98 protein-coding genes, 1 tRNA gene and 3 pseudogenes (2 of these 102 cut by a window edge) are annotated in these 115,343 nt (G+C 33.9%); 51 read left to right on the top strand and 51 right to left on the bottom strand.

Going from position 1 to position 115,343, the window contains the following annotated elements; all coding sequences use genetic code 11:
* Positions 1-654 carry the 5' portion of a DMT family transporter gene (locus DFQ03_RS06160; RefSeq protein ID WP_262711555.1) on the bottom strand. It extends 177 nt beyond the left edge of the window, so the window shows 654 of its 831 coding nt (coding positions 1-654); the start codon lies at positions 652-654; its stop codon lies beyond the left edge, outside the window.
* A 393-nt stretch (positions 655-1,047) separates the two neighbouring features.
* Between DFQ03_RS06160 and DFQ03_RS06165 the strand changes: the two genes are divergently transcribed.
* From DFQ03_RS06165 to DFQ03_RS06175, 3 genes are all read left to right on the top strand, one after another.
* On the top strand, positions 1,048-1,866 hold the full coding sequence (locus tag DFQ03_RS06165) for an SDR family oxidoreductase (protein ID WP_133672294.1): 819 nt from the start codon (positions 1,048-1,050) through the stop codon (positions 1,864-1,866).
* Positions 1,867-1,983: 117 nt separating this feature from the next.
* Positions 1,984-3,183, top strand: a complete 1,200-nt coding sequence (gene uxuA / locus DFQ03_RS06170) for a mannonate dehydratase (RefSeq protein WP_133672295.1) — start codon at positions 1,984-1,986, stop codon at positions 3,181-3,183.
* A 64-nt stretch (positions 3,184-3,247) separates the two neighbouring features.
* The gene (locus DFQ03_RS06175; protein ID WP_133672296.1) at positions 3,248-5,485 is read left to right on the top strand and encodes a DUF7133 domain-containing protein; all 2,238 of its coding nucleotides are present in this window, start codon (positions 3,248-3,250) and stop codon (positions 5,483-5,485) included.
* Positions 5,486-5,493: 8 nt separating this feature from the next.
* On the opposite strand, the pseudogene uxuA (DFQ03_RS06180) reads toward DFQ03_RS06175, so the two are convergent.
* The 3 genes and pseudogenes from uxuA (DFQ03_RS06180) to DFQ03_RS06190 all read right to left on the bottom strand — a co-directional run bounded on the left by uxuA (DFQ03_RS06180) (position 5,494) and on the right by DFQ03_RS06190 (position 9,457).
* Positions 5,494-6,672, bottom strand: a pseudogene (uxuA, locus tag DFQ03_RS06180) (mannonate dehydratase).
* Positions 6,673-6,707: 35 nt separating this feature from the next.
* Positions 6,708-8,063, bottom strand: a complete 1,356-nt coding sequence (locus tag DFQ03_RS06185; protein WP_133672297.1) for a Gfo/Idh/MocA family protein — start codon at positions 8,061-8,063, stop codon at positions 6,708-6,710.
* A gap of 5 nt (positions 8,064-8,068) precedes the next feature.
* The gene (locus tag DFQ03_RS06190) at positions 8,069-9,457 is read right to left on the bottom strand and encodes a 3-keto-disaccharide hydrolase (protein WP_133672298.1); all 1,389 of its coding nucleotides are present in this window, start codon (positions 9,455-9,457) and stop codon (positions 8,069-8,071) included.
* Positions 9,458-10,832: 1,375 nt separating this feature from the next.
* On the opposite strand from DFQ03_RS06190, the gene DFQ03_RS06195 reads away from it, so the two are divergent.
* From DFQ03_RS06195 to DFQ03_RS06220, 6 genes are all read left to right on the top strand, one after another.
* Positions 10,833-13,586, top strand: a complete 2,754-nt coding sequence (locus DFQ03_RS06195) for a substrate-binding domain-containing protein (protein ID WP_133672299.1) — start codon at positions 10,833-10,835, stop codon at positions 13,584-13,586.
* 240 nt (positions 13,587-13,826) lie between these two features.
* Positions 13,827-15,140 (top strand): sugar porter family MFS transporter, encoded by a 1,314-nt coding sequence (locus DFQ03_RS06200; RefSeq protein WP_133672300.1) that lies wholly within the window; start codon positions 13,827-13,829, stop codon positions 15,138-15,140.
* Positions 15,141-15,171: 31 nt separating this feature from the next.
* Complete coding sequence (locus DFQ03_RS06205) at positions 15,172-16,779, top strand: glycoside hydrolase family 32 protein (RefSeq protein ID WP_133672301.1); 1,608 nt, start codon at positions 15,172-15,174, stop codon at positions 16,777-16,779.
* A gap of 11 nt (positions 16,780-16,790) precedes the next feature.
* Positions 16,791-19,949, top strand: coding sequence for a SusC/RagA family TonB-linked outer membrane protein (locus tag DFQ03_RS06210; protein ID WP_133672302.1), 3,159 nt, complete (start codon positions 16,791-16,793; stop codon positions 19,947-19,949).
* A gap of 12 nt (positions 19,950-19,961) precedes the next feature.
* Positions 19,962-21,704, top strand: a complete 1,743-nt coding sequence (locus tag DFQ03_RS06215; RefSeq protein ID WP_133672303.1) for a RagB/SusD family nutrient uptake outer membrane protein — start codon at positions 19,962-19,964, stop codon at positions 21,702-21,704.
* 92 nt (positions 21,705-21,796) lie between these two features.
* Positions 21,797-22,687, top strand: a complete 891-nt coding sequence (locus tag DFQ03_RS06220) for a carbohydrate kinase family protein (protein WP_133672304.1) — start codon at positions 21,797-21,799, stop codon at positions 22,685-22,687.
* A 762-nt stretch (positions 22,688-23,449) separates the two neighbouring features.
* On the opposite strand, the gene DFQ03_RS06225 is transcribed toward DFQ03_RS06220, so the two are convergent.
* The 11 genes from DFQ03_RS06225 to DFQ03_RS06275 all read right to left on the bottom strand — a co-directional run bounded on the left by DFQ03_RS06225 (position 23,450) and on the right by DFQ03_RS06275 (position 33,489).
* Complete coding sequence (locus tag DFQ03_RS06225) at positions 23,450-24,457, bottom strand: 2-hydroxyacid dehydrogenase (RefSeq protein WP_133672305.1); 1,008 nt, start codon at positions 24,455-24,457, stop codon at positions 23,450-23,452.
* A gap of 123 nt (positions 24,458-24,580) precedes the next feature.
* Complete coding sequence (locus tag DFQ03_RS06230) at positions 24,581-25,024, bottom strand: hypothetical protein (protein WP_133672306.1); 444 nt, start codon at positions 25,022-25,024, stop codon at positions 24,581-24,583.
* Positions 25,025-25,122: 98 nt separating this feature from the next.
* The gene (locus DFQ03_RS06235; RefSeq protein ID WP_133672307.1) at positions 25,123-25,533 is read right to left on the bottom strand and encodes a hypothetical protein; all 411 of its coding nucleotides are present in this window, start codon (positions 25,531-25,533) and stop codon (positions 25,123-25,125) included.
* 456 nt (positions 25,534-25,989) lie between these two features.
* A complete protein-coding gene (locus DFQ03_RS06240) occupies positions 25,990-26,829 on the bottom strand; it encodes a universal stress protein (RefSeq protein ID WP_133672308.1) in 840 nt (279 codons plus the stop codon).
* A 64-nt stretch (positions 26,830-26,893) separates the two neighbouring features.
* Positions 26,894-27,742: a universal stress protein gene (locus tag DFQ03_RS06245; RefSeq protein ID WP_166637440.1), complete on the bottom strand. Its 849-nt coding sequence runs from the start codon at positions 27,740-27,742 to the stop codon at positions 26,894-26,896.
* 4 nt (positions 27,743-27,746) lie between these two features.
* Positions 27,747-28,583, bottom strand: a complete 837-nt coding sequence (locus DFQ03_RS06250) for a universal stress protein (protein ID WP_133672310.1) — start codon at positions 28,581-28,583, stop codon at positions 27,747-27,749.
* A 257-nt stretch (positions 28,584-28,840) separates the two neighbouring features.
* A complete protein-coding gene (locus tag DFQ03_RS06255) occupies positions 28,841-29,680 on the bottom strand; it encodes a universal stress protein (RefSeq protein ID WP_133672311.1) in 840 nt (279 codons plus the stop codon).
* 54 nt (positions 29,681-29,734) lie between these two features.
* On the bottom strand, positions 29,735-30,709 hold the full coding sequence (locus DFQ03_RS06260; RefSeq protein WP_133672312.1) for an ROK family protein: 975 nt from the start codon (positions 30,707-30,709) through the stop codon (positions 29,735-29,737).
* 83 nt (positions 30,710-30,792) lie between these two features.
* Positions 30,793-31,683, bottom strand: a complete 891-nt coding sequence (locus DFQ03_RS06265; RefSeq protein ID WP_133672313.1) for a universal stress protein — start codon at positions 31,681-31,683, stop codon at positions 30,793-30,795.
* Between the two features lie 17 nt (positions 31,684-31,700).
* The gene (locus DFQ03_RS06270; protein WP_133672314.1) at positions 31,701-32,546 is read right to left on the bottom strand and encodes a universal stress protein; all 846 of its coding nucleotides are present in this window, start codon (positions 32,544-32,546) and stop codon (positions 31,701-31,703) included.
* 91 nt (positions 32,547-32,637) lie between these two features.
* Complete coding sequence (locus DFQ03_RS06275; RefSeq protein ID WP_133672315.1) at positions 32,638-33,489, bottom strand: universal stress protein; 852 nt, start codon at positions 33,487-33,489, stop codon at positions 32,638-32,640.
* Positions 33,490-33,610: 121 nt separating this feature from the next.
* Between DFQ03_RS06275 and DFQ03_RS06280 the strand changes: the two genes are divergently transcribed.
* Complete coding sequence (locus DFQ03_RS06280; protein ID WP_133672316.1) at positions 33,611-34,012, top strand: hypothetical protein; 402 nt, start codon at positions 33,611-33,613, stop codon at positions 34,010-34,012.
* Between the two features lie 42 nt (positions 34,013-34,054).
* Here the strand turns inward: DFQ03_RS06280 and DFQ03_RS06285 are convergent, their stop codons facing one another.
* Both DFQ03_RS06285 and DFQ03_RS06290 read right to left on the bottom strand, forming a co-directional pair.
* Positions 34,055-34,888: a universal stress protein gene (locus DFQ03_RS06285; RefSeq protein WP_133672317.1), complete on the bottom strand. Its 834-nt coding sequence runs from the start codon at positions 34,886-34,888 to the stop codon at positions 34,055-34,057.
* Between the two features lies 1 nt (position 34,889).
* The gene (locus tag DFQ03_RS06290) at positions 34,890-35,201 is read right to left on the bottom strand and encodes an HPF/RaiA family ribosome-associated protein (RefSeq protein ID WP_133672318.1); all 312 of its coding nucleotides are present in this window, start codon (positions 35,199-35,201) and stop codon (positions 34,890-34,892) included.
* A gap of 121 nt (positions 35,202-35,322) precedes the next feature.
* On the opposite strand from DFQ03_RS06290, the gene DFQ03_RS06295 reads away from it, so the two are divergent.
* On the top strand, positions 35,323-35,775 hold the full coding sequence (locus DFQ03_RS06295; protein ID WP_133672319.1) for a DUF2267 domain-containing protein: 453 nt from the start codon (positions 35,323-35,325) through the stop codon (positions 35,773-35,775).
* 180 nt (positions 35,776-35,955) lie between these two features.
* Here the strand turns inward: DFQ03_RS06295 and DFQ03_RS06300 are convergent, their stop codons facing one another.
* Complete coding sequence (locus DFQ03_RS06300) at positions 35,956-36,585, bottom strand: hypothetical protein (RefSeq protein ID WP_133672320.1); 630 nt, start codon at positions 36,583-36,585, stop codon at positions 35,956-35,958.
* 178 nt (positions 36,586-36,763) lie between these two features.
* Between DFQ03_RS06300 and DFQ03_RS06305 the strand changes: the two genes are divergently transcribed.
* Both DFQ03_RS06305 and DFQ03_RS06310 read left to right on the top strand, forming a co-directional pair.
* Positions 36,764-37,402 (top strand): WG repeat-containing protein, encoded by a 639-nt coding sequence (locus tag DFQ03_RS06305; protein WP_133672321.1) that lies wholly within the window; start codon positions 36,764-36,766, stop codon positions 37,400-37,402.
* Positions 37,403-37,517: 115 nt separating this feature from the next.
* Positions 37,518-38,189 carry an FMN-binding protein gene (locus DFQ03_RS06310; protein WP_133672322.1) on the top strand — a complete coding sequence of 224 codons (672 nt, stop codon included), beginning with the start codon at positions 37,518-37,520 and terminating at the stop codon, positions 38,187-38,189.
* A gap of 108 nt (positions 38,190-38,297) precedes the next feature.
* Here the strand turns inward: DFQ03_RS06310 and DFQ03_RS06315 are convergent, their stop codons facing one another.
* The 5 genes from DFQ03_RS06315 to DFQ03_RS06335 form a co-directional block, all read right to left on the bottom strand.
* Positions 38,298-38,576, bottom strand: a complete 279-nt coding sequence (locus DFQ03_RS06315) for a zinc ribbon domain-containing protein (RefSeq protein WP_133672323.1) — start codon at positions 38,574-38,576, stop codon at positions 38,298-38,300.
* Between the two features lie 82 nt (positions 38,577-38,658).
* On the bottom strand, positions 38,659-39,303 hold the full coding sequence (locus DFQ03_RS06320; RefSeq protein ID WP_133672324.1) for an acyloxyacyl hydrolase: 645 nt from the start codon (positions 39,301-39,303) through the stop codon (positions 38,659-38,661).
* The gene (locus DFQ03_RS06325; RefSeq protein WP_243834436.1) at positions 39,294-41,006 is read right to left on the bottom strand and encodes an adenosylcobalamin-dependent ribonucleoside-diphosphate reductase; all 1,713 of its coding nucleotides are present in this window, start codon (positions 41,004-41,006) and stop codon (positions 39,294-39,296) included. Before DFQ03_RS06325 ends, DFQ03_RS06320 begins: the two co-directional genes overlap by 10 nt.
* Positions 41,003-41,398, bottom strand: a complete 396-nt coding sequence (locus tag DFQ03_RS06330) for a DUF302 domain-containing protein (RefSeq protein ID WP_133672325.1) — start codon at positions 41,396-41,398, stop codon at positions 41,003-41,005. The genes DFQ03_RS06325 and DFQ03_RS06330 overlap by 4 nt, the downstream gene beginning before the upstream one ends.
* A 28-nt stretch (positions 41,399-41,426) precedes the next feature.
* On the bottom strand, positions 41,427-42,392 hold the full coding sequence (locus DFQ03_RS06335) for a 1-phosphofructokinase family hexose kinase (protein WP_133672326.1): 966 nt from the start codon (positions 42,390-42,392) through the stop codon (positions 41,427-41,429).
* A gap of 118 nt (positions 42,393-42,510) precedes the next feature.
* Here DFQ03_RS06335 and DFQ03_RS06340 point away from each other — a divergent pair, with 118 nt between their 5' ends.
* From DFQ03_RS06340 to DFQ03_RS06360, 5 genes are all read left to right on the top strand, one after another.
* Positions 42,511-43,599: a site-2 protease family protein gene (locus DFQ03_RS06340; RefSeq protein ID WP_133672327.1), complete on the top strand. Its 1,089-nt coding sequence runs from the start codon at positions 42,511-42,513 to the stop codon at positions 43,597-43,599.
* Positions 43,600-43,907: 308 nt separating this feature from the next.
* Positions 43,908-45,329 carry an MBL fold metallo-hydrolase gene (locus tag DFQ03_RS06345; RefSeq protein ID WP_133672328.1) on the top strand — a complete coding sequence of 474 codons (1,422 nt, stop codon included), beginning with the start codon at positions 43,908-43,910 and terminating at the stop codon, positions 45,327-45,329.
* 16 nt (positions 45,330-45,345) lie between these two features.
* Positions 45,346-46,593, top strand: coding sequence for an NAD(P)/FAD-dependent oxidoreductase (locus tag DFQ03_RS06350; RefSeq protein ID WP_133672329.1), 1,248 nt, complete (start codon positions 45,346-45,348; stop codon positions 46,591-46,593).
* Positions 46,594-46,777: 184 nt separating this feature from the next.
* Entirely contained in the window at positions 46,778-47,446 is a 669-nt protein-coding gene (locus DFQ03_RS06355) for a DUF6799 domain-containing protein (RefSeq protein WP_133672330.1), read from the top strand.
* 31 nt (positions 47,447-47,477) lie between these two features.
* Positions 47,478-48,380, top strand: a complete 903-nt coding sequence (locus DFQ03_RS06360; RefSeq protein ID WP_243834437.1) for a hypothetical protein — start codon at positions 47,478-47,480, stop codon at positions 48,378-48,380.
* 162 nt (positions 48,381-48,542) lie between these two features.
* Here the strand turns inward: DFQ03_RS06360 and DFQ03_RS06365 are convergent, their stop codons facing one another.
* Positions 48,543-49,760, bottom strand: a complete 1,218-nt coding sequence (locus tag DFQ03_RS06365) for a metallophosphoesterase (RefSeq protein ID WP_133672331.1) — start codon at positions 49,758-49,760, stop codon at positions 48,543-48,545.
* A gap of 14 nt (positions 49,761-49,774) precedes the next feature.
* Positions 49,775-50,371, bottom strand: a complete 597-nt coding sequence (locus DFQ03_RS06370) for a CDP-alcohol phosphatidyltransferase family protein (protein ID WP_133672332.1) — start codon at positions 50,369-50,371, stop codon at positions 49,775-49,777.
* 333 nt (positions 50,372-50,704) lie between these two features.
* Here DFQ03_RS06370 and DFQ03_RS06375 point away from each other — a divergent pair, with 333 nt between their 5' ends.
* The 5 genes from DFQ03_RS06375 to DFQ03_RS06395 all read left to right on the top strand — a co-directional run bounded on the left by DFQ03_RS06375 (position 50,705) and on the right by DFQ03_RS06395 (position 59,324).
* A complete protein-coding gene (locus DFQ03_RS06375; protein WP_133672333.1) occupies positions 50,705-51,169 on the top strand; it encodes an Hsp20/alpha crystallin family protein in 465 nt (154 codons plus the stop codon).
* Positions 51,170-51,305: 136 nt separating this feature from the next.
* Positions 51,306-53,966, top strand: a complete 2,661-nt coding sequence (locus DFQ03_RS06380) for a cation-translocating P-type ATPase (protein ID WP_133672334.1) — start codon at positions 51,306-51,308, stop codon at positions 53,964-53,966.
* A gap of 504 nt (positions 53,967-54,470) precedes the next feature.
* Entirely contained in the window at positions 54,471-57,623 is a 3,153-nt protein-coding gene (locus tag DFQ03_RS06385; protein ID WP_133672335.1) for a PAS domain-containing sensor histidine kinase, read from the top strand.
* Positions 57,595-58,662: a response regulator gene (locus tag DFQ03_RS06390; protein ID WP_133672336.1), complete on the top strand. Its 1,068-nt coding sequence runs from the start codon at positions 57,595-57,597 to the stop codon at positions 58,660-58,662. The genes DFQ03_RS06385 and DFQ03_RS06390 overlap by 29 nt, the downstream gene beginning before the upstream one ends.
* Before the next feature lie 122 nt (positions 58,663-58,784).
* Positions 58,785-59,324, top strand: a complete 540-nt coding sequence (locus tag DFQ03_RS06395) for a hypothetical protein (RefSeq protein ID WP_133672337.1) — start codon at positions 58,785-58,787, stop codon at positions 59,322-59,324.
* A gap of 467 nt (positions 59,325-59,791) precedes the next feature.
* On the opposite strand, the gene DFQ03_RS06400 is transcribed toward DFQ03_RS06395, so the two are convergent.
* Complete coding sequence (locus DFQ03_RS06400) at positions 59,792-60,460, bottom strand: BON domain-containing protein (RefSeq protein WP_133672338.1); 669 nt, start codon at positions 60,458-60,460, stop codon at positions 59,792-59,794.
* Positions 60,461-60,633: 173 nt separating this feature from the next.
* On the opposite strand from DFQ03_RS06400, the gene DFQ03_RS06405 reads away from it, so the two are divergent.
* A complete protein-coding gene (locus DFQ03_RS06405) occupies positions 60,634-61,035 on the top strand; it encodes a hypothetical protein (protein ID WP_133672339.1) in 402 nt (133 codons plus the stop codon).
* An 18-nt stretch (positions 61,036-61,053) separates the two neighbouring features.
* Positions 61,054-61,410, top strand: a complete 357-nt coding sequence (locus tag DFQ03_RS06410; protein WP_133672340.1) for a hypothetical protein — start codon at positions 61,054-61,056, stop codon at positions 61,408-61,410.
* A 425-nt stretch (positions 61,411-61,835) separates the two neighbouring features.
* Here DFQ03_RS06410 and DFQ03_RS06415 read toward each other — a convergent pair whose 3' ends face one another.
* The 3 genes from DFQ03_RS06415 to ppsA form a co-directional block, all read right to left on the bottom strand.
* Positions 61,836-62,504, bottom strand: coding sequence for a BON domain-containing protein (locus DFQ03_RS06415; protein WP_133672341.1), 669 nt, complete (start codon positions 62,502-62,504; stop codon positions 61,836-61,838).
* A gap of 510 nt (positions 62,505-63,014) precedes the next feature.
* On the bottom strand, positions 63,015-63,956 hold the full coding sequence (locus tag DFQ03_RS06420; RefSeq protein WP_166637441.1) for a 1-phosphofructokinase family hexose kinase: 942 nt from the start codon (positions 63,954-63,956) through the stop codon (positions 63,015-63,017).
* A 22-nt stretch (positions 63,957-63,978) separates the two neighbouring features.
* Complete coding sequence (gene ppsA, locus DFQ03_RS06425; protein WP_133672343.1) at positions 63,979-66,375, bottom strand: phosphoenolpyruvate synthase; 2,397 nt, start codon at positions 66,373-66,375, stop codon at positions 63,979-63,981.
* Between the two features lie 421 nt (positions 66,376-66,796).
* Between ppsA and DFQ03_RS06430 the strand changes: the two genes are divergently transcribed.
* The 3 genes from DFQ03_RS06430 to DFQ03_RS06440 all read left to right on the top strand — a co-directional run bounded on the left by DFQ03_RS06430 (position 66,797) and on the right by DFQ03_RS06440 (position 68,142).
* The gene (locus tag DFQ03_RS06430) at positions 66,797-67,306 is read left to right on the top strand and encodes a nicotinate-nucleotide adenylyltransferase (protein ID WP_133672344.1); all 510 of its coding nucleotides are present in this window, start codon (positions 66,797-66,799) and stop codon (positions 67,304-67,306) included.
* A 35-nt stretch (positions 67,307-67,341) separates the two neighbouring features.
* Positions 67,342-67,557 (top strand): dodecin family protein, encoded by a 216-nt coding sequence (locus DFQ03_RS06435; protein ID WP_133672345.1) that lies wholly within the window; start codon positions 67,342-67,344, stop codon positions 67,555-67,557.
* 105 nt (positions 67,558-67,662) lie between these two features.
* The gene (locus DFQ03_RS06440; protein ID WP_133672346.1) at positions 67,663-68,142 is read left to right on the top strand and encodes an archease; all 480 of its coding nucleotides are present in this window, start codon (positions 67,663-67,665) and stop codon (positions 68,140-68,142) included.
* Positions 68,143-68,437: 295 nt separating this feature from the next.
* Here the strand turns inward: DFQ03_RS06440 and DFQ03_RS06445 are convergent, their stop codons facing one another.
* The 4 genes and pseudogenes from DFQ03_RS06445 to DFQ03_RS06465 all read right to left on the bottom strand — a co-directional run bounded on the left by DFQ03_RS06445 (position 68,438) and on the right by DFQ03_RS06465 (position 73,420).
* Positions 68,438-69,619, bottom strand: coding sequence for a polymer-forming cytoskeletal protein (locus DFQ03_RS06445; protein WP_133672347.1), 1,182 nt, complete (start codon positions 69,617-69,619; stop codon positions 68,438-68,440).
* A 152-nt stretch (positions 69,620-69,771) separates the two neighbouring features.
* Positions 69,772-72,010: pseudogene (gene feoB / locus DFQ03_RS19040) on the bottom strand (ferrous iron transport protein B).
* Entirely contained in the window at positions 71,967-73,043 is a 1,077-nt protein-coding gene (locus DFQ03_RS06460; RefSeq protein WP_133672350.1) for a metal-dependent transcriptional regulator, read from the bottom strand. Before DFQ03_RS06460 ends, feoB begins: the two are co-directional and overlap by 44 nt.
* A 149-nt stretch (positions 73,044-73,192) precedes the next feature.
* The gene (locus tag DFQ03_RS06465; RefSeq protein WP_133672351.1) at positions 73,193-73,420 is read right to left on the bottom strand and encodes a hypothetical protein; all 228 of its coding nucleotides are present in this window, start codon (positions 73,418-73,420) and stop codon (positions 73,193-73,195) included.
* Between the two features lie 124 nt (positions 73,421-73,544).
* On the opposite strand from DFQ03_RS06465, the gene DFQ03_RS06470 reads away from it, so the two are divergent.
* The 3 genes from DFQ03_RS06470 to DFQ03_RS06480 all read left to right on the top strand — a co-directional run bounded on the left by DFQ03_RS06470 (position 73,545) and on the right by DFQ03_RS06480 (position 75,647).
* Complete coding sequence (locus DFQ03_RS06470; protein ID WP_166637442.1) at positions 73,545-74,408, top strand: universal stress protein; 864 nt, start codon at positions 73,545-73,547, stop codon at positions 74,406-74,408.
* A gap of 23 nt (positions 74,409-74,431) precedes the next feature.
* Entirely contained in the window at positions 74,432-74,725 is a 294-nt protein-coding gene (locus DFQ03_RS06475; protein WP_133672353.1) for a hypothetical protein, read from the top strand.
* Positions 74,726-74,891: 166 nt separating this feature from the next.
* Complete coding sequence (locus tag DFQ03_RS06480) at positions 74,892-75,647, top strand: BRO-N domain-containing protein (RefSeq protein ID WP_133672354.1); 756 nt, start codon at positions 74,892-74,894, stop codon at positions 75,645-75,647.
* Positions 75,648-75,670: 23 nt separating this feature from the next.
* Here DFQ03_RS06480 and DFQ03_RS06485 read toward each other — a convergent pair whose 3' ends face one another.
* The gene (locus DFQ03_RS06485) at positions 75,671-76,480 is read right to left on the bottom strand and encodes a GIN domain-containing protein (RefSeq protein ID WP_133672355.1); all 810 of its coding nucleotides are present in this window, start codon (positions 76,478-76,480) and stop codon (positions 75,671-75,673) included.
* Positions 76,481-76,598: 118 nt separating this feature from the next.
* Here DFQ03_RS06485 and DFQ03_RS06490 point away from each other — a divergent pair, with 118 nt between their 5' ends.
* The gene (locus DFQ03_RS06490; protein ID WP_133672356.1) at positions 76,599-77,618 is read left to right on the top strand and encodes a quinone oxidoreductase family protein; all 1,020 of its coding nucleotides are present in this window, start codon (positions 76,599-76,601) and stop codon (positions 77,616-77,618) included.
* 4 nt (positions 77,619-77,622) lie between these two features.
* The gene (locus DFQ03_RS06495) at positions 77,623-78,525 is read left to right on the top strand and encodes an SDR family NAD(P)-dependent oxidoreductase (protein WP_133672357.1); all 903 of its coding nucleotides are present in this window, start codon (positions 77,623-77,625) and stop codon (positions 78,523-78,525) included.
* 6 nt (positions 78,526-78,531) lie between these two features.
* Here the strand turns inward: DFQ03_RS06495 and DFQ03_RS06500 are convergent, their stop codons facing one another.
* Positions 78,532-79,377, bottom strand: coding sequence for a universal stress protein (locus tag DFQ03_RS06500; RefSeq protein WP_133672358.1), 846 nt, complete (start codon positions 79,375-79,377; stop codon positions 78,532-78,534).
* Positions 79,378-79,533: 156 nt separating this feature from the next.
* Here DFQ03_RS06500 and DFQ03_RS06505 point away from each other — a divergent pair, with 156 nt between their 5' ends.
* From DFQ03_RS06505 to DFQ03_RS06515, 3 genes are all read left to right on the top strand, one after another.
* Positions 79,534-79,983: a hypothetical protein gene (locus DFQ03_RS06505; protein WP_133672359.1), complete on the top strand. Its 450-nt coding sequence runs from the start codon at positions 79,534-79,536 to the stop codon at positions 79,981-79,983.
* A 197-nt stretch (positions 79,984-80,180) separates the two neighbouring features.
* Positions 80,181-80,687, top strand: a complete 507-nt coding sequence (locus tag DFQ03_RS06510) for a hypothetical protein (protein ID WP_133672360.1) — start codon at positions 80,181-80,183, stop codon at positions 80,685-80,687.
* 280 nt (positions 80,688-80,967) lie between these two features.
* Positions 80,968-81,663 (top strand): hypothetical protein, encoded by a 696-nt coding sequence (locus DFQ03_RS06515; RefSeq protein ID WP_133672361.1) that lies wholly within the window; start codon positions 80,968-80,970, stop codon positions 81,661-81,663.
* Positions 81,664-81,771: 108 nt separating this feature from the next.
* Here DFQ03_RS06515 and DFQ03_RS06520 read toward each other — a convergent pair whose 3' ends face one another.
* From DFQ03_RS06520 to ftsH, 4 genes are all read right to left on the bottom strand, one after another.
* Positions 81,772-83,127, bottom strand: a complete 1,356-nt coding sequence (locus tag DFQ03_RS06520) for a PAS domain-containing sensor histidine kinase (protein ID WP_133672362.1) — start codon at positions 83,125-83,127, stop codon at positions 81,772-81,774.
* A complete protein-coding gene (locus DFQ03_RS06525; protein WP_133672363.1) occupies positions 83,102-86,149 on the bottom strand; it encodes a CheR family methyltransferase in 3,048 nt (1,015 codons plus the stop codon). Before DFQ03_RS06525 ends, DFQ03_RS06520 begins: the two co-directional genes overlap by 26 nt.
* 140 nt (positions 86,150-86,289) lie before the next feature.
* Positions 86,290-86,682 (bottom strand): hypothetical protein, encoded by a 393-nt coding sequence (locus tag DFQ03_RS06530; RefSeq protein ID WP_133672364.1) that lies wholly within the window; start codon positions 86,680-86,682, stop codon positions 86,290-86,292.
* 66 nt (positions 86,683-86,748) lie between these two features.
* On the bottom strand, positions 86,749-88,707 hold the full coding sequence (gene ftsH, locus DFQ03_RS06535) for an ATP-dependent zinc metalloprotease FtsH (protein ID WP_133672365.1): 1,959 nt from the start codon (positions 88,705-88,707) through the stop codon (positions 86,749-86,751).
* 130 nt (positions 88,708-88,837) lie between these two features.
* On the opposite strand from ftsH, the gene DFQ03_RS06540 reads away from it, so the two are divergent.
* Both DFQ03_RS06540 and DFQ03_RS06545 read left to right on the top strand, forming a co-directional pair.
* A complete protein-coding gene (locus DFQ03_RS06540) occupies positions 88,838-89,242 on the top strand; it encodes a hypothetical protein (protein WP_243834438.1) in 405 nt (134 codons plus the stop codon).
* 18 nt (positions 89,243-89,260) lie between these two features.
* Positions 89,261-89,743, top strand: coding sequence for a hypothetical protein (locus DFQ03_RS06545; RefSeq protein ID WP_133672366.1), 483 nt, complete (start codon positions 89,261-89,263; stop codon positions 89,741-89,743).
* A gap of 38 nt (positions 89,744-89,781) precedes the next feature.
* Here the strand turns inward: DFQ03_RS06545 and DFQ03_RS06550 are convergent, their stop codons facing one another.
* The gene (locus DFQ03_RS06550) at positions 89,782-90,588 is read right to left on the bottom strand and encodes a universal stress protein (RefSeq protein ID WP_133672367.1); all 807 of its coding nucleotides are present in this window, start codon (positions 90,586-90,588) and stop codon (positions 89,782-89,784) included.
* Positions 90,589-90,775: 187 nt separating this feature from the next.
* Between DFQ03_RS06550 and DFQ03_RS06555 the strand changes: the two genes are divergently transcribed.
* From DFQ03_RS06555 to DFQ03_RS06565, 3 genes and pseudogenes are all read left to right on the top strand, one after another.
* Positions 90,776-91,141, top strand: a complete 366-nt coding sequence (locus DFQ03_RS06555) for a VOC family protein (protein WP_133672368.1) — start codon at positions 90,776-90,778, stop codon at positions 91,139-91,141.
* A gap of 175 nt (positions 91,142-91,316) precedes the next feature.
* A complete protein-coding gene (locus tag DFQ03_RS06560) occupies positions 91,317-92,012 on the top strand; it encodes an RNA polymerase sigma factor (protein ID WP_133672369.1) in 696 nt (231 codons plus the stop codon).
* Positions 92,013-92,158: 146 nt separating this feature from the next.
* Positions 92,159-93,163 (top strand): annotated as a pseudogene (locus DFQ03_RS06565) (AI-2E family transporter); the annotation flags it as partial.
* Between the two features lie 16 nt (positions 93,164-93,179).
* Here DFQ03_RS06565 and DFQ03_RS06570 read toward each other — a convergent pair.
* Positions 93,180-93,833: a hypothetical protein gene (locus tag DFQ03_RS06570; RefSeq protein ID WP_243834439.1), complete on the bottom strand. Its 654-nt coding sequence runs from the start codon at positions 93,831-93,833 to the stop codon at positions 93,180-93,182.
* Between the two features lie 892 nt (positions 93,834-94,725).
* On the bottom strand, positions 94,726-95,772 hold the full coding sequence (locus DFQ03_RS06575; RefSeq protein WP_133672372.1) for a S1C family serine protease: 1,047 nt from the start codon (positions 95,770-95,772) through the stop codon (positions 94,726-94,728).
* A 331-nt stretch (positions 95,773-96,103) separates the two neighbouring features.
* Between DFQ03_RS06575 and DFQ03_RS06580 the strand changes: the two genes are divergently transcribed.
* The 4 genes from DFQ03_RS06580 to DFQ03_RS06595 all read left to right on the top strand — a co-directional run bounded on the left by DFQ03_RS06580 (position 96,104) and on the right by DFQ03_RS06595 (position 99,411).
* A complete protein-coding gene (locus DFQ03_RS06580) occupies positions 96,104-96,490 on the top strand; it encodes a response regulator (protein WP_133672373.1) in 387 nt (128 codons plus the stop codon).
* A gap of 115 nt (positions 96,491-96,605) precedes the next feature.
* Complete coding sequence (locus DFQ03_RS06585; protein WP_133672374.1) at positions 96,606-97,778, top strand: baeRF7 domain-containing protein; 1,173 nt, start codon at positions 96,606-96,608, stop codon at positions 97,776-97,778.
* A gap of 117 nt (positions 97,779-97,895) precedes the next feature.
* Entirely contained in the window at positions 97,896-98,588 is a 693-nt protein-coding gene (locus DFQ03_RS06590) for a LytR/AlgR family response regulator transcription factor (protein ID WP_133672375.1), read from the top strand.
* Between the two features lie 184 nt (positions 98,589-98,772).
* Positions 98,773-99,411: a class I SAM-dependent methyltransferase gene (locus tag DFQ03_RS06595; RefSeq protein ID WP_133672376.1), complete on the top strand. Its 639-nt coding sequence runs from the start codon at positions 98,773-98,775 to the stop codon at positions 99,409-99,411.
* 60 nt (positions 99,412-99,471) lie between these two features.
* On the opposite strand, the gene DFQ03_RS06600 is transcribed toward DFQ03_RS06595, so the two are convergent.
* The 6 genes from DFQ03_RS06600 to DFQ03_RS06625 all read right to left on the bottom strand — a co-directional run bounded on the left by DFQ03_RS06600 (position 99,472) and on the right by DFQ03_RS06625 (position 104,991).
* Positions 99,472-100,113, bottom strand: a complete 642-nt coding sequence (locus DFQ03_RS06600) for a phosphoribosyltransferase (RefSeq protein ID WP_133672377.1) — start codon at positions 100,111-100,113, stop codon at positions 99,472-99,474.
* A gap of 11 nt (positions 100,114-100,124) precedes the next feature.
* Positions 100,125-100,772, bottom strand: coding sequence for a dienelactone hydrolase family protein (locus DFQ03_RS06605; RefSeq protein ID WP_133672378.1), 648 nt, complete (start codon positions 100,770-100,772; stop codon positions 100,125-100,127).
* Between the two features lie 248 nt (positions 100,773-101,020).
* Positions 101,021-102,001 (bottom strand): MlaD family protein, encoded by a 981-nt coding sequence (locus DFQ03_RS06610; RefSeq protein ID WP_133672379.1) that lies wholly within the window; start codon positions 101,999-102,001, stop codon positions 101,021-101,023.
* A gap of 4 nt (positions 102,002-102,005) precedes the next feature.
* Complete coding sequence (locus tag DFQ03_RS06615; RefSeq protein ID WP_133672380.1) at positions 102,006-102,803, bottom strand: ABC transporter ATP-binding protein; 798 nt, start codon at positions 102,801-102,803, stop codon at positions 102,006-102,008.
* Between the two features lies 1 nt (position 102,804).
* Positions 102,805-103,608, bottom strand: coding sequence for an MlaE family ABC transporter permease (locus DFQ03_RS06620; RefSeq protein ID WP_133672381.1), 804 nt, complete (start codon positions 103,606-103,608; stop codon positions 102,805-102,807).
* A 630-nt stretch (positions 103,609-104,238) separates the two neighbouring features.
* On the bottom strand, positions 104,239-104,991 hold the full coding sequence (locus DFQ03_RS06625) for an SDR family NAD(P)-dependent oxidoreductase (protein WP_133672382.1): 753 nt from the start codon (positions 104,989-104,991) through the stop codon (positions 104,239-104,241).
* 305 nt (positions 104,992-105,296) lie between these two features.
* Between DFQ03_RS06625 and DFQ03_RS06630 the strand changes: the two genes are divergently transcribed.
* On the top strand, positions 105,297-106,166 hold the full coding sequence (locus DFQ03_RS06630) for a helix-turn-helix domain-containing protein (protein ID WP_133672383.1): 870 nt from the start codon (positions 105,297-105,299) through the stop codon (positions 106,164-106,166).
* 70 nt (positions 106,167-106,236) lie between these two features.
* The gene (locus tag DFQ03_RS06635) at positions 106,237-108,408 is read left to right on the top strand and encodes an outer membrane protein assembly factor BamB family protein (RefSeq protein WP_133672384.1); all 2,172 of its coding nucleotides are present in this window, start codon (positions 106,237-106,239) and stop codon (positions 108,406-108,408) included.
* 704 nt (positions 108,409-109,112) lie between these two features.
* On the opposite strand, the gene DFQ03_RS06640 is transcribed toward DFQ03_RS06635, so the two are convergent.
* A tRNA-Arg gene (locus tag DFQ03_RS06640) sits at positions 109,113-109,186 on the bottom strand.
* A 76-nt stretch (positions 109,187-109,262) separates the two neighbouring features.
* On the opposite strand from DFQ03_RS06640, the gene DFQ03_RS06645 reads away from it, so the two are divergent.
* Positions 109,263-109,775: an adenine phosphoribosyltransferase gene (locus DFQ03_RS06645; protein WP_133672385.1), complete on the top strand. Its 513-nt coding sequence runs from the start codon at positions 109,263-109,265 to the stop codon at positions 109,773-109,775.
* Here the strand turns inward: DFQ03_RS06645 and DFQ03_RS19045 are convergent.
* Complete coding sequence (locus DFQ03_RS19045) at positions 109,772-109,924, bottom strand: SsrA-binding protein (RefSeq protein ID WP_133672386.1); 153 nt, start codon at positions 109,922-109,924, stop codon at positions 109,772-109,774. The two genes, DFQ03_RS06645 and DFQ03_RS19045, sit on opposite strands and share 4 nt — an antisense overlap.
* A gap of 580 nt (positions 109,925-110,504) precedes the next feature.
* On the opposite strand from DFQ03_RS19045, the gene DFQ03_RS06655 reads away from it, so the two are divergent.
* Positions 110,505-111,443, top strand: a complete 939-nt coding sequence (locus DFQ03_RS06655) for a calcium/sodium antiporter (protein WP_133672387.1) — start codon at positions 110,505-110,507, stop codon at positions 111,441-111,443.
* A gap of 86 nt (positions 111,444-111,529) precedes the next feature.
* Here the strand turns inward: DFQ03_RS06655 and DFQ03_RS06660 are convergent, their stop codons facing one another.
* The gene (locus tag DFQ03_RS06660; RefSeq protein ID WP_133672388.1) at positions 111,530-112,552 is read right to left on the bottom strand and encodes a glutamine synthetase beta-grasp domain-containing protein; all 1,023 of its coding nucleotides are present in this window, start codon (positions 112,550-112,552) and stop codon (positions 111,530-111,532) included.
* A gap of 186 nt (positions 112,553-112,738) precedes the next feature.
* Between DFQ03_RS06660 and DFQ03_RS06665 the strand changes: the two genes are divergently transcribed.
* A complete protein-coding gene (locus tag DFQ03_RS06665) occupies positions 112,739-114,925 on the top strand; it encodes a glutamine synthetase III family protein (protein WP_133672389.1) in 2,187 nt (728 codons plus the stop codon).
* A 93-nt stretch (positions 114,926-115,018) separates the two neighbouring features.
* Positions 115,019-115,343, top strand: the start of a protein-coding gene (locus DFQ03_RS06670) for an AIR synthase related protein (RefSeq protein ID WP_133672390.1). Its footprint extends 854 nt past the window's final position; 325 of the gene's 1,179 nt are visible here — the first part of the coding sequence; the start codon lies at positions 115,019-115,021; its stop codon lies beyond the right edge, outside the window.

The raw sequence follows: 115,343 nt of genomic DNA on the forward strand, positions 1-115,343 counted from the left end.
GGTCATAAATACTTGTCCAAAAAATCCGAATACCCCCAAGCTTAGTAGTAATAACCAATCTACACCTTTTGGGGTTATCCAGTTATTAATACTCAAAATACCACCGATGACTGTACCGGTAAACATAAAATAGTTGACGATTACCAATGGGTGATCGCTATTGCCTATTTTTCTGATTAAAACATAAACCAGCCCACTAAACACGGATGCTGCTAAGACTAGAAGTAGACCAATGGTATTAATATTACTATCAAATCCTTTTAAAACTAGAACTCCTGCAAAGGCAAATAAAAATAGAAACCATTGAAAGGGTTTTAGTTTTTCTTTGAGTAAGAAAACAGCAAAGATTGCAGCATATATAGGTGCTAGATATCGTAATGAAACTGCAGTGCCGACAGGTAAATACTTCAATGACATAAAGAACAAACTCATAGCCGTTAGGCCCGCAAGGGCTCTAAATATCATAAATCTACGATTGTTACCTAATATTGGAATTTTCTTGATTAATATGTAGGATGTTCCTAAGATTAATGACCCAATAGTTCTGAAGAACACAATTTCAAATGTTGGAAAGTGGTTTAGGTATTTAACGAACGAGTTCATAAGACTAAATGAAAACGTACTAATGATCATAAATAAAATTGCCTTCTTCACAGTCCAAAATTGTCCTTGCAAAGTTAAAGGGGCGCAATAGATATCCTCTTGTAAATTTGTGATAATTATGGGTTGGTCTTAAGTTTTATCATTCTGATAATATGAGCTACTTAAAGGTTGTATTTCAATGTTATAATTGAAGTTTCTTCATCATACTAAAAATAAGGTTGGTCCTTTTTTGACATTTTAGAGACTCAAAAATTGATAATAGCTCTTAAATAGTCGGGCAATCATGTTTATGGAGAAAAATACCGAAAGTAATTGTTATAAACGTGTAAGGTTAGAGATAGTTTTTCATAATTCTCTTAACTTGGCAGCAGAATATATATGGTCTAATCAAATAGCCTGTTATTGTTATTTAAATCTTAATTTCAATTATATAAATACTGAAAAATGAACGAATTATTATCCTTAAAAGATAAAAATTACGCCCTTTCTGGCGGAACAGGAACCTTAGGTGGTTCAATTGCCCAATACTTGGTGGAGAACGGTGCTAAAGTTTTATTGCTAGGAAGGTCGGAAGATAAATTAAAGGATAAGCAGAAAGACTTGAATGCACTTGTGGCAAATAGTACGTTCATTTTCAAAGTTGATGTCATGGATGAAAGTGAGCTTATTGATTTAAAAAACAAAATCAAAGAAGATTTCAAACACCTTGACGGACTAGTAAATCTTGCGGGTGGTAATTTACCGGGTGCTACTTTAAAGCCAGATCAAACGGTAAGGGATATTTCTATGGATGACACGCGAAAGGTGGTTGATATAAATTTATTCGGTACCGTAATACCTACAGTTGTTTTGAGCGAATTAATGGTAGAGCAAGGTTTTGGGTCTATAGTAAATATTTCTTCAATGGCTGCTAAACAAACCATATCTAGAGTGCTTGGATATTCAATGGCTAAAAGTGCCGTTGATATTTTTACGAAATGGATGGCCAATGAATTAGCTTCTAAACATGGCGATAAAATAAGGGTGAATGCCGTTGCCCCTGGTTTTTTTATTGGAAATCAAAATAGACGTTTATTAACTAATGAAGATGGATCTTTTACTGAAAGGGGAAACAGTATTATTAAGAATACTCCAATGGGAAGATTCGGTAACGCTTCTGAGCTTAATGGTATGGTACATTATCTTTTAAGTGATGCTTCAAGCTTCGTAACGGGTAGTATTTTTGATGTTGATGGTGGTTTTAGTTCTTTCTCAGGGGTATAAGATGCTTATTTTTAATATTTGAAATAGTTTAAACACCTTTAAGTTTTATCTTTTTTGTAATCGATTATCTAATTTTAAAGAGTTTTGTCCAAACTAAAATATTGACTACTAATTATTATGGAGTATCTAAAAAAGACCTTTCGCTGGTTTGGACCAGATTTCGGAGTGTCGTTAGCTGAAATAAAACAACTTGGGGTAGAAGGTATAGTGACTGCCTGCCAAACTGTTCCACTTGGTGAGGTGTGGTCGTCGGAGACCATTGCTACATTGAAATCAGAAATTGAATCTCACGGTATGGAATGGTCTGTAGTAGAAAGTGTCAATATTCATACGTCAATAAAATATGGCTATGATGATAGAGATGATTATATTGAAAAGTATATTCAAACAATAACAAACCTGGCAGCAAACGGAATCTATGATATATGTTATAATTTCATGCAATTAATAGATTGGACTCGTACAGATTTAGATTTTGAATTACCTACTGGTGCATCTGCCCTAAAATACAATCCTATTGCAGCTGCTGCTTTTGACTTATTTATTCTAGCAAGGGAGAATGCTAGAGAATCATATTCTTCCGAAATATATCTTGCTGCTAAATCTTATTTTGATGAATTGGATGGTACCCAAAGACAAAAGCTTGAAGATGCCATATTAGCAGGCATGCCAGGGTCAAGAAAATTGATTGAGTTAGATACTTTTAAATCTAATCATGCTAAGGTTTTAAAAATCAGTAAAAAACAGTTACAAGAAAATTTATCCTATTTTTTAAATGCAATTATTCCCCAAGCAGAAAAATTAGGTGTACGTATGGCAATTCATCCTGATGATCCGCCATTCTCCGTTTTTGGGGTACCTAGAATAGTGTCTAATTACGAGGAAATAAAATTCTTATTAGAATGTTGTCCTTCTCCCAGTAACGGACTCACATTTTGTTCTGGGTCTTTAGGCGCCTCGTCAAAGAATGATTTAATAAAGATAATTGAAGATTTTGGTGATAAAATTCATTTTATTCATCTTAGAAATGTTTCTTGTTCATTAGACGGTAGTTTTTATGAAGCAGATCATTTAACTGGTTCAGTGCCTATTGATGAGGTGATGAAGGCAATCGTAAGACAACAAAAAATGAGATACGATAATGAAAAAGGAGTGGTGAGGATTCCTATGAGACCAGACCATGGACATGTCTTACTAGATGATAAGAAGCGTCAAAATGATTTTTATTCAGGCTACTCACTAATTGGCAGAGCTATCGGTTTGGCACAGCTATCAGGATTGGAAATGGGCATTAGAAGCGGTCTCCAAATTTCATAGTTTACCATTATTTTATGAAAATATTTTTACATTTAATAGTTCTCTATTTACACAATTTACCCCCATGCGCGTTACTTTTTTTATACTTCTAATTTCATCTTTCATATTAATTTCATGTCAGTCCGATCATAAGGAAACCGAGGTTTCTTTAGAGCCTTATACTATTGAAGAAGGCTTTAATTTAAAGGTATTAGCAGCAGAACCATTAATGAAGGCCCCAGTTGCTATAGATTTTGATGCAAAGGGTAGAATTTGGGTAGCTCAAATGCCCGGTTATATGAACGATTTACAAGGTTCTGGTGAAGAAGATCCAACTGGTAGTATTGTAATTCTTGAAGATTTGGATGAAGACGGAATTGCGGATCATTCCAAAATTTTTATGGATAGCTTGGTGATGCCTCGTGCATTAGCGCACGTTTATGGTGGTTTGCTATATGCTGAGCCTCCGTATTTATGGTTTGTTGATATAGAAGACGATAAACCGGTAAACAAAGTTATGGTCGATTCTATATATGCGGTTGAAGGAAACCCAGAGCATCAACCTAATGGATTGGAATTGAATATTGATAACTGGATTTACAATGCTAAGTCCAATTTTAGGTATAGAAGAATTGATGGGGTATGGAAAAAAGAGCCTACAACCTTTAGAGGGCAATGGGGTATTACCCATGATAATTTTGGAAGGCTATATTACAATGACAATTCCAGAATTTTGTTGGGAGATTATATGTTGCCTAATACCGTAATAGAAAATAAGTATTTTACACCTAACGCTAGTGTTGATAAACTTCTTACCAATGATCAAAGAGTGTATCCGGCTTTTGCAGGATCTGTAAATAGGGGGTACGCAAAGGGAGTGTTAAATGCAGATAGTATTTTAGTTAATGCTACTGCTGCTTGTAGTCCGTTGGTTTATAGAGGTGGCAAGTTTACCGAATCTTATGACGAAAATGTTTTTGTCTGTATTCCTGAAGGGAATTTAATTAAGCGAGTGCTATTAAATTTTACTGGAGACTCTACCATTGCACAACAAGCTTGGCAAAAGAAAGAATTTATTACGTCTACAGATGAAGGCTTTAGACCGGTAAGCTTAAAAAATGGACCTGATGGAAATATGTATGTTGTTGATATGCATAGGGGTATGATTGGTCATTATGCTTATATGAGTCCGTATTTAAGGGATAATGCGAAAGCAAAAGAATTGGATACTATTGTAAATTTTGGAAGAATCTTAAAAGTATCCCGTGAAAATGCTGAAGTGAATGCTACACCAGACTTTAATAGTTTGAACGGTAGTGAATTGGTAAAGTTGTTATTGAACGATAATGGTTGGGTTCGCGACCGTGCCCAGCATTATTTAATCTTTAAAAAATTTAATGCTGTAATTGATGAAGTAAAAGAGCTTGCATTGAATACAGAAAAGCCATTAAGTCAAATTCATGCATTGTATGTGCTTGAAGGTTGGAATGAATTGTCCTTCGATTTTCTTGCCGATGTTGGTAATAAAAGTGAACCTCAGGTTGCTTCACATGCCCTAGTATTATCAAAAGATTTTATAAGTGTGAATTCTATTGAACAGGCAAACAACCTCTTTACTGAAGTTTTAAACAGAAATGATGTAGGTCTAGATGTGTATTTGGCAAATACACTTGGTCACTGGATAGTACTCGATAAAGAAAAATTTAAACCTTTACTTATTACAATTCTTAAACGAAGGAAAAAAAATACTACGGTTACCGATGCCATTTTAAGTAGTATAGCCGAAGCTGATTCCATTTTGTTGAATGATGGTAGCGTAACGAAAAATTTTGAAAACACCCCTTTTATTGAAAAGCTGGAAAAAACATTAGCCAATAAAAAAGAAGACAGAATGAACGCTATCTATACGCGCGAAGTAATTCTTGAAGATACACGTACTAGCGGGTCTAAAATGTTCTTTCAAATCTGTGCATCGTGCCATGGAGCAGATGGAAAGGGTATAGATGGGCTGGCACCACCACTTATGAAATCGGAACACGTAAAAAATAGAGAACGTTTGGCGTTAATTATTTTACACGGGTTAGAAGGTCCTGTTCATGTAAACGGAAAACGGTATGATATAAATTTGGCAATGCCCGGACTTATTAGAAATGAAACAATAAGCGATCAAGATATTGCCAATATTATATCATACGTTACCAATGCTTTTTCTGATCGATCCAAAAGATTAAGCGAAGAACGAATTGGTGAATTAAGGAATGTAAAGTCAGCAACGGGAATGGAATTCACCGAACCTGAATTACAAGCGTTAGATGAGAAATAAAGATAGCGCTATTTCAAACTTTTTCTGATCCCCATTTCCAAGCCCCTTAATTCGGCTAAACCTCTTAGTCTACCAATACCGGAATACCCTGGGTTGGTTTTTTTTCTAAGGTCATCTAGCATTTTGTGTCGGTGATCAGGGCGTAAAGGCATTCTGGTATCTTTACGGCCAGAGGCTTTTCTTTTATCCTGCTCTTTGATCAAAGCTTTCATAACAGCATACATGTCAACATCTCCCTCTAAATGGTTGACCTCATGAAAATTTCCATCAGCATCACGTTGTGTGCTACATAAATGGATAAAATGAATTCGATTTTCCAGACGTTCTACCATTCCAGGTAAATTATTATCTGGTCGAACACCAAATGAACCTGTACAGAAAGTTAATCCGTTTTTTGGGCTATCCACTGCTTTATCTAAATCAACGATGTCTTGCTCTGTGCTTACAACGCGTGGTACACCTAAAATAGGGAAAGGTGGCTCATCTGGATGATTACACAAAGGTATACCCGATTTTTCCGCAACCGAAATAATTTCCGATAAAAACTCGAATAAACTATTCTTCAATTCATTCGGTCCGATTTTATCATAAGTAGTTAAAATTGTATTGAACTCTTCTAATGAGTATCTTTCTTCAGCCCCAGGTGACCCGGCAATAATATTGCTTATTAATTTCTTTTTTCCTTCCTCGGTAAGTTGTTCAAAATATGTTTTAGCGGCAGATTTCTGAGCGTCTGTATAAGTGTTTTCTGCAACTGGTCTTTTTAGTAAATATAATTCAAAGGCTGCAAATGCATCGGCTTCAAATCTAAGAGCTGTAGAACCGTCTTCTATTTCAAAATCTAAATTCGTTCCGGTCCAATCCAGTACCGGCATAAAGTTATAGCAAATAGTATCAATACCACATTCGCCTAAATTGGATAGTGTTTGTTTATAATTTTCGTAGTAAGTCTTATAATCACCATTTTGGGTCTTGATCCGTTCGTGGATAGGAACACTTTCTACAACAGACCATACTAAGCCCGATGCTTCAATTATAGTTTTACGCTCCATTATTTCTTCTACAGACCATACAACACCATTTGGAATATGATGTAATGCGCTTACAATACCTGTCGCACCTGCTTATTTTATATCTGATAATGATACCGGATCATTTTGCCCGTACCAACGCCATGTTTGTAGTATTATTTTGTTTAATGTACTAAGGTAAATTAATTGAACTAGATATCTTTGATTTCCCAACCTGGTTCATATTCCCTAGACCATAATTTCATAGCTTCTCTATTAAAAATGCGTCCTGTAGTCTCATCAATTTCAAATGAATCATCTATTCTAGAAGCAATATTGGCATAATGTGTTAGCATTTGGCTAATAGCACCTTCATCTATGGGTGAGGTTAACTCAGCCTTTCCTCTAATGGCATCAAAGAAATTGACAGTGTGTAAGGTAGACATATCGCCGCCGCCGCCAAGTGCCGTACCTGCTTCTTCACCAGATGACAAATTTTCTTTGATCAAACCTCCTTTTTGATCAAATAACTTATAGCCACCACGATCTATGTATGCTGTGCCCTCAGATCCCGAAACTATAGTTCCTCTACCATATTTATTACCATATTTATGATAGCCGGTTCTACTATTTCCATCCCATTTTATCGTTTTATTTCCGGCAAATTTGAAAGTTGCCTCCATGGTATCGTACATTTCCCAGCCGTCATCTTTGTAATGAAATTTACCGGCATCAACAGAAACATATTCAGGGTAGGTAACTCCCAATGCCCAACGGGCAATATCGAGTTCATGGGTAGCATTATTCCCCATTTCTGCAGTACCATAATCCCAACCGTACCAGTGCCAATTGTAGTCCCACGTATTATCTGTATACGCTCTTCTAGGTGCCGGACCTTGAAAAAGGTCCCAGTCTAAACCTTCTGGTGGGTTTGCTTTGGTTTGGTGGGGAACGCGGCCTCTACCGCTAATGTAGAAAGCGGTTGCCTTGTACACATCGCCTATTACGCCGTTATGTATGTCCTTTATTATTTCTTGAGATTCAAGGGCAGACCTTTGTTGGTTACCCATTTGAACTACTTTATCGAATTTTTTCTGATAAGCTACCACTAATTCCCCTTCACGTGGGTTATGGCTACATGGTTTTTCTAAGTACACATGTTTTCCGGCTTGCATTGCCATACATGCACCTGGTGCATGCCAATGATCAGGAGTTGCCATAAATACGGCATCAACATTTTTATCATCCAATACTTTACGAATGTCATTTTCCAAAGTTGGTTTGTTGCCAATTTTAGACGCTACTTCAGATGCGGCTTTATCGCGCTGACTTTTCATGACATCACATAGGTAAGATAGCTCAACATTGTTTTTCTTGTGTGCTATGGCAGGTATGTAAGCGCCATATCTTCTTCCTAAACCTTGAATAGCAACATGAATTCTATCGTTTGCACCTATTATTTTAGAATAGCTCTTTGCAGACATAGCATTTGCGGTAGTACTTGCTATTGTAGCGCCTACTGCACCAAGGGCCGTTTTCTTAATAAAATTTCTTCTGTTTGAACTCATTGTATTTATTCTTTTGTATTACTGATTTCACGAATTTTTACATTTTTGAAGGATACTAGGTCTCCATGATCCTGAAGTAGAATCTGGCCCTTGTCCAATTCTCCAAAATTGGGCCACTTGGCATATTTGCTTTCAGATACTAATTTTCTGTAAGCATCGCTCTTTCTTTCATAATCAAGAACTTTAGTGCCGTTTAACCAATGCTCAACATGATTGTCTTTAGAAATAATATAGGCTGTATTCCACTCTCCAATTGGTTTAATAGGTTTGTTAACATCGGCTTTGATCAAATCATACAAAGAACTAACGGTTCTACTGCCATCATGGTTGCCAAGTTTTGCATCGGGGTGAAGATCATCATCTAAAATTTGGTATTCTAAACCTATTGAAGAGCCTTCTCCTTTGTTAATATTAGTGTCTACATAATACTTAATACCACTGTTGGCTCCTGGTGTTAATTTAAAATCGACCTTAAGTTCAAAATCTTCATATAGATCTGTGGTTACAATATCGCCACCGGCAGCAGATTCAGCTCCTCCAGAAGAAAGTACACTTAAAACACCATCTTCAATTATCCATCCTTTTTCAGGGAACTCTTCTAATTTGGCACCTCGCCAACCATTGGTTGTTTTACCGTCCCAAAGTAATTTCCATCCATTTTTCTTTTCATCGATGGTCAATTGATTTTTAGTAATAATAGGTTTTAAAGGAGAAGTTCTTGAATATTTAGAAACGCTATCAGTAATGATTTTTACGTTCTTCCAAATGATATCGGTACCTGCTTTTTGGTCTTCATGAATGCTGTGAACCTGTAAGCAGATAAATCCTTTTAATGTTTTGTCATCTATTAAATAGGCGGCAGGTACATCATTTACCCATGTTTTGATGGTGTCTCCAATGGCTTCAATGCGATAGTGGTTCCATTCGTTTTGCTTAAAAGCTTTTTGAGCTGCTGGATTATCGGTCATTGGGTTAAGCCAACCACGTCTAGATTCGTCATATATTCCACCACTCCATGCTCTATCAGAAGGGTCAATTTCAACTTGGTAGCCATGTACCCTACCATCTCTATATGTAGGTGTGCTGTTACTTCTTATCTGTATTCCGGAATTCATGGTAGAATCTACCTTATAATCTAATTCTAAAATAAAGTCGGTATACATTTCATCAGTAGTTAAAAATGTATTGGGCGTATTATGTGTAGTGGTGCCAACTATAGCACCGTTTTCTACGGCATAGCTGGCATCACCGCCCAATTTATGCCATCCGTTTAAAGTTTCGCCATCAAATAGGGCTACCCATGGGGTGTCGTCTTTTGGTTGTTCCGCACAACTAACTAAAAATAGCAGTGTAAACAAGGTTATTAATTGGGTTGTAATTTGGTTGTTTTTCATTGTATTAGTTGATTTAATAAAGGTTTTATTACTAAGCGTATCTAATGTTAAGCGCTATAAAAAGGAAGAAATAATTACTTATAATATCTCTCAATATTGGTGTTAAGTATTAAGAAATGTGAAAATTTAGCTATTTATTTTAAGAATTATTTAAAATACTGCCCTTTAAATTAAAGAAACTAAAGTAAGTTATTTTTTCTATTTGAGTCTATATTTTGATGTATTAAGAGGATGTTAACAGTTGTGTTTTTACCATTTGTTTTTTATTGATTTTTTTAGATTAAAATGCTATGAAAAAACATGTATGTGCATTTTTTTGCACTTATCTATTAACCATACGGTTATGAAATTTCTAGTTTTAGTCACAACGAATTTCACGGCTTGTTAATAGAGCTAAATTCAAACATAATTTACTGAACAATTAATCGAATTAACAATTTAAATATTTGAGATGCATCGGTTTTAATTTATATAATGATTCCTTCTTATTGCTTTTTTTCTTATTGCCGTTCATTGTCTTAGATACAAATATCTGCTTTAGATTTAAGTGTAATAGCTGCCCTTTTTTTATCTACAATGACTCTCGCTTGTAACTGAAATTGAAAAACCTTTTGGACGTGAAGAAGCAATCTAAAAAAGAAATGAGAATGTGTTTGAAGTATATATAATTTTCGTCTTATAATTAAACAATTTTTAGAGACGAAGGTCTAATCAACTATATTTTAAAAAGATATCAGATTTATTTAATCGACAACAAATTCTTATAATATGTAGCCAATAGCTATCACATCTTAAAACTAAAAACCCTGTAAATTTTAAATTTGCAGGGTTTTGTTTTTGTGACCTCGACAGGATTTAAACCTTTTATTGAAAATGCCTGAATAAAGTGGCTCTGCATAGTTTTATTTTTATTATTGTCGATTTGTTGCCTATGTTTTTTTAAAATAGTTGACTTAATAATGTCTTTTTAAAAATTTTAAATAAGTTTCATTTAAAATTTTTAGTGGTTAAAAAAGAATTCACAGAAGTTTTTTGGTAGAAGCGAATCGAAAATTGATAACTATTGAATTATTTGTTTGTTTATTACAATATAAATTTTAGTGAGCTGAATCTTTTGTCAAAATATGACAGCGGACTAGTTCTTTAAAAGAGATCTTCTGTTCATTATCCTGGAATATTCTATTTTAAAATTATGTAGATTAAACATGTTTAAATACCAAAAATCTAGTAGGTTTATTTGAACATAAAATTCAAGAATTTTTAAATTAGTTCAAGCTTTATTAACTCTTTGTAATAATCATAGTATCCCAGTATTAAACTAGAAAGGTATAATAAACCTAATTTTCCTTAAGTTTACCAAAAGCTATCTAAGACAATGTTTCCTAAAAAATATGCCCTTTTTTTAATTACCATACTAAGTTTGTCTTTGTTTGTCTCTTGCGAAAGGGAAACATCAGGAGAGAAAATTCGTGTCGGATTTTCTCAAGCGATGTCCAATGATGATTGGCGTCGTTCAATGAATAATTCAATGTTACTACAGGCTTCTTTGAATCCTAATGTTGAATTAATTATTAGAGACGCCAATTATGATGTTGAAAAACAAATAGATCAATTAGAAGAATTAATTAAAGATAGTTTAGATATCATAATAGTTTCTCCGATTCAATCAAAACCGATTACGTCCGTAGTAGAAAAAGCCCTTGAATTGGGTATTCCTGTATTGGTGGTTGACCGAAAAACGGAGGACCAAAAGTATACTGCGTATTTAGGGGCAGATAATATTGAAGTAGGTAGAAATGCTGCCAAAGAAATTATTTCATCAAATTCGAATGATACTATAAGAATTGTTGAAATAAAAGGATTATCAGGTTCCTCACCTGCAGAAGAAAGAAGTATTGGTTTTAATCAAATTATTAACAAGTATAATAACGCAAATGTAGTAGCCAATATAGAAGGTGATTGGGAGAAAGAATCAATACAGAAAAAACTAAAAGTTATACTTAGTGATAACGCAAATATTAATTATGTTTTTGCTCATAATGATAGAATGGCGTTGGGAGCGTGGGAGGTTGCACGAGATTTGGGTCAAGAAAAAAAAATAAATATTATAGGAGTAGATGGCTTAACTGGATTTAATGGTGGTATACAAGCTGTTGAGGATAGTAAGTTAACAGCAACGGTCTTATACCCAACTGGGGGAGCTGAAGCTATAAAATTGGCACTTAGAATTTTAAACAAAGAATCTGTACCAAAGAATAACATTTTATCAACTACAATCATAAATGAGGTGAATGCTGAGATTATGAAAAACCAGTTCGATAGAATAAACGAACAACAAGGTAACATACAACAGCAAATTACAGAAATCAGCGATTTAGAAGAACGTTACTATGCTCAAAGTAACTTTTTAAAAATAGCAATGACACTATCGACTATTATACTTGCATTGGCTTTATATAGTATTTATTCAATTTTTGCCATTCGTAAAAAGAATAGGTTATTAGAACTTACCAATAGCAAAATAACAATACAGAGAAATCAAATTGAAAAAATAGCTGAAGAAGTAAAATTGAGTAATGAGGCAAAATTTAATTTTTTCACAGGTTTATCTCATGAATTCAAGACACCGTTAACTCTTATTATTAGTGCTATTGAATCTATTAATATTCTTGCTAAGAATAAGGGTATAAATATGATGAATGAAGTAGAACTGGTACATAATAATTCTAACCGGTTGCTTAGACTTATAAATCAGCTATTAGATTTTAGAAAATTAGAAGAGCGTAAATTCACTTTGAAAGCATCTAAGACTAACCTATTTAAGTTTTCTCAGAATATTATAAACGACTTTGAGCGAGAAGCTAATAAGCGTAATATTAATTTTAAACTAAGCTCTAATAATAAAGCGTTAGAGTTGTTCATAGACCGAAACCTGATGGATAAGGTTTACTTTAATCTTTTATCTAATGCGTTTAAATTTACTCCAGACAATGGTAATATAGATGTATATATTGAAGATGATGAAGTCAAGAATACTATTAATATCTGCTTTAAAGATTCCGGTATTGGCATACCAGAAAAGGATATGGACCAAGTATTTAAAGCATTTTTCAAAGGATCTAATAATAGAAAGAACAGTTCTGGAATTGGTCTACATTTAAGTAAAGAGTTTATTGAATTGCATAAAGGATCTATTCGTGTCAAGTCTGTTCACGGCTCGGAGTTTATTGTAACGCTATATAAGGGTCATGCCCACTTTGATGACAATGAAATTATTACAGAACAAGATTTAGTAGATACTAGTGTCATCGATTTTACTTCAGAGCATTTAGTAGATGATAATTACTTGATACAGGCACCGTTAAACGAAACGGAGAAATATTCCATTTTAATAATAGAAGATAATCCAGACCTTTCTGTTTTCTTAAGGAACAAGCTGCAATTAGAGTATGATATTTATATATCTGATGGTACAGATGCGATTGAAAAGGCTTTGGATACCATACCTGATATAATTATATCTGATGTAAATCTTCCAGATAAAAATGGATTTGAAATTTGTGAAATATTAAAGAAAGATTTGAGAACTTCTCATATACCCACTGTTATATTGACAGCTTTAGGTGACCAAGAATCGTATTTAAAGGGATTAGAATCTGGGGCAGATCTCTATTTAACAAAACCGTTCAGTTATTCAATTTTGGTTCAATCTGTAAAATCTTTGCTTTATAACCGAGAAAAGCTAAGGTTTTATTATACTAGTAATCTTCATAAGATAACGGATAAAGATGGATTTGGAAATTTGGAACAGGAGTTCATGAATAAATTAAACAACATAATTCAAAACAATTTAGACAAGTCCGATTTCTCGGTAGAAAATTTAGCAGAGGAACTTAATATTTCAAGAGTACAATTATATCGCAAAATTAAGGCAATGATGGGTATTAATATCAGTGATTATATTGGGAATATCCGCTTAGAAAAAGCCAAAGCCTTAATTGAAAACTCTTCTCTCAGTATTTCTGAAATTGCATATGCTGTAGGTTTTTCTTCACCCAATTATTTCTCTACCACCTTTAAAAATAGTTTTGGCATCTCGCCTGGTGCTTTTCGAAAATCAATTTCTTAATAATTATTTAGCATTGGTAATATTTTTTAGATTTTCAATGTATCATTTTTAAACATAAGGTAACATAAGTATAACTCTTACTAATTCCTTTACTATTAGAAAATTATATAATCGTTTAAAATTCAGTGCGTTATGTTTTTGGTATAGCTTCTTAACAAAATCACAACAAATTGCAACATCAGTAAAATACACACTCATTTTTTAAGAATAGTTTGGTCGTGACATTATTTAATTACGATTATGAAAAAAATATGGGTTTGGTCTATTGCTGCAGCATTAGCTGGTTTTCTTTTTGGGTTTGATACCGTTGTTATCTCTGGTGCCGATAAAAAACTACAAGCACTTTGGGGTTCTTCAGATGTATTTCATGGTACAGTAGTAATGGCGATGGCATTATGGGGTACTGTTATTGGTGCAATTCTTGGAGGTATACCTACGAATAAAATAGGAAGAAAAAACACTTTATTGTGGATTGGTATTCTATATACCATATCAGCGATAGGTTCTGCATTTGCAAATGATCCAATAACTTTTGCGGTATTTAGATTTATTGGTGGCTTAGGTGTAGGTGCTTCAACTATTGCTGCCCCGGCGTATATTTCTGAAATTGCCCCTCAAAAAGATAGAGGTAAACTGGTAGCCTTATATCAGTTCAACATTGTATTTGGTATTCTTATTGCGTTTTTATCTAATTACTTGTTGAACGGTTTGGGAGAAAACGCTTGGCGTTGGATGGTCGGTGTTGAGGCTATACCCGCAATTATTTACACTCTTTTTGTATTAAGTATTCCAAAAAGTCCGCGATGGTTATTAACGAAGTTACGTTTTGATGAAGCTCGCGATGTTTTAAAGTTGATACGACCAGGTGAAGATGTTGAGCCTCTTTTTCTTGAAATGAATTCTAATGCCAATAGCAAAGAGAATGTAGAGAATATTTTCCAAAAGAAATACAGATTTCCATTGGTATTAGCTTTTTTTATTGCCTTTTTTAATCAGTTTTCTGGTATTAATGCCTTTCTATATTATGCTCCACGAATTTTTGAAGAAGCAGGTTTAGGGGAAAGTACCGCACTACTAAGTAGTATAGGTATTGGTGTTACCAATATGCTATTTACGCTTTTAGGTGTGTTTTTAATTGACAGGCTAGGTAGAAAACAATTAATGTATTTCGGCTCTTTAGGATATATAATTTCTTTAGCATTAGTTGCTTGTGCTTTTTTCTTTGAATGGGGCGGTCTTTCAGTACCTATTTTCTTATTTCTTTTTATTGCTGCTCACGCTATAGGACAGGGTACGGTTATATGGGTTTTTATTTCTGAAATATTCCCTAATCACTTACGTGGTTTCGGTCAGTCTTTCGGTAGTTCGGTTCATTGGGTTTTAGCAGCTATTATTCCTTCATTAGTCCCTGTTCTTTTCACAACAATAGGCGCAGGAACTGTATTCGCCTTTTTCGCTTTCATGATGTTCTTACAATTATTGTTTGTAGCCTTTATGATGCCCGAAACCAAAGGAATTCCTTTAGAGGAGCTCAGTGAAAAATTAACCAAATAATAAATCTTAAAACAACTCAAACTATACACCGATGAAAATAATAACTAAAATGAAAGTGATTTTGTTGCTTGCTTGTGTTTTTACATCATGTAAGAACAAGGTGGAAGAATCTAAGGCTGAAAATATTACAGCATTAGAAAATAAAACGGATGAAGAAGATATGTATCGTCCAAATTTCCATTTTACTCCAAATAAAGGGTGGATGAACGACCCTAATGGTATGTTCTTTTACAATGGGTATTATCATCTTTATTTTCAACATTATCCTTATGGTAATAAATGGGGTCCAATGCATTGGGGTCATGCTACTAGCACCGATATGATTACGTGGAAAGAACAACCTATAGCACTCTATCCTGATGAATTAGGGTATATCTTCTCTGGTAGTGCTGTGGTTGATTTGGAGAATACAACTGGTTTTTCTACAGATGGTAAAATACCAGTAGTTGCCATGTTTACATATCATGATATGGAAGCTGAAAAAGCTGGTAAAATTATTGACGAAACTCAAGCAATTGCATATTCATTAGATGAGGGAATCACCTATACCAAATTTGAAGGTAATCCGGTAGTTGAAAATCCGAATATTCCTGATTTTAGAGACCCAAAAGTTAATTGGGATGCCGATCGTAAGCAATGGACAATGGTTTTGGCAGCTGGTCAAGAAATTATGTTTTATGGCTCCAAAGACTTAAAAGAATGGAATTTGCTTTCAAAGTTTGGTGAAGGTGTAGGAAACCATGACGGAGTTTGGGAGTGTCCAGATTTTTTTCCGCTACCTGTTAAGGGTACCGAAGACACAAAATGGGTATTGCTGGTGAGTATTAACCCAGGAGGTCCAAACAGCGGTTCTGCAACACAGTATTTTATAGGTGATTTTGATGGAAAAACTTTTCAAATTGATGAAAGTTTTCAAAAAGAACAAGCCAAGGAACATACTTTTTGGGTAGATCATGGGCGTGATAACTATGCCGGAGTTACTTGGTCTAATGTTACTACTGCTGAAGGCGGTAAACTTTTTATAGGGTGGATGTCTAACTGGTTATATGCCAATGATGTGCCTACCGAGAAGTGGAGAAGTGCCACGACCATAGCTCGTGAATTAGGGTTAATAAAAGATGATAATACGTATAGATTGGTATCTAGTCCGGTAAAAGAGTTAAACGATTACCGAGGTAAAAAAGTGGTAGATAAGAATATATCTATTGCTGGTGAAACGGTATTAACGACTACAGAAATAATTAGTCTTTCAAAAACTGAAATCAACTTCATTCTATCAGATGTTGCAAATGGCAAGTACACATTTACACTTTCAAATAGCCAAGGTGATAAATTGAAATTTGGATATGATGGAACTTTAAACAAGTTTTTTGTAGACCGAAAAGAAGCCGGTAGAATAAATTTCTCAGAAAAATTCTCGGATAAAATGGCAACTGCCATACGAACTTCTGATGCGACAGAATTAACCGGAAAAATAATATTGGACAAAACTTCAATTGAAATATTTTACGATCAAGGGCAAACAGTAATGACAGAGATATTCTTCCTCAATGCCCCTTTTAATGCTCTTTCCATCAAATCTGATCTAGAATCATTTACGCTTAACACTATAGAGATTAATCAATTAAACTTTAATTAAACAACTAAATTATGAAACTAAAACTCTTATTTTTATTACTAATCTTTGTTCCTGTAGGTCTTTTGGCTCAAGAACAAATAACGGGTACGGTATCTTCCGTGGGGGATGGTATGCCCTTACCTGGCACATCAGTAGTCGTTAAAGGTACAACTATTGGTACTACAACAGATTTTGATGGTAATTATGTGCTGTCAAATGTTCCTTCAAATGCATCTTTAATATTCAGTTACATAGGGTTTTTAAGAGCAGAAGTAGCTGTAAATGGACAAGCAACAATAAATATCGCACTTGAAGAAAATGCACAACAATTAGAAGAGGTAGTGCTTACAGGGTATTCTACCGAAAGAAAAGTAGATAATACGGGTGCTGTTACCGTAGTTGAATTAGGGCCTATTGAAGGTCAGAGTTTAAGTTCGGGTAATGCAATGCAGGCACTACAAGGTAGGGTAGCGGGTCTTTATGTAGAAAAGTCTGGTGACCCAACAGGGCTAAGTAGCAGAATACTAATTAGAGGTATTACTACTTTAGGGAATAACGATCCTTTATATGTAATAGACGGTGTACCAACAACGCGCCAAGAAGTATTTGCGAGTCTTAATCCAGATGTTATTGAATCTATACAAGTTCTAAAAGATGCGTCGGCATCTTCACTTTATGGTGCAAGAGCAGGTAATGGGGTTATTGTAGTTTCTACTAAGAATAGAACCAAAGGTGGAGAAAAGGTTAGTATTAGCTTTAATTCAAATCTTTCAGTACAATCAGAGCGTAAGCAACGTTATGATATGTTGAATTCTGTACAACGTGGTCAAGCATTATGGCAGGCTTCGGTTAACGATGGTGCTGATCCAACAGGAGGTTATGGAGAAATATACAATTTTGATTGGAATGGCGATTTTAGTAACCCGTCATTAAACAGTGTATCATTACAACCATTCGTTGGGGGCGACCCAAATGTACCGGCAGGGGATACAAACTGGCAAGATGAAACGTATAAAACAGGTTTTCTTTTTAATAATGAAGTTACTATAACTGCGGGTTCAGACAAGTCATCTTTATTAATAAACTTAGGGCATTTAAAAAATACCGGTATGTTAAAAAATACGGGTTATGAAAGATATACGGCAAAGTTAAATTCTAGCACAAGTTTATTTAATGATAAATTAAAAGTAGGCGTAAATACTCAATTCTCTACTTCTGATGAAACGTTAGCGGCAAGTGATGTCGGTGGTGCACCTACGCCAAGTTTAGCAATTTCTTTAGCCCCTTCTATTCCATTATTTGATAGTAATGGGAATTATGGTGGTCCAATAGGAGCAGGGTATTCCGATAGAAATAATCCTGTTTTAATGCAGTATCTTAATAGATGGGACAACGCCGAAAAGAATAATTTCTTTGGTAATGTTTACACAGAATTGCAGATATTAAAAAATCTTAATTTTCGTACGAGTCTAGGTTTAGATTTTAGTGATTTCAAGAAAAAGAATATTGAGCCTAGAGTAAATAATGGTTTTGTTACCAGAGGTACTAACAGTCTTATTTACGATACCAATAAGTTCACAAGTTTAATTTTATCCAACACATTAAATTATAATGTAGAACTTGGTGATCATAGATTTGGGGTGTTATTAGGTACTGAATCTATCAAAAATGACTTAAGCACTATTTTTGCAAAAGCAGATGAATTTGCAGTTGAATCTGAGTCATACTTTGTTTTGAATGCAGCAACAGGCGCAAGAACCAATCAAGGTTTTACTACAGGTAACAGATTACTATCTCAATTTGGTAAGTTGAATTATGCTTTTTCCGATAGATACTTGGCTTCAGTAACTGTACGTAGAGATGGTTCTTCAAGATTTGGTAAAAATAACAGATACGGTATATTCCCAGCAGCTACTGTGGGTTGGAGAGTAAGTAATGAGTCGTTCTTAAAGGATAATGAAACAATATCTAATCTTAAATTAAGAGCAGGATATGGAGAAGTAGGAAATCAGGAAATAGGAGATTTATCTCGTTTTGGAATCTATGAGTCTCGTTATGGTCCGAATAAAACTCAATATACAGGCGATTTTTTTGATATCTACTATAATATAGGTACCGCCTATGATATAAATGGTAATAATACAGGAACACTACCTTCTGGTTTTGTATCTACTCAAGCAGAAAATCCAGATTTAAAATGGGAGACGACTAAAGAATTTAATTACGGTATTGATTTTGGTTTATTTAAGAATGCCATTACCGGTTCTTTCGATTATTTTACTAGAGAAACAAGTGATATTCTTATTACTCCACCTATCGCATCAACTATTGGTGAAGGTCAACAACGTGTCTTAAATGGTGCATCTACCGAAACTAATGGTTGGGAATTTTCTTTATCGTATGATAAATATTATGACAATGGCTTTAATTTTGGGGTGACTACAAACTTTAGCTCATTTAAAGATAAGATAACCTATTTGCCAGAAGAAGTAAGAGCAGGTTACCCAGGTACTGCCGATAATTCAATAATAGGACAATCTCAATTCTCCATTTTTGGGTATAAAACCGATGGCTTATTTCAAAGTCAAGCAGAAGCAGATGCAGCACCAACCGGTGGTGTACAAACAGGTAATTCAAGACCAGGTGGTATTAAAATTGTTGATTTAAATAATGATGGCGTTATTGATGGAGATGATAGAGATTTCATTGGTACAACCTTACCAGAATTAGAGTATGGTATAAGAATCAATATGGGGTATAAAAATCTTGATGTATCTATATTTGGTTCAGGTGTCACTGGTAGAATTGGTGCTGATCCATATATTTTCTGGAATAATTTCACCCAAGGTAGAGAAAATGCAGGTTTAGGGGTACTAAATGCATGGACACCAACAAATACAAATACCGATGTACCATCACTTTCTTTGGTAAACAACTTCACCGATACGTCAGATTATATTTTTAGAAACAACTCATATTTTAAGTTAAGAAACTTACAAATAGGGTACTCCCTTCCACAAGATATTATAGAGAACTGGGGTGGTATGAGTAGGTTCAGAGTTTATGTACAAGGTGAAAATTTATTTTGGATAACACCAAAAGACTACATAGGGTCTGATCCAGAACGTGTAGATGTAAATAGAATACCAGTGCCTACTTCAATTTCATTAGGACTTAACCTAAATTTTTAAAAATTAAGAATCATGAAAAACAATAAAATAATTTTAATAGGAATGCTCATTATCTTTGGTGTTTCTTCTTGTTCAGATGACATACTAGAATATGAACCAACAGGGGTATTGTCAAGTGATAACGTTGCTACAGCAGATAATGCAGAAGCGTTGGTTATTGCTGCATATGCTGCAATAGCAAATGATGAAATGGTAGGGCCATTAACCAACCAATGGGTATTTGGTAGTGTACGTTCAGATGATGCATATAAAGGTGGCGGTGGCCGTGGCGATGTAGATGTAATAGATAAATATGAACAATACAATCTTACCGTACCAGATATGGGAGATTGGATGGCTCCAAGAACTTGGACCAATTATTACAAGGCTATTTCAAGAGCAAATTTTGCACTTTCTGTGATTAATAGTATTCCAGACGCTGATTATGACAATAAAACTGTAAGACAAGCAGAGCTTCGATTTTTAAGAGCACATTCTCATTTTATGTTGAAATTAATTTTTAAAAAAGTTCCTTTCATTACAGAAGAGCTAACACAAGAAGAAATTTCACAAACATCTAACGATCTTTCTAATGAAGATTTATGGAACAAAATTGCAGATGACTTTTTGTTCGCCTACAACACGCTTCCACAATCTCATGATGAGGTAGGTCGTGCAGACAAGAATGCTGCCGCAGCATATTTAGCTAAACTTAGGTTGTTTCAAGCCTATGAACAAAATGATCAGCACCAAGTAACTACGATTAATACTGGTCGTTTACAAGAAGTTATTGATTATGCCGATGAGGTGATAGGAGGTTTAGAAACAGATTTTGGTAATAATTTTTTAGATGGATTTGATAATGGTTCTGAATCTATTTGGGCAGCTCAATTCTCAATTAATGACGGTACTACAGTAAGTAGAGTTAGTTATGTAACGGGCTTGAATTCACCTCATGGCACTGGACTTTATGGATGTTGTGGTTTTCATTTAGCGAGTCAGAATATGGTAAACGCATTTAAAACCGATGCAGACGGACTACCATTATTCGACACATTTAATGACAGTGATATTTTTGACACTGTTGAAGCAAATGGTACATCTATTCCTGATGCTGGGCTAACTGTTGATCCAAGATTAGATCATACCGTTGGTATACCGGGTAGACCTTTTAAATACAAGAATACAGTAAATAGTTCTGGTGATATGGTCTATAATTTTAGTTGGGCAAGAGACCCAGGTGTTTATGGGTATTTCGGAAACATGAAAGAACAGCAATCTCCAGATTGTGCATGTTATGTAAAAGAAGGTCCGTTTGTTGGTACTTCTAAAAATGTAGATTTTATAAGATATGCAGATATACTTTTATACAAGGCAGAAGCATTAATTCAATTGAACCGTTGGGATGAGGCATTACCTTTAATTAATCAAGTTCGTGGTCGTGCAGCCGTAAGTACGCAACGTCAAATAGATGCTGGAGCAACAGATATTTACAATGTATCTCCATATGCTTCCTTCCCAAGTAAAGAATTCGCATGGAAAGCTTTAAAGTTTGAAAGAAGATTAGAGTTTGCTATGGAAGGTAACCGCTGGTATGACCTTGTAAGATGGGGTGAGGCGGCAACAGTTTTAAATGCCTATTTGGCAGAAGAGAAAACTAAAAGAGACTTTTTAACCAATGCCGTATTTACACAAGGTAGAGATGAATATTATCCAATTCCACAAAGAGAAATAGATTTTACTGGCGGACTTTATACACAAAATCCCGGATATTAATATCAAAAAGAGAATTCAGTTTTTGAATTTGTTTGCGTTAGTTTTAAGCACGGGGGGGTTGTTTCCCGTGCTTTTTTTAATTCAATTTTTAAATGGACAAAAAAGTAAAAGCAGTATGTTTTGGTGAAGTATTGTTTGATAAATTCCCAACACATTCAAAAATAGGTGGCGCACCTTTAAACGTTTCTTTAAGACTTCAATCTTTAGGAGTTAACGTTAGTGTTATAAGTAGTGTTGCAAATGATGCTAACGGTAAAAAAATTATAAATCATCTAAAAAAAGCTGGGGTTAATACGGAAGGTATTTCTGTGCAAAATGAACATCCAACAGGGGTAGTCAATGTAGTGTTAAATGATAAGGGAGTAGCTTCTTACGACATTGCATATCCAGTAGCGTGGGATAAAATTAAAGTATATGAATCTAGAAATATTTTAATGCATAATTCAGATTTCTTCGTTTATGGAAGTTTAGCGTGCCGTGATGAAGTTTCAGAAAACACTTTAAAATCATTATTAAAAATTGCTGCTTATAAAGTTTTTGATGTAAACCTTCGTGCTCCTTATTACACTTATGACCTCCTTTTAGATTTGATGATAGAGGCAAATTTCATCAAATTTAATGATGATGAGCTTTTTGAAGTGGCTGCTCATTTAGGTTCTAAATATAACTCAATGGAGCAGACTATAGAATTTATTGCGGAAAGAACTAAAACAGATACTATTTGTGTAACTAAAGGGGCTTATGGTGCAGTTCTTTACAATGAAAGAACTTTTTATTACAATAGTGGTTATCGTGTAAAAGTCTGTGATACTGTAGGGTCTGGAGATTCATTCTTAGCATCAGTTCTTTATAAAATATTTAATGGAGAAGGACCTCAGGTTGCAATTGACTTTGGGTGTGCAGTTGGGACAATTGTTGCGGCGAGTAAAGGTGCAAATCCTATTCTTAGCAGTTCAAAGATTGAATTGTTTATGAACCCTTAGACTTTCATTATTTTTTTAAGGTTTATAGGCTAGGAAACTTCCTGTAAACCTTTTTTTAAACCCTGTCCAATAACATACTGTATGGTTATTATTTTGAAATTTAGTTACAATGAAGCTCTCTATCATATTGGTGGTCTTATTTATAAGACTGTATTTCTCATTTTGGCTACATTGATGATGATGTAATTATTCACTTTTAGGAGGTACATCAAAATATTTTATTCTGTAAAAAATATTTCGCGGGTAAAGCTTTAATAAGCCTTAAAGGGATTCAAAAATCGAATAAATTCATTCTTTAAAGACAAAAATTGATTTAAACTACAGTAATAAGGTCTTTATATTTTAGTATTATATTTTGCCTTTTAAGTCATATACAACCTAATAGCTAGTAATTCCAAAATAATAATTCCCTTCTAAAAACAAGAATTTCTGCAAATTTTCTGCAAATAAAAAACCAGCAATTCCAAAAAGCTTTGGAATTGCTGGTTTTACTAGTGACCTCGACAGGATTCAAACCTATTATTAGAAATGCCTGAATACAAAGGTTTCTGCGAAATTTTATTTTTTCTGTTGTCGATTTGTTATCGACATTTAAAATATAAAAGTTTATTAACTAATGTCTTACATTAATTATAAAGAATATAAAATGGAAATATGCAATTTGTGACTGTATTAAACTTCGTTTTAAATTTTCATATTACTGTATAAGACACCTAGATTACTGCCATCACAGCCAAAAAAAATAAGTAGTTCTTCAGTTTATCATGATTCAATTAATTCCATACCTAATTCATGTTTGCTAATATTGCCTTCTGACCAATTGTGTAAATTCTCAAATGTTATATCGGCAATATTTGTAAGGGCTTCTTTAGTAATATAAGCTTGGTGGGGTGTAAGTAATACATTGGGGTAGGTTAACAGTTTCCATAAACGTTTATCCTTTATACCATTTTGTGAATGATCTTTAAAGAAAACACCTTGTTCTTTTTCGTATACATCTGTTGCATATCCTCCAATAAGTTTAGCTTCTAAAGCTTCTATTAATGCATTGGTTTCTACAAGTGCACCTCTGGCAGTATTTACAAGAATTACACTATTCTTCATCAACGCAAGTTTTTCCTTATTAATGAAATAATAGTTATCATAATTCATGGGTATGTGAAGGCTAATAATATCAGATTCTTTACATAATACATCTAAAGGGGTATAAGTTACATTACAAAGCTCTATAAGGTCATGGTCAGGTGCTAGGTCGTATGCAAGAATTTTACATCCAAATCCGTTCATGATCTTTGCCATAATACTGCCAATTCTTCCAGTACCAATGATACCAACCGTTTTACCATGTAAATTATATCCTATTAAATCATTTTGAGAGAAGTTATAATTATGAACCTGATTGTCTGCCAAAACTATTTTTCTGTTTAGAGCCAATAAAATAGCGGTAGCATGCTCGGCAATGGCGTGGGGAGAATAGTCTGCTGCATTAGCTACGTGAAATCCGAAACGCTTTGCGGTTTTTAGATGGAGATTGTTATGTCCACTTGAGCGCAAAGTAATATAACGAACCCCGATACTCCATAATTTTTCTAGTACAATGGCAGATGCATCGTCTCCAGAAAAAATGGAAATTGCTTTATAGCCAATAGCATTTAATGCTGTTTCGCTGTCTAACGCAGTTTTAGTATAGGTAACCTCAAACCGATTGTTGTTAGCTTTTTTTAGAAAAGGAATTTCATAATCTTTTGCACTATATACGAGTATTTTCATTTTCTATTAAATTTTATAATGAGCTGTTTTCTTTTTAAAAGTATAATCAGTTTTGATTAGTAGCTTATTTCTTGATATTATAATTTTTTTCAATACTTCTTTTCATTCAATGAATAGTGTAGGCTATTTATAGCTATTAGACGCTTTTGTCGATTTCATTATCGATGTTAGTTTGGCGAACCCTCTTTCTTTAACCGTTCTGTAATCCAATAAATATTTGTTGATACTCTTAAATAATTCTTTATGGGTCTTCTTATAGCCATGTTCCATTTCTAACTGATTTACGCCGTCAACCAGAATTTTTAATTGGTTTATATGTTTTTTTACCTGTGAGATTTTGCCATGCAACATAATCTCGTTTTCATTAATTGAATTTTTAAAATCTTCTAATTGTGCTAGTTGATTTTTACTGATTGTTTTTGTTGAAAAAGATTGAATTAGGTTGAGCAGAAATTGTTGCTCATCTTTAATGAATAAAAGTTCGGACAACCATTTTTTAGAGTGTTCGTTTAGTTCATCTGCACTATACCATTCTGTATAACTATATTTTTTTTTCTCGGTTTTCATCCTAAATCTTTTATTGATATAATATCTAAGATATAAGAACCAATATTTGATGTAAATGATTTAGATCAGGTAACAAATGTATTTTGTTTCTACTATTTTTAGGTGATAAAAATGGTACCGGTATAATTGAAAATTTCAGATTTCAGTTTTTGAAAATTTTTGTAACAATCGCTTATATCCGTGTTAAGTTGGTTATGAACTTGATAGTAGTGTTCATTATTTTTATTTTCGGTAACGTCTAACATTTCACCTAAAGAATTTTCGTGAACAGATATTGAATTTCGAACCAATTTTAGATCATTTTTTAGCTCTTCTGTTTTTATTTTATAGCCTTCTAAACGTTCAAAAAGATTTGGAATATTAGGTTTAAAGGCAGAGCTGTTCAATAAACGTTCTAAAAAAAGAATTTCATCATCTATAACCTGAAATTGAGTTTTCCATTGCTGAATTTTCCAATGTAGTTCTTTTAATTTTTCATTTTGCTTTGATATGATCTGTTGTTTTGCCATTACATAATGCTATAGTATTAAAACTACAACCCATTAAATTCTCGGTCAATGATATATATCATATGCAAGAAATGTATATAATCACGACCTGTATCTATACATACATTTTATTGTTTGGGAGAACAAAGCAGATAAACTTCACTCGATATTCTTTCTTTTCTGGAGGAGGAAATACCAAGGTGGTCTAAAAAGAACTTGTCTTTATGAAGCTGTCGGCATAAAACGATATTTCTTCTTAATAAAAAATGTTTCTCTCTATTAGTTAAAAGGGTAGAAACGGTTATGGAGTGTAGCCCAAACTTGACTATCCTGTCTTTTAGACCATCTTTAAAAGGATAAACCCAACTTAATAAACAGGGTTTTAGGTCATGCTTTCTCTCTTTTCGTACATTTAATATTTGGGTTGCTATGCTATGCTTTGATTTGTGCTGAGGTTTTATCTAAATAAGAAGTAGTTTAGTGCAATGCCAAAATAGGTACGGTAGCCTTGTACCCAATTTCTTTGACCAATGGCTTGGAAAAAACGCTATTGAAGAAAAAGTGTTTTCTGTTAATAAAGGCAATCATATCACTATTTCTACTTTCTATAAATGTTGTAATGCCATCTGCTACATTTTTTTTGGATAGTGTATGAAAACTATAACTTGTTTCGCTTAATATTGCCTCAAGTAACTCCTGATTGTTTCTTTGTTTTTCATTCAGGTCAGTATTATTAGCGACATATAAAATTTTAATGTCTACACTGTGTAATTTGGAAATTTCAATTAGGTATTTTAATTCTTTACGTTTGTATGCAGACGTATAATCTGTCGGAAATACGATTTCATTTAATGAAGTAAAACGAACGTCTTCAGGAATAGCTAAAACGGGGCATTCCCTTATTTTCTCCATAGCTTGTACAGTATTGGTTCCGAAAATGACACCTTTTGCACCAGTAGTACCTTGTGTGCCCATGACCACCAGATCAATATCTTTTTCTGCAATGGTTTGCTTTATGGCTTCTGATAAAAAATTATACGTAGAAATGGTGTAATACGAATGTTTAGCATTGTCATGGTGTAATTCTAAAATATCTAATAGTTTAATAAATTCTTCTTCTGAATTTTTTTTGGCAGCTTCATACTCGCTGCTGCCAGGTTCAGGTATAAAAAGGTTGTCTGTAGTATAGCTAAATAACCTGAAAACGTTTAGAAAGTAAAATTCACATTTAACTTCTTTATAGAGGTGGAGTGCGTACCTAATTGCATTAAGTGCATTTTTAGAAAAATCACTAGGTATTAATATTCTCTTGTCCATTTCTTATTTTTTAAGGATTCTTAATAAATATATTTTTTAACAAAAGGTTTTGCCATGATTCTAATCAGTCTAGCGAGGGTAGAATTAAAAAAGCTGTTTCTGAATACATACTAACATCTTTTATAACAGGTTCATGAGTTAGTTTTTCAAACAAATTATAAGGGTGGTTAACCATGGAATATAGGTCTATATTTAATTTTTCGATAAATTCATGAATGACTTTTGCCTTATCGTCGAATAATTGTCTCCAATAAAAGGTATGATCAAAATCCTTCAAACAGATATCCAATAATTTTCTGTTGGCTTCTTGTTGAGTACTTAAAATTTCTTCTTCTGTAATATGTAATACTCTAATTTTTGCATTTGAAAGCGAGGCTATAGATAACAAAGGTTCTATGGATTTTTTTGTACATTCTGCTTTAAAATCTGTAATAAAGGCAATTTCTTTTGGTTGCCTATATTCCATTTCTCCCGGTATAGCTAATATGGGGCATTTCTTAATTTTGTTGGCAACCTGTATAGTATTGCTGCCAAAGAAAATATCAGCAGATTCATTTAGTCCCTTATTGCCCATTACAACTAGATCAATTTGTTTTGTATAAATGGTTTTTAAAATGATCTTTGTCAGAATTCCTTTTTTTGATATGGTATTGAATTGATGTTGGGGATTCTCATTGTCCAAAATGATTTTATGCTTGGTACTGGTTAAATTCTCATCGGATGCTACTTGCAGTTTTTCCAGCAAATTTTTACCGACCAATAATTTCGGTTTTTTTCGTTGTAAAGGTGTCATTTTGTTAAACACATTTAAAAGATAGAAAGTACATGGTTCTGAAGCCAAAAGTTTGGTAGCATAGAAAAGTGCACAATAAGAGTTGTTTGAAAAATCTGTGGCAACCAGTATATTCTTCATAATTTTAATTTTGAGGAAGAACCATAAAGGGAACATTAATATGTAATCCTATTTTTTTTATAATTGGTTCAATAAATAATCGCTCTAAAAATGTGTGTTTATTCTTGATCATTACAAGAAGGTTGATTTTATATTTAACCTGAAACTCATTAATTGCCTCTATAATACTATTGTCAGGTACTTCATGTAACAAGGCATATGTACCTAGTATTTTTTCAAGCTCTATTTTGTGCTTTTCCTGAATTTCAGTGAGGTCATACCCTGTTCTTACATGCATGACATTTATTCTTGATTTATGTTGTGTGGCTATTGCCAACAAACTTTTCATATTGTCCTTTTTATATTCAATTTCATAATCGGTAGGAAATAATATTTCTAAAGGAGCTTCATATTCAAAATTTGGTGGAACGGCAATTACGGGGCAATTTGCTTTTTTAATGACGTGAACCGTATGTGTACCAAATAAAATATCATTGGCACCGGTAACGCCTTTTGTTCCCATTATTATGACATCAATATTTTCTGTGGTCACGGTTTCTAAAACTTCACTTACTAGTGTGTTAAAAGCAGAATGAACAATAAAAGTATGATTGGGGTTTTGATATTTATGTTCTAGCAAGTCTTTTAATTTCTCTAATTGTGTCATGCTATTTTCTTGAAAAATATCGCCTAAACCAATTTGACCAGGGCTACCAATAATGTATTCCGTTTGATAAATAGGGGGTATATAAGTATGGAGTATATAGAAAGTAGTTTTTATTTTTTTATAGATATTTAACGCGTAACGAATTGCTTCAATTGAATTTTGGGAAAAATCAGTTGGTAAAAGAATTCGATACATATCTATGAAATTTATGGTTAGACATAAAATTAGAGCAGAGGTATTTTATTGACCATGATCTGGGTCAGTTTATTAATGAAATACCCTTGCGAGATGGCATGTAAAAATTAGCTAATGTTTTTGCAATCAATTAATTAAAAGAATCACTCTGTTGCTTGGTTTGCAGTGTAGTGTTTGTTTATCATGAATAAAGAATATGAACACATTTCCATGATTTAATTGGTCTTTTTAAGCTAAATAAAAAAATATAAAGGTTTTTACTCATGTATTACCAGAAAAGGAACAGAAGTGTGGTAGCTGATTTTTTCAACTTTTGGTCTAAACAGAATTCGTTGTATGAAATTCAAGTTTTTTGCGACCATTACAATGATATCTAAATTGCAACTTTCAACAAAATTTTGAACCGCAATATCTAATTTTTTCTCTTTCAGAATATGAAATGAATAGGCAATATCTTTAAAATATTCTATTAGAAATTCACGATTTTTTAATTGTTCTAAACTAAGCCCGTTACCTTTAGATGCGACGTATAAAAACCGAATGGCAGAATGATGTAATAAGATGGTATCTTTTATTTTTTTCATAATTTCGGCATCATACCCTATTAGAAAATCTGTAGGAAAGCCTATTTCTTTTGGGTCTTGATATGTTGTGTTTTCTGGTACAGCCAACAAGGCACATGGCACCTTTGTAATTACATTACCTGTATTGCTCCCTATAGAAACTGCTTTTGTACCCGATGCTCCTTTGGTACCCATTATGATCAAGTCAATCTTTTTATTTAAAACTTCCTTCTTTATAGAATCGGTAAAAAAGCCATAGACGGCTATTGTATGAAACGCATGCTTAGTATTGGAAGGTAGTTTTTGAATCTTTTCTAGTAATGATTTTAGTTTTTTTCTGCTTTCTGTTAAAATACTTTCTTCGAGTATTTCTGGTGGTACGAACATAGTGGGTTCACTACCTGAATAGGGTTTGATACCATTTATATGAATTATGTAAAAAGTACACGCTACTTTATTAAATAAGGATATTCCATAAACAAGTGCATTCCATGCATTTTCAGAGAAATCTGTAGGTATCAGTATGTTTTTCATAGCATGCAGTTGTTTATATCTATTTGAAATTTAAACTTATTAGTTTAGTCATAATTATTCTGCATGTGTCACATGTTTTAATTCTAACCATGCTAAAGCTGCAGGTCCTAAAACTGCTTGTGCACTGGTAGCTTTCGATATTAGAACCTCTATTTTACCTTTATAGACATTAAATAGGCGTTTCTGCATATGTGTTTTTATAGGCTTTAGAAGAATATCGCCAGCTTTGCTTAAACCGCCAGACAGTATAAAAGCCTCTGGGTCTAAATGAGCAACGGTATCGGCCATTTTGCTTCCTAGAATTTTACCCGTTCTTTCAAAAGCTGTCATTGCAATTATATCGCCCTTTAGTGCGGCATCAGAAATATCTGTTCCCGTCATTTCCTCAAAATTAATTTTTCTTAATAACGAGTCTTCACACCTTTCTGCCATTAGTTCAAAAACGGTTCTTTTAATACCGGTTACAGAGGCATACGTTTCTAAACAACCTTGTAATCCACAATTACACATTCTTCCGGCTGGGTCAACATTTACGTGGCCTAGTTCTCCGGCAGTACCATGCTCTCCGATCAATAGTTTACCATCTACTATAATTCCACTTCCAAGACCGGTTCCTAAAGTTAGGGCTACAAAATTTTTCATTCCTTTTGCATCCCCAAAAAGCATTTCTCCAAGAGCAGCTGCATTTGCGTCATTTGCCAATGAAACGGGTAGTTTAAATGTTTGAGCAATTATTTTTTTTATAGGTGTGATCGTGCCCCATTTTAAGTTTGGCGGATTTTCGATTTGCCCGGTGTACGAATTGGCATTTGGGGCTCCAACACCTATAGAAAGTATTTGTATTTCGTCATTCCATTTAAATATCAATGCTTCTGCCTCTAACTTTAATTTTTCCATAAAATTTGAGAATGGGTTTTGAGCATTGGTATTAAATACAATTTTATCTAAAACCTTACCTTCTCTATTTACAAGACCTACTTTGGTAAAGGTTCCACCTATATCAATGCTTAATACTACCTCTTGCGACATTTTATTATGATTAAAAGTTTATGATTCTTTTCTATCGTTATTTTAGGTGAAATCTGTTTTTTTCCGAATTTAAATTCTAACAGTTATGCCGTTACAGAATCTCTTTTTTCATCTCTATTTTTATCCGGCACTTGCTGATTATTGGGTATTGTGATGAAAGGAATTGCAATATGGAACCCTATTGCGTCTACATTTGATTTTTCTCTAAGCCTTTCCAAAAAAGAATGTTTTCTATTAATCATTACCAGTAGGTCAGGTTTGTTTTCCGTAATATATTCATGAATTGCTTGTGGCATTAACTTTCCTCTTTCCTCGACAAAACTTGGCTCAAGCTTTTTGAAGTGATCGGCAAGAACTTTTATATTCATCTTTTGTTCCTCGTTCAAATCATACTCTTCTTTAATATGTAAGATGGTTAATTGGGCTTTTAGTGTATTTGTAAGGGTATATAAGATGTGCAAATTTTTCTTTTGATATGATTGTCTATAATCTGTTGGGAAAACAATAGATTTTATTTCTTTAAACTCATACCCAGAAGGCACGGTCAATACGGGAATTGTAGATTTTCTTATAATGTGTACTGTATTTGTTCCTAAAAAAATTTCTTTTGCGCCGGTTGCACCTTGTGTACCCATAACTATAAAATCAAATATATTAGTTTCGGTAAGTTCTTTAACCTCGTTGGTAAGAGTATTAAAGGCAGATCTGATCTTAAAAATATGTTTAGCGTTTTTATATTTCAGTTTTATATCTACGAGTGTCTTATCTAAGCCTGCCTGAGCAATGTCTACACCCTTATCTGGAACAGCGCTAAAAGTTGGTCCGCCAATTATATAATCTATTCGGTAGAAAATAGGGGTATAGGTATGAAGTATATGAAATTCGCATTTCTCATTTTTAAAAAATTCTAGGGCATAGCAAATTGCGTTCCATGCATTATTGGAGAAGTCGGTAGGCAAGAGAATCTTTTTCATAAGTGTTTATTTAAATTTTATCTTGGTAGGTTCTGCATAACCAAAAATGGAATTTTAGGGTTTAATCCAATATTTTCTACTGTTGATTTATATAGCATATCTTCAAGAAATGAGTGTCGTGCATTGACCATTACCAATAGATTAATGTCATTTTTTAAAATGAATTCCATAATGGCCTCTCCTTTGTTTTTAACGGGCGAACGCTCATGAAATATAAAGGCATCGGGTAAAGATTCTTGTAAAAACAACTTGTTGTCAGCTTGTCGATGACTTAGGTCTTCAAAATCTGAAATATAAAGACAATGTACTTTCGATTTAAATTCTGCAGCTAATGTATTTAAGAGTTTAAGCTCTCTTCGTTTATAGGGTAGCATGTAATCTGTAGGAAATAGAATTTTTTTAGGTTGTTGATATTCATAGTTTTCTGGAATCGCCAGAACAGGACATGCAACATATTTAAACACCTGTACGGTATGGCTACCAAATGTTATTTTTTTATTTGCGGTTTTACCCTGGGTACCCATAATAGTTATATCAACATTAATTTCGTTGACAGCATTATTTACGGCATCTACTAATGCTTCAAAAGAAGAAATATATTCAAAATGGTGTTTTGGGTTGTGGTAGGTTTTGGTAAGATCGGTTATTAATTTTTTAAGCGTCTCATCTACATAAATACGGGTTATTTTTTTTGGTTCTTCTATTGAATTACCTCCATTGCTTTTAAAAGGGCCGTACACCTCGTCTGCATAGGCATGTAAGAAATAGAAGTTGGTACGCTCACATTTGTATAGTTGAAGTGCATATTTTATAGCATGCATTGCATTGGTGGAAAAATCGGTCGGAATTAAAACTGTAGTCATACTATTTTTAATGAGTACTTAAAAATATTTCTCTCTTTACTTGATTGCAATGACATAGGTCATTACAAATATGTAAGAACATTTAGAATGTTTATTCTTGAAGCGACAGTAGCGGAATGCTTGTTTTAAAACTAACTTCTTCTACCGTAGTATCTAGAAATAATGTTTGCAATAGATTATAATCTTTTGAAATCATTATTATAAGATCGGCATTCAGGCTTTCTGAGAATGATTGAATTCCATGTTCTATCTTTTTAGACACGACCCTGTGAAAGTTGATATTGTTAGGTATTTTTAAAGAGAGACGCTTTGCAAATTGTTTTTGAAGTACTTCAATCTCCTCTAAAAGTGGAATTTTTGATTTGGTAACATATAGTAAATTAATATGTGTACTCTTTGAAGTTATATATTTTGAAATTTTAAATAAGGTGGTATCGTCATAGGCAATTTCAAAATCAATTGGTAATACTACCTGTTCAAAGTCTTTGAACTTTGCATTTTCTGGAACTACTAGTGTATCACATTCTACATTTGTAATTACATCGCCAGAACGACTACCACTGAAAAACTCTTTAATTTCAGAAGCGCCTTTGGTTCCCATTATTATGAGCTCAATTTTTTTTTCTTCAATATGTCTTTTAATGGAGGATAAAAAATAACCTTGCTCGCAAATTGATGTAAAATGATGATGTTCTTTTTTTGAGGAAATTGCCATGATGAATTTTTCCAAGTCTTTTAATTTTTTATTTATGGCTTTAGGTTCTAGTTCTACCAGAATATTTGTACCAAACTCATAGATAGGTTTTTCTGTGAATTTTGAAGCTTCAATGTTGATATATAGTAAGTAAAACTGGCATGGGGATTCTTTGAATAGGTCAAGTGCATAACGTATGGCATTCTTTGAGTTTTTGGAAAAATCTGTTGGGATCAAAATATTCTTCATCGGTCTTACTTTTTATTCAACGAAAAATACTTTTGATTACAAGCAATTACTATGATTTTAATCATTGGTGGTTTTACAAATGCATCATATTTTTAAAAGATTCAACTAAAATCTAGAGAAAATGAACTACACATATGAAATAAAGAATGAGCTATATAAAAGCTTGGGCAATTTGTTTTATGCGGTTGCCATTTGCGATGGTAGTGTTTATTTAAAAGAATGGGATAAAGTTGAAGAAATGGTAAGAAAGTATTGGCGAAAAATGGATAATTCTAAAGATAGCAATGGAACAGATTTAGTAGATCAAATAGAAATTATTTTTGATTGGCTTTTAGAATATGAAAAAACAAGTGATGAATGTTTTGAAGAGTTTAGAGAATTCTATGAAAAAAATCCACAGGTCTTTACTAAAAAAGTCAAATCATTGATTAAGAAAACTTCCAAAGCCATTGCCAATTCGTTGTTGAAAAAAAATGAGTCGGAAAAAAAGATTTTAAAAAGAATCGATTTGTTATTAAAATAGAATGTGGATTTAGCTAATTTTTTACTTGATATGGTTTTTTAGCTATTTAGATTTCAAGGTCAAGACAGGTAAATTTGCATGGTTGGCTATATCTTCTCCAATGCTTCTACTTCCTAAAAGAAAATGGGCAAAAGGTTTTCTGCCTCTTGTAGGTATGGCGATTATATCAAAGTTTCCTTTTTTAGAATAATTCATAAGGCCATGCTCTACGCTATAATCGTTATAGATGGTAACCTCTTGCTCAATTGTATTTGACTTATAAAAGAATTTTGATATGCGTTCTTCAATTTCTGTATTACTGCTAAAATCGTAATAAGGGGTATTAATATAGATTAGATTTAATTTTGCAGAAAAACTAGCTGCAAACTCCCTTACATTTTTATAGGGTAAAATGGAACTTTCTGTAAAGTCGCATGCAAATAATATGTTTTCAATTTTAAATCCGGAATTTGGTGTTTTAATGACAAGAACGGGAACATCTGCTGATCTTACTACTTTTTCTGTGTTTGATCCAACAAAAGCATCGCTTAGACCACTGGTGCCATGTGAGCCCATTACAATAAAGTCAATATGCTGTTCTTGGGCCACCGTGTTCAATTCCTTAAAATCTTTATAATTTTGAATAATTTCTCTTACTTTTATTTGCTCCAGATAAGGTTTGTTCAAAAAGGGTTTAAAACGTTTTCTAGCAAGATCCATGTAATATTTGGCTTCTTCATATTCTTGGTCTTCATCTTTTGAAAGAACTGCCTCAGAAATGCCCATCATATGCAAAACGATAATTTCTGCTTGTATTTTTTTTGCTATTATCGCTGCAACATGTAATGCATATTCAGAGTGTTTCGAAAAATCTACCGGGACTAATATTTTTTTCATGTTATATGGCTTTTTTACTTTGTTCAAATTTCTCTTTGCGTTTTCTTAATTGCCGGTCTAGATCTTTTATAGTATTGGCAGCTGATTTTTCAAAGTTGTTTTCGTTAGATTTTGCAAATAATCTAGGTCCTGGTGCACTAATTTGTATTTCACAGATTTTATCATTGCCATCTGTACTGTTTCCCAATTTGAAAAAAACCTCGGCACGAATGATAAACTGATATTTGTGTTGAAGTTTTTGAAGATTTCGGGTGACTATTTCACTTAGCGAGTTGCTTTCAGGCATATGAAGGTATTGGAAATTGACGGTCATAAATTTATTTTTTGGTTATGTTCAAAAATATTAATGTCGTTCTTTTCTTAAAATGACTTGTGTCATTTCAGTACCTGATTAATATTTTAAAATTTATGGCTCATCATAAAAACAAACTACTATGGCACTTAATTTTAATAAATATGCAGCAGAGGGTAATACTTTTATAAAGGACTATGCCAAAGAAATGAATATGGCAAATGATACAGATAAAGCAGGTAGAATTTTTACAGCAATTATGCATGCACTTAGAGACATAATACCAATGGAAGAGTCATTGCAGTTTATATCTCAATTACCAATGTTTGTAAAAGCGGTCTATGTTAATGGTTGGGCGGTAAAGAAGAATAAGCCCAAAATAAAAAAAATGGAAGATTTCTTAGATTTGGTTCGTTCTCATGATTATCCGGCAGCAACTAATGATTTTGAATATAACAACGAGGTGGCTGAACGCTATGTAGACACAACCTTTATTTATCTAAGAAAATATATTTCTTTGGGTGAAATGGAAGATTTGAGAGACAATTTGCCTAAAGATTTAAAAAGTATGATCTACTTAAATATGATGTTTTAAAATTAATATCAAATTGGCAGTAGTAGTAAATTAGTACAAATTAATAGTAAACTAATATCTAATTCTTTCAGTTTACTACAAATTTAGATTAGTCTCTAATTTATCATTTACTGCCAAATAAAGTATCAGATATTTTAATAATCAATGAAGTATTATTTTATTTGGAAATGAGGTGATTAATCATTTAATAATACCTTCTTTTTCCAGTTGTAGCATTATTCTTTTAACATAATCTTCAATAATAGAAGTTATGTTATTTGGATCAACGATATCAAATGTGCCCACCCAAACTAATGATTCGTCATCATCGGTCTTTAAATTGTAAATGGAAGTTTCGATATGAAAAATTTTATAATTTGAGTAGTATTCAGGTGTGTAGTATACATTTTGAAAACGGTAGTAGTAACGACCAAATCGATACCAATTATTTCCAATAGTATAATAGCCAGAACTATAATCTTGTTTGTCATCTATACCAACAACTGCGGTAATTGCAATAGCGTCATAGCCCTTGTTCAACAGTTCTTTTTTAAGGGTGTCTATTTCTGATAGATTTTTTTGTGAATCGGTAAATGACCTGCCGATCTCTCTAGTACTTTCAACCGCATTAATACCTCTATGATATAGGGCATCTTTCAATTCTTCCTCAAAAATTTTACGCGCCGTTAAGTTATTTGTCATACCTATAACCAACATTTTTTCGGGTTTGAAGACCGTAATTTCCTTGTTTTTCCAACTATCTATAAATCTTGTAGAAGAGCAAGCTGTCAATAGAACAATCATTAAAATATAGCCTGTTTTTTTCATCATTTTTAATTTAAAACTTGTAGATGAAACTAGTTTGTAAGTTGGCACCTTACAATGATGTAAGTCAGCCTATTCTGTAATGCCGATTCATTTTAAATCAAAAACTATGTTCACATGACCAGCATCATTTTTAAATACGCCATAGCTAAATATTTTTGAAAAAACATAAAACCCAATTATCATGAAATATTTTATACTGACAGTTTTAATAGTAATCGTCTCGCTACCGGTTACAATAAGCGCTCAAGATTTAAAGGATATTGATGAAATTGCCCCTTTTAGTGAAGGTTTGGCAGCTATAAGAAGGGGAGAACAATGGGGCTTTATTAACGAAATGGGAGATTTGGTAATTCCTTTTAGGGATGATATCTATTGGGATAAAAATGCAGATATAACAAAATTAGATTTATCGGGTGTGCGTTACCCTATGTTTAAAGAAGGTAGATGCTTAATTAGTGAAATTGTAGAGGACGGTATTACTGTTGTAGGCTTTATGGATACTGCAGGGAAAGTTATTATAGAACCACAATTTTTAAATATTTATCCTTTTAAAGATGGTTATAGTACAGGCGTTTTATTTGATAAAGCCTATAAAGGTGAAAATGAATTTAAATTGAAAATTTATGATTTTAAATTCTTTGATGTACTAGTGGATACTTCTGGCGAGATTGAAGAATATTTTGAAAGACGACATAATATTCAAATGACCAAAAGACGATATAAATTACCACCCATAATGGCAAAGCGATTAGTGGGTAATTTGGTTGCATTACGTAGCGAAGGTGATGGCTGGGAGATACGTAAAATAGAATACAAGTAGCGTAAGAACAGCTTTATTAGAATGCATTATAATTATTTTTTGTCTTCAGAAGACAATGCTCTTTGAATATAAAACTGCTATGTTTTATGAATTACCTAATTAAAAGCTTCACGAAATGAGAACTAAAATAACTATGTTGCTGCTTGGCTTTCTCTTGCTTAACTGTAAAGATCAAACACCTGCTATAAAACAAATAGGCAATACTGGTGTAACACAAGAAAAATCAATTACGCCTGTTCCTTCCGTAATAAATGATTTCGGTGAATTTATCGGTATTGTTTTTTCAGACTCCTTAACAGTTGATGATGTTTTTAATTTTAAAAAGATAGACGTAAGTAATGTTATTACTAGTATTGATATGTCGCAATCTGTAGTACTTTACAATAAAATGACTAAGCGAGAAAAGGCAACCTCTTTTCCGATTTTTGAAGTTAAGAATACGAACAATGTAATTTTGCCCGTACAAGGTCTAGGTTTTGGTGGTCCAATCTGGGCGATAGTTTTATTGGATACAAATACATTGGAAATTAAAAATATAGCATTTGATCATTTTGCCGAAAGCGATGGGTATGGGTCAGCAATGACCCAGCCTTCTTTTGAGAATGAATTTATAGGCTCAATTACAAATTTAGATGATGATACGTTTGTAATGCAAAAAAACTTGGACCGTAGAATTGATGATGGTGTTATTATTGACGGAATATCTGGAGCAACAATGACCAGCGCGGGTGCTATGCAAATGGTCAACCAAGGATTAAAACAGTATAAAGAATATTTAAGACCCTAAACGTTGAAAATAGAAGAGCATCGTATTTAAAAATTTAAACTAAAGGCTATGAAAATATTATACAGCTAAAAGATTTAAATGACAAAATATATTGCTGTTGAAATTTTACTATTCAATAGGTTTTAGACCTTTCCACCTTCTGAGATTTGGAAGGGTGCTATGTGCCATAATAGTAGCATCTTCTCTTCGCATTCCTCTTTTTTCTGCAAAAGCGATATTCTGTTCTATTTTCTGTTCAAGTGTAATACCGTGGTCCACAAATTTTCCTTTTACAAAACAGAATCGGCAGTAGTCTGTGTTTACGGTACTATCTTTATTGGTTCCAAAATCTATTAAGTGATGCATTGGCATTCCACAACTTTGACAAATATTAATTGATGGATTCATTTCTTTGAATTTTAATTCTTACGCTAACAACCAATAAATTAGTTTTATTAACTAGCTTATTAAATGATTTTGGTCAGGCTGGTTATTTTTTTCGTAAAACCAAAGATGCGAATAACCCTAACCCATCAAAAGCTGGATTAGTTGGATGATTGTAGCCAAGCCCGTTAGACAAATGAAATCTGTTTATACCTAAAACTATTTGTTTGTTTTCGTTAAAATGTATGGCTAAACCTAAACCTGGTCTTGCAGTAAAATTAAGTTTGGTACCCTGATTGGGAAATCTTTCAAAAGTATAAAGTATACCGCCGCCCACATCAATGAATATTTTCATTTTTCCTAAATGTAAAGAATACCACCTTAGAAGAAAAGAAGTGCCAAGTCCAAAATTTTCTTGTTTAATTTTTGCTGAATTTTCAGAAGTTCCTACTACTTGAAAACCATTGGTTTTTGAGAGGTCTACAAAACTAGAAATGGTCAAATTTTTCAATAACATTGAACCGTAGCCGGCTCTTAGTGAATAGCATTCTAAAGAAGAATCAAAACCAGATACATGCTCAAACCCTAATGAGAAGATTTTCCCGCCTTTTTCATAAAAATCACTGCTGTAATTATGTTGAGCATTTGTTACATGAAAGGATATAAGAAAAGTAATTACAAAAAGAAATTGTTTCGGTATTTTTTGAATAGTATCACGTTCGTTCTTGGGTATAGTTTTATTTAACTGCATACATCTTCCTTATTGAATCCGCATAGTTGTAAAACCTGATTGTCTCTGCTGCCATTACGGTAAATAGTAATCCCTTTTAAATTATAATTCCAAGCAGTTTTGTAGATTTCAGATACCTCTTTAAACGTAGTGGTATTCGGTAGGTTTATCGTTTTTGATACAGCATTATCTGTATATCTTTGAAAAGCACTTTGATGTAATAAATGATACTTCCATGAAATTTCTAGACTTGTTTTAAAAAGGTTTTTTATGTGTTTTGGTATATTTTTTACATGTTGTATACTACCCTTTTCTATAATTTCAGAACGTAGTTGTTCTGACCATAACCCCAAAGATTTCATTTTGTCAATGAATGTTGTATTTATCTCCATTTGGGTATTATTCTCTAGTATACCGGTTCTTTTGAACGCAAGTGCATAAAGCGGCTCAATAGCGTAAGAGGTATTGGCAATTATTGAGATGCTACCGGTTGGGGCTATACTATTACAAGTGGCATTGCGCAAAATCATATGAGGGGCAAAACTACTTTGTTTCCATGAAGGAAAACAACCTCTTTTCTTTGCTAATGATTGTGAGGCATTGTAACTTTTTTCATGAATAAACTTCATAACAGTTTCAGCAAGTTCTACAGCTTTATTGGAAGCATAAGGTATATCTAGCAAAATCAAAAGTTCTGCCCACCCCATAACGCCCAAACCTATTTTTCGATTAGATAGGGTTATTTCTTCTATGTTTGGTAATACAAAGTAATTACAACTTATAACATTGTCTAAAAACCTAATAGCAATTATAATGGTTCTTTCAAGCTTTTTCCAATCTATTTCAATGTGGGTTGAATTCTGTAGAATCATTTTTTTTAAGTTAATAGAGCCCAGGTTGCAACTCTCGTAATTGAACAACGGTACTTCTCCACAAGGGTTGGTACTTTGTATCTTACCTAGTTTTTTCAGTGGATTGTTTTGATTAATCGTATCTAAAAAAATTAGCCCTGGATCTCCTGTTTTTAAGGCTTGTTCTATTATTGAGTCCCAGAGTTTTTTGGCACTCAAGGTTTTTGAAATCTTATTTGTACGTGGGTTTACCAATGACCAATCTTTGTCTTCTTCAAGTGCGTGCATAAAATCATTGGTAATACCCACAGAAATATTGAAGTTCTGTAAACTTTGTAAATCAGATTTAGAGGAAATAAATTCTTCAATATCAGAATGGTTTATATTTAAGATACCCATATTTGCACCACGTCGTTTGCCCGCTTGTTTGACATACTCGGTGGCAGTATTATATATTTTCATAAAAGAAACAGGACCGGCAGAAGAGCCTTCAGATGATGAAATAAAATCATCTTTAGGTCTAATTTTCGAAAAATTATAGCCTGTACCACCGCCATTATGATGAATTAAAGCAGCATTTTTAAGAGTTGTGAATATGGTATTAAGATTATCTTCAACTGGGAGTACAAAACAAGCGCTTAGCTGACCATTTGGTAAACCTGCGTTCATAAGTGTCGGACTATTTGGTAAAAATTCAAGATTACGCATTACCTTATAGAATCTATCAAACCATAAATCATTATTCTCATTTTCTACGGTCACTATATGTCTAGCAACTCTTTTGAAAAGATCGTCCGGTGTTTCTATTCCATCTGTTTGGCGTAAATAACGCGCTTTTAGTAGCTGTCGAGCATTTGAACTTAGATAGATCATACAGAAATATTCTCTATTACTGTTCTCAGTTTTTTGCGTACGGTTTCGGCTATTTTAATTAAAGATTCGTTATTTACGGCTTTCATAGACGCTGCCGGGTCTACTGCGGCAATCTCTATGGTGTTCTGCTCCTTTTCTTGCAAAATAACATTGCAGGGTAGCATGGTTCCAATTTTGTCTTCTGCCTTTAATGCTTCATAAGCCAAAGAGGGGTTGCATGCACCTAGTATTTTGTAATTATGAAAGTCTACATCTAATTTATTTTTAAGAGTTGCTTTCATATCTATTTCAGTAAGTACACCAAAACCCTCCTTTTGTAGCGCTTCTTTTGTTAGTAGTACTGCATTGGCAAATGTTGAATTCTTTAGTTTAGTTAAAAAGTAATAATCCATAATATGATGTTTCAACGGTTTTGTAGCCTTAAGCATTTACGCTCAAATCTTTCTTAGTAGTTGTGTTAGACATGATCCATGAATTCAATTCTTCCACATCATTTTTTTTACACAGTTGTGTACCTTCTGTCATGGTAGCGGCTGTGCCACAGGCTACACCGAATTTTACCACTTCGGTAAAAGGTTTGCCTTGTGCCAGGGCATAGACCATACCTGCTACCATACTATCTCCTGCACCAATGGTGCTTTTTTGATGCACTATAGGGGCCGCAATATATTCGACTTCTTCATTGGTGACCATAATAGCACCTTGCGAGCCTAATGAGATTACCAATATCTCACAAGTATTATTTCTAATAAACTCTTTGGCGACCTCTTCTACATCTAAAAAAGAAATGCTCTTTACGCCGCAAAGCGTTGCCAGTTCGCCTAAATTGGGCTTTAATAAATAAGTGCCTGCTTGCGCACCTTGTATAAGCGCTTCACCCGAGGTGTCAAGAATAAACTTTGCTTTTTCCTTTTGGGCTATTTTTGAGACCTGGGCAAAATAATCTTTTGGCATACCTGGGCAAAGGCTTCCACTGGCTATTAAAAAATCACCAGGCGCAAGTACCGACTCTACCTGCCTTAATGAATTTTTCCATTCGTACTCATTCACTAAAGGACCAGGCATGCCAAATCTAAACTGTTGGTTGTTCGTTGTATCGGTTACTGATAGATTTTCACGCAACCAGCCAGCAATTGGTATTACCTGTTGCGCAATTTCTAAATCAACCAGTAAATCATGCATTTGTGTCCCGGTTGGGCCTCCAGCCATATACATACAGAAAGATGTACCCCCTAGTTCGTTTATTACACGAGAAATATTAATTCCACCACCACCAGCTTCAAAAATGGGTGCGGCACAGCGCAATTTACTATTCGGTTTTATACCTGCTACTGTAGTACTTTTATCAATGGCGGGATTGACGGTAAGGGTAATTATCTTTTTCATCTTTAGTCCTTTTTATTGCTATGATAGCATCAAATATAGTAGTTAAGTGAAAATTTGTAAATGACCAAAGTCATTGTTAAACAAATGCTTACGAAATAATTTCATAAAAATTTTCTGTATGAAGGGGTTCTTGGAATTAGGTAAGGTTTTAGGTATAAAAATTGAAATACATTGGACGTTCGCCTTGTTACTAATATGGATCGGATTGGTAGAGTTTGAAAATAGCGGTAATCTTGAAAAAGTTATTACCAGCCAAGGATTAATTTTGGTTCTAATGGCTTGTGTAGTGCTACATGAACTAGGTCATGCCCTAATGGCGAGAATGTACAATATAAAAACAAAGTCCATTATATTATTACCTATAGGAGGGGTGGCTACATTAGATAAAATATCAAAAAAACCAAAACAAGAATTATTAATAGCGTTAGCAGGACCCGCGGTCAATTTAATTATTGTTCTCTTATTGGCCTTGTTTATTCCTTTACGTAGCTACTTTAACTTTGATACCGTTCTTATTGATGAACAACTTTACCAACCTACGTTTCAAAATTTTTTGTTTTACCTATTAATTGCAAACCTAATATTGGTAATCTTTAATTTAATACCTGCTTTTCCAATGGATGGTGGTCGCGTACTCAGGGCACTTTTATCTTTTAGATTAAGTCGTGTTGAAGCTACCAGTATAGCTTCGGGTATTGCACAAGGGTTGGCCACTTTGTTTTTTATTGTCGGATTATTGTTTAGTCCGTTTTTAGTATTGATAGCCTTTTTTATTTTTTTTGGTGCCTATGGTGAAAATCAAATGGTAAAACAGTATGCTATATTAGAGGGGCATACTGCTAAAGAAGCAACGCTGACCAATATTACCTTATTGAATTTGGCTACAAAAATCGATGAGGTCATAGAGCTGGTTTTATCTAGTACTGAAAAAGATTTTGTGGTTTTTGACAACCAACGAATAGAGGGTGTGCTAAACCAGAAACAAATTATAGAAAATGCAAGATCAAGAACTCTTTTGGTGGGTGATATTTTAGATAGGTCAGTTGGTTTTATTGATGCAAATACCCCAATTACAGAGGTTTTGGAGCGTATGCAAAAAGAAAAAAACAATTTCTTTCCGGTTACCGAAAACGGTGAAATTATTGGGGCCATTGATAGGTCTAATATTAGCGAGTTTATTCTTTTAAAAAGCACTGAAAATCAATAGCGTATTTCAAATTATAATGTTGACGCTTCTACCTTTTGTTTTGTTTGTCGGTTAGTATAATTTGATTTATCCTAATCTTACTTACTCATTAAATGAGACAACTATACCTTTTGTGATCAGTATATCTATTATAATTTTTTCGAGCAGAATGCTTCAATTTTAGACCGTACTTTTTTCTGTATTTAGATAGTACTGACGCAGGTCATTTCGTTTTAAAGTGCTGTTTTTCAGATTTGTATTCTAGAATATTTTGGGGTTTACAAGTTTGTTGTACTCTAATTCAATGCTAACTAAAATTACTATAAGTCATGAAAGTAGAACAAATTTATACAGGCTGTTTGGCGCAGGGTGCATATTATATAGAAAGTAACGGTGAAGCTGCCATAATAGACCCATTACGTGAAGTTGAACCTTATATTAAATTGGCAAAAGAACGCAAGGCAAAAATTAAATATGTTTTTGAAACTCACTTTCATGCAGATTTTGTTTCAGGTCATATTGATTTGGCAGACAAAACAGGCGCAGACATCGTATATGGACCAACAAGCATGAAAACGACCTATAACATTATTGTTGGTAAAGATGGGCAAGAATTTAAGTTGGGTAATTCAAAGATTAGATTGATCCATACTCCTGGTCATACTATGGAAAGTAGTTGTTATTTGTTAATTGATGAAAACGGTAAAGAGACATCTCTTTTTACTGGCGATACGTTGTTTATTGGTGATGTTGGTAGACCTGATTTAGCGCAAAAGGTCATTGCTGAGCTTACCCAAGAAAAATTGGCAGGGCACTTGTATGATTCGTTACGTAATAAAATTATGCCCTTACCAGACGATATAATCGTATATCCTGGCCATGGTGCCGGTAGTGCTTGTGGTAAAATGATGAGCGATGAAACAACCGATACTTTAGGCCATCAAAAAAAGACCAATTATGCTTTAAGAGAAGATATGGGCAAAGAAGATTTTATTGATGCCATTCTCACAGGTTTAACACCGCCACCAGGTTATTTTCCTCAAAATGTGATGTTAAATATACAGGGTTACGAAAGTATTGACGAAGTTATCAAAAAAGGCACTAAACCATTATCAGTTGATGAATTTGAATTATTATGGAAAGAAAAGTCTGCTGTGATTATCGATACTAGAGAAGCTCAGGTTTTTGCTAAAGAATATATTCCAGATTCGTATAATATAGGTATTGACGGAAGTTTTGCCAACTGGGTAGGAACAACTATTGTAGATGTTAAAAAACCAATATTGATAGTTGCGGAAAAGGATAGGGAAGAAGAAGTGGCAACTCGCTTGGCTCGAATAGGTTTTGATAACACCTTAGGATATTTAAAAGGTGGCATAGATGCTTGGAAAAAAGCAGGTAAAAAAACGAGTACAATACCAACTATTGAAGTAAAAGAACTTGCACATAAAATGATAGATACCGATGTACATATATTAGATGTACGTAGGGCAAGTGAATACAATAGTGAACATATTGAGGGAGCCATTAATGCTCCACTTGACTATTTAAATGATAGTATGACCAAGATTGATAAGAGCAATACATACTATGTTCACTGTCGAAGCGGATATCGTTCAATGGTTTTTGTGTCAATTCTAAAATCATTGGGGTATAATAACTTAATAGATATTAAAGGAGGTTTAAAAGCAATAAAAGAACTGGGTAAATTTAAATTATCCGATTATCGTGAACCTACTACAATGCTTTAATTTAAAATCAAGCAAAATGAAAACAAGGTACCAAATATTGATTATCGGGGGTGGCACGGCCGGTTTAATGACAGCTAGTAGCTTATTACGTAAAAACCCTAAGTTACAGGTAGGTATTATAGAACCATCTGAAGATCATTGGTACCAACCCGCTTGGACTTTGGTAGGTGCCGGTACTTATAACTATAATGATACTAAAAGACCAATGGCAGAAGTAATTCCGGCAAATGCCGATTGGATCAAAGATAGTGTCAACTCTATAGACCCTAAGAACAATTCCGTTGGTTTAAAATCTGACAGAAATTTGGTCTATGAATATTTAATTGTAGCCCCTGGTCTTAAGTTAGATACCAGTTTAGTAGAAGGTTTATCAGAGGCGATTGATAAAGGGGTGGTATGTAGTAACTATACAAACCCAAACCATACGTGGCAAGTTATTAAAAACTTTAAAGGTGGTACGGCATTGTTTACACAACCACCTAAGCCCTACAAGTGTGGTGGTGCACCACAAAAGATAATGTACTTGGCAGATGACCATTTTAAAAAAATGGGTGTTAAGAAAAAGACTAAAGTTGTTTTTGCAACCTCGGGCGATGCTATATTTTCGGTTCCTGAAATTGCCGATACCTTAATTAAAGTAATAGATAAAAAAGGTATACATATTAAATTTTCTTACGAATTAAAAAAAATAGAAAGTAAGAAACAAATAGCTTGGTTTTTGGTAAGTCCGCAATCGAAAGAGCATAATCCGGTAACGCTAGATATTTTAAAAGAGAATGGTTTAATAGGTATAAAATACAACATGTTACACCTTGTACCACCAAATACTGCTCCAGACTTCATAATAAATTCAACACTTGCAGATTCCTCTGGATGGATGGATGTTAATCAATATACCTTACAACATACTAAATATTTGAACATATTCGGTTTAGGCGATGTAACCAATGTGCCTACATCTAAGACCGGTGCAGCAATACGTAAACAGGCCCCTGTTGTGGTACAAAATATTTTGTCGTTGATAAGTAATAACAATTTAAGCTCTAAAAAGTACGATGGGTATTCTTCATGCCCTTTTGTTACCGGGTATGGAAAAATGGTGTTGGCCGAATTTGATTATACGAAAAAATTTACTCCAGATCCTAAGTTAAAGCGAATGCTTATTAGAGATTCTTCAAAAGAACATTGGCGACTTTGGATTCTTAAAAAATATATACTCCCATATTTATATTGGCACAAAATGCTTAAAGGAAAAGAGGTGTAGCTATGTTATTTCTTAACTAAAATATAAATTTTTTAAAGGACAGCTATACAGTTTTTTCAAGCAAATTATAGGCTGTAAAACACAGTTGTATTTTTATATTTAATTGAGCTATAATGACTTGAATCATTTCGATGTTTTGTTTGATAAAATACATTTGTTAAAGAAATTTATTAAAACTAAAACAATGAAAAATTTATTCTTATTACTACTATTTATAATGTTGGGAACAAGTATAAACATTGCCCAGGATCAAGTACAAGATCGTGATCAAGACCGGCTCATGATGGTAGATGGCGATGTACTTCAAATTCGAGATCGTGATCAAATTCGTTTGCAAGAACCTATCATTTTAAATGATGGTACAGTCGTCAACCCAGACGGTTCGTATGTAACTAAAGACCGCGAGAGATTAGTTTTAAAAAATGGTGAATGCCTAGATAATGATGGTATCAAGTATAGAAATGAATACCAATATAGATATAAGGTTAAGCGAGAAAATACGGGGTTAAATCAAGCTCAGATTAACGAGCGTAACCAAAATAGATATCAAATAATGAAGATTGATGGTGAAACCTATCAAATAAGAAACAGGGAACAAAATCGAATTCAAAATCAAATAAATCTTGGTGACGGTATCATAGTAAACCCAGATGGATCTTATCAAAATGAAAAGCGAGAACAACTGCGCCTTAAAGAAGGGGAATGTTTGAATATGAACGGTGCTATGTTCAAAAATCTTTATCAACATCGTAAAATGATGGTTCAAAAAAATAAGATGATCAATAGAAATACGATTAAATCTGGCGTAAAGAAACCTAAGACCATAAAGAAGGGTAAAAAATCAGGTCAATAAAGACATTTTAATACACTAACACTAATTTATCATGAACGTTAAAATTCTCTCTTTTTTGTTGTTCTATGGTTTGCCCATAATTTTAATAGCTCAGAATAATAGAGAATTGGCTGAGGAAATCTATAACGATATTGAATCATTTTTTTTGATGGATATTAGCTATATCAACGATGCTGTATTTATGGGAAGGAGAGATTCAATAGCGGCACCTTATATTTATCCATCTCTAGGTTATTATGATGCATCGGGCTTCTTTGTTGATATTTCAGCATCTTATTTAGTTGGGTCAGAAGATAATAGAGTTGACCTATTTATGCCCAGTTTAGGATATACTTTTAGCGACCTTCAATTAAGTGGAAGAATTTCTGCTACCGCATATTTTTTTAATAAAGAAAGTTATAATGTAAAATCTGCGGTGCTGGGCGACATTTCTGGATTTTTAAGTTATAATCTGAAAATACTTGAAGCAACTGTTATGACCAATATCTTTTTTAATGATGGCGATACGACTGACTTTTTTACTGGGCTAATGGTTAACCGTATTTTTTACGTCAATGATCATAATTTTTTAATAAATCCTACAATAAGCCTTTATGCAGGATCTCAAAACTTTTATGAGGTGTATTATAATACAAGCAGGTTGGGTAATCGTAGAGGCTCTGGTCAAGGTATGGGAGCAACAAATTTAAATTCAGCAACTACGGTTGAAATCTCAGAAGCGACTAAATTCAATATTTTAAATTTAGAACTTAGCCTTCCACTACAATATTATCATAAGCAATTCATTTTTTCATTGAATCCAATTCTAGCAATACCTCAAAGTAGTGCTACTATTACAACTGAAGATTCAGTTATTTCTGAAGATTTAGAAAGCACATTCTATTTTACTGCGGGTATTAGTTATTGGCTTGATATGGCTAAAAGAACACCTTAAATTTTTTTTATAGAAATTTATCGGCATGAAATTGAGTATGGCTTGATTTAGATAAGACTGTGAAATATTATTTTTGAAATTAAATTTTTTAAGTTTCAAACTAGTAAAAGAATTCTTTTCTGTATAATCATTCTCGTTGATAAAAAAAGATGGCACGAACTATCACTTTTTATATAATTCGATAAGGGTTATTTCGGGTCTCATACCCAACCTACCAGGAAAACCCATCCATCCCAATCCACGAGTTACATATAGATATTGATTATTTTCTTTGTATAAACCTGCCCAATGTTTGTACTTATACTTAATAGGGCTCCACTTTTTTGTTCTAAAGTTGATTCCTGCTTGCATACCATGTGTATGTCCTGATAGTGTTAAGGCAATATTGGTATGGTGGGCAACTTCTTCTGACCAATGGGTAGGGTCATGAGACAGTAGTATTTTGAAGGTAGATTCTTCTACATTTTCCATTGCCTTTTCCAGATCTCCATATTTTTTAAATTCTGGATTGCCCCAATTTTCAACACCAATAATAGATAAAGACGTATTAGTTTTTTCTATGAATTTTGCTTCGTTTCGTAAAAGTGTAAAGTCTGTTTTTTTATAAAATTGCTGTATCTCATTAAAATTTGCTCGCTTCTCTTTTGGCGATGCCCATTGACTATAATCGCCATAATCGTGATTTCCTAACACAGCAAATTTTCCATCTTTAGCCTTTAGTTTTTTTAGTACCGTGTCCCACCCTCTAAGTTCCCAAGAAAAATTATTTACTAAATCTCCTGTAAAGAAAATTAAATCTGGATGAAGGTCATTTATTTTTTTAATGGCACGTTCTAAAATATGATACTTGTAATTAAAACTACCTAGATGAAGATCAGATATGTGAACTATGCGTACACCATTAAACTGCTGAGGTAAGGTTTCTAATTTTAAATTGATATGATGGACCTTAAAACGGTATACCGCACTAAAAATGGCATAAAGGATGATGAAAAAAGGTAGAAATCCTGAAAAAAGACCTATAGCAGGTATAACAATTAATGAGGTTTCTTGAGAAAACATAAAATTAGAAAAGTAGAGTAGACTAATAACGATTACGAAAATGAATTTGGGTATGAATGAAGAAACCGTTAAACCATATAATTTTGATATTATTAATTGTTGACGTTCTGGAGAAACTAGGTCTAGTTTTATTTTTAGAAGTAGAATAGCGGTAATTAAACCAATGGTAAAAATCCAGAAAAGAATATATATAAGGGTTTTTAAACCTACCGATTCAATTGGCCTTGTTATTGAAAGTAACCAGTAGAACGCCAAAATATCAATACCTAATATGACCAAACATAAAAGAACAATAGAAAATAAAGAATAGGATCGCATGTTATGGTTTATTGCTAAGGTGTTTTTGTATCTTTTATTCTTCTTTCGTCATTTAAAGCAAAAAGAAAACTTTTTACATCTGCCACCCAAGTATCATACATAAAAATGAGGGTAATTTCTTCAATGGTTTCTAAAAGTCCGATAACGATCATACAATAGAATAGCCAGTAAACCGGACCAAAAAATAAAAACCAAATTATAAATACAGCTTGTACAACAGCAGATATTTTTGCTAAATAAGTATGAAACGCAGTTGCCTTGCCATATTTAACAAATGCAATAATCATTTGTAGTAAATAAGGTATAAAAGCGATTAGTATTAATACTACATTCTCTTTAATGAAATTAACTTCAAAGACTAACAGACCAATTAAACCCATGATAAATGTTAACTGATCTCCTATCGAATCTAATTGTGAACCTCTCTCACTCGTAATTTTTAGTTTTCTGGCTAAATACCCATCAATAGCATCGGTACTATAACTTACGAGTAGAAACCAAGTAAACAGTTTTCTTTCATTGAACCATAAAAGAAGTATTAAGATAGGTATTGCTGCTACCCTATAAAATGAAAACCAATCTGCAATATTAAAATTTTTAAATTTCCACATAGGTGTATTTAAACTATTATTTTCTTGTTGTTTACGATGTTTTAAATAGTTGTTTGTTAGCTTAAATCTATAGAAATTAAAGGCTTATGTAAATGATATTTATCATAACATAATGGAAGTACGCTATACTGAACTATAAAATTTAATCACTTGATGTAGTATTGTTCGATGTAAAGAACCTTTGTTCTATACATAGTTTTACATAAAATATAGTTGGGTTTTAGAAGTAACCTTACAAAAAAAAAATACTGACTGACCTACATCATTTTAAACCCTTAAGGCGGAGTGTATTTTTGGTATATAATTAAATGTATAACCTTAAAACAAATTAATATGTCACTAGTAAAATTTAAGAGAAGACCTTTCGGAAACTTGATTACACAAGACTTTTTTGACATGGACGATTTTTTTGACAATCGCCAATGGGTAAGAAATATGATGCCTGATAATTTTTGGAACGGTAAAAGATCAGAGCCTGCTCTGAACATTAAAGAAACAGATGATAATTTTGAAATTGAACTTGCTGCTCCGGGCTTTAGCAAAAAAGACTTTGAGGTTACCATTGATGACGGGTGTTTGAACATTAAGGCTGAAAAGTCGACTTCAGAAGAAGAAACAGATGATAATTACACACGTAGAGAGTTTAGTTATAACGCTTTTGAGCGGTCATTGCAGCTACCCGATAGTATTAAACAAGAAGCTATTAAAGCAAAGTACAATGATGGTATTTTAAGCTTTAACCTAGCTAAAAAAGAAGAAGCGAAAAAAGTACCGCCTAAAAAGGTTCTTATTGCTTAAAAATTGTCTTAAAGATAATTTTAACCCCACTTATAATACCCTTTAAACCTTAACCTATTTAACTCATTAGTTGGTAGATAAGGTTTAGAGGGTATTATAATTTACAGCCTTTTGATTTCATTTTAAAAATATATTAATGGTCCAAAAACCGTTTGCTCTGTCTATTGATAAGGTGGTAACTATTTTAGAAAGCAATATTCAATCTGGACTAGGAGAAAAACAGATTCAAAATCTTTTGAACAAATATGGCCCAAACCAAATTCCAAAAGATGCTCCTAAAAAAAGATGGCGTATACTAGTTGATCAGTTTTTAAATCCTATTCTGTATATCCTTATCGCTGCAGCAATTCTAGCCTTCATTTTTAGTGATGTCTTAGAGGGTATTGCTATTCTTGTCGTTATAATTATTTCAGCTGGTATTGGTTTTTTTATGGAACTAAGGGCTATTCGATCTTTAGAAGCACTTCGTAAAATGGGTCAATCTAAAATACATGCTATTAGATCAGGAAAAAGGGTTCATATTAAAGGGATGGAGATAGTGCCCGGTGATATTATTTTATTGCGAGCAGGTGACATTGTGCCTGCCGATGCCCGTTTAATTACAATTGATAATCTATTGGTCAAAGAATCTGCCTTAACTGGTGAGAGCGTACCAATACGCAAAGTGGTTAAGGTATTAAAGGGAGATTCGCCAATTACCGATCAACATAATATGGTTTTTAGAGGCACCATGGTAACTTCTGGGTTAGGAAAGGCAATTGTTACCTCTACGGCAAAATTCACCCAATTAGGTCATATACAACAACTAGGTATTGATGCATCGCAAGAGCATACTCCATTAGAGAAAAAGCTAAACCATTTAAGCAAATGGCTCATTTGGCTCACTTTATTTTTTGCACTCGTGGTTATTATTGCAGGTTATTTTAGGGGAAAGGATATTTTATTAATGATAGAAACCGGTGTGGCGTTAGGTGTAGCGGCAATACCAGAAGGTTTGCCCATTGTTGCTACTATAGCCTTGGCACAAGGTATGTTGAGATTATCTAAAAGACAGGTTATTATTAAAAAAATGGAAGCTGTACAGACCCTGGGAGCTACTGATATTATCTGTACGGATAAGACAGGTACTCTAACCGAAGATCGTATGAAAGTACATACCATACTTTTTGGCAATAAGTCTTTAGATGATGTATCTATGACAGATACTTCAATGGCAATAAAAGAACTTCCAATTTTTGAAAATATTATTTTCGCTAGTGTTCTGTGTAATAATGAAAACCTGGGCACTGTAATTGACGGTCAAGGCGACTCAATTGAACGGGCATTACTAGAATTTGTTGCGTATTTAGGCTATGACCCTGTAACTATAAAAAATACTAATCCAGAAGAATTGGAATTACCTTTTGATGCTACCAGAAAATTTATGGCTACTGCACATAAAAACGGTAAGATCATCAAAGTATACGTAAAAGGGGCATTTGAAGCTCTTATACCTCATTGCGATTATATAATGGATGAAAAAGAAATTTCACCTTTTAAAACAAAAAGTGAATGGCATACTAAGGTGAATACTCTCGCTGATCATGGACTACGTACTTTGGCTTTTGCTTTTAAAGAAGTGAACCAACTTCCGACCTCAGAAACGATTGCCGACGGACTTACTTTTTTAGGTGTTATGGGGTTTCTTGATCCTGCACGTAGCGACGTTATGGCAACTATTGATGTTTATAAAAAAGCTGGAATAAAAGTGGTTATGGCTACTGGTGACCACCCCGGGACCTCCAAAAAAATTGCAGAGGAAATTGGTTTGTTGCAAATAAATGCTGAACCAGATAAAGTACTAATAGCCCAGAATATTAAATTTATAGGGCCTCTAGACTCTAAAGAATCTCAAAAAATTGCCAACGCTTCGGTATTTGCACGTGTTTCGCCAAAGCAGAAATTAGATCTTGTTACATTCTACCAAAAAAATAATCATATTGTAGGTATGATCGGTGATGGCATTAACGACGTACCGGCATTAAAAAAAGCTGATATTGGTATTGCAATGGGTATTCGAGGTACAGAGGCGGCCAGAGAAGCGGCCGATGTAATTTTAAAAAACGATAAGTTTACAGCTATAGAATTGGCCATTAAACAGGGTAGGGTAATTCTTGAAAATATTAGACAGTTCGTGGTTTATCTCCTATCTTGTAATTTGGCTGAGATTCTTTCTGTTGGCATCGCCGCATTTTCCAATTTGCCATCTCCTTTGCTGCCGATGCAAATTTTGTTTCTCAATTTAATAACCGATGTTTTCCCTGCCTTGGCGCTAGGTCTTGGAAAAGGGGAAGTTGATATAATGCAAAGGCCACCAAAAAACCCAAAAGCACCTATTATTGGTAAAAGCGACTGGAATTCAATTGTTTTATTTGGAATGTGTATAAGTGTAGCAGTTTTAGGTATGGTTATGTATACCCATTATGTGTTGAATTTATCAGAAAACATCATAAATAATATGGCTTTTTACACTTTGGTAATGGCACAATTATTCAATGTTTTTAATCTACCACGACATACCGAATCTTTTTGGAGAAATGAGGTCACTACCAACTTCTGGGTATGGGGAGCAATAGCTGTATCACTATTTTTAACATTTGGTATTACTCTTATAGCCCCAATTTCTAATGTGCTTTCATTGGAATTTATTACAATGTATCAATTGTTTTTGGTGATAATTTTTGCCATGGGTTCATTGGTATTGGCGCAGCTCATAGGTCGGTTAATGGGGTTTTTTAAAATGAAAAATAAAATTTGATTAAATAGAATTGGTCAAATAGTAAAACTGTCACTTGACTGTATATTATAAATACCACGAATGCCCTACCACAAAGTGTCAAAACTATTTTCAAAACGCCTTCTATTTTTTACTATTCATATACATGACGATTATCATATTAAATTATAGCAATGACCAATGTCATTTTTATAATTAAGCTTGAATAATACATTTATAACATAACGTGGTAGGATCTCGGGTTTCTTTATATCGAAAGAAATAGTAATTGTCAAGACTAGGCGATGTGTACTTTGGGTCAAAATGATGGTCAAGTATGCGATTATAGAATATTCTTTTAATAAAAATACGCAACATTACAGAAGGTGTAACTAGGCTTAGATACTTGGTTTAATAGATGGGCAGTATGTATTACGAAAATTAACTAAGTGACTAAATCAACTGTTTTAATTAACAGATATTATTTGTGAAATTATCAATAGTCAATACAAACATTTATTAGGGTTTTGAATAATTTGAATTAAAATGACCGAACTAAAAAAAATAGTAAATAAAAAGCTAGAGGTAAGTGATACTGCCTTATATCAAGCCGTTTTCGACTCTTCATTAGCAAGTTTGTTCGTAATTGACGGTAAGGGTACTATTTTAAAAGTGAATGATCAAGTAAAACAAATGTTCGGTTACCAAAAGAGCGATTTAATTTTAGAAAAAATTGATATTATTTTTTCAAAGGGCAATTATAAAACGATTGAATTATTAATGAAAAATTCAATTTCTGAGCATGTTCAACTCACAGGTTTGCATAAAAATAGAAAAGAATATGAATTAGATGTTAGATTAGTTAAAACTAGTGCTGAAGGACAAACTATTTTCGTTATGTTCTGTAAACAAGTCGATATTTCGGTTTTTGAAAGTGATAGAAAACTCCGTTATCTTATTGCCAATGTGCCAGGTATTGTTTTTAGGTGTGCAACTGATGAAGATTATTCTATAGAGTTCATAAGCAATGCATGTACGACTATTACAGAGTATTTACCAGAGCAATTTTATGATAGTGGAAATATGAGTTGGCTTTCACTAATTCATTTTGAAGACCAGGTTATGGTAAAGGAGCAAAGAAGAAAAGCCATATCAGAAGAAAAAACCTATCAGATATCTTACCGTATAAAAACTAGAACAAACCAAATTAAATGGGTGTCAGAAATTGTCTCTTGTGTTAAAGATTGGTCAGGCAAGGTAGCTTTTTTAGAAGGTTTTATTCAGGATGTTACAGAACGTACCGAAGCGAAAATGTTATTGACCAAAGAAAAGCAATTGCTTTGGAAATATTTAGACACTTCGGCATCTGTGTTTTTAGTCATAAATAAGGATCATACCATTGAAATGGTCAATAGAAAAGGGTGCGAGGTTTTTGGATATAGTGCCCAAGAATTGAATGGTAAGAATTGGTTTAACATCTGTATTCCAAAAGAAGATAGAAATCATCTAGCTCAATTTTTTGACGATTTGATTAATGGTGATGAAGAAATACTAGATGTTAAAGAGAATTGGGTATTAACCAAAGGAAATATTAAGAAGTTAATTCGTTGGCAAAATGCATTATCGAAAGATGAAAATGGAGAGGTGACGGGTATGATTTCTTCAGGCATTGATGTTACAGAAAAAGTGCTGGCAGAAAAAAGACTGCATACCAGTATGGAAAAGAACAGGGCTATTCTAAAGGTGGTACCTGATGTAATGACAGTTCACGATGAAAACGGTAGTGTTTTAGAAATACATATACCAGCAGATGCAAATACCATTCTCTCAAAAGAAGATATTGAAGGCAAAGATTTAGATCAGCTTCTTCCATTAAAGATTGCAAAAAAGCTTAAAAAAGCTATAACTAGGGTATTGCAGAACAAAAAAATGCAAATATTAGAAATACAAGTTCCCATAAATCATAGAATATTTGATTTTGAATGTAGGGTTGTACGCTTGAACAATAATCAGGTTCTGACTATAGCACGAAATATTTCTAATACTAAAGCAATTCAAAAGACCTTACATTTAAGAAATAAGTCTTTAGATGCTGCCGGAAACGGAATTATAATCGTAGATGCACAGAAAGCCAATCTACCTATTATTTATTGTAATAACGCCTTTATTGAAATTACGGGGTATGATAGAGAAGAGGTAATTGGTACCAATTGTAAATTTCTACAGAATGATGATAGAAATCAAGAGGCTATTGTAGTAATGGTGAATGCAATTGAAAAAAGGGAGGCAACCCGGGTGCTAATACGAAATTATCGTAAAGATGGTACATTGTTTTGGAATGATTTAAGTATAACACCCCTTTTCGATGAAAACAATATTCTTACTCATTTTATTGGTGTTCAAAATGATGTCACAGAAATCCAAAGAGATAAAAACCAATTAGAACAATACGCAAATAGTCTTGAGGAAAAAGTAGCTGAACGTACAAAAGAAATAGAATCTACAGTGCAAAAGTTAGTTGAGAACAATCTTATTCTTGAAGATCAAATTTATGAGACCAAGCTAGCTGAAAGAAAAGCACAAAGTAGTCAAGCTCAACTAATCGCAATAGCTGAAAATTTTCCTAATGGATTTATCGCCGTCTTCAATTCTGATTTTGAACTTGTTTTTATTGAAGGTGAAGAATTGAAGCGAATGAAGATAAAAAAATCGACATTCGAAGGCAAGAAGGTGGATCATATTTCAGTTTTTTCAGAAAGGCAGGCAAATGCGATCAAGCGTAAAATTTCAACTACCTTTTCTGGTAATAGTCTTTCTTTTGAATTTACGTTCGACGGACTTATATATGCGGTAAATACAACTCCATTAAAGTCTGATAACGGACAAGTAGTATGGGCTCTTTTCGTTTATAATAACATAACCCAGCAAAAGAAAGTTCAAGAGAAATTAACTAAAGCATTAAAAGTTGAACAAGAACTTAACGAGTTAAAATCACGTTTTATTTCAATTGCTTCGCACGAGTTTAGAACGCCTTTAAGTGCCATTTTATCTTCTGCAATTTTAATTGGAAAACAAAACGAGCCAGGTTTAGAAGATAAACGCCAAAAACATGTTACGCGAATTCGAACCCATGTAAAACGTTTGGTTGTCATATTGAACGATTTTTTATCTCTAAGCAGATTAGAAGAAGGTAAGCTAGCGGCAAAAACTACGTTTTTTGAATTGATAAAATTCTGTAAAAACCTAATTGATGAAATGGAATCGGCGAAAAAGGACGAACAAAGCATACATTTTATTCATACCGAAGCTGAAATAATGGCTTTTTTAGATCCAAAATTATTGAGTCATATTTTAATAAATCTGCTATCTAATTCATTGAAATATTCAGATGAGGGCAAAGCAGTTACTTTAGAAATCAAAAGAAATAATACACTAATAGAATTTAATATCATTGATAATGGAATTGGTATTGAAGTAAAAGAACAAAAACGATTATTTGAACGTTTCTTTCGGGCAGAAAATGCCACCCATATTCAAGGTACCGGTCTTGGGCTTCATATTGTAAAACAGTATGCAGAGTTAATGGGTGGTACTGTAAGTTTTAAAAGTGAATTCGGCATCGGTAGTACTTTTACCGTGCAACTTAATCTTAACCATAACCTATACAAATATGAAAAGGATTTTATTAATAGAAGATAATGATGATGTACGTGAGAACACTGCAGACATTTTAGAACTTGCCAACTATGAGGTCATCACTGCCGAAAATGGTAAAATAGGAGTTCAAAAAGCGAAAGAATTTCTTCCAGATTTGGTATTGTGTGATATAATGATGCCACAAATGGATGGTTTTCAGGTTTTACAAACCTTTGAGAAAGATATTTCTATGGCAAGTACTCCATTTATATTTCTTACCGCTAAAACAGAAAGGGAAGATATGCGCATGGGTATGAACCTTGGTGCCGATGATTATTTAACGAAACCTTTTCAGGAAAATGAATTGCTAGGGGTAATTGAATGCCGGTTAAATAAACATGACAACTTAAAAAAGGAAATTGCCAGAAATTTGAAGGGTATAAATACTTTTATTAAAGAAGTTTCTGAGTATGAAGATATGGAGGGCCTATCTAAAAACCATATGCTTAAATCTTATGAAAAAAAGGAAATTATCTTTTGGGAAGGAGATAACGCCCATTCATTATTCTTTATTGAAAGTGGTAACGTAAAAACGTATAAGGGTACTGAGGCTGGTAAAGAATTGGTAACGGGATTATACGGACCTGGTGACTTCATAGGCCAATTGTCCCTTTTGCATGCGGCTGGTACTTATGTAGAGAATGCCGTTATTTTAGAAGATGCTCAAGTTTGTGCCATACCAAAGGCAGATTTTATAAAGTTATTATATGGTAACCCTTCGGTCTCACAAAAGTTCATTGCCATGGTGTCCAATAATTTAATCAATGTACAGTCTCATTTGGTAGATATGGCCTTTGCATCGGTAAGGCAACGTGCGGCAAAAGCTTTGTTAGAGTTGTATGAAAAAGGGCTAATAAAAGACAAACCCAATGGTGGCATGTCAATACCTCGTGAAGATTTTGCAGGTATGATAGGTACAGCGACTGAAACAGCCATTCGTACGCTTTCAGATTTTAAAGATGAGGGTTTAATAACCACAGATAGCGGTAGAAGAATTATAATTTTAAATAAAGAAGAACTGTTAAGTATTTCAGATTTTTAATTTTAAAATAAATTGTGGTAAAAATTACAACTGATTTTGGTCATTCTGTAAAGTGCTGCTATTGTTTAAATTAGATATTGCGAAAGGTGTTTTAATATTATTAGAACAAAACTTTCTAAGTTATGAAAGCAATACGTTTAAAACAGAAGCAGCAAATTTTTTCAATTAAGAGTTACCAAAAACTTTGGCAATTGAAGACGGCAATACATCAATTGAATATACTTAATGCAAATAACTTACAACTTTCTGTTTTAGGTAAACTAAACCAAAATGCAGTATTGAAAAGTAGCCAGAATGAACAGGCGAATACAGAGTTAAATCAAAACTTAAAAACCATTTTTGGAGTTAAAACGGATTTTGCAACGTTCAACAATCCAGAAATAGGTACACTTTTTATCACCGGTACTGTAGTACCCCACTTTTTGCAAGATATGTATGGCAGCAAACAATTGGGCGAATTCCCTTCTGGACCTTACGGCATACTTAGAGGACTTGGTTTTACAGAGAAAATAGCATCTAGCTGTCTACAAGATTTATATAATAACTATTTTCTCCTCATTTTAAGGTCTTATGAACAAGAATTGAAGTTTGTAGATGAGTTGCTTCAAAAAAATAAATCTATACTATATAATATCTGTTGGTATAGATTCTTCGAATTTTAAATAAGGACAAAAAAAAACAGGAAACCAAAGTCTCCTGTTTTCCCGCAATACTTTTGAATTTATGTATGCTTTCAACCAAACTTGTACGCCATCTTATTACTAAAATGATTTATAAATCGATTTGAACAATCACAAATTTTCTGGCATCGCTATGGTTATCTTTTCCTTGCGGAAATGAAAACCGATATCAATTTTTTAAAAGAAACCGAGGTGCCGAAGTACCTCGGTTTCCTAGAAGATGTTCTTCAACCCAATCGCCACTTAATGATCCTACTTAAATATATTGCTATAACCGTTCGAGATACAATTAGTATTGAAAGAGTGGTCGTAACCTCTTCTTTTCTTAGATTCTAGTCTTTTAATAAAAAGCTAGATCTGTATGATTTTCAATGAACGTTTAATTATACAGCTAAAATACAATGTTGTGTCGTTGTCTAAAATGACCTAAGTCAGTTTCTCTATTTTTTTTAAACAAATTCAGGATATGATTGTACAACTATTTCATTTTGTACATTTCTAACTCCGGCGGCTTTATATGCTGTTTTTTCAATTAATTCTCTTTCTTTTATAGAATGCACCCTTCCCTTTAATTGTACTGTGTCACCATCAACTTGAACTCGTATGCCTTTTGCCATTATACTGGTATGACGCTCCAAGGCTTTGGTAATTTGGTCTTCAATATTATCAGCTTTTAATAACGGTGTTATTTCTATGTTATTGACGACACCTTTTACACCTAAAAGATTTTGAAGTATATTTTTAGCAGCTTCACGTTGGTGAGACCAAGTTACTTCTCCTGAAAGATAGATGTATCCGTCTTCAACAAAAATCTTCACTTTTTCGCTAGGTATAGTTGCATTCCATTCAAGGGCATTTACTGCTGCTTTTGCAATTTCTTTATCGGTTTTAGCATATTCATCACCATATTTTACTTCAATATCCTCGGCAACGGCTTTTACACCAACAACACGTTTAGCAACCTTGTTCGCCAACGCTTTTTTGAAATATTCGTTGACTACGCCACTTAATGTTACAATACCATTTTCTACAATAACCCCAATTTGAGTTTCGTCAATATTTGGTTCAAAAACAAGTTCGTCTAAGATGTCTTGCTTTATTTGTGCATCTGTTTTCATATAGCTTTATTTTCAATAAAAATACGTTGTACTATTCATCTGTAAAATGATGTGAATCAGTAATACATATTGTTCTCTTCAGTTTATAAATCGATAATTGACACTGATCTAGATCATTTTATGGTTGTGAACAAATTTCAATTTTTGGGGTATAATTTCTAAATAATATGAAAATGGAAACAACAAAAACGAATACAAAAGCTGCATTATTGCTGCTAGGAGCAAGCCTAGAATTGCTACACCAAGAAAGTATGGAATGGTTAGATACTGTTGCCTTCTGGAAAGATGAAACAAAATTCTTCGCCAATCTTTTAAAAAATAAAAAGACTACGGGTTCTGAATATGCGAAAATGCTAGAAAACTTAGATAAAATTCATGAAAACCTATTTGATTATTTAGAAGAAGATATTTTACTTCATGAAAAGTTATTATCTCGTTTACATAAAGGTGAAAAAGGATTGTCTGATTGGGATTATCGTGAAAAGCATCGAAGTTTGGGAGAGCGAATGGATTTGTTTACGACCGACTTTAGGGAATTTAAAAAAATGGTTTTCGGCTATGTAAAGAAGCTTTAAGCATTAAAAACAATAGCTATGGAAATGACCATCTTTATTAAAGAATTTCGACAGGTAGATAGTATTGCCCGATTCATGGACTTTTACCATAGCTTACAAATGAACTATTTGGCAAGTGATTTGTTAGAACAAGGTTTATCTCCAAAACAGATTACAGACGCGGTAATCAAAGCAATTAACATTGGCAAGGTCTCAGGGTTGATGATGAAAGAGCATTTTAAACCTGTTTTTAGTGGTTTTAACAACGAGATAATCAACGATTGTAAACTATCTCACTTGGCATATGGTCTTGTATTGTTAAATGCCGATGTAAAACTCACTGTAGTAAGCAATTTTCAGATAAGTGTTTTGAGGTCTCATATAAATAGGTCTTAGTGCATATAAAATTTATAGGAGATTACAATAGTGGTTAGAATGAGGCAATATATAAACTCTTCTTCTAACGGCTAACTGCCTTAATTTTACTTGAAATCAGCTACACACCTATAGATTATAGGGTAATACCTAAATACAGCACATTGTATTCTTTATTAAACCTCACAATTCTTTTATTTGAATGGCAGCATTGATCATTTAAGGGGTGGTTACTCTATGGAACACTATTTAAAAATTTATTTTTTGAATTCTTTTTTAGTTAAAACATTCTTTGGGCTACAATGTCTTTAAGGTTTGCCTTTTTTTTGGTCATGTTATTCTGTGATTTTTTATAATATAATTCTACTTGTAAAATTTTAAAAAGCCCCCGCTTAATAAATAAACGAAGGCTTTAATGGTTTGCGTTGTATACGCTTTAAATAATATTATGCGTAAGAAGGATAATATTGAATTTTAAGCTTGTTGATCACATCTAATACACCTGGAGCTCTAAAAGCGGCTTTTTCGGCTTCTTCTTTTTCTTTAATAGAATGCACTTTTCCACTTAGGGTAACGGTGCTGCCATCTGCTGTTACCACAATACTTTTAGCATCTATACGAGCAGATCTCTCAAAAGCTTCCTCAATAGTATCTTTTACCAAAACCGGTTTAACTGTTTGTTTTAGTTTTATGTTATTGGAAACACCTCTTACACCAACTAAATTTTTAATCGCATTTGATGCTGAATATTTTTGATAAGACCATTTCACTTCTCCCGTTAGGTATACCCAACCATTTTCAACTTTAACGATAACTGTATTGTCTGGTACTGATGAATCCCATTCTAAAGCTTCTACCGCAGCCTTGGCGATATCAGTATCTGATTTATCCATACTTGATGGATATTTAACCACTATGTCTTCGGCTACCGCCTTAACGCCGCTTACACGCTTGGCTGCTTTTTCTGCTGCAATTTTCTTAGAATAGCTATCAACTTCTCCGCTTAAGGTAACTACACCTTCATCTACTGCGACACCAATTTTTGTTTCGTCTATACTTGGTTCCCATGCTAATTCGTCTTGAACATCTAATTTAATTTTTGAATCTGTTTTCATCTTTATATAATTTATAAGTTACTATTCTCTTTTTTACTGTTTATAGTTTAGGTTAATTGAAGATTTACTTGTTTTTATTCATTTTTATTAGATTTAGGTTATACTTATGCCAGCAAATTTATAGTGATGAAGAGCAATTTAAAATGATGTGTATCAGTATCTTATATTTTAACAAATCGTCATCCCGTCTCTAATAAAGATGATTTGAATCATGTTCACGATTATATTTTATCTCTTTTTAATTCTTTTAAAAAGGTATTGGTCTAACATCTATTTTAAACCGATGCCTATGTTTTGTTATGGTCAATTTTGTGCTTGTAGACGAGAATCAATACGAACTATCTTCAACTTTTAGATGTAGTTTGTTGAAAAGGAATAAAATATTTGAGTTGCCATATCATTTTTATTTCGAAATATGGTTTATACCGTAGAATGATGACCGAGCGTTTATGAACTATTTTAAAAATCGTTACTTTCCTATTTTAAGTACAATAATTTAAAATTCAATTTCTAAATTTTTTCATTACGTCGCAACCATTTAAAAATGAACTCTACATCTTTAAGTTGACAAAGTTTAGTTCCTCTTTTGAGTGTGGCTGCGGCACCACAAGCAATACCATATTCGGTCATAACTTTGGCAGTTTTGCCAGCTTGTGCTTTTATTAGCATGCCTGCTAACATGCTGTCGCCAGCACCGATAGTATTTTTTTCATCGACAATAGGTGCCGGTATATATTTAAATAGATTTGATGTAACCAATAAGGCACCACGCTTTCCTAATGATACCACCATAATTTCGCAAGCATGAGTAGCCATAAATTTTTTTGATGCTTCTTCTAAAGATTTTGTGGACAAAGTCTGTTCATTATAAAGGCTTGCAAGTTCATTTAGGTTGGGTTTAAATAAATACATTTCAGATGTTATGGCATGTGCTAAAGCTCTTCCTTTTGTGTCTACTACAAATTTTGCTTTTTTTCGCTTAACAATATCACCAACCAGCTTATAGTAATTATCGGGAATTCCCGCTGTCAACTTTCCGCTGGCAACTAAAAAGTCGTTTTCATTTAATAAGCCTTCAATTTTGTCCAAACTATTTTGCCATTCATGCTTCTGTACAAATGGACCCGGTAGACCAAAACGATATTGTAAATCAGAATTTATATCATAAACAGAAAGATTTTCTCTGGTATTATCTTTTAAATCAATAATACATTGGTCAATAGAATCCTTTGATAATAATTCTTGAAGATGATGGCCCGTTCGACCTCCTGACAGGTATAGTGCAGTTGATTTGCCTCCCAAATTTTTAATAGCACGAGAAACATTAATACCTCCGCCGCCAGAATAAAAAATAGGTTCAGAACAATATAATTTTTGATTGGGAATTAAGCTAGGTATTGTGGTGCTTTTATCAATGACAGGGTTTACGGTAAGTGTTAGTATACGGCTCAAAAGAGTGATTTTAAATGAATGTTTAGTCGCTAATCTCAGTGACCTTTTTAGTGGTATGTTTTTGCTCTGCCTTGTTAATGTTTTCAATACCTTGAAGTAAAGCATCTGGATTAAAGGAAATACTATCTATACCTTCATCGACCAAGAATTGTGCAAATTCAGGAAAATCACTTGGCGCCTGTCCGCATAACCCAATTTTTGTACGGGTTGATTTTGCGCTTTGTATGGCCATTGAAATCATTTTTTTGGTAGCTGCGTCATTTTCGTTAAATAGTTTTCCCATTATTTCAGAGTCTCTGTCTATACCTAAAGTTAGTTGAGTAAGGTCATTAGAGCCAATTGAAAACCCATCGAATATTTCAGCAGATTCTTTTGCGAGAATAACATTGCTCGGTATTTCTATCATGGTATAGATTTTTAAATTATTATCCTTTCTTTTTAGCCCATTTTCAGCCATTACGGTAACCACTTTTTTTCCTTCTTCTATAGTTCTGCAAAATGGTATCATAACCTTTAAATTGGTTAAGCCCATGTCTTCACGTACTTTTTTAATTGCGGCACATTCTAGTGCAAATCCTTCTTTATATAGCTCATTATAATACCTGGCGGCTCCTCTAAAACCCAACATCGGATTTTCTTCGTGAGGTTCAAAATCGGCACCTCCTATTAGGTTTGCATATTCATTGGTCTTAAAATCGCTTAAACGTACAATGACCTCTTTTGGGTAAAAAGCTGCAGCAATGGTAGCAATACCTTGAGAGAGCTGGTCAATGAAATATGCAGGTTTGTCAGCGTATTTTTTAGTCAATTTTTCAATTTCTTTTCGAGTGTCCGCATTTTTGATCTGATTGAATTTTACCAATGCCATTGGGTGTACTTTGACTTTATGGGTAATTATGAACTCCATTCTAAGTAGCCCCACACCGTCATTTGGATAGCGAGAAAGGTTAAAGGCATTTTCGGGGTCTGCAAGAATTAATTTAGCCTCTGTAAGTGGCATCTGTATTCCAGAAAAATCTATTTCTCTCTCTTTAAAAGATAAGTTTCCTTTATAGACATATCCTGTTCTTCCTTGTGCACAAGACAATGTTATTGTTTCGTTATTTAGAATTCGTTCGGTTGCATTGCCACACCCTACTATTGCTGGTACGCCCAATTCACGAGCTACTATGGCCGCATGGCTTGTTCTACCTCCTTTATTGGTAATAATTCCACCTACCTTTTTAAGCAATGGATCCCAATCTGGAGTAATAGTGTCCGTTATTATAATCGTATCTTTAGTTAAACTTGGTGCTTCGTTCGGGGAGTTTAAAATAATAGCTTTGCCCACTTTAATTTTTGACCCAATAGCATTACCCTCGGTATAGATTTTGCCTTTTTCCAATAACTTATATTCAATATGAATTTGTTTGTCTTTGTTTTGATGAACGGTTTCTGGTCTTGCTTGGGTTATGAATAGTTTATTTGAAATTCCGTCTTTTGCCCATTCAATGTCCATAGGTTTTTTATAATGCTGTTCGATCAACAACGCCCAGTTGCCCAAGGTGATAATCTCATCATCTGATAATACATAGGTTTCTTGTTTTTCTTTTTTTGTAGGTACATTTAGGGTGGTCGCCTTATCGGCCTCGTCGGCATAAACCATGGTTAGTTTTTTGTCCCCTAATTTTTTTTGTACGATCGGATTCTTTTTTTTTGACAAACTTGGCTTGAATACGTAAAACTCATCTGGGTTTATCGTGCCTTGAACAATATTCTCGCCCAGACCCCAAACCCCGGAAAGTAAGATGATATTCTCGAAACCTGATTCTGGTTCAATAGTAAACCCCACTCCAGAACAACCTTTGTCTGAACGAACCATTAATTGTACCCCAACAGAAAGGGCGATGTCTTTATGTAGAAAACCTTTGTCTTCTCGATATTTAATAGCTCTATCTGTATACAATGAAGCAAAGCATTTTTTTACTGCCTCTAACAATGGATCCTTCCCCTTTATATTTAAAAAAGTATCATGTTGACCTGCAAAACTGGCATCTGGTAAGTCTTCTGCCGTAGCGCTACTTCTAACGGCTACGGCCATGTCAGTATCACCGCATAAATCGTTGTATGCCTTTATGATAGATTCTGTTAATACTTTTGATAATTCACTTTTAAGAATTAGATTTCTTGCACGGTCCCCTATCAGTGCCAAATTGGAATATTCTATTCGATCTAAACCAGATATGATATTTTCCAAAGCCTCTTGAATATTATTTTCATTTAAAAACTTCCAATAAGCAGAAGATGTGGTTGCAAAACCATTGGGTATACCAACACCTTTTGAAGTTAATTGATTGTACATTTCTCCAAGCGAAGCATTTTTTCCGCCTACCGAAGAAATATCGGTAATCCCGATATGTGAAAATTTTTTAATAAGCATATGGTATTGGTTTTAATATGAAACCAAAATTATCTTAAGGCGTTTTGATTTGGTATGATGTAGGTCATTACCCTATGCATGCTTTTCTTTTTTCAGAAAAATGTATTGACAAATTTTAGTAAGGGTACAGATAAACTTTACATGTATACTGTAGTTGAGAATAAGAAGGTCGATTACCTCTTATTTAATTTTCTTTCAAAGCCAAAATTCAATTGCTATTATTAAATCTATTTTTTGTGTGGATTACACCTCATGGTTTTCATGTTAACTATAACCATTGTAGGTAAGCTTGTTTATTTCAATTTTCTTAACTGATCCACATCATTGTAATCATTGACATACCTAGATAAATTAGCCCATAATGTCAAATGAAAAATGAAATAAAAACAAACATTTAAGTATTAACTAAAAATTTAAAATCATGAAAAAAGTATTATTAGGTTTATTAGCAATTGGGTTCACAGGTCAAATTTATGCCCAGATTATTAAAACAGAAGAACTTTCTGAAGTTACTGTTTTTGCCACCAATTATAAGTATTTAAGCGATATGAATACCAAAGAAGAGGTATCTATACCTGTTGAATTATTGCAACGTAAGGTAGCGGCATTCGATGTGAAAGAGTCAGAGTTTTACCAAGATGATTATGATACATATCAAATCAATTTTTTTATACCCGAAGGAACTATTTTGGCAGCATATGATGCAGATGGAAAACTAGTACGAACTGCAGAAAGGTTTAAAAATGTCAATTTACCTAAAGCGGTGAGAGAATCGGTATATAATCGTTTTCCGGGGTGGACAATTACAAAAGATATTTATTTGGTTAATTATCAGGAAGGCAAAGGTGCAAATAAGAAGTACAAATTGAAATTGGAAAACGGTGAAAAAGTCTTAAGGGTAAAAGTTGATGAAATGGGAAAATTCCTTTAGAATTTATAACGTATTAATTTAAAAAAATAAAAATTATGTCAATACTAAAAGTCATTGAGCTTATGGGAAATTCGACCGAAAGCTTTGAAAAAGCAGTTGAAAATGTTATTTCTCAAGCATCAAAAACGGTTAATAATATTAAATCTGTCTACATACAAGATATGCAGGTAACGGTAGACAACAATCAAATTGTTCAATATAGAGTAACAACTAAAGTTACCTTCGAAATTTCAATGCAAGAAGCATTTTAATTCATTATAGAAAGCGTTGTTATGAACATGTAGATTGCGATCTCATGTTTATGACAACCTTTCATTTTTTACCAATAAGAAAAATAGAACACAAAAAAATATGTTATGGAAACTCAAGTGGTATCAAAGAAGCCTCGTCGTCATTTTAGAAATAGTATAAGTAATTTGGAATTCGTTAAACCAAAAATAACGGTCACGGTAGAGGCATGTAGTTTACAGGAACTTTTTAAAGAAAGTTTAAAAAGAATGGCGAATACCTTAAAAAGTAAAATATACAACCCAACAAGGCATACAGACTGTATGATGAAAATAGAGGTCGAAGCAGCAAATAGTAAAGATTTACTTAAGAAATTTTTAAATCAGGTTTTAGAATTGACCTATACACATCATACTATTTTTTGTACAATGTATATAGAAGAGCTTACAGAGAATAAAATAAATGCCCAATTGTTTGGTAATTGGTTTGATATATTCGACAATAAATTAAAGCATATTCCTGAAAATGGTATTACTATGACCTTTAAAAAAGCATCATTAAACCCTTTTAATAGCTCTATCATTTTTAACTGTGAGAATGACCTTTAGCCTTTTGGTTCTACATAAATTTATGAGAAGCTTCAGGTTACTGTTGAAAACCAATTTTAAGCTAATTGTTGCAACACAAAGTATTCACCATATCATTGACGGAAAATACGTTTAGACCGGTCATATAATTTGTTTAAGCTTCTTCTTACCTAGTTTAATACATACATAATTTCGATGCTTTTTTTACAAAGGGTTAACGTATGTTGATTTTCTGTAATTATTGTATTGAGTATTAGAAATTAATGCTTCTTCACACACATATTCTCGATACTAAAAAATGAGAATAGTTCAATTTTCAGGTTTCAAAATTTAGAGCTTTCTTTTTTTGAAACAGGGTATACACGATAAGTCCATAACCAATTGCTATTACAATGAACGCTAGTAATGATCCTAAGAAAGGTATAAAGGTTGTTAAACGTATTACGGCGGCTATACCCAAAGCTATAAATGCCCTGGTCCACATGTCCCAATTTTTAGACCCTTTAGTTTCCAAGAAGTAGGTACATAACAATGCGGTAACCAAATGCCCAAATAGTAAACTGAACAAGTAAAAACCACCTAAAAACATACCAATAGGAATACCGATGATTATTAAGAACAGAAGTAAAATGACAAGGGGTATGCCAAATATATAAATGGCACCATAGCCTAAATTTCGTAAGATATTTGTATCTAAATTGGCAGAGATAGTATGTAGAAAATTACCGAATGCCCAATTTATAATTAGTATAACCAAGAATGCGGATAAGAGATAAAATATCCAAAATCCAATGGCGGCAATGCCAAAACTTTTTAATGTAAAATCTTCTCGGTCACCTTTTAGCGATTCATCAAAACTGGCGCTTGCACCAACCAGTGAATTTTTGAAATCTAAACTACCTTCTTCAGACCAATAATTGACATTGTTGTTGAAGATGGCATTTTCACCTATGGTTATAGATTCTGCTGCAAGTTTAGAAGTTCCATTTATTTTACCGTCTATATAAATTTTTTCAGCATTTAACTCGGCTTCTTTTTCAATAGTTCCGTTTATTTTTATTTCTCCGGAGTACGATTTTATATTTCCTAAAATTTGACCGTTCATTTCAATATCTCCTGAAAAGTTAATTAGATTGCCATGAATAATTGCATTTTTGGTGATTAGAACTTCCCCACCGGCTATTATTATGTCATCGCCTACTTCGGCATCAATAGTCAATTTTCCTCCAGCAGCCCTAATATCATCCTTAATAAAACCTTTAACTATGATTTCTCCTCCAGCAACGATTAGATCTTGGTGAACGGTATCTTTTACGGTAATGTTACTGCCGGCCAATACCAGATCTCCATCTATAATTGCATTGACATCTATATTTTCGCCGGCCATATAGAAGTCGTCCTTTTGATGTTCGGTGATGTTTATGTCTCTATTCTTTTCTTGCTGACCATTTGCCATAATTGAAAAGAGGAACGTAAAAAAAAGTAGTACTGTTTTCATAATGTTTGTTTTAAACTACATGTTTAAGCTTAAAGGACATAAATTCTAACTTAGCGTGAAATGATCTGTATCAGCCATCTTTATTTCAAATTTTTTGGTAGTTTTTTACTTTTTGACCTTTTTTAGAAAAAGTTCGAGTTGAATGTATTGATCTAACTACTAAAAAGTAACCAAAGTTGCGTTACAAAAAAGCAAACGATAAAACCTAAGGTCAGCGGTAACAATGCAGAAATAGTGGTCCATTTCATGCTTTTGGTTTCTTTGTAAATGGTGTAGAGTGTAGTTGAACAGGGGTTGTGAAGAAGGCTGAACAGCATTAAATTAACGGCTGTCAAAAGGGTCCAGCCGCCAGCGGTTAGTATTCTTTTGGTATCTGCTACAGAATCAAGTTCAAACATAACACCGGCACCTTCGCCAATACCAGTTAAACCTGAATTTATTACGGTTAACATTAGTATGGTCGGGATTACGATTTCATTTGCGGGAATGGCAATGATGTAAGCAAGAAGTATTACCCCGTTAAGACCAAAGTAAAGAGCAAAAGGATTTGACCAGTCTATAAAATATTCAGCTAAGCTTAATTCGCCGATATATATGTTAGCTACCAGCCAAATAACAATGCCGGCCGGAATAGCAAAAACAATGGCGCGCCAAAGAACAAGCATTGTTCTATCTATTAATGAAGTATATAATGTTTGTAGAATTCGTGGCGGTCTATAAGGTGGTAATTCTAAGCTAAAAGTAGAAGCTTCGCCCCTTAAAATAGATTTGCTCAACCCCCATGATACCAAAAGACTGAAAACTATACCTAATACCGCAATACTTACAACTGCAGCAGCAGAAACCAAGCCTGCATAATGGGGTGGAACCAAGCTCCCAATAAATATGGTTGCTATTAATATTTGTGTTGGCCATCTACCATTACATAACGAAAAATTATTGGTAATAATGGCGATTAACCTTTCACGTGGACTATCGATAACCCTGGTTGCGACCACCCCGGCAGCATTACAGCCAAACCCCATGCTCATTGTTAAGGCTTGTTTGCCATGTGCGCCAGCTTTTCTAAAAAGGCTATCCATATTAAAAGCTACTCTGGGCAGGTAACCAAGATCTTCCAATAATGTGAATAAAGGAAAAAAGATGGCCATTGGTGGTAACATCACAGATACCACCCAGGCAAATGCCATATATGCCCCGTCTATTAAAACACCATCTAACCACCAAGGCATTCCAATTTGTGCCGCAATGTTCTTTAAAAACGGATGAACAGTATCCAATAATAAGGCTGCTAACCATGATGAAGGAATATTTGCACCGGCTACTGTTATCCAAAAAACGATGGCCAAGAGCAAAAACATAATCGGAAAACCAAACCATTTGCTAGTTATGATGCTATCTACTTTTTGATCAAAAATAGTACTGTTCTTTGCATCTTCTACTCGTATACTTTGCTTCGCAATTTTAGTAGCATCTGCGTAAATTGATTCTATAATTTTGTCATGGAAATCGATTCCCAACTCCCATCGTAATGTATTGGTCAATGAGATAATTTCATCGTTTTCTATTTCTTGATGATCGTACATTAGTATAAATCAAAAGTTATTATGCAGATTTTAAATCTTCACCTAATTGCCCTAATTCTTTGGTTCTTACTGCTTCAATGATACGTTGATCACCTTCTAAAAGCCTTAATGCGACCCATTTTAGGTTTGGTATATTTTTAAATTCTTTTGAAAGCTTTTCTACTAAAAGAGCAACTGCATGGTCTAGTTTAGGAGAAAAACTCTTAACGCGATGCGGCTTGCACATATATTTTCCTGTGGCTACGTTCTCAATGGTATTTATGAGCACATCCATTCCTTTTTTTTGACGTGCTACGGCGGTAACAACAGGTATGCCTAGTGCTTTTGATAATGTCCTTTCGTTTATTGTAATATGGTTGCGTTCGGCTTCGTCCATTAAATTAAGACATAGTACGGCTTTATCGGTAATCTCAAGTATTTGAAGAACTAAATTTAAATTACGTTCTAAACGGGTGGCATCGGCTACGATTACGGTAACATCAGGGCGACCAAACAAAATAAAATCTCGTGCAACTTCTTCCTCTTTACTGGTTGAGAGTAGGGAATAGGTACCAGGTAAATCAACCAATTTGTACTGTTTGCCTGCAAATGAATAGCCACCTTCAGCTCTAGTAACCGTTTTTCCTGGCCAATTTCCGGTATGTTGGCGTAGCCCTGTCAGATTATTGAATACTGTACTTTTACCCGTATTTGGGTTTCCCGCAAGGGCAATGATATAGTCGTACTGGTCTATTCCAATTCCAAGTCTGATCAAATGTTCTTTACGATACGCCTGACAATTCTCGCATGCTCGCTGTTTGCTCATTTTTATTTAGCATTGATTTTATATAAATGTTATCTGCTTGTTTTTTTCTGATAGCAATGGTAGCACCCATTATTTTGTATGCCGTAGGATCGCCAAAAGCGCTTTTTAATACAGCAGAAATTTCTGTGCCGGGTACAATGCCAAGATCCATTAAACGTATACGCTCTTGACCACGACATTTAGGTGAAATTCCAATAACCTGGGCTTTGTCTCCCACATTTAAAGAAGAAAGTGTTTGATACTTTTTTTGTGTAGGCTCAATTTTAGATAGCTTTTCTACGGTAATGTTCGACGCAAAAAGAATATTGAGAATACACTCTTTTCCATTTGCCGCAAATTGAATGTTTTCATCTGTCACATCCATGATATAAACTTCCATGCCTGGGTGAAGGTCTAAAGCCACCAATTGTGCATATATGGTAGACGGTTCATCTTCTATATGTGTAATTCTGGCAATATCTCCCTCTTTCAGTGAACTTAATGATTGCCCTTGGTATGTTGGTAACTCTCCGTTAGTAGTTGGTATAGGGTCGCCATGTGGATCAAAAACGGGGTTGCCCATAGTTGCGGCCAAAACATCAACTTCTTTTAATGACATAAGGTGTTCTTGAGAGTCTGCCCCTTGGTGCCATTCTAAATTATCAATTGCAGTTTCATCAGCAAGATACCTTTCCCAAATTCGGTGTATTCTTATTATTTTCAGCGCATCTGATCTACCGGCGTCAGTTAGCCTAATTTGGTCTTCTTTCATTACAATTAAACCTATAGATTGTAACTGCCCTAAAACCTTGGCAGCTTTATTTGTAGATATATTCATATTGCCCGAAATGGTATGTAAACCACAACTTTTGTGTTTGTACTCACAATCAAAAATAAATTTTAACGCATCTTCTTGTAACTTCTGTTTGGTGTTCTTTGATCTCTTTGACCACAATGAAATGAGCCCTTTTCTTGGCCAAAGTATCCATGACAATAGTATCAGAAATACAGTTCCGATTATTAGTGAAGTAATAGGGTTCAGTATCAGTTCCATTAGTTTCGTTTTGGTTTTAATGGCTGCAAGTCTTCGTAGTTATTCGCAGCGTATAGATAGAAACCGTCTATGAAATTTAGAAAGATTTAGAAAAGAAGTAAATGATTCAAATCAGTGCAATTAAGGATTTGGCAACTAGAAAATAGTATTCAATTAACAGTTTGAATATTTTTTTTATGTGTTTCTAAATGATGTTTCAATAATTGCTTTAAACTCTCTAAATAATCTTGCATGGTCACTTGGTCAATATGTGGATGGTCATTGGAAGGTATTGTTATCGGGTTTTCATCTAGAAACCGATAAAGCTCTGGGTAATTGGTTTCAATAGTGTTGGTAAGTTGAGTAATTTCTTCTAGTGTATTGCTTAAATCGTTCATTATCAGAAGTATTGTGTTTAAGATATAAATATATTCCTTGATTTAATTTAAGCACATGACAGAGGTCATTTGAAAGAATATTGAATGATAATAATTTTGTTTTCAGACCATAAAGACACGCAAATTGAAAACAATAGTATATGCCACCGATTATTCAAAGAATTCTGTTGAAGCATTGAAATATGCCCATTACTTAAATGCAAAATTAGGTACTCGTTTAGTGATATTACATGTTTTCGATTATCCTACGGTCTTAGGTACTAAGGCACTTTCAGAACCTTTTCCGAATTTAGAAAAGGACAATTTTAAAATGCACCATGAAAAATTGGAGAAATTCTGTATTGAACATTTAGGCAATGATTGGAATACATCTAATATTCAATTAGAGATAAAAGAAAATAAATCTGTAATAAAAGGTATTTTCTCAAGTGCTGCCGAATGGCATGCAGATTTAATTTTAGTTGGTATGAAAGGAGGTAGCGGTTTACGTGAAGTAATAGTAGGAAGTACTACCAAGCAACTTATTGAAAAAGCACCTTGTCCCGTTTTGGCAATACCTACTAAGGTTGGTTATAGACAAATTGAAACTATTGTATATGCTACAGATTTTGAAGAAGAAGATATTCGTACGATAAAGCAACTTGTTGAAATAGCAGAGCCGTTGCAAGCAAAGATTCACATTACACATATTTCTACTCAAGATGAATACAAAGGCGATATGCAGATGGAGTGGTTCAAAGATGCACTTAAAGAAAAAGTCAGCTACAAGAATATGATTTTTAAACTGGTATTGTCAGATGATATTTTTTATGCACTTCGTATTTATTTAGGTGATGTCGGTGCAGATTTGGTGGTCATGCTTGAAAGGGAAAAGAAAGGTTTTACAAAAAAAATGTTTCATAAGGATTTGGTGAAAAAAATGGAATCTTATGGTAAAATTCCCTTGTTGAGTTTTAATGAACATAATCATCAAACTCTCTACTATTAATAGAACCGTTTAAATAATTATACATGTCTAGACGAATATTTAGAATAATTATCGCATTTTCAATACTACTGGCAATTTATTTAATAGCCTTAAAAGACGACCAATCTAAAGTCTTTTTAATTGTAGCATCAAGTATCACTTTTTTAATATTTAGTTTAGGAATTCACGGACTTATAGCACACTCCTTACGACCAGAGACTAAAGGTAATATTATCGTTTACCCTATATTAATGTGGTCGCTTTGGGCTATTCTCTTTTTACTTTTTATATTTTTTATAATACCTGTGTATTGTCCTGATTTTTTGTTGGATCTTTAGGTGTTAAACATCTCGGCTTCATACCGTATGGGTATGAATTCTATCACATATTTCAGGATTTTTTAATAAATCGAAGATGTTGAAATTGATATAGCTTCTACTGATTTGCATCATGGTAGCGCTGTATTGTTGAACGTAACTTAGTGTGGTACATAAAAAGTATATTATGCTAGATACTAGTTTACAGCAAAATGAACCAAATTACTTTCAACAACTGGCGTCTGTGGAGATTGACAATCAAATTTGGTTTATAGCCGATGATGTTACTCAAATGTTGGCCCTTAACGATCCAGTTAAGGTATTGGAAATTTTAGATGAAGATGAACGAAATTTCACCGAAATTTATAGGGATGGTAGCTTGAAATCAATGAATTTAATTTCAGAAAGTGGTTTGTACGCGTTGATTTTAAGAAGTGATACCGACAATGCGCATAAATTTAGAAAATGGATAACCAACCAAATTTTGCCATTACTTAGAGTTCAAGGGTATTATACCACAAAACGTCTAGAAATACCAAACTTTGTTATTCGTTTCAACGATAATTGGAATAGGGTAGAAAAGGGATACTTTTCTGTGTTAAGCGAATTGTTTATTCGTCTATACGGTAGGTTTGAACAAGAAGGTTATACCCTGCCAAGTAGGGCATTGAACGGTAAAGAAATGCGACCAGATATTAGTGTAGCTAATTATTTTGACGAATACCTTAAAGAAAAACATCCTGAACAAAGAAACAATTATAAAATTTATAAGCATCGATTGCCCAATGGTAGAGAAATAGAAGCGAGACAATATCCAAACAAATTGCTACCTATTTTTATAGATTTTATTGATGCTGTATGGCTTCCTAATTATGCATACAACTATTTTGAAAGTAGAGATACAAATGCCTTGGCATATTTGCCTAAATTAATATTGAAATAGCCTTTTATTTTCCTGAAAACAAATCATTTTGAACGATAGAAAATTTTAGTTCTTTTGTTCAGATGTATAGTATCTATTTGTTGTGGGTTGCCGGTAACGTATATTTTACCACTGCCTTGACCGTTTATTTTGAAACGATCTTCTGCAAATACCTGGGTGTCTTCAGAGTTTAATGTGTGTAGGTACACGTCTTTCGCTAATAGTGCCCATGCAGATAATTTTGCTTTATTCTCAATGGTAGCACTAAATGATTTTGCTTTACCTTTTAGGCTAACCAAACTTTTGTCGGCTTGGTTTACAATCACTTTGTCCGCATTAATTTTCATTGAAGCTGTTGACGTACCTTTTGCATCGATTTTTATATTATGGGCAGTTACAGATAAATTGCTCGTACCAGAAATGTCTGATATTAATTGAAAATCTGTGCACTCTACAATTAAATCATAACTTGAATCTCCTAGAGAGTATAGCGTTAAATTATTTGAAATTACTTTGTCATTAGCCTCTATAGAAGCTGTTTCTGATAGTATTATATTTTTCAGCTCACTAACATATAATATTATTTCTATTGAGCTGGCTAACATATTTTCTTGTACCGTAAAAACTTTTAAAGTACCATTCTGGTAATTCCAATTTATAATGTCTTTTAAACTTCGGTTTCCTTTCACCTGTAAACCATTGAAGTAGGTAGGGTATAGCATTACACAAAGATTATCATGTATCTCTATGGTTTTAAGTTCGTCTAAGGTCATATAGGTACTAAAGATTTTACTGTCTTGTGCAACTACCCTAAAGAAACATAACATGGTAACAAAGCATATTGTTCTTTTCATGATTAATAGATTCTATGAACCTATAATCTATGTTGTATTACAAAATTTAAAAATGACCTTGGTCATAACAGACGATTGTAAAAGGCTATAAATTAACCATTTAAAAATTCAAATATGTATGAAGGCAGCATATCTTATTAAATATGGAAATGCCGAAAAGGCGTTTCAAATAAGGGAAGCCGATAAACCTCGCCCTAAATCAAATCAGGTACTAATAAAGGTAGAGGCTTTCGGTTTAAATTTTGCAGATGTAATGGCACGATTACGACTTTATAAAGCGGCACCTCCCTTACCTGCAATTTTGGGTTATGACGTAGTTGGCAGAATAGAAGAAATTGGTGCCAAGGTAAACCACGTAAAGCTGGGTGATAGGGTTGTTGCATTGACCAAGTTTGGCGGGTATGCAGAATTTGCGTTGGCAGACATGGAAGTTGTCCATAAAATACCTGATTCATTCTCTGCGGGTGTTGCTGTTGCCTTGGCCACGCAATATAGTACTGCCTATTATTTAAGTCACAATATGGCCAATCTGCAAGAACATGATAATGTACTTATTCATGCTGCGGCCGGTGGGGTAGGTACTGCACTTGTACAAATGGCTTTGCTTAAAAAATGTATCGTTTTTGGTACTTGCGGTTCTCAAGAGAAAGTAGCCTATCTAAAGAAAAACGGTGTGCAGTATCCAATAAACTACCGCATAAATGATTTTGAAAAAGTAATAGGCAATATAATGCAAAATAAAGGTATAGATGCAGCTTTTGATCCCGTTGGCGGGTCGTCTATTAAAAAGGATTTTCGATTGCTTGGGGCTGGTGGCAGGGTGCTTTCGTTTGGGTTTTCTAGTATGAATAAGACTAAAACCATATTTGGAAAATTACGTGTGCTATTGCAGTTTGGCTTATATCATCCAGTTCAATTTTTGAGTGGCTCTAAGGGAATGATAGGTGTAAATATGTTAAAAGTAGCAGAAGAGAACCCTAAGAAAATAGCGAAGGTGATGCAAGAGGTTATTCGTTTGACCGATACTAAAATTCTTAAACCACATATTGGTGGGGAATATCAAGTAGAGCAACTTGCAGAAGCTCATACTTTTTTAGAATCTCGAGAATCGATGGGTAAAATTGTTGTAAAATGGTGATATTATGAAGAACAATTACTTGAAAAATAAAGTGGCTTTAGTAAGTGGTTCTAGTATGGGTATAGGTAAGGCAATTGCCTGGGATTTGTTGCAACAGGGGGCTGAAGTAATATTAAATGGAAGGGATGATGAAAAATTAGAACGTACAAAAAATGAATTCTTAGCTAACGGGTTTAATGTATATTCGGTAATTGCAGACATTCGAGATCAAGATGAATGCAAATTTTTGGTTGACCAAGCCATTGGTGTCTATGGTCAATTGGATATTTTGGTGAATAATGCGGGCATGAGTAGTAGGGGGTCTATTGAGCATTCTGCGGATACAAATTTTACTATTCTTTCTGAAACCAATTTTACCGGGGCTGCCCACTTAAGTAAGTATGCCATACCCTATTTAAAAGAAACAAAAGGTCATGTTATATTCATTAATAGCGTGGCCGGTTTAAGGGGAATGCCATTCAATTCTGCCTACAGCGCCTCTAAAATGGCCCAAGCCGCACTCTCTGAAGCACTAAGAATAGAGTTGTATGATTTTGGTATTCATGTTGGCATTGCCTTCGTGGGTTTTACTCAAAACGATCCGTATAAGAAAATTTTAGACGTTGATGGTTCGCTCGTGTATTTACCAAAACGTAACAATTTGCGATTGGCTACCGCAGAATCGGTGGCTAGGAGTATTCGTAAAATGATCGAAAAAAGGAAAAAAAGAATAACCTTGACCGGTTTGGGTTATTTAGCCAATTTTACCTTTCGTTATCTTCCTGTATTCAGTACTTGGTTACTTTGGCTAAATCGTGAAAAAATCAGAAACCAGTATACAATGATCGGTGGAGTAAAACAAGATGAAATAGCTCAGGTAAGTAATAGATATCAAAAAATAGTTGCCGGTGCAGAAGCTGAGGTATAGCATGTTTTAAAGTCCTCCAACATTAAAACTGATCAAAGGAACAGTACTTTTTTTTACCATTGTTTTTACCAGGTCTGAATGAAAATATTTATTGTAAAAAGTATTTTCTTTTCTTTCTAACATAGCCAATACATCAGCTTTGGTATTTTCAAGGTACCATAGCAGGTCTTCTAAAAATTTTTCTGAAAAGACTAGGTCAAATTCTATTTTGGCATAGTCTACTTTGGCTCTTACGTCTTCTTTAAACCATTCCATTTGAGCCTCAACTTCGTTTTCCTTTCCTGTTGTTATATGTACCACTCTAATTTGCGCATCGAATTTATTAGCAATCTTGGCCAATTTATTAATAGCAAAAATATCTGCTGTTTCAAAATCTGTAGCATAGATCATTTTATTGAACTGTATTTTTTCACTGCCTTTTGGTACCACTATTAATGTACAAGGAGATTTTTTTAGAAGCGAAATTGCGGTATTTCCCAATAGAAACTCTTTAACCGCGTTTGTTCCCTTAGCGCCAACACATATGAGGTCTACACTAAATTTAATGGCTTTTTCCAAAATACTGTTCGTAACCGAATTTTCTTCATCAACGACAAAATTTATATTTTGATCCTTAACCGGTTCGTCTATATGTTCTGCAAAAAAGTCTTTCAACATCTTGCGTTTTTTTACATATTGTTTTTTTTCTTTTTTCAAGTAGGTTAGGGTTACCGTACTGGCAAGTGATATGGGCATTTCAAAAACATGAACGATAATCAATTTGGCATTGAATTTTTTAGCTATAATATATGCAACCCGTAACGCCGAAACGGAATTTTCTGAATAATCGGTAGCATATAGAATCGTCTTCATGATAGTGGATTTTAGTTTGTAGTTATGAATCTAAGGTTGCCACTTATTAAAAGAAATGATGAAGGTCATTACCTGTTTTTTATGCTAATGATTTAGATCATTTGTTGCAGGGCATTACTCTTATAGATTTACAGGATAGCGATTAAATTGTAGATGATGAGTGATTTAGACCAAAATAAAGATTTTAAATTTCTGGATAATGGCCCTTGGGACGAACTTTATGTTTTGACCAAACACTGGGTGTCCGATCTTGAATTTTATCGAGATGACCTTATGTTCTTAAATCATCTAATAGACAAATATTTCATTTGGCTTACAAAGCCAGAAAACTTACAAATGATTAAAGAGTTAAAAATAGGCTTACAAGAAACTAATATTATGGTTCATGATTTACTTGAGAAAGTGGGTAAGCATAGAAATAGGATAGGTCTTTTAGTGGAAGACCCCAATAAAAAAGATGCAAGTATTATTATTAAAGAGCATGAACATTTAGAAGAGGAGATAGTACGCTTTGTTAAATCTTTTAGATTAAATAGAAAAGAGACTTTTAAGCTTACCGAATATGTAATGGAAAGTGAAGAACTTTCAAATATGATTAAAGGATAGTTCTTTTTTACATAAATAGAAAGGAATAAATGCTTTTCCATAGTAAGAGAAACATCATAATCTTACAGTTAAATTATAGGTGTTTAAAGTGTTGAAAACTCATGGGAGATTTTCATTTTAATTCAGCAAATCAAAAATATAGAAGTACGTAGTGTAGAGAAGATTATTTAAAATAACACCCATCTAAAAAACAAAATATGAAGCGTTTTAAAAAAATACTATTTCGAATTTTAGCTGTAATGGTTGTATTCTTTTTGTTTCTTGTTTGGTACCAATACAAATATTCTATGGATGTCGTTGCCCCCTATACCATTAACGCACCTACTTTAGAAAAAAAGTTATTGATTGCCACGCAAGGAAGTGATTTTAAAGATAAAGTGACTAGTGGTATTGTTGATCATTATAAAACTGATTCGGTCTATATTGAGGTCGTCGACGTTGAATCTTTGAACGTTATAGATCCAAAAGATTTTAATGCCCTGGTTATAATACATACCTGGGAGAATTGGAAACCACCAGTAAGCGTGCAATCTTTCATTGAAAAGTATGGCAATGAAAACAATAATATTGTTGTACTCACCACATCTGGAGATGGTGATTATACCATGAATGATGTAGATGCTATTGCCGGCGAATCTAAATTAGATGATGCGCCACAATATATCAATAAGATACTTGACCGTTTGAACATATTGCTATTGTGAATTTTAAAAAAAGAACCATGAAAATTACGTAATCATGAAACCTAAAAGAATTAAACCAGGTACTATCAAATTAGATAAGGTATTGCTGGTTATTCTAATGGTTTTGTTGATTATAGACCTTGTTATTGGGCTTTTTGTCATGTTTGGTGTAATTGTCTAATATGTTTCTAATATTACTAGGTTCTTTAATTGAAAAGAGGCTGATTTTCAATTTTTTAAAATTGTATTTGCCTTTATTTTTAAACTGAATATATCAATTTTTACCTTTAAAAATCAGAATATGAAGAGAGGGTTAATTTATTGTCTTAGTATCATTTTTGTCGCAACAATTTTAGGCGCATGTCAGCCTTCAGTAGTTTTTGGAGACCCACAACCTGTTACCGTTGATCCTCTTACAAAAATTCCAGATATTTACAGGGGTATTTACTGGTGCAATGTAGATAGTGCTACTTTATATGTGGATGATAAAGCCTTTGTAAGGCGTAAGGAATTTTTGATAAAGACAACACTGCAAGAAATAGAGACAGACCCTGATTTAGATATAGTAAACGGACAGCTGTATGTTAATGATTGGGAAGGTTACTTTCCCATTACTAAAATAGAAGATACCATTACTACCCAAGTAATCATGCGCGATACTATTTTTTCAATTAGTGATAACCAGCTTGTAAAAGCTTATAAGGGACATCTTGTATTAAACTTAAAAATGAAAAATAATACTTGGGAAGTTTTAGTTGTTTCTCAAAGAAGAGATGAATTATTGACCATCTCTAAAGCAGAAATACCAGAAGATCTAGCAAAATTAGATTCTATTACAACGGTTAGTTTGCTAAATGGATCAGATAGAGTGCGTACTCAAATTTACTTACAACCTACCGCCAAAGAGTTTGAACGAATTTATAATGAAGGGTTGCTCTTTTCTAAATCATGCACTGAGTACAAAAGAATTTTTCCTTTAAAAGAAATCATTTATTGAATGAAGTAGAATAATTAAATTATGAACTGTCAAATTAAACTTAAACATGATTGCCCATTTAGTTTATACGGTTCTTATAAAATGAGGTCAATGTTGAAATTTAGGAGGTTATTTATCAGGTAACTGTATTCTAAAAGTACTGCCTTTACTTAGGGTGCTAACATATTCAATGTTCCCACTAAGAAGCTCCACATATCTTTTAACAATACTTAAGCCCAAGCCGGTACCTTGAAAGTCTTTCACGTTCTCTGCTCTAAAAAACCGTTTGAATAGATTTTTTTGTTCATCTTCAGGAATACCTATTCCTTTATCTTTTACTAAAATGGTCAATTCTCCATTGCTATTTATAGTATTTATTTCCACATCTGTTTCAGAATATTTTATAGCATTGGTTAGAAGGTTGGTCAATATATTATGAAGTATTTTTTGATTCTGTAAAATCAAAGGGTTTCCTTCATGTGAAAAATGAATATGCTGTTCTGGTTTAAGAATGCTTTCCATTTCTTCTATTAGAATGCGAATAAAATCTAATATGTCAAAAGTCTCTTTTTTCACTCTTACAATACCTTTTTCTAATTTTTCAAGTGAAAGAAAATCATCTAATATTGAAGTGAAATTTTTTGTTGCTAATTTAATGCGTTGAATATGCCTGTCCAGTTTATTGTAATCTCCAATATTTTTGAATTTCTCCATTAGAATAACTGAAGACAAAATAATTGTTACGGGAGTGCGCAGTTCATGTGAAGCAATGGAGATAAAGGCACTTTTCATTTCGTTGATATCTTTTTCAGATTCAAGTGCGTCGCTCAATTCTTTGGTTCGCTCTAAAACTACTTTCTCTAGTTCTTGATTGTATTTTTCAATTTTTATGTTTTCTTTCTCTAGGTCTTCATGCTGTTCTTGCAAAATTTTCATATTTCTAACTTCAGTAATATCTTGCAAAGCAACACGACAAATACGCTTATTGCCATTAGGTTCAGTATCAACAGTACCATGTAATAAAGCGTAAAAAATAGTCTTGTCTTTTCGGTGTATTATAAATTCAATATTTTCTAAAATGCCTGTACTAAAGGCTTGTCTTAGATTCAAAAAAAATGAATTTGCTTCACCGATCTTTAAATATGCTGAAAATGGTTTGCCTTTAAGTTGAATACGATCCACACCAAGCATATGACAAGCAGTAAGATTTATGTTTATTATAGTTCCTTTTTCATCTAAAATTAGATACCCTACAGGCGCAAAGTCAAAAAGATCAGAAAATTCGTCTCTTGATTTTTCTAGCAGTTGCTGGGTTTCGCGCAATTCTTGATTCTGCATTTCAAGTTCAACCTGGTGCACTTCAAGCTCATGTACCAAACTTTTAACCTTATCCATAGTTAGGTCTAAGGAAGATAGAGGAGTACTCTTAACCTCTGCTTCTGCCTTTTTCCGTAACGCTTTATTTGCTGGATTTTTGGTCGTCATTTGTATTGTTTTTAAGTTTTGCTAGATTTTTTTCAGCTTCATTTAATTCTGTTATATCAATTAATGTACAAGCAATTCCTTCTATTACATCATTCTTTAATATAGGTCTAATCATGATGTCATATAAATAACTGGTATTCCCAATATTTAAATGTACATTTTCTCGAATGGCCTCTTTACTTTTTAAAACCTTTAATTTTAATTTCTCTAACTTAACGGTATCTTCTTTCGAATAAAAATCAATGTCTTTCTTTCCAATCATTTTTACAAATTGAAAATTAGGTTGAATACTACCAATGGTGGTGTAGATTAAATTTTTGTCTTGGGTATAGACAATGGTTCTTGACATCTCTAACAAATGCTCATAATTTTCTTTGGCAGTTTTTAGCTCATCGGTCAATTGTTTTTCATGAGTAATATCAACAAAGGTAATTACTACCCCTTCGATCATATTTTCAGAGGTGCGGTAGGGTAAAATTTGCATTTTGTACCAAATGCCATCACTACTTTGAACCGATGTAGTAATAGGTATAAGTTTATTCAACACCTTCTGTACATCATTTTCAAGACCGTCATAAATCAGGTTTGATGATAAATGACTTATTGGGCGCCCAATATCGGTTTGTATCAGATTAATGATTTTTATCATGGGCGGGGTAAACCGCTTAATTTTTAATTCGGAATCAAGAAAAATAGTACCTATCTCAGTACTTGCCAATAAATTGTTCATATCGTCATATGCCTGGGCCAGTTCATCTATTTTCGACGAAAGCTCAGTATTCATAGTTACAATTTCTTCATTTACACTCTGTAATTCTTCTTTTGAAGTTTCTAGTTCTTCATTGGTACTTTGTAGTTCTTCATTGCTTGATTGCAATTCCTCATTACTTGATTTTAACTCTTCGTTAGAGACTTCTAATTCTTCAATAGTAGAACGCAAATATTCTTTTGTAGCGGTCAATTCTTGTTCTAACGCAAACATTTCTGAAACTTCATGTGTTTGAATAGGTTTCAGTTCTATACTTGTTGACTCTACTTGTGCCATTTCTTCAAAGGTTATCATATAATAACCTTCATAGTTTTTTGGCGATTCCAATGGTTTGATTTTGAGTGTGATAGTTTCAAACTTTCCGTTCGTTTTTACATTGACCCCTTTTCGAATTTCTGTTTTTTCACTTTTTCTAACTTTAACTATAAGTGCGCGTAGATCGGTTTTGAGCCCTTCGCGCGCCATATCTACAATATTTAATTTAGCTTCGCCAGGCGATGGTTGTAAGTATTTACCAGTATTACCAGAGAAATATACGGCATCACCTTCATTATTAATAATTGAACAGGCGGGCGCATAGGCGGCTAAAAGAAGACGTTCGGTTATACCTGCTAAATTTTCACGTGGTTGTAATTTTATGGGAATTGAATTTTCTGTGCTAATATGAATAGGTTCATGAAATAATTGGGCTATATCTGGTGTTTTTTTAATTAGGACATCTTTATGTTTGAAAATTTTATGCTTTCTGTCATTAACGGAATAAAGGTTGGCAAACTCCCCTAAAGATTCTGAACTTCCTAAGAACAACAAGCCACCTGTGTTCAATGCGTAATGAAAAATAGTATATACCCTTTTTTGAGTCTCTAAATTGAGATAGATCAAGAGGTTTCTACAACTGATCAAATCTTGTTTAGAAAAAGGAGGATCCTTTATTAGATTGTGTTCTGCAAAAATAATTTGATCGCGAATTTCCTTTTTTATTCTATAAGTTGATTTGTCTCCTTGAAAATAACGGGAAAGTCGTTCTTCACTTACATCTATAGCAATGGTTTCAGGATAAATACCCTGTCTTGCCATACTAATTGCATTTGCGTCCAAATCTGATGCGAATATTTGAACTTTTAGTTTTTTGGTTCCTTTTCGTATTTCTTCATCTAAAAGTATAGCTAATGAATAGGCTTCTTCACCAGTTGAACAGCCCGCAACCCAAATACGAATGGTTTCACCATCTTGTTTTATATTTAATATTTCAGAAACTATAGCTTTTCGTAAAGCTTCAAATGCTTCTGGATCACGAAAAAAACCGGTGACCCCTATTAATAGTTCATTAAAAAGTTTTCGAACTTCACTACGTTCTTTTTGTAGATACTTTACATAATTTTCGAGCTTATCAATTTGGTTAAGAGCCATTCGTTTATTAATTCTACGTATGACTGTGCTGCTTTTGTAGTCCCCAAAATTACACCCCGTTTCATTTCGTAACAAAATGAAAACTTTTTCTAAAAGTTCTTTTGCTGAATCAAAATTCGATATTTTTTTATCCGTATCAAATTTTCGATTCTTTGCATACTGTTGTAATTTTTTAGGTATTTCTTTTATGGGTAATATAAAATCATGGGCATTTGCCGCTATGACACTTCGCGGCATACCATCATATTTTGCCGTTGTTGGTTCTTGTACAATTGCTAGACCGCCTTGATTTTTAATGTTCTTTAAACCTAATGTGCCTTCTGTACCTGTGCCAGATAGTACTATGCCAATTGCTTTTTCCATTTGATCTTCAGCTAATGAGCGAAAGAAATAATCTATAGGCTTTCTAAACCCACGTGCTTGCGTGGGGTCCATTAGGTGTAATACACCATTAAAAATTGCCATGTCTTTATTGGGCGGAATAACATAGATATGGTTGGGTTGTACTTCTGTGTGATCCACCACCTCAGATATTATCATCTGGGTATGCTTTTTTATCAAGTCTACCATTAGACTTTTGTGGGTGGGGTCTAAGTGTTGTACCAGAACAAAGGCCATACCTGAATTTTCTGGCATAATTTCAAAAAAATCATTGAAAGACTCCAGTCCACCGGCAGATGCACCCATACCAACAATTAAAAAATTGTTTTCCGAATCTTCATTAGTACTCTTTTTTAAAGGAGCATTTGTTTTATTATCCTTTGTATTTGGTGCTTTTTTCTTGACCATAATCTCTGTAACGATACCTTTATTGATGGATATCAAATATAAGCAAAAGCACATACTTGATTCAATTTAGGTTACTTACAAGGTATATTTAAAAAGCGATTTGTTTAATGATAAAAATCATTTATTAACAGCAGATATTTCTTCATTTTAAATTTGCAGTTAACCTTTTAATAAAACATCTACCAGTCATATTATTACATGTATTTTGTAAGAAAATTAAAAAATTCCTTTTTTAGATCTGCATAGATTTGCCGTTGGGTTTCCATCTGATTTCTAAATTCTATATGTTTTTTGGTAAGTACCGTGTCCATTGATTCTTGACCTGTTTTTGACTGACCTGCAATACGGGTTTCATGCTTTTCTATAGTTTCTTGAAGTTTATCGATTATGCCTTCATGAAGTATAAATTCATTTTGGTAATGTTCTAACTGCGCCAATACTTCCTTGTTTGTCCATCGCTGTATTAATTCGCTTAATCGATTTTTGAAAGATTTTAACTCATCTTCCCAAAAAGCAAGTTCACTATGCCATTGTTTATGTTCAAAATGTAAATCTTCATTACTAAGTACTTCGTTAATTGTTTTCATATTATTAGTATTTAAATTAGTTCTCTAGTTCGTTTATTGATTTTAATTCTATTATCATTCTTTTTGTTATTGTTGCTTTTCCACTAATTCTTTTAGTTCTCGTTTGCCAAGCAAATCTTCCAAACTATCTTTTTCTACCACTTCTTGTTCTAATAAGAGTTGGGCAAGTTTTTCAAGTTTATCTCTATGTTTTAATAATAGGCTTTTTGTTCTCTCATAAGCGGTAGTAATTAATTCTTGCACTTCTTTATCTATAAGTTTCGCCATTTCTTCACTATATGGTTTGCTTAACATTTGTTCATTTTGCCCTGTAGAATCGTAAAAACTGATAGGTCCTATTTCTTTATCCAAACCATAATAGGCAACCATTGCATAGGCTTGCTTGGTTACTTTTTCAAGATCATCTAAGGCACCGGTAGATATTTCGTCAAAAATGATTTCTTCTGCTACTCGCCCGCCCAATGATGCACAAATTTGATCCATGAATTGTGATTTGGTTACTATTTGGCGCTCTTCTGGTAAATACCAAGCAGCGCCCAAAGATTTTCCTCGCGGAATTATAGAAACCTTAAACAATGAATCTACATGCTTTAAATACCAACTAGCAACTGCATGACCAGCTTCGTGGTGGGCCACTATTTCTTTTTCTTTGGCAGAAATGATCTTGCTTTTTCGCTCTAACCCTCCAATTACACGATCTCTTGCTTCCATAAAATCTGCATGTTCTACTTCTTTTTTGTTCTTTCTGGCTGCAATTAAGGCAGCTTCATTGCAGATATTGGCAATATCTGCTCCAGAAAAACCCGGACTCAGTTTGGCAAGTAATGAGCCATCAACATTCTTTGATAGTTTTAAAGGGCGAAGATGTACACCGAAAATTTCTTCTCGTTCTTCTTTGGTAGGTAGTTCCAAATAAATATGGCGATCAAAACGACCAGGTCGTAAAAGTGCCTTGTCCAAAACATCTGGTCGATTGGTTGCCGCCAATACAATAACACCGGTGTTTTTTCCAAAGCCATCAAGTTCTGTAAGCAATTGATTTAAGGTACTTTCTCTTTCGTCATTTGCTTGAAAGGCATTTATTTTTCCACGAGAACGGCCAACGGCATCAATTTCGTCGATAAAAACAATACTAGGGGCTTTTTCCTTTGCTTTTTTAAACAGGTCGCGAACACGTGAAGCACCGACCCCAACGAACATTTCTACAAACTCAGAACCTGAAATGGAGAAAAAAGGTACCTGGGCTTCACCGGCCACTGCTTTGGCCATTAATGTTTTTCCTGTTCCGGGTGGGCCAACTAGCATTACACCTTTTGGAATTTTAGCACCTAGTTTGGTATACCTTTCTGGGTTCTTTAGAAAATCTACCACCTCCATTACTTCGGCTTTGGCCTCTTTAAGACCGGCAATGTCATTAAAGGTAAAACTACTTTTTGTGTCTTTCTCTGTTAATTTGGCAGTAGATTTTCCAAAATTAAATAATGTGCCTCCTGTAGAACTTCCACTTCCCAGTCTTCTTAAAAGGTACATCCAGAATAGAAATATGAAGATAAGAGGCAATAGCCATGTGAGAATATTTGTCCAAGAAGTTTGGCTTTTATATTGTACATCTATTAGCTCTTCTTTAGAAAAATCTTGTTGGGCCTTTTGTAATTTGCTTTCAAAAGTTTCTACAGACCCTATGTTCATTCTAAAGTGCGGACCTATTTTATTATTAAAAAATCCATCTGTAATCCATTTATATTTTTCTTTTTCAAAAAGCTCTGGTTTAATGTAAATATCTGCAACCTCTTTATTGATGACCACAATCTTAGCTACATCATGTTCTGCCAAAATTTCTTGCTCAAAAGTTGACCATCCTATTTCTCTAGTTTTATTGGTGCTTGAGGCCGTTATGTAAAAAACGATCATTAGTATAAACAATATGATGTAGAACCAGTTATAGCCATAGTCACCATATGGTGGTTTCGTATTTCTATTTTTGTAGTGTTGATTCTTATCTTCTGTATTATTCGAATTTTTCATTCCTTATAGAATATTGCTCTCTAACTTATTATAGGTTCAAAACTATTTCAATAGAATTGGTCATAAAATGATTCAGGTCATTTACAACCTCTACATATTCGGCTTCTTTTGTTGTATAAAATTCAAAGTGATGGATAGCAACCAAGAGAACAAATCATTGATGATATTTATAATCTTGTTGATTGTACTATTCTTGGCCAGTTGTGGCCCCGTAGTATTATCAACTAGAATAGGAGAGCCACCACCGCCGTGGTTCTATCCAAATAGATTGGAGGTTGTTAGGTATGTATATTTTCCTGAATATAGTTTTTATTATGATCTAACTGCTAGGGCATATATTTATTTAGATGGTGGTGTTTGGGTTAGGCGCAATGTACTGCCCGTTAGATACCGAAATATCAATTTAAATAAAGCAAGGTATGAGCGTGTTCGTAATTATAACGATGAAAATATTCGTAGATATCATCAAGAAAATAATACAAATAGGGGTAGGAGTAATAGGACTGTGCCTCGTTCAAGTACAAGAAGAAATTAATCTATAAATATGTAAATCATGAAAACTCAATTAATTCTAATACTGGTATTACTTTTTACAGCCTGTAAAGGGCAAGAAAAAGAACCAATGACCAATGAAATAGAAAAAGATTCGATTGATGCCCCTAAACCTAAACGTTCTTGGAATGTTAATAGGGAATATGATGAACAGGGCAATTTAATTAGATATGATTCTGTTTACTCGTATTCATATACCAACATTAAAGGTGATTCTATTAAAGTAAATTTAGATAGTATAATGGGTTCTTTTAGATCTTACTTTAAAGAAAATACACCTTTAGAATGGAAAAATGATTTCTCATTTTTTCCAAAGAGCGATTCTCTTTTTATGCGAGATTTTTTTAGGGACGATTATTTCTTTGATCGCTGGGAAAGACAACCTATTGAAATGGAAGAAATGATGAAAAGAATGGACTCTACAAGAAACGCATTCTTAAAAAGATTTCATCCAGGGCTCATAGAATCTAAAGAAAAAGATTGATTAGACTTAGTGTTTAAAACTACGCTGATCTTTAAAAATTATTTTATGGCTGGCATGATCATTAAAGGTACTTCAGTCTTAAAGTTCATATTTCGAATAATTGGTTCACTTATCAATTTTTTGAAAAAACTGTGTTCAGTTTTGAGAAAAACGACCATACCAATATTTTTATAGTCTTTTTCCAAATCTTTTAAGGTTGCCGTAACAGAACTCTTTTTCTTGACCTTTATAAAACGATGCTTGGTTTTCTTTAAATATAGATCAAGTAGTTCTTTGTTTGATTCTTGTTCGTTTTCAAGCTTCTTTTTAGAATTAACGTATACAATGTTTATTATCGAACCCCATAGTGAAGCTATTTTTATAATTGGGGACAATTCTGCAGGTTTAAAAGTATGTTTATAATCATTTGCAAAAAGAATATCATCGGGTATATCATAGTCATATTCTCCAGGTACGGCAATAATTGTGCTGCTGTTGATATTTTTTAAAACACTGGTGGTAACACTTCCCATGAATACATCTTGTACGGCAGAAAAACCTGTGGTCCCCATAAAAACGAATTGAATATCTTTTTCAAAAATTGCTCTATCTATAGCGCCTAGAGCTGTGTCAGATACCAGAATAGTTTCAAAAGTATGTTTGGCACTTTTTGTAGCTTCTAGTCTTTTATGCAACGCATCTAATTCAATACTTGCATCAAATTTGGTTCCTGTTTCAGATGGTACTAGGTAATATGCATGTAATATGTAAAATGTGCATTGTTCACGTTCAAAAAGATAAATGGCATAATCAATGGCATTTTGCGAGTTTTTTGAAAAATCTGTAGGTAGTAGTATACTGTGCATGGTCTTCAATTTTTTTAAAAGTAACTAGGTCAGTTATGTAAAACCATGATTTTAATCAGCTGGTTCTGTATAACATCTTACTTAATACATTAAAACAGGAGTGAAATGATCTTCATCATTTTAAGACAAGAAGGTATTCGTCAATTTTATCATCAGTAAAAAAATAGTATTACCTAAAATTAATAAGATGGCTTCAATCATTCATTTTAATATTTCTGCAGAAGAAGTGCTAAGGGCCAAAAGTTTTTATGAAAATTTATTTGGTTGGAAAATAGAAAAATTCCCTAAAGGACCAACGGAATATTTTTTAATTGAAACCTTGGCGAATACCGGTGAAAAAGGAGTAGGAGGCGGTATTACTAAAAGACAAAAAACTGAACAGCAAATTACCAATTTTATTGAAGTAGATTCAATTGATGAAGCTATTGCAAAAGTTAAGGAACTTGGAGGCGAAATCGTTGATCCAAAATCAGTTATTGTCAATAGAGGATTCGTGGCAAGGTGTAAGGATACCGAGGGGAATATTTTTGGGTTAATGGAAATGGTGAATTAAATGCCAGCTTTGCCAAAAAGGGAATACGTTTGCTATGGTTATTTGATATCATAGTAACATACTGACCTAGGTCATTTTCAAACTTTTTTATTAGACGTAGTTTTAAAATAATAGGTTGTTAATATATCTGACAATTTAAAGAATTGATATAATGAAATTATAAGACTTGACTTATATGGCAAAGACCAAAGATCTAAATACCGAAAAACTAGAATATGACTTTCAACAATTTTATCAAAAATTGGAAGATTTTAATTATGATTTAAAAGAATTTATTCATGGTAGCTTAAAGGCTTCAGAAAACCAAGGTCTTCTTGATAAAGGCTATTATAAAGCTGATGAAATTCTTGATGAAATCTATATAGAGATTTACGAAAATTATTCTTTAATTTCAGATATATCTGAATTTCAACGATTACTTTTTAGAGCGGGAATCAATAAACTGGAAACGATAAAGTCTCAAGAAGTGCCAGATGATATTACCTATCATTCTTTATTAAAGGCAGAATTAAAAGCTTTAAATGAAAAATTTACTACAGCCGGTGATGGAGACCGTATAATGTTAGAGGAATTAGATGATATTTCATACGTTCAAAATAGAGGTTGGCTAGAGAATATTTATTTATATGAACCATTAGAAAGACAGTTGGTCAGTACACTGTGTTTAGATGAAGCCGCCCTGCTATCTGATGAGAAAAGAAAGTTATTATGGGTATTGTATTCAACCATTCCAGAAAAAAGTAAAACCGTGGTAGAGTTGCTGGTTTTTGGCAAACAGAATTTAAAAACTATAGCTGAAATATTAGATGTGCCACAAGATTTTGTAGATAAAATTATATTCAAGGTCAAAGAGAGATTTAGGTTGGTGTAATTTTCTAAACCGTTTTGACCTATGCATAAATATACACTCAATTTAGCTAATACTTTTTATTTTTTATTTTCTATCACGCTATGCGTTTGGATCTTAATTGCCGCCAAGGTGATTCTTATACCCTTAGTTTTTAGTTTTTTTTTGCCTTAATGTTAAAGCCAATAGTAACTTATTTTGAGCGTAAATTCAATAATAGGATTTTAGCAATATTTACTTCATATGTCTTAGCTGTCGCACCTCTTTTCTTTCTAATTTTTTTCTTTTTCAATCAAACACGAATTTTATTTAGTAAACTACCATCGGTACAGGATAGACTTGCTGAAATGATAATCGTGTTTTCAGAATCGTTCGACCAAAAATTCAATCTAGAGGCAGATACTACCGCAAGTTGGATTTCAGAAAATGTTTTGGCCGTATCAGATTTTTCAATTGAAATTATTAGAGGTAGCCTGCAGTCTACTACAACGGTATTGGCGCACTTGGTACTCATTGTAGTAATAACTTATTTTATGCTACTTTACAGTACGGCATTCAAAAATTTTCTGTTGGCACAATCTAATAATGAGAATAGAAATCGGCTTGATCAACTATTCAAAAATGTCCAATATTTAGCAAAACGATATATGCTTGGGCAAGGTTTAATCATATTAATTCTAGGACTATTAATTGGTAGCGGACTTTGGTTGATAGGTGTTCCCTATCCATTTTTTTGGGGATTTTTAGCCGGTTTTCTTGAAATCATCCCCTATATAGGTACTTCTATTGGTGGTGTTTTACCCGTAGTTTATGTATTAATGATTACAGATAATTTTTGGCAGCCATTTGCAGTCATTGTACTATATCTTGTTGTACAACAATTAGAAGGTAATCTTATATCTCCTAATGTAATGGGAGCCAGTGTTAGAATTAACCCTTTATTCGTAATCTTGGGACTTTTTGTAGGGGGTGTTTTATGGGGTATTGCCGGTATGGTTTTGGCATTGCCCATATTAGCGATGTCAAAAGAAATATTTAGAACTTATGATATGTTTAAACCTTTGAGTTATCTTATGGAAGATGGTTTATTACGTAAAAAAGATATTTTTTTAGAACGATTTGATGACGAAAAATATAGGTTCTTCAACCTCTTTTTCAATGAGAGGAAAGACTAATAGAGTATCGATGAAATCAATTAATTATTTTTTTAATTTGAGTATCATTGGGTTGCCTTATTTTTTGGTACAAAGTTAAGTCTAGGGCAATGAACCAAACAATAAATAGGGCAAAGGTGATTTTTTGTACTACGGGCAGTATATGTATAATAATTCCCGTTTCATAAATGTAGTAATTGGAAAGAAATATAATAATGCAAACTACACCTAATAGAAATAGTTTTTTATAGCTTGTCTTATATAGTTCTATACAGCAAGTGATAAAGGCAACTAAACCAAATATGCCTGCTATGCGAACAACTATATCATGATAATCAAGTACTAAAAACAAAATTGAAAACAATGATAAATACCCTGACCCACCCATCAATTTTTGGATGTTATTTTTTCTTTTAAATAATTTGGGGAGTAAAGTCCATAGTAGTAATATGCTGGTACATAATAAGCTTAATGCTATAATAGCATATAACCGGGCTTTGTTGGTTTCACCGTTAATCGCATTTAGATCTAATAAATCACAAAGATAATTGTGCCAAAAGCTAAAACGGTTTAAATCTGGGTCTATCCAAGATCCTCCAGGGTATTTTTTGGCAGCAATAACATAGAAAATAATAAAGAATCCAATACCTATTAATGATAAAAATAATAGTAGATGCTCATAGGGTTCCAATACTGGCTTAGTCTTCATGAGCAGGTGTATAAATTTTATTGTAGTTAAAGCTATAAAATAGAAACAGGAGACCTTAGGCCTCCTGTTTCCTTTAAAGTGCTCATTTTATTCTTTGTGTTACATCTATCCTTAAGTCATCTTATTGCTAAAATGATATAGGGGCGATTTCGACAACTAACAACTTGAACACTCAGGCATTTATTACCTTACGGTAATAGTACCTTTTCTTTAAATGCTTTTTAAAAAGGACCAGAATACCAGAATATTCGGTCCTTTATTTGATATCGCAATTCTATAAATTTTGAACGCAGAACAACTAACTATGTACAAACACATATTCCCTTGTTTATTCTAGTAAAAGAATTATTTGCAATACCATTTTATGACTGCTAAGGCATTACTGCTTAGAAGTCTGTTTTATACTTAAATTTTAAAGAAAAAACAGGAAGCCTAAACTTCCTGTTCTTCATAAAGAATAGAATTTGTTATAGCCTTTTATCAATCTTTAAATTAACCTATTGCTAAATTGATTCAAAAATTAATGTAGATTACGACATCATCTATTTCTCTACTATGATCTGTACTATCTTGCGATAATTCAAATCAATGCCTTATAATTTTGTAAGAAACCAAGTCATCGCAATGACTTGGTTTCTAAGAAGTCGGTATTTTTTCAAATTACACTTACAATGATCCTTTTTTATGATTATTTCTAAACACATTTAGAGATCAAATGGTCTATTGAATTAGTAGTACCTTCTTCTTTATAAATTGAACCTTGGTCCCCCCGAGCAAGATTCAAATGATTATTAATTTCAAAGAACTTATTATAATTGATGAATAATTATAGTGCTAAAATAATACGGGCATTACCTTTTTAAAATGACCTAGGTCAGTTTGGTGAAAATTTTTCAGTTTTCGGAATTATAAAAGCCAAATTCATGATTTTACCTTTTCTTAAAATTTTAGCTTTCAAGGTGTCACCGAATTGAAGATTATGTATGATAGCCCAAGCTTTGGTCATGTTTTTCTCATTGGTTAATGGTACATCATTAAAAGAAAGTAGAACATCACCACCAACAGCTATAGTATTGCCGTCTATCTGTAAGTGATAATATGATTCTTTCAAGCCTAGGTTTGCTCCTAATGATTGCGGAGCCACTTTTTGTACCAATACACCGGCAATTTGTGGTAAATTAAATATTTCTGCTAATGACCCGGTAATGAAATAAGCCTCAATTCCCGTCCACAGAGGTCTTTCATCACAAAGTAGTTCTTTTGCTATGTTAGAAGTAGCAGCGAAAGATATGCCTTGAAAACCTTTAGAATGACTTATAATAAAGCTGGCAATACCGATTACCTCTCCGTTCATATTAAATAATGGTCCGCCAGAACTACCCTCATTTACCGCGGCGTCGGTTTGTAAGAAATCGGTTTTTATGAACCCACTAGATACTTTTTCGGGAGAATATTTGCCACTTACATAACCTACGGATAAAGAATATCCTAGACCAAATGGCGAACCGATAACAAATACCTGGTCTCCAATTTTAACTTTATCCGAATCTGCCAAAGTAGCAACCGAAAGTGGAGTTTTTTTTAATTTGGTCAATCTAATTAATGCAACATCTGCCGTAGGATATGAGTATAGAACTTTAGCAGGCACTTCCTCGCCATCTGAAAAAACCACTTTAATAATAGCTGCATTTTGTACAATATGTGCAGCAGTCATTATATCGCCGTCATTTGAGATAACAAAGCCTGATCCAAGACCTTCTAAGGTGAGCAAGGTTTTAAAATTACCTTGGCTATATATTTCTGGTTGCCAAGTTTTTATGAGTACAACAGAAGCATTGGCCTCTTCATACAATTTGCTTATGTTTTGAGAAGTAATTTGTTTGGTATAGAATATGAAAAGTATAATTAGAATTATTTTCATTGCTAGATGTTGTAATTAAAAAAAATATTTAAACATTCGATACCCTTAGTCTTAAAAACTTAAAGAACAGCTCTAATTTTAGATGTTCTGATACTCAAGTTGAAGTTTAAAAGAAATTAGCAGTAAACTAAGATTAGCGATTTTAGTGTGGAATGATTTAAGTCATTCAGTTGCTGGCGAAACCCATTTCCGTAATTTATAATCGAATAATATTCAATGAAATTAGAGTATTTACCAGATTTCGATTAATTAATGGTATTATTCCTACTTAATATGTAGTTTTTTTGTATCTTTTTATATCCTCATAAGCTTGAACTTAATAGGTTGTATTATGATCAGTATTCTTATAATTGAAGATGAAAATGATATACGGGAAAATACTTCTGAACTTTTAGAACTGGAAGGCTACACTACACTAACAGCTGCTAATGGGAAAATTGGCTTGGAAAAGATTAAATCTAATATGCCAGATTTGATTTTATGTGATCTTCGCATGCCTGAAATGGATGGTTTTACGGTATTAAGTCATCTTGGTCAATATCCTGATTTAAAAAGAATTCCATTTGTTTTTTTTAGTGCTAAATCTGAAAAATTGGATATTAAGACTGGCATAGAAGCCGGAGCAGACGGCTATTTAGTAAAGCCTTTTGAGTTTAAAGATTTGTTGGCCATTATTGAAAAATGTCTTCATAAAATTAAGCGTTCTTCATTACAATAAATTAGATTTTACTTCTATAAAATCATTTAAGTTTTATTCAGATTTTCTTTTTTCCTGATTCAAATCATTTAGCTTTTTTGCTGCAATAGGTACATTGGTAGAAAATAGATAGAACATGTATACTGCAGAAAAACTACCGTTGTTAAAAACTACATTTGAATCTTTAATGGCAAAAAAGGCCTTTCATTGTGTGTCCATATATATATCAATGGATAAAAAGGGGATGCAACAAAATCTTCATTTGGCCCAAGCTAAATTGAAAAATTGTTTAAAAGAGGTTAGCACGGTATTGTTGCAATATCAATTGCACCAAAAGGAAGTAGAAGATTATCTTGAACCAATTACTCAATTGTTAGATAGAGTGGATTTATGGAGAAATCCATCTGACGGACTGGTAATTTTTTTAGATCCTGAAACGGGATTGCAGTATTTTAAAATACCAATTTCATTTGAAACACAAACATATGTAGCTAATCATTTTTATCTAAAACCACTATTACCGATTTACACTAATGATGGTACGTATTACCTACTTGAAATTAGTAGAGATTATGTTAAACTCTACAAAGCATCAAGATATCAATTTAAAGACCTATTTGTTGAAGATTTTGCGCCAAAGCGTTTAGAAGAAGCTGTTGGGTTTGATTATAGACCAAAAGTTTTACAATTTAGAAATGCAAATAATTTGAGTAGCGCAGGGGTGTTTCATGGTCATGGAGAAGGAAAGGATGATGATAAAAAAGAGATGGTAAAATTTTTTAGGGCTTTGGACAAGGGGCTTAAGAAGGTCATTGAAAACCAGAATGCACCATTATTATTAGCCTGTACAGACTATTTGTATAGTATTTATAAAGAGACAAGTACCTATAAAAATGTTTATGATGGGCATTTGGGTGGTGATCCAGAATTTAAGGTGAAGACTTCATTACATCAAGATTCTTGGAATTTAATAGCACCCTATTTTAAAAAACATGAATCTGAAATGATACAAAAATTTAAAGATTTAAGTTATTCGCAAAAAACCTCATACGAAATTGGAGAAATACTTAGAGCAACTTTTCAAGGTACTGTAGAGGTGCTGTTCGTTGAAAATGAAACCGATGTTTTTGGTACGTTCGATTTAAAAACAAATAGAGTATCCGTAGATAAAACAAAAGAAATAAGTAATACATCTTTAACCAATTTAGCTGCTTTAGAATGTTATAAGCGAGGTGGTAAGGTATACCTTTTGCCTACTGAGCAAATGCCGATGAAACACAGTAATTTAAACGCCATATTTAGGTATTGATCTTTAAGCTCAGAACTGTCTATAAATACTTAGAGAGCGAATGCTGACATTGAAATTCAGAAAATAATCACCATTTTTTAATTGATCAAATCTTTTAAAAAAACAAAAAAGAAAGACATGAAACTAAAATGTATTGTATTGGAGAAATCGATTATCCACCAAAAGGCAATAGAGAAAATGGTAAACTACCATCCTAATTTAGAAATGTCTGGTATATATAATAGTTCGTTAGAGGCTAACCAACATTTAAAGAACTATAATATTGATCTCATGTTCTTAGATGTAGATATGCCATTGCTTTCTGGTTTTGATTTTTTAGGATCATTAAAGAATCCTCCTAAAACAATTTTGACATCAAATAATGCTGATTATGCAGTTAAAGCATTTGAATATAATATTTCTTATTATTTGTTAAAACCCATTACAACGATCAGTTTTAATATTGCAGTTAGCAAGGTTTTAAAACACCATAATCTAATTTATCCTAAAAACGGCAATGGCGAATTTGTACTATTGAAAAGTAATTTTAAAAAGGTAAAAGTTGTACTACGCGATATAAAATGGGTGAAGGCCATAGGCGATTATGTAAAAATTGTAACCGATAAGCAAAATTTTGTGGTTCAGTTTACCATGAAGCGATTTGAAAAAATGCTACCTGACGACAAATTTTTAAGAATTCATAAATCCTATATAGTGAACTTAAGAAGTATAGATCAGTTTACTAGTAGAAATGTTGAAATAAATGGAAACTCATTGCCTATGAGCAGAAGCAAAAAACAACTGCTTGAAAATAAATTGATGTTTAACTGATAACCAATCGGTCTTTATTGATATTATTTTAAAATAATTAAAGAAATTAGGCTTGATCACATTTATTTTGAATTCGTATATCTGACAGTTATTTTTTGTGACAAAATAAAATATACAGAGTGATTCAGGTCATTTTACGGATCTTTTATTCTTACGATTTTTAAGTAATTAATAAACAGAAGTTATGGTGTATACAAAAATATTTGATCAGAATGTTGAAGCTTATGAGCAATGGTACCAGGATTACCCTGAGGTATTTGAATCAGAACTTTTGGCGATAAAAGAACAGTTACAGAAACTGCCCGAGAACCTGAAAGGTATTGAAGTGGGTTTGGGAACAGGTAGATTTTCAGAACCTTTAGGTATAAAAGAAGGAGTAGAGCCTTCAAAAGAAATGGCTGCATTGGCTATTAAAAGAGGAGTTTCGGTTTTAAACGGTTATGCCGAACAGTTACCTTTCGGAGATCTAAGATTCGATTTTGTTCTCTTTGTTACAGTTTGTCATTTAGATAACATAAAACACGCTTTTGCCGAAGCATATAGGGTTCTTAAACCTGCAGGAGCAATAGTAATTGGTTTTTTGGATAGCGAAAGAAGTATAGCCCAGCAATATTTAGAAAAGCGCCATAGAAGTACGTTTTTTGCAAAGGCAAATTTTTATACAGTCAGTAGAATAGAGGTCCTTTTGAAAGAAGCAGGCTTTAAAAGTTTAGAATTCAATCAAACACTATTTGGCAATTTAGATGACATAAAAGAGGTTCAAATGTCTAAAGAAGGTTTTGGAGAAGGATCTTTTGTTGTTGTAAAAGCCATTAAAAAATAGCGGAAGGCATATAAGTTGAAATGTTCATATTATTTAAATAACTCGATTAGAAATTTTTGATCAATTATTAGTAACTTCTTTAGAATTGAAATAATCTAATATTTGAATGGCTTTTTGGTCAGTAACCTCCTCGAAATTTTTATAAAATTGCCCTACAGCTCTAAAATTATCTGGTTGTAAAATACAAATGACTTCTTCTACATGTTCTAAATTACTTATTTTATAAATTGCAGATGGTGGTGCAACGGGTATTGCAATTATAATTTTAGAAGGTTTTTGTTTGTGTACCAAAGCTATTGTTGCCAATAGGGTGTTACCAGTGGCAATACCATCATCAACAATTATAACTGTCTTTTTTTGTAAATTTAAAGGAGAGCGATTTTTATAATATTGTTTGTACCGTTCTTTTAGTGATTTACGAATACGCTCTGTCTCTCTATCAATATAATTTTTATCAAAAACCATTGAGTTTGATAGTATTATACTTTCAAGGCTAACTGCGCCGATCGCGTATTCCTTATTATTTGGATGCCCTATTTTTTTTGTTAATACTACATCTAATGGCGCATTTAGAAACTTTGCTACAGATGCTCCAATTGGTAGTCCGCCTCTTGGTATTGCCAAGATTATTACTTCTTCGTCTTTGTATTTTGCTAATAGTATAGCTAGTTGACTGCCTGCATCATTTCTATCTTCAAACATTGTTTTGATTTTTAACTTTTTAGATATGTAGCAAACCAATTAGCCGATATTTGCGCCACTTCATTTAATTTGCCCGGTTCTTCGAATAAGTGACTTGCCTTTGGTATTATTTCTAGTTTGCGTTGGCAGTGTAGTTTTTGATAAGCTTTTTCATTAAGTTCAATTACAACATCATCATTGCCGCCTACTATGAGTAATGTGGCAGCTGTTACCTTTGATATGTCGTTTATGGCAAGGTCTGGTCGCCCACCTCTAGAAACTACCGCTTTAATTAGTTCTTCATAAAAGGCAGCGGCCCTTAATGCCGAGGCTGCACCTGTACTTGCTCCAAAATATCCAATCGATAATTTTTTTGTTTCTTTTAGTTGTTGTACCCATTGCGTTACGTCAATAAGCCGTAGGGTCAGTAAATCTATATCAAATCTATTTTTGTATATGCTATCTTCATCTTCAGTCAATAAATCAAAAAGTAAAGTAGCCAGGTCATTTTTTTGTAATACTTCAGCAACAAAGTTGTTACGAGGACTAAGACGGCTACTACCGCTACCATGAGAAAAAATGACCAGACCTATAGCATTTTTAGGAATAACTAAGTCTCCTTTTAGAATAACTCCGTCTAACTGAATATTGACAGCTTTATGGTTGAAATTATTTTCCATTTTTAGCTTTTTTCACAAAGACTTAAATGTAATGGAAGAAGGGAATTTGACAAATGATCCAAGTCATTTATACTTTTTCAATAAAATAATCTAAGAGCACAAAAGCCTGTTTTATAACTTTAGTTCGTAAGAATCTATAATGTAGAAGGATCATTTTGTGTTCAATTGATTTTCACAGCAATGAGTTAAGGTAAGAGAAGCTCTTTTTTCTTTAGAATTACGGTTCAAACTTTATACATATATTCCACTTAAAGTTTGTTTAACTTTTTTTCTTGCTTCTCTAATTTTCTGAAGTAGCCTCTAGTTAAAAAATTATGTTTTAGTGCTTCCATGTTTTCGTTGAATCTTTCTGTTCCTTGCTCAATATTTTGCATGCTTCGCTCAAGTTGATTTACAAATAATGAGTCTTTAGCCAGGTAAGAAATAGCACCTTGTCCATCATTTATTTCTGCAATAATAAGGTTTAGGTTTTTAGACATTTGATCAATTTCTGAAGAGGTAGTCTCCAAGTTTTGAATAACATTTTTTATTCTTCTACCAGAAAGGGTATCATTTAATAAAACATCCGCAGTACTTTCCTTAAAATTAAATTGACCTACTATATCGTTCAAATTGGTAATAGTTGCATTTGCTTTATAACTTGTGTTTTTTAAATTAATAATAGTTTTATGCAAGTCGTTGGCCATTATGGTATCATTTAATAACCTACCTAGCGTTCCTTGCCCATTTGTAAGGGTCTTTGAAATCTTTAACAGATCGGCAGTTAATAATGCGGCATTTTCATTGGTAATGCTCAATGTACTCATCATATCTTGTGTGCCTATTTTGTTTGAAGATAATAGCTGATCTCCAGGGCTTATTTTAGAAGAAATACCTTCACCTGGAATAATATTGATTAACATACTGCCAACCAGACCATTTGTGCCGATACTGGCAATGGCATTTTTTTTAATATGGTTACGCATATTATCTTGTATAACCATACGAACCTGTATTGTGGTGTCGTTGATCATTTCTATGCCATTTACAGTGCCAACATTAATGCCGGAAAAGCGAACGTTATTTCCATTTTGGAGTCCGGTGGCATTTTTAAATACTGCCGTAATTTCAAATGTTTTACTGAACATATTCTGTCGATTTCCAATAAGATATGCTGCAATTAGAAGTAGTATAGTACCTAATACTACAAAAATGCCTAACCTTAAGTTTTCCAATTTTGTATTTGCCATAATCTTATTTTTTAAAGAATGCTTCTACTTTTGGGTCTGTCGATGCCGATAATTCTGAATAAGTGCCTTCGGCATAATTAATGCCATCTACTAAAAGAACCATTCGTTCAGAAATTACTCTAGCACAATCCACATCATGAGTGATTATTAAAGAACTGGTACCGTACTTTTTTTGAATACTTCTCATTAACTCAATTATTTCTTTTGCCGTTATTGGATCTAAACCACTTGTGGGCTCGTCGTATAGAATAATCTTTGGTTTCAAAATAAGTGTTCGTGCTAATGCTACACGCCTTTTCATACCACCGGAAAGTTCATCTGGCATTAAATTCATGGTATGTGCCAAACCAACATTTTCCAAGGCTTCTAAAACTAGGGGAGTTGTATCTTTTACAATCCCCAATTTGTCTCGGTGCCGTCGCATTGGGAATTCTAAATTCTCACGAACGGTCATGGAATCATACAAGGCACTGCCTTGAAATAGAAAACCGATATCTGAACGTAATTCATCTAAGGTTTGTCTATCTAACGTTGATATTTCCTTGCCCATTACTTCAATATAGCCACTGTCAGGAGCCATTAACCCTACCAGACATTTGATCATTACCGATTTTCCAGAACCAGATTTTCCCATAACAACTAGATTTTCACCTTCGTAAAGCACTAAGTTGAATCCATTTAAAACATGGTTCTCACCAAAACTCTTAGTAACGTTATTTAAGCGAATGACCGCTTTTTGTTCAAAATTGTCTTTCGATTTTTGATGTTCATTAGTTTTTATTTTGGGTGTATCCTTATTCATATCATAGTTCATAGAAAATATCAGAAACGAATACCGCAATAAAATCGACTATAAATAATAATAGTGATGCCATGACAACGGCCGTGTTTGCAGATATACCAACACCTACTGTTCCTTTTTTACAATAATAGCCCTTAAAGCAACCTACTAGACCAATTACAAAACCAAAAAAGAATGATTTTATAGTTGCAGGTATTAAATCTCCAAAGCTGAGTGCATCAAAAACGGTATTAAAATAGAGTTGAAAAGAAACTTGTCCTTTTAGATTCTCTACTAGCGCCGAACCTAGCAAGGCGATTAAATCTCCAAATACGATTAAAATGGGAATCATTAATGTGGTGGCCAGAATTCGTGTTACCACTAAATACTTAAATGGGTTGGTACCAGATACTTCCATTGCATCAATCTGTTCTGTAACCCGCATAGAACCTAATTCTGCACCTATGCCCGAAGCAATTCTGCCAGCGCAAATTAGGGCGGTAATTACCGGTCCTATTTCCCTAACAATAGAAATACCGACCATATTCGGCATCATAGATACTGCCCCAAATTGAATCATTGTAGGTCTAGACTGTAATGTTAGTACCAAACCTATAATAAAACCGGTCATACCTACTAACATTAAAGATCGGTTACCCATTTGATAGCACTGTCGTAACAACTCTTTAAATTCAAAAGGCACAGAAAAAAGTTCTTTAAAAAAACGACGTGCGAAAAAAGACAGTTCTCCAATTTGAATAAAAAACTGTTTTAATCGCCCAAGTATTTTAGATATCTCAAATACTGAGGGTATACTCTCTGCCATATTCAAATGTAAAAGGAAACTGTTGTTCTTAAAATGACTAATGTCATGGCAGACAATCGAGAGCAGTTATGATAAAGTTAATGGGTTTAAAATGTAAATAAGGCTAAACTAGCCTATTCAAAAGATTTATTTAAAACCAAAAAACCCTGCAAATTTAATATTTGCAGGGTTTGGATTCTTGTGACCTCAACGGGACAGAGTTCTAACTTTTTGAAGGAAGATATTAAGATTATTATCGATAAATCATTTCATATTAGAAGTGCTTGATTTTAATTCATTTAAGAAGTTTTATGTTTTAAATTACCCGAAATGGTTTTGTTTTAAAAAAAGTTCCTTTCGCGGGACGGCTTGAAATATCAAAGTTGGGTAGGGATAGAGAATGAAACTTGTCCGCTGCAATTAATCGGCCTTACCAACAAATTCGTGCGGGTATACTATGTGTCGGATATTTAATTGTAGCTGATTTTTTTCACCGCAGACGAATGCTACACCATCGGCCCTGGCTAAGATTTCGGCTTGGCAAATCCGCAAGGGTTTTCCAAGATCGGAATCCAGCCGCTTTTTTAAAGTTAAGGTTTTTGGTTTTTCAAGGGAAAGCTGAATTATGGCCAACTTAAGTGAGCTGCCTTTTTAGTGGATACTATATCCCCCATCAACCACAAGCGTATGTCCAATTACTAGACTTGCAGAATCACTGCAAAGCCAAAGTACGGCATTGGCAATTTCCTCTGAACGACCTAAACGACCTATCGGAACGTCTTTCAACATTTCATTTATTGCGTCTCCTTGTCCGTCCGCTATCATTTGGTCGGCCATTGCAGTATGAATTAGTCCCGGGCAAATGGTATTTATTCGAATTCCTTGTGAAGCGTATTCCAATGCCGCACTTTTTGTGAGTCCGATTACTCCGTGTTTTGAAGCGTGATAAGTTCCTCTTTGTGCGCCACCTAAAATTCCTCCAATTGAAGAACAATTCACGATTGCGCCACTTTTTTGTTTACGCATTTGCTGTAGTTCGTATTTCATACAACTCCAGACACCTCGAAGGTTAATATTCATTACTCTGTCAAAATCCTCACGCGTTTGGTCTGCAGCATCTGCAAGGGCATTTTGTACGCCTGCATTATTATAAGCAGCGTCAATTCTTCCAAATGTTTTTACAGTTTTTTCAATCATGGCTTTAACCTGCTCGTCATCAGATACATCACAAGCAATGGCAAGCGTAGTAAATCCTTTGTCCGATAGTTTTTGAGATGCAATATTTACTGCATTTTCGTCCCAGTCGGCTAAAACTATAGATGCTCCAGCTTCGCCAAATACTTTTGCCGTTGCAAATCCCAATCCTGATGCAGCTCCTGTAACAAGTGCTATTTTTCCTTTCATAATAGTTATATAGTTTTATAGGTCTTTTTATTAGGTTGCACAAAAGCGAATATAGTTATCAATCAGTACACGCCTATTTAGTAAATGATTATATCCAACTTTGAGCCCCAGGCTATGATTTTTGGAGTACAATAAAAACGGCTGATTGCTCATAGAGTTTGGTAAAATAGGCAAAATTACCGAAAAACTCTCCTTTGCGGTACTCTTGATAAACATAAAAAAAAATAAATGAAACTTAGCGTATGTGCGTATAAATCTCCCTAACATTGGCTAACTTTTTAGTTTGATTTTCATAATTTAGGGACATGAAGATTAGAACGACAACACCCTCCCAAGAGTTCGTGACCGATTTAAAGCTAAAGGGCTTTAAGGTCATCAAAATCGAACCGACGGCAAAGGGATATATCGAATATACCCGAAGGGACTTCTACAAAATGGCTCTGGTAAAGGGCAAGGTCAAAGTGCATCAGGCAAACGAGCATTTTGTCTTTGAGGGTGCGTACCTGCGGTTTTCCAACCCCCATCTTCCGTATTCCTCCGAAGTATTGTCTAAAAACTATGAAGGCTATGCGTGTTTCTTCATAGAGGAATTTCTAAATCCGGGACGTCATTCAAAGAGCCTTCAACAATCCCCGATATTCAGGATAGGGGCCGCCCCGGCGGTTGAACTTAATGAACGTCAATGGGACAGCATGGCCGACATTTTTGAAAGATTGTTATCGGAACAAGACCAGAACCATGATTTTAAGGTGGACATTATACGCACCTACATTACCCTGCTTATTCAAGAGGCCTTGAAGATGGATTCCTTTCAGGCGGATAAACCTTATCAAAAGGCTCCGTTAAGAATTACAGCTAGATTTTTGGAGCTTATAGAGCAACAATACCCAATAGTAAGTCCGGACCGACCGGTACAGCTTCGGACGGCTATGGACTTTGCCAGGCATCTTTCCGTACACGTCAACTACCTGAACCGCATGGTCAAGGATACCACAGGAAAGACCAGTACCGAACATATTGCAGAACGTGTTGTTGGCGAGGCAAAGGCCTTATTAAAACATACGGATTGGAATATTTCAGAAATTGCCCATGCCTTGGGTTTCGAGTACCCGAACTACTTTAATGCCTTTTTTAAAAAGAGAACTGGGGCCATACCCAAATCCTTCCGGCAATAATATTTGAAATACTTACTTTTTAGTTTGATTTTCTGAATTTTGTTTGTTCTGTCTATTATAATTTTATGGGATGGAACAATTACCGAGGAAAATGAAAAAACGAACTAGAGTAAAAACATTAAGAGGCACCTTTGTGATGTCCATATTACTTTGTTTCTTAGGCTGTGCGACCGAAGAAAAAAAAGAAAATGGGTCGTGGGCCTATCATCGAGGGGATGCGGCAAGCTCAAATTACTCCACTTTGGACGAAATCAATCCCTCGAACGTGGCCCGATTACAACCGGTTTGGACGTTTAACATAAAGGACATGTCTGCGGATGCCCGCCCCGGACTGAGCCAATGCACGCCCATCATTGTCGATGGTGCACTTTATACCGTATCCGCAAAAGGATGGCTCTATGCCTTGGATGCCAAAACAGGGGATCAAATCTGGTCCTTCGACCCTTTTGATGGAGGGGAAGGTGGTGGCACCGTCCGTGGAGTTTCCTATTGGGAAAGTGGCGAAGATAAGCGTATTATTTTCGGGTCAGGGGACCGTCTTTTGGCCGTGAACGCCCAAAACGGAAAACGCGTTGGGGAATTTGGGGACAATGGAGGCGTGGATTTAAAGATCGGTCTTCGCGATGACCCGAAGGACCTCTTTATCGCCCTGACGACCCCGGGAATCGTTTATAAAGATCTTATTATTGTAGGTGGCAGGTTGCAGGACCTGTACGGTTCGCCCCCTGGATATATCCGGGCCTACGACTGCCGCACGGGAGAACTGGTCTGGACGTTCCATACCATACCACTTCCCGGAGAACCCGGATATGAGACGTGGCCGAAGGAGGCCTATAAAACGGCGGGAGGCGTAAACAACTGGGCGGGCATGAGCCTTGACAGTGAACGCGATATGGTCTTCATCTCGTTGGGTTCGCCATCCTACGATTTTTACGGGGCCGACCGTCTGGGCGAGAACCTATATGGTAATTGCGTTTTGGCGTTGAAGGCCTCCACGGGGGAATATGTCTGGCATTACCAGACCGTGCACCATGATGTTTGGGATTACGATCTACCGGCCCCTCCAAATTTGGTTACCCTAAATCGGGACGGCAAAAAAATCGATGCGGTGGCCCAGATTACCAAACAAGGGTTTGTTTTTGTTCTGGATCGGGAAACGGGGGAATCCCTTTTTCCCGTCGAGGAACGAAAAGTTCCACCTTCCTATATGCCAGGGGAAGAAGCTTGGCCTACGCAACCCTTTCCGCTCAAACCCGAACCGTATGCACGGCAGACTTTTACAGAGGAAGAATTGGCCAATTACAGCGAAGACAACCATGATTCCCTTTTAAAAAAGTTCCGCTCGCTTCGATACGAGGGAATGTTCACGCCCCCCGACCTGAAAGGCACATTTATGTTTCCTGGCACAAGGGGCGGGGCGCAATGGGGCGGAGCGGCCTTTGACAAGGAAACTTCGACTCTTTTTATCCGTTCCATGGATGCTGCAGAGCTCATCACTATCGTTGAGGAAAAAATTGATGTGGGTGCGAACGCTTCGCTGATGGAACAAGGGGCGGCTCTCTATGGCTCTTATTGTGCCTCTTGCCATGGCCCTGAGAAAAAAGGAAGTGATGTGTATCCCTCCCTGATCGATATCGGTTCAAGGTTGTCCAAGGAGATAATCAACCAAAAGATCATGAACGGTGTCGGTATGATGCCCGGGTACTCCAGTATATTCGACGAAGGCCAACAAGAAGCGATAATGGCCTATATGCTCGAACTGGAGGGAGGTTCCAGTACAACGGCCAATAAAACCGTCGTCGACAACAGTACCGAGGAAACAAGATACCTGAACACCACGGGCTATACGACTTGGACGGATTCCGAGGGGAGGCCAGCGGTAAAACCGCCTTGGGGCGCTTTGAACGCCCTGAACCTATCGACAGGGGAATATTATTGGAAAGTTCCTTTGGGCAACTACGAGGAACTTCAGGAAGCAGGAGCGCCGCCCACGGGACAGGAAGGCAAGTCGGGGCCAGTAGTTACCGCTGGAGGGCTGATATTTATAAGTGGTTCGGAAGATAAACAATTGCGCGCCATCGATAAGGCAACAGGGGAAACCCTTTGGCAGACTACCCTTCCGGCCATGGCCAACGCTACCGCCTGTACCTACGAAGTGGAAGGAAAACAGTTTGTAACGATTTCAGTTGGAGGAACCAAGGAAAATCCATCGGGTTCTGTGATGGCGTTTGCGCTGCCATGATTTGAGCTGAAATTGAACCAGGTAATAAAAAAAGTTTGAGTCCCAAAAAAACGCCGATTTACGGAGCATCACGTTGGGGTAAGAAGCAAATCTATTATTAGTCCCATTTTCCGTCCTTTTTAGTAGTTTCGTTAATAGGCCTTTTACGGTACACTTGAAATTTACAAAACCCCCTGGTCGGCAAGATGCCCAATTCGTTATTTGTGATAATTCCAATCATTTATATTCAGTCAATCCTGTTAGGTTGAGATTCTTCATAATAGATTTCCAATCAAGTAATAACTTTTTTAATAATCAATTTTAAGAATTTTTAATGGTCCATTTGAGCTTAAATTTCTTTTATTGGACCACCCATTACACCACCAGTTACACCACCTATTTAAAGAAGTTGATTTTGATGAAAAGAGGACACTGCTCGATTCAATTTTAAGTTCTGTTTCTTCCTCATATTTAAATAACATATGCTATTACTAGCTGAAGAAGTAAAAGTTCAAATTACAAAAATACTGATAATCAATACTTTAGATTGGATTGTCCTTTTAAGGTGACACTTGGGGATTCAAACTTTTAAAACGATGATATTCAAATACTTACCGTTATCCAAAACTCAAAGACCCTGGAGGGAACAGTTCAAACTAACTTATTGTACATGATTGATTATCAACAAAATAAAAAGAGACAAACGTGAAGTTTGTCTCTTATCGTGACCTCGACAGGATTCAAACCTGTAACCTCTTGAGCCGTAATCAAGTGCGCTATTCAGTTGCGCCACGAGGCCATTTTGATTTTTCCCTTAACGGGGTGCAAATATATTTCTTTTTACATTTACCACAAAATAAAGAACACAATATTAAATGGATTTTAAAAGCTTAATTAGAGATGTGCCTAATTTTCCTAAAGATGGAGTCGTTTTCAAGGACATAACTTTGTTACTTCAAAACCCTAAAGCACTTAATGAAACGGCAAATGCATTGTATAATTTGTTAGATGGGCAGAAAATAGACAAAGTAGTTGGTATGGAAAGTAGAGGGTTCATATTCGGACCCATGCTAGCCAAAAAACTTAATGCTGGCTTTGTACCTGTTCGTAAACCTGGTAAGTTGCCATCTACTACCATAAGTGAAACATATAATTTAGAATATGGTACAGATACTTTGGAGATTCATATTGATGCAATAGAGAAAGGCGATAAGGTGTTAATACATGATGATGTCTTAGCAACCGGTGGTACGGCTAAAGCTGCATGTAAGTTAATAGAAAAATTAGGGGGAGAAATTGTACAATGTAATTTTCTTATAGAGCTTACATTTTTAAAGGGTAATTCTAAAATAAGTAACTACTCGGTAAAATCTTTGATAAAATATTAGTCCAGCGCTTTTGTGGTAATGAAATACCGCCAGCCGATAAGAGCCATTTGTAGCTTACTTGCTTTAGATAAATCTAACCGTTGTTTACTATAAGATGGTAAAAGAGCTTTGTTAAGCTTAGCTATTAGTTTGTAGAACTTATTTTTCAATTTGAAATTTTAACAAAAATACATAAATAACATAACGATTGATCAAGTCGCTAAGTTTCTTTGATTAAAGTATTGAGAAATATCTAATGATATACTAAGGTTACTATTATACTTAAAATTAAAACAACAAGAAGTTTTATTAAAGCAATCATATATTAAAGTTTTAGTGGTTGATTATTTTGTGTGATTGTTTTTGAAAGATATAATGGTTGTTGTATTTCTACAAATGTAATTGGTTAAAACAATGTATTTGACTGCTAATATGTAAGTAAAATAACAAGTGGTATTTTTATTTGTAATTACTTATCTACAATATTGTGTTGATATATAAGTATTATAGTGTTTGTGGTTATAGTTAATAAGAAATGTAGAGGGTGTTTTGACGCTTTTGAAAAATTGTAGGCTTAATATTCAGTATAATTGACGAAAATGACATGTTTCATTCCTAAATAAAAAATATACCAGATGTTTTAGATGCATCTGAATGCATTAAAAGAGTGAAACGTTTTTAGTTTTTAGATGACATCAATTGTCATACGCCATCACATATCTTCTATTTATATTTGTTAAAATTCTTTTCATGCAAGATTTCTTATTCATTGTTGGCGGGTTGGTGTTGCTTATTGCAGGTGGAAACTGGCTCTTGAAAGCTGCGGTAGATTTATCGTTGAAACTAAAAATTCCTAAAATCGTAATTGGAATGACGGTGGTATCTTTTGCTACATCGGCACCAGAGCTTATTGTAAGTATAAACGCCGCTTTAGACGGATTTCCAGATTTGGCTTTCGGTAACGTAGTAGGTTCTAATATTGCTAATCTAGGTTTGGTGCTTGCTATTACTATTTTGCTTAGTCCTATTGATGTTAGTAAAAGTTTCTATACTACAGATTGGCCTGTAATGATGTTGGCTTCTTTACTCTTTTTCTTCTTTATATATTTTGATGGTGTGCTTGTGCAATATGAAGGTATAATCATGGTAGTTTTTCTTTTTCTATTTTTAATATATCTGTTGCGTTTTCAAAAACCTGCTGTTATAGATGAAGAAGATGAACCAGATGTTATGATGCCTACTTACAAAACAGCCTTATTCTTAGGGCTAGGTGGAGGTGCACTTTGGGGAGGTTCTGAACTCTTGATTAGTGGAGCTGTTGGTATGGCGACTATATTTGGTGTTAGTGAGCGTGTAATCGCTATAACTATTGTTTCGGTGGGGACAAGCATTCCAGAATTGGCAGCATCTATTATAGCAGTAATTAAAAAAGAAAAAGCAATCTCTTTAGGGAACTTGATTGGGTCAAATATTTTTAATCTTCTTGCGGTATTGGGAATTACATCTATAATTACACCAATATCGGTTATGGATGAAGGTCTTTTGACAAATGATATCTTCTGGATGTTGGGTATTTCTTTCCTTATTCTTCCATTGGTTTTTATACCCAAAGGTTTACGGTTAGGGTGGAGAGATGGTTTGATATTGATAAGTGTTTATTTAGCATTTATATATGTGACTATTGGATAAGCCAATATGTTTAAAATAGTGTCAATAAAAAAACGCCCTGGAAAAAATCCAAGGCGTTTTTAGTATAATCAACAATTAATTTGGTATTAGATTTTTGCAGTTTTAACTGTCTTGATAATTCTAGCTGCAATTTTGTAAGGATCACCGTTAGAAGCTGGTCTTCTATCTTCTAACCAACCTTTATATCCTTTTTCAACAGCAATTAATGGAATACGAATCGATGCACCTCTATCTGAGATACCCCAAGAGAAATCATTAATTGAAGCAGTTTCATGTAAACCAGTTAAACGTTGGTCGTTAAACTCACCGTAAACAGCAATATGTTCTTTTACAAATGGTCTAAAAGACTCGCATATTGCAGCATAAACATCTTTGCTACCACTTGTTCTTAAAGCAGTGTTAGAGAAATTGGCATGCATACCTGATCCATTCCAATCCATGTCTTTACCTAATGGTTTTGGGTGGTAATCGATATAGTAACCATATTTTTCAGTTAATCTGTCAAGAAGATATCTTGCGATCCAGATTTCATCACCTGCTTTTTTGGCACCCTTTGCAAATAATTGAAATTCCCATTGTCCAGAAGCAACTTCTTGGTTGATTCCTTCAAAGTTTAATCCTGCATCGATACAAAGATCAGCATGCTCCTCAACTAAACCTCTACCATGAGTGTTTTTACCACCAACTGAGCAGTAGTACATACCTTGTGGTGCTGGATAACCACCAATAGGGAAACCTAATGGTAATTGTGTTTTAGTATCCATAATGAAATATTCTTGTTCGAAACCGAACCAGAAATCTTCATCTTCATCATCAATAGTAGATCTACCGTTAGAGACGTGAGGTGTTCCGTCGGCATTCATTACTTCCGTCATTACTAAATAACCGTTAGTTCTAGCAGGGTCAGGGTATATTGCTACGGGTACTAACAAACAATCAGAAGATCCGCCTTCAGCTTGTCTAGTAGAAGATCCATCAAAAGACCAATTGCCTAATTCTTCAAGAGTTCCTTTAAAATCTTCATGCTCTTCAACCTTTGTCTTGCTTCGCATGTTTTGAGTTGGAAAGTATCCATCTAACCAGATGTATTCTAATTTAATTTTGGCCATAATATGTTCGTTATTTTTTAATAAAAGACAAACAAAAATATGTTTTTTATCAATCTATATGAATTTTTGAGGGTGTTAATGTGTAAAAATTAAATTTATTGTTATCTACCCCTGTTTTTTATCGGGTATTTTGTCATATTTATATTTATAGAACGTAATTTTGTCAAATTAACAATGTAATTACATATGAAGTCATCACGATTTACTGCCATAGCCGAAAGTCAGAAGAGAAATAGTATTGCCATAGAGGAGAAAGGAAGACGTTCTGATTTATTCGGTGTCAATGTATTTAATGAAAAGAAGATGTTGCAATACCTAACTAAAGATGCCCTAGAAAGTTTAAAGGGTGCTATGGTTTCAGGGTCTAAGATCGATCGCAAAATTGCGGATCAAGTTGCTGAAGCAATAAAAGGTTGGGCAATTACCATGGGTGCTACTCATTATACGCACTGGTTTCAACCCTTAACAGGTTCAACGGCAGAAAAACATGATGCTTTCTTTGATCTTTTGCCAGATGGTACGGCATTAGAAAAATTTGGTGGCGGACAATTAGTTCAACAGGAACCAGATGCTTCGAGTTTTCCGAGTGGCGGAATTAGAAATACGTTCGAAGCAAGGGGGTATACTGCATGGGATCCTTCTTCACCAGCTTTTATTTATGGTACCACATTATGTATACCTACAATATTTGTTTCATATACAGGTGAAGCTTTAGATAACAAAGCTCCATTATTAAGAGCCTTAGGTGCAGTTGATGAGGCGGCTACAGCTGTTGCTAAATATTTCGATAAAACCGTTACTAAGGTAAATGCTACTTTAGGGTGGGAGCAAGAATATTTTTTAATTGATAAAGCACTTGCGCATTCTAGACCAGATATTATGATGACGGGTCGTACTTTGGTGGGTGAAACTCCGGCTAAAGGGCAACAACTAGATGATCATTATTTCGGAGTGATACCTAGTCGTGTGTTGAGTTTTATGAGCGATTTAGAAAAGGAATGTACCAAATTAGGTATTCCTGTTAAAACAAGACATAATGAAGTTGCGCCAAATCAGTTCGAATTAGCTCCTGTTTTTGAAGAGGCGAATCTTGCCATTGATCATAATTTGTTATTGATGGATGTGATGGATAAGATTGCAGACAAGCATCATCTTAAAGTACTTTTTCATGAAAAACCATTTGCAGGTATCAATGGGTCGGGTAAGCATAACAACTGGTCTCTACAGACCAATACCGGGGTAAATCTTCTTAGTCCCGGTTCTACACCAATGAAGAACTTACAGTTTTTGACCTTTTTTATTAACACCATTAAAGCGGTAGATGCTTATGAAGAACTTTTGCGTTCTTCAATAGCTTCGGCAAGTAATGATCATAGGCTGGGGGCAAACGAAGCTCCACCAGCAATATTTTCAATTTTTGTAGGTACTCAATTAAGTAATGTTTTAGATGAGCTTGAAGGGGTATCCAAAGGAAAATTGTCTCCAGAGGAAAAAACAGAGCTTAAGCTGAACGTAGTAGGTAAAATTCCAGAAATATTGATGGATAATACCGATCGAAACAGAACTTCACCTTTTGCATTTACAGGTAATAAATTTGAAATGCGTGGCGTTGGTTCCAAGACCAATTGTGCCAAGCCAATGACCATTTTAAATACCATTGTTGCAAAGCAATTAAAAGATTTTAAGAAAGAGGTAGATGCACTGGTAGACAAGAAGAACCTTAAAAAAGACGAAGCTGTTTTTAATGTACTTCGTGAATATATAAAAACATCCAAACGAATTCGTTTTGACGGTGATGGCTATAGTGTTGAATGGGAAAACGAAGCTAAACGAAGAAAATTAAGTAACAATAAAAATACACCAGAAGCTCTAGAGGTATTGACATCAAAAGATAGTATTGCACTTTTTGAGTCGATGAACGTAATGAGCGAGGTTGAGATTAGTGCTCGTCAAGAAGTAGATTTAGAGAATTATATTATGCACCTGCAGATAGAGGGTAGAGTGTATAATGAACTGGTATATGGTTATATCATGCCGGCAGCATTAAAATATCAAAACGAGTTGATTAAGAACGTATCCGGATTAAAAGAAATTTATGGGGCTGCGCATAAAAAATTCTCTGAAGGTCAGTTGACAATGATCGAAGAAATTGCAGAGCATGTAGTAGGTATCAAAAAAATGGTAGATGCTATGGCAGATGCTCGTAAAAAGGCAAATTCTTTAAAAGATACGAAGAAGAAAGCCGAAGCCTATTGCCATAATGTAAAACCATATTTTGTTGAGATTAGAATGCATAGTGATAAACTAGAAAAACTGATGGACAACAATTTATGGCCGTTAACAAAGTATAGAGAATTATTATTTATTCAGTAAGTCAAATTCGTAATTGAAAAAATTGAGGGAATATTAAGCTGAACAGCAGTGGCAGTTTTAATGATTCCCTTATTTTTGCCACAAATCTAAATTATGTCCACATCAAGCAGTGAAAGATATCAGCAACGTGGCGTGTCTGCCTCAAAGGAAGATGTACACAATGCGATAAAAAATATTGACAAAGGTCTTTTTCCAAAGGCATTTTGTAAAATAGTTCCTGATTATTTAACGGGAGATCAAGATTATTGCTTGGTAATGCATGCAGATGGTGCGGGTACTAAATCTTCTTTGGCATATATGTATTGGAAGGAAACCGGAGATATCTCTGTGTGGAAAGGTATTGCGCAAGATGCATTGATCATGAATATAGATGATTTGATCTGTGTTGGGGCTACCGATAATATTATGCTTTCTTCTA

This window comes from Maribacter caenipelagi, assembly GCF_004364175.1.
In the GTDB taxonomy this organism is placed as follows: Bacteria; Bacteroidota; Bacteroidia; order Flavobacteriales; family Flavobacteriaceae; genus Maribacter; species Maribacter caenipelagi.

What these genes read in the sequence shown, in the direction of transcription:
- DFQ03_RS06165 (WP_133672294.1), top strand. Translation starts at nt 1,048, where the DNA reads ATGAACGAATTATTATCCTTAAAAGATAAAAATTACGCCCTTTCTGGC.
- uxuA (WP_133672295.1), top strand. Translation starts at nt 1,984, where the DNA reads ATGGAGTATCTAAAAAAGACCTTTCGCTGGTTTGGACCAGATTTCGGA.
- DFQ03_RS06175 (WP_133672296.1), top strand. Translation starts at nt 3,248, where the DNA reads ATGCGCGTTACTTTTTTTATACTTCTAATTTCATCTTTCATATTAATT.
- DFQ03_RS06185 (WP_133672297.1), bottom strand. Translation starts at nt 8,063, where the DNA reads ATGAGTTCAAACAGAAGAAATTTTATTAAGAAAACGGCCCTTGGTGCA.
- DFQ03_RS06190 (WP_133672298.1), bottom strand. Translation starts at nt 9,457, where the DNA reads ATGAAAAACAACCAAATTACAACCCAATTAATAACCTTGTTTACACTG.
- DFQ03_RS06195 (WP_133672299.1), top strand. Translation starts at nt 10,833, where the DNA reads ATGTTTCCTAAAAAATATGCCCTTTTTTTAATTACCATACTAAGTTTG.
- DFQ03_RS06200 (WP_133672300.1), top strand. Translation starts at nt 13,827, where the DNA reads ATGAAAAAAATATGGGTTTGGTCTATTGCTGCAGCATTAGCTGGTTTT.
- DFQ03_RS06205 (WP_133672301.1), top strand. Translation starts at nt 15,172, where the DNA reads ATGAAAATAATAACTAAAATGAAAGTGATTTTGTTGCTTGCTTGTGTT.
- DFQ03_RS06210 (WP_133672302.1), top strand. Translation starts at nt 16,791, where the DNA reads ATGAAACTAAAACTCTTATTTTTATTACTAATCTTTGTTCCTGTAGGT.
- DFQ03_RS06215 (WP_133672303.1), top strand. Translation starts at nt 19,962, where the DNA reads ATGAAAAACAATAAAATAATTTTAATAGGAATGCTCATTATCTTTGGT.
- DFQ03_RS06220 (WP_133672304.1), top strand. Translation starts at nt 21,797, where the DNA reads ATGGACAAAAAAGTAAAAGCAGTATGTTTTGGTGAAGTATTGTTTGAT.
- DFQ03_RS06225 (WP_133672305.1), bottom strand. Translation starts at nt 24,457, where the DNA reads ATGAAAATACTCGTATATAGTGCAAAAGATTATGAAATTCCTTTTCTA.
- DFQ03_RS06230 (WP_133672306.1), bottom strand. Translation starts at nt 25,024, where the DNA reads ATGAAAACCGAGAAAAAAAAATATAGTTATACAGAATGGTATAGTGCA.
- DFQ03_RS06235 (WP_133672307.1), bottom strand. Translation starts at nt 25,533, where the DNA reads ATGGCAAAACAACAGATCATATCAAAGCAAAATGAAAAATTAAAAGAA.
- DFQ03_RS06240 (WP_133672308.1), bottom strand. Translation starts at nt 26,829, where the DNA reads ATGGACAAGAGAATATTAATACCTAGTGATTTTTCTAAAAATGCACTT.
- DFQ03_RS06245 (WP_166637440.1), bottom strand. Translation starts at nt 27,742, where the DNA reads ATGAAGAATATACTGGTTGCCACAGATTTTTCAAACAACTCTTATTGT.
- DFQ03_RS06250 (WP_133672310.1), bottom strand. Translation starts at nt 28,583, where the DNA reads ATGTATCGAATTCTTTTACCAACTGATTTTTCCCAAAATTCAATTGAA.
- DFQ03_RS06255 (WP_133672311.1), bottom strand. Translation starts at nt 29,680, where the DNA reads ATGAAAAACATACTGATACCTACAGATTTCTCTGAAAATGCATGGAAT.
- DFQ03_RS06260 (WP_133672312.1), bottom strand. Translation starts at nt 30,709, where the DNA reads ATGTCGCAAGAGGTAGTATTAAGCATTGATATAGGTGGAACCTTTACC.
- DFQ03_RS06265 (WP_133672313.1), bottom strand. Translation starts at nt 31,683, where the DNA reads ATGAAAAAGATTCTCTTGCCTACCGACTTCTCCAATAATGCATGGAAC.
- DFQ03_RS06270 (WP_133672314.1), bottom strand. Translation starts at nt 32,546, where the DNA reads ATGACTACAGTTTTAATTCCGACCGATTTTTCCACCAATGCAATGCAT.
- DFQ03_RS06275 (WP_133672315.1), bottom strand. Translation starts at nt 33,489, where the DNA reads ATGAAGAATATTTTGATCCCAACAGATTTTTCCAAAAACTCAAAGAAT.
- DFQ03_RS06280 (WP_133672316.1), top strand. Translation starts at nt 33,611, where the DNA reads ATGAACTACACATATGAAATAAAGAATGAGCTATATAAAAGCTTGGGC.
- DFQ03_RS06285 (WP_133672317.1), bottom strand. Translation starts at nt 34,888, where the DNA reads ATGAAAAAAATATTAGTCCCGGTAGATTTTTCGAAACACTCTGAATAT.
- DFQ03_RS06290 (WP_133672318.1), bottom strand. Translation starts at nt 35,201, where the DNA reads ATGACCGTCAATTTCCAATACCTTCATATGCCTGAAAGCAACTCGCTA.
- DFQ03_RS06295 (WP_133672319.1), top strand. Translation starts at nt 35,323, where the DNA reads ATGGCACTTAATTTTAATAAATATGCAGCAGAGGGTAATACTTTTATA.
- DFQ03_RS06300 (WP_133672320.1), bottom strand. Translation starts at nt 36,585, where the DNA reads ATGATGAAAAAAACAGGCTATATTTTAATGATTGTTCTATTGACAGCT.
- DFQ03_RS06305 (WP_133672321.1), top strand. Translation starts at nt 36,764, where the DNA reads ATGAAATATTTTATACTGACAGTTTTAATAGTAATCGTCTCGCTACCG.
- DFQ03_RS06310 (WP_133672322.1), top strand. Translation starts at nt 37,518, where the DNA reads ATGAGAACTAAAATAACTATGTTGCTGCTTGGCTTTCTCTTGCTTAAC.
- DFQ03_RS06315 (WP_133672323.1), bottom strand. Translation starts at nt 38,576, where the DNA reads ATGAATCCATCAATTAATATTTGTCAAAGTTGTGGAATGCCAATGCAT.
- DFQ03_RS06320 (WP_133672324.1), bottom strand. Translation starts at nt 39,303, where the DNA reads ATGCAGTTAAATAAAACTATACCCAAGAACGAACGTGATACTATTCAA.
- DFQ03_RS06325 (WP_243834436.1), bottom strand. Translation starts at nt 41,006, where the DNA reads ATGATCTATCTAAGTTCAAATGCTCGACAGCTACTAAAAGCGCGTTAT.
- DFQ03_RS06330 (WP_133672325.1), bottom strand. Translation starts at nt 41,398, where the DNA reads ATGGATTATTACTTTTTAACTAAACTAAAGAATTCAACATTTGCCAAT.
- DFQ03_RS06335 (WP_133672326.1), bottom strand. Translation starts at nt 42,392, where the DNA reads ATGAAAAAGATAATTACCCTTACCGTCAATCCCGCCATTGATAAAAGT.
- DFQ03_RS06340 (WP_133672327.1), top strand. Translation starts at nt 42,511, where the DNA reads ATGAAGGGGTTCTTGGAATTAGGTAAGGTTTTAGGTATAAAAATTGAA.
- DFQ03_RS06345 (WP_133672328.1), top strand. Translation starts at nt 43,908, where the DNA reads ATGAAAGTAGAACAAATTTATACAGGCTGTTTGGCGCAGGGTGCATAT.
- DFQ03_RS06350 (WP_133672329.1), top strand. Translation starts at nt 45,346, where the DNA reads ATGAAAACAAGGTACCAAATATTGATTATCGGGGGTGGCACGGCCGGT.
- DFQ03_RS06355 (WP_133672330.1), top strand. Translation starts at nt 46,778, where the DNA reads ATGAAAAATTTATTCTTATTACTACTATTTATAATGTTGGGAACAAGT.
- DFQ03_RS06360 (WP_243834437.1), top strand. Translation starts at nt 47,478, where the DNA reads ATGAACGTTAAAATTCTCTCTTTTTTGTTGTTCTATGGTTTGCCCATA.
- DFQ03_RS06365 (WP_133672331.1), bottom strand. Translation starts at nt 49,760, where the DNA reads ATGCGATCCTATTCTTTATTTTCTATTGTTCTTTTATGTTTGGTCATA.
- DFQ03_RS06370 (WP_133672332.1), bottom strand. Translation starts at nt 50,371, where the DNA reads ATGTGGAAATTTAAAAATTTTAATATTGCAGATTGGTTTTCATTTTAT.
- DFQ03_RS06375 (WP_133672333.1), top strand. Translation starts at nt 50,705, where the DNA reads ATGTCACTAGTAAAATTTAAGAGAAGACCTTTCGGAAACTTGATTACA.
- DFQ03_RS06380 (WP_133672334.1), top strand. Translation starts at nt 51,306, where the DNA reads ATGGTCCAAAAACCGTTTGCTCTGTCTATTGATAAGGTGGTAACTATT.
- DFQ03_RS06385 (WP_133672335.1), top strand. Translation starts at nt 54,471, where the DNA reads ATGACCGAACTAAAAAAAATAGTAAATAAAAAGCTAGAGGTAAGTGAT.
- DFQ03_RS06390 (WP_133672336.1), top strand. Translation starts at nt 57,595, where the DNA reads ATGAAAAGGATTTTATTAATAGAAGATAATGATGATGTACGTGAGAAC.
- DFQ03_RS06395 (WP_133672337.1), top strand. Translation starts at nt 58,785, where the DNA reads ATGAAAGCAATACGTTTAAAACAGAAGCAGCAAATTTTTTCAATTAAG.
- DFQ03_RS06400 (WP_133672338.1), bottom strand. Translation starts at nt 60,460, where the DNA reads ATGAAAACAGATGCACAAATAAAGCAAGACATCTTAGACGAACTTGTT.
- DFQ03_RS06405 (WP_133672339.1), top strand. Translation starts at nt 60,634, where the DNA reads ATGGAAACAACAAAAACGAATACAAAAGCTGCATTATTGCTGCTAGGA.
- DFQ03_RS06410 (WP_133672340.1), top strand. Translation starts at nt 61,054, where the DNA reads ATGGAAATGACCATCTTTATTAAAGAATTTCGACAGGTAGATAGTATT.
- DFQ03_RS06415 (WP_133672341.1), bottom strand. Translation starts at nt 62,504, where the DNA reads ATGAAAACAGATTCAAAAATTAAATTAGATGTTCAAGACGAATTAGCA.
- ppsA (WP_133672343.1), bottom strand. Translation starts at nt 66,375, where the DNA reads ATGCTTATTAAAAAATTTTCACATATCGGGATTACCGATATTTCTTCG.
- DFQ03_RS06430 (WP_133672344.1), top strand. Translation starts at nt 66,797, where the DNA reads ATGAAAAAAGTATTATTAGGTTTATTAGCAATTGGGTTCACAGGTCAA.
- DFQ03_RS06435 (WP_133672345.1), top strand. Translation starts at nt 67,342, where the DNA reads ATGTCAATACTAAAAGTCATTGAGCTTATGGGAAATTCGACCGAAAGC.
- DFQ03_RS06440 (WP_133672346.1), top strand. Translation starts at nt 67,663, where the DNA reads ATGGAAACTCAAGTGGTATCAAAGAAGCCTCGTCGTCATTTTAGAAAT.
- DFQ03_RS06445 (WP_133672347.1), bottom strand. Translation starts at nt 69,619, where the DNA reads ATGAAAACAGTACTACTTTTTTTTACGTTCCTCTTTTCAATTATGGCA.
- DFQ03_RS06460 (WP_133672350.1), bottom strand. Translation starts at nt 73,043, where the DNA reads ATGGAACTGATACTGAACCCTATTACTTCACTAATAATCGGAACTGTA.
- DFQ03_RS06465 (WP_133672351.1), bottom strand. Translation starts at nt 73,420, where the DNA reads ATGAACGATTTAAGCAATACACTAGAAGAAATTACTCAACTTACCAAC.
- DFQ03_RS06475 (WP_133672353.1), top strand. Translation starts at nt 74,432, where the DNA reads ATGTCTAGACGAATATTTAGAATAATTATCGCATTTTCAATACTACTG.
- DFQ03_RS06480 (WP_133672354.1), top strand. Translation starts at nt 74,892, where the DNA reads ATGCTAGATACTAGTTTACAGCAAAATGAACCAAATTACTTTCAACAA.
- DFQ03_RS06485 (WP_133672355.1), bottom strand. Translation starts at nt 76,480, where the DNA reads ATGAAAAGAACAATATGCTTTGTTACCATGTTATGTTTCTTTAGGGTA.
- DFQ03_RS06490 (WP_133672356.1), top strand. Translation starts at nt 76,599, where the DNA reads ATGAAGGCAGCATATCTTATTAAATATGGAAATGCCGAAAAGGCGTTT.
- DFQ03_RS06495 (WP_133672357.1), top strand. Translation starts at nt 77,623, where the DNA reads ATGAAGAACAATTACTTGAAAAATAAAGTGGCTTTAGTAAGTGGTTCT.
- DFQ03_RS06500 (WP_133672358.1), bottom strand. Translation starts at nt 79,377, where the DNA reads ATGAAGACGATTCTATATGCTACCGATTATTCAGAAAATTCCGTTTCG.
- DFQ03_RS06505 (WP_133672359.1), top strand. Translation starts at nt 79,534, where the DNA reads ATGAGTGATTTAGACCAAAATAAAGATTTTAAATTTCTGGATAATGGC.
- DFQ03_RS06510 (WP_133672360.1), top strand. Translation starts at nt 80,181, where the DNA reads ATGAAGCGTTTTAAAAAAATACTATTTCGAATTTTAGCTGTAATGGTT.
- DFQ03_RS06515 (WP_133672361.1), top strand. Translation starts at nt 80,968, where the DNA reads ATGAAGAGAGGGTTAATTTATTGTCTTAGTATCATTTTTGTCGCAACA.
- DFQ03_RS06520 (WP_133672362.1), bottom strand. Translation starts at nt 83,127, where the DNA reads ATGACGACCAAAAATCCAGCAAATAAAGCGTTACGGAAAAAGGCAGAA.
- DFQ03_RS06525 (WP_133672363.1), bottom strand. Translation starts at nt 86,149, where the DNA reads ATGTGCTTTTGCTTATATTTGATATCCATCAATAAAGGTATCGTTACA.
- DFQ03_RS06530 (WP_133672364.1), bottom strand. Translation starts at nt 86,682, where the DNA reads ATGAAAACAATTAACGAAGTACTTAGTAATGAAGATTTACATTTTGAA.
- ftsH (WP_133672365.1), bottom strand. Translation starts at nt 88,707, where the DNA reads ATGAAAAATTCGAATAATACAGAAGATAAGAATCAACACTACAAAAAT.
- DFQ03_RS06540 (WP_243834438.1), top strand. Translation starts at nt 88,838, where the DNA reads ATGGATAGCAACCAAGAGAACAAATCATTGATGATATTTATAATCTTG.
- DFQ03_RS06545 (WP_133672366.1), top strand. Translation starts at nt 89,261, where the DNA reads ATGAAAACTCAATTAATTCTAATACTGGTATTACTTTTTACAGCCTGT.
- DFQ03_RS06550 (WP_133672367.1), bottom strand. Translation starts at nt 90,588, where the DNA reads ATGCACAGTATACTACTACCTACAGATTTTTCAAAAAACTCGCAAAAT.
- DFQ03_RS06555 (WP_133672368.1), top strand. Translation starts at nt 90,776, where the DNA reads ATGGCTTCAATCATTCATTTTAATATTTCTGCAGAAGAAGTGCTAAGG.
- DFQ03_RS06560 (WP_133672369.1), top strand. Translation starts at nt 91,317, where the DNA reads ATGGCAAAGACCAAAGATCTAAATACCGAAAAACTAGAATATGACTTT.
- DFQ03_RS06575 (WP_133672372.1), bottom strand. Translation starts at nt 95,772, where the DNA reads ATGAAAATAATTCTAATTATACTTTTCATATTCTATACCAAACAAATT.
- DFQ03_RS06580 (WP_133672373.1), top strand. Translation starts at nt 96,104, where the DNA reads ATGATCAGTATTCTTATAATTGAAGATGAAAATGATATACGGGAAAAT.
- DFQ03_RS06585 (WP_133672374.1), top strand. Translation starts at nt 96,606, where the DNA reads ATGTATACTGCAGAAAAACTACCGTTGTTAAAAACTACATTTGAATCT.
- DFQ03_RS06590 (WP_133672375.1), top strand. Translation starts at nt 97,896, where the DNA reads ATGAAACTAAAATGTATTGTATTGGAGAAATCGATTATCCACCAAAAG.
- DFQ03_RS06595 (WP_133672376.1), top strand. Translation starts at nt 98,773, where the DNA reads ATGGTGTATACAAAAATATTTGATCAGAATGTTGAAGCTTATGAGCAA.
- DFQ03_RS06600 (WP_133672377.1), bottom strand. Translation starts at nt 100,113, where the DNA reads ATGTTTGAAGATAGAAATGATGCAGGCAGTCAACTAGCTATACTATTA.
- DFQ03_RS06605 (WP_133672378.1), bottom strand. Translation starts at nt 100,772, where the DNA reads ATGGAAAATAATTTCAACCATAAAGCTGTCAATATTCAGTTAGACGGA.
- DFQ03_RS06610 (WP_133672379.1), bottom strand. Translation starts at nt 102,001, where the DNA reads ATGGCAAATACAAAATTGGAAAACTTAAGGTTAGGCATTTTTGTAGTA.
- DFQ03_RS06615 (WP_133672380.1), bottom strand. Translation starts at nt 102,803, where the DNA reads ATGAATAAGGATACACCCAAAATAAAAACTAATGAACATCAAAAATCG.
- DFQ03_RS06620 (WP_133672381.1), bottom strand. Translation starts at nt 103,608, where the DNA reads ATGGCAGAGAGTATACCCTCAGTATTTGAGATATCTAAAATACTTGGG.
- DFQ03_RS06625 (WP_133672382.1), bottom strand. Translation starts at nt 104,991, where the DNA reads ATGAAAGGAAAAATAGCACTTGTTACAGGAGCTGCATCAGGATTGGGA.
- DFQ03_RS06630 (WP_133672383.1), top strand. Translation starts at nt 105,297, where the DNA reads ATGAAGATTAGAACGACAACACCCTCCCAAGAGTTCGTGACCGATTTA.
- DFQ03_RS06635 (WP_133672384.1), top strand. Translation starts at nt 106,237, where the DNA reads ATGGAACAATTACCGAGGAAAATGAAAAAACGAACTAGAGTAAAAACA.
- DFQ03_RS06645 (WP_133672385.1), top strand. Translation starts at nt 109,263, where the DNA reads ATGGATTTTAAAAGCTTAATTAGAGATGTGCCTAATTTTCCTAAAGAT.
- DFQ03_RS06655 (WP_133672387.1), top strand. Translation starts at nt 110,505, where the DNA reads ATGCAAGATTTCTTATTCATTGTTGGCGGGTTGGTGTTGCTTATTGCA.
- DFQ03_RS06660 (WP_133672388.1), bottom strand. Translation starts at nt 112,552, where the DNA reads ATGGCCAAAATTAAATTAGAATACATCTGGTTAGATGGATACTTTCCA.
- DFQ03_RS06665 (WP_133672389.1), top strand. Translation starts at nt 112,739, where the DNA reads ATGAAGTCATCACGATTTACTGCCATAGCCGAAAGTCAGAAGAGAAAT.